This window comes from Paraburkholderia gardini (assembly GCF_907164545.1).
Classification (GTDB): Bacteria; Pseudomonadota; Gammaproteobacteria; order Burkholderiales; family Burkholderiaceae; genus Paraburkholderia; species Paraburkholderia gardini.
This window is the reverse complement of sequence record NZ_CAJQZB010000025.1, coordinates 1-93,691: the sequence shown is the minus strand read 5'-3', so window position 1 is coordinate 93,691 and position 93,691 is coordinate 1. Positions and strand designations below refer to the sequence as shown.

The 93,691-nt window shown below is 63.2% G+C and carries 94 protein-coding genes, 1 tRNA gene and 1 pseudogene; 58 read left to right on the top strand and 38 right to left on the bottom strand.

Features of this window, described 5'->3' with window-relative positions:
- Nucleotides 1–359, bottom strand: a 359-nt coding sequence (locus tag LPA37_RS18065) for a transposase (protein WP_229013241.1), incomplete at its 3' end; no start/stop codon positions are given.
- 186 nt (nt 360–545) lie between these two features.
- Between LPA37_RS18065 and LPA37_RS18060 the strand changes: the two are divergent.
- A pseudogene (locus LPA37_RS18060) lies at nt 546–1,925 on the top strand (IS4 family transposase).
- 41 nt (nt 1,926–1,966) lie between these two features.
- Here the strand turns inward: LPA37_RS18060 and LPA37_RS18055 are convergent.
- The 11 genes from LPA37_RS18055 to LPA37_RS18005 all read right to left on the bottom strand — a co-directional run bounded on the left by LPA37_RS18055 (nt 1,967) and on the right by LPA37_RS18005 (nt 10,559).
- Nucleotides 1,967–2,281, bottom strand: coding sequence for a hypothetical protein (locus LPA37_RS18055; RefSeq protein ID WP_229013240.1), 315 nt, complete (start codon nt 2,279–2,281; stop codon nt 1,967–1,969).
- Nucleotides 2,282–2,360: 79 nt separating this feature from the next.
- Nucleotides 2,361–2,531, bottom strand: coding sequence for a hypothetical protein (locus LPA37_RS18050; protein ID WP_229013239.1), 171 nt, complete (start codon nt 2,529–2,531; stop codon nt 2,361–2,363).
- 161 nt (nt 2,532–2,692) lie between these two features.
- Nucleotides 2,693–2,977: a hypothetical protein gene (locus tag LPA37_RS18045; protein WP_229013238.1), complete on the bottom strand. Its 285-nt coding sequence runs from the start codon at nt 2,975–2,977 to the stop codon at nt 2,693–2,695.
- A 302-nt stretch (nt 2,978–3,279) separates the two neighbouring features.
- Nucleotides 3,280–4,749, bottom strand: coding sequence for a ribonuclease G (gene rng, locus LPA37_RS18040; RefSeq protein ID WP_228981907.1), 1,470 nt, complete (start codon nt 4,747–4,749; stop codon nt 3,280–3,282).
- Between the two features lie 9 nt (nt 4,750–4,758).
- Nucleotides 4,759–5,388, bottom strand: coding sequence for a Maf family protein (locus LPA37_RS18035; RefSeq protein WP_228981911.1), 630 nt, complete (start codon nt 5,386–5,388; stop codon nt 4,759–4,761).
- 116 nt (nt 5,389–5,504) lie between these two features.
- Nucleotides 5,505–5,975 carry a 23S rRNA (pseudouridine(1915)-N(3))-methyltransferase RlmH gene (gene rlmH, locus LPA37_RS18030; protein WP_228981914.1) on the bottom strand — a complete coding sequence of 157 codons (471 nt, stop codon included), beginning with the start codon at nt 5,973–5,975 and terminating at the stop codon, nt 5,505–5,507.
- Nucleotides 5,976–5,994: 19 nt separating this feature from the next.
- The gene (rsfS, locus tag LPA37_RS18025; RefSeq protein ID WP_229013237.1) at nt 5,995–6,447 is read right to left on the bottom strand and encodes a ribosome silencing factor; all 453 of its coding nucleotides are present in this window, start codon (nt 6,445–6,447) and stop codon (nt 5,995–5,997) included.
- 3 nt (nt 6,448–6,450) lie between these two features.
- The gene (locus tag LPA37_RS18020; RefSeq protein WP_228981918.1) at nt 6,451–7,164 is read right to left on the bottom strand and encodes a nicotinate-nucleotide adenylyltransferase; all 714 of its coding nucleotides are present in this window, start codon (nt 7,162–7,164) and stop codon (nt 6,451–6,453) included.
- Nucleotides 7,165–7,213: 49 nt separating this feature from the next.
- Entirely contained in the window at nt 7,214–8,137 is a 924-nt protein-coding gene (gene hemF, locus LPA37_RS18015; RefSeq protein WP_228981920.1) for an oxygen-dependent coproporphyrinogen oxidase, read from the bottom strand.
- A 159-nt stretch (nt 8,138–8,296) separates the two neighbouring features.
- Nucleotides 8,297–9,571, bottom strand: coding sequence for a phosphoribosylamine--glycine ligase (gene purD, locus LPA37_RS18010; protein ID WP_229013236.1), 1,275 nt, complete (start codon nt 9,569–9,571; stop codon nt 8,297–8,299).
- 259 nt (nt 9,572–9,830) lie between these two features.
- Nucleotides 9,831–10,559 (bottom strand): YebC/PmpR family DNA-binding transcriptional regulator, encoded by a 729-nt coding sequence (locus LPA37_RS18005; protein ID WP_228981922.1) that lies wholly within the window; start codon nt 10,557–10,559, stop codon nt 9,831–9,833.
- A 534-nt stretch (nt 10,560–11,093) separates the two neighbouring features.
- Between LPA37_RS18005 and LPA37_RS17995 the strand changes: the two genes are divergently transcribed.
- Entirely contained in the window at nt 11,094–11,516 is a 423-nt protein-coding gene (locus tag LPA37_RS17995) for a type II toxin-antitoxin system HicB family antitoxin (RefSeq protein WP_228981929.1), read from the top strand.
- A gap of 18 nt (nt 11,517–11,534) precedes the next feature.
- Here LPA37_RS17995 and upp read toward each other — a convergent pair whose 3' ends face one another.
- A complete protein-coding gene (upp, locus tag LPA37_RS17990) occupies nt 11,535–12,185 on the bottom strand; it encodes a uracil phosphoribosyltransferase (RefSeq protein ID WP_228981931.1) in 651 nt (216 codons plus the stop codon).
- A 294-nt stretch (nt 12,186–12,479) separates the two neighbouring features.
- Here upp and LPA37_RS17985 point away from each other — a divergent pair, with 294 nt between their 5' ends.
- The 15 genes from LPA37_RS17985 (at nt 12,480) to LPA37_RS17915 (ending at nt 28,672) form a co-directional block, all read left to right on the top strand.
- Nucleotides 12,480–13,259, top strand: a complete 780-nt coding sequence (locus LPA37_RS17985) for an SDR family oxidoreductase (RefSeq protein WP_228981933.1) — start codon at nt 12,480–12,482, stop codon at nt 13,257–13,259.
- Nucleotides 13,260–13,339: 80 nt separating this feature from the next.
- Nucleotides 13,340–13,729: a methylglyoxal synthase gene (locus tag LPA37_RS17980; RefSeq protein WP_228981935.1), complete on the top strand. Its 390-nt coding sequence runs from the start codon at nt 13,340–13,342 to the stop codon at nt 13,727–13,729.
- Between the two features lie 53 nt (nt 13,730–13,782).
- On the top strand, nt 13,783–14,757 hold the full coding sequence (locus tag LPA37_RS17975) for a quinone oxidoreductase family protein (protein ID WP_228981937.1): 975 nt from the start codon (nt 13,783–13,785) through the stop codon (nt 14,755–14,757).
- 181 nt (nt 14,758–14,938) lie between these two features.
- Entirely contained in the window at nt 14,939–15,052 is a 114-nt protein-coding gene (locus LPA37_RS17970; protein WP_228981939.1) for a potassium ABC transporter ATPase, read from the top strand.
- Entirely contained in the window at nt 15,049–15,141 is a 93-nt protein-coding gene (gene kdpF, locus LPA37_RS17965) for a K(+)-transporting ATPase subunit F (RefSeq protein ID WP_228981944.1), read from the top strand. Before LPA37_RS17970 ends, kdpF begins: the two co-directional genes overlap by 4 nt.
- Entirely contained in the window at nt 15,138–16,943 is a 1,806-nt protein-coding gene (gene kdpA / locus LPA37_RS17960) for a potassium-transporting ATPase subunit KdpA (protein ID WP_229013234.1), read from the top strand. Before kdpF ends, kdpA begins: the two co-directional genes overlap by 4 nt.
- A 33-nt stretch (nt 16,944–16,976) precedes the next feature.
- On the top strand, nt 16,977–19,088 hold the full coding sequence (kdpB, locus tag LPA37_RS17955; RefSeq protein ID WP_229013233.1) for a potassium-transporting ATPase subunit KdpB: 2,112 nt from the start codon (nt 16,977–16,979) through the stop codon (nt 19,086–19,088).
- 39 nt (nt 19,089–19,127) lie between these two features.
- Nucleotides 19,128–19,706, top strand: a complete 579-nt coding sequence (gene kdpC / locus LPA37_RS17950) for a potassium-transporting ATPase subunit KdpC (RefSeq protein ID WP_229013232.1) — start codon at nt 19,128–19,130, stop codon at nt 19,704–19,706.
- 167 nt (nt 19,707–19,873) lie between these two features.
- The gene (locus LPA37_RS17945; protein WP_229013231.1) at nt 19,874–22,699 is read left to right on the top strand and encodes a DUF4118 domain-containing protein; all 2,826 of its coding nucleotides are present in this window, start codon (nt 19,874–19,876) and stop codon (nt 22,697–22,699) included.
- Nucleotides 22,692–23,390: a two-component system response regulator KdpE gene (gene kdpE, locus LPA37_RS17940; protein ID WP_228981953.1), complete on the top strand. Its 699-nt coding sequence runs from the start codon at nt 22,692–22,694 to the stop codon at nt 23,388–23,390. The genes LPA37_RS17945 and kdpE overlap by 8 nt, the downstream gene beginning before the upstream one ends.
- 129 nt (nt 23,391–23,519) lie before the next feature.
- Nucleotides 23,520–23,840, top strand: a complete 321-nt coding sequence (gene sugE, locus LPA37_RS17935) for a quaternary ammonium compound efflux SMR transporter SugE (protein WP_228981954.1) — start codon at nt 23,520–23,522, stop codon at nt 23,838–23,840.
- A 287-nt stretch (nt 23,841–24,127) separates the two neighbouring features.
- On the top strand, nt 24,128–24,739 hold the full coding sequence (locus LPA37_RS17930) for a DUF4126 domain-containing protein (RefSeq protein WP_228981956.1): 612 nt from the start codon (nt 24,128–24,130) through the stop codon (nt 24,737–24,739).
- 92 nt (nt 24,740–24,831) lie between these two features.
- Nucleotides 24,832–27,321 carry an ABC transporter permease gene (locus LPA37_RS17925; RefSeq protein ID WP_407672552.1) on the top strand — a complete coding sequence of 830 codons (2,490 nt, stop codon included), beginning with the start codon at nt 24,832–24,834 and terminating at the stop codon, nt 27,319–27,321.
- 37 nt (nt 27,322–27,358) lie between these two features.
- The gene (locus LPA37_RS17920; RefSeq protein ID WP_228981960.1) at nt 27,359–27,769 is read left to right on the top strand and encodes a group II truncated hemoglobin; all 411 of its coding nucleotides are present in this window, start codon (nt 27,359–27,361) and stop codon (nt 27,767–27,769) included.
- A 171-nt stretch (nt 27,770–27,940) separates the two neighbouring features.
- Nucleotides 27,941–28,672, top strand: coding sequence for an alanyl-tRNA editing protein (locus LPA37_RS17915; protein WP_228981962.1), 732 nt, complete (start codon nt 27,941–27,943; stop codon nt 28,670–28,672).
- A gap of 56 nt (nt 28,673–28,728) precedes the next feature.
- On the opposite strand, the gene LPA37_RS17910 is transcribed toward LPA37_RS17915, so the two are convergent.
- From LPA37_RS17910 to LPA37_RS17880, 7 genes are all read right to left on the bottom strand, one after another.
- A complete protein-coding gene (locus LPA37_RS17910; RefSeq protein ID WP_228981964.1) occupies nt 28,729–29,475 on the bottom strand; it encodes an SDR family oxidoreductase in 747 nt (248 codons plus the stop codon).
- A gap of 45 nt (nt 29,476–29,520) precedes the next feature.
- Nucleotides 29,521–30,105 carry an LOG family protein gene (locus LPA37_RS17905; protein ID WP_228981966.1) on the bottom strand — a complete coding sequence of 195 codons (585 nt, stop codon included), beginning with the start codon at nt 30,103–30,105 and terminating at the stop codon, nt 29,521–29,523.
- Nucleotides 30,106–30,107: 2 nt separating this feature from the next.
- Nucleotides 30,108–30,833 carry a TetR/AcrR family transcriptional regulator gene (locus LPA37_RS17900; protein ID WP_228981968.1) on the bottom strand — a complete coding sequence of 242 codons (726 nt, stop codon included), beginning with the start codon at nt 30,831–30,833 and terminating at the stop codon, nt 30,108–30,110.
- A 178-nt stretch (nt 30,834–31,011) separates the two neighbouring features.
- A complete protein-coding gene (locus LPA37_RS17895) occupies nt 31,012–31,659 on the bottom strand; it encodes a diacylglycerol kinase (RefSeq protein ID WP_229013230.1) in 648 nt (215 codons plus the stop codon).
- Entirely contained in the window at nt 31,656–32,687 is a 1,032-nt protein-coding gene (locus tag LPA37_RS17890; RefSeq protein ID WP_228981973.1) for a glycosyltransferase family 4 protein, read from the bottom strand. The genes LPA37_RS17895 and LPA37_RS17890 overlap by 4 nt, the downstream gene beginning before the upstream one ends.
- A gap of 69 nt (nt 32,688–32,756) precedes the next feature.
- Nucleotides 32,757–33,701: a UDP-2,3-diacylglucosamine diphosphatase gene (locus LPA37_RS17885; RefSeq protein WP_229013229.1), complete on the bottom strand. Its 945-nt coding sequence runs from the start codon at nt 33,699–33,701 to the stop codon at nt 32,757–32,759.
- 78 nt (nt 33,702–33,779) lie between these two features.
- The gene (locus LPA37_RS17880) at nt 33,780–33,989 is read right to left on the bottom strand and encodes a hypothetical protein (RefSeq protein ID WP_229013228.1); all 210 of its coding nucleotides are present in this window, start codon (nt 33,987–33,989) and stop codon (nt 33,780–33,782) included.
- On the opposite strand from LPA37_RS17880, the gene LPA37_RS17875 reads away from it, so the two are divergent.
- From LPA37_RS17875 to LPA37_RS17860, 4 genes are all read left to right on the top strand, one after another.
- Nucleotides 33,988–35,052: a LacI family DNA-binding transcriptional regulator gene (locus LPA37_RS17875; RefSeq protein WP_229013227.1), complete on the top strand. Its 1,065-nt coding sequence runs from the start codon at nt 33,988–33,990 to the stop codon at nt 35,050–35,052. The two genes, LPA37_RS17880 and LPA37_RS17875, sit on opposite strands and share 2 nt — an antisense overlap.
- A gap of 109 nt (nt 35,053–35,161) precedes the next feature.
- The gene (locus LPA37_RS17870) at nt 35,162–36,118 is read left to right on the top strand and encodes a substrate-binding domain-containing protein (protein WP_228981981.1); all 957 of its coding nucleotides are present in this window, start codon (nt 35,162–35,164) and stop codon (nt 36,116–36,118) included.
- Between the two features lie 103 nt (nt 36,119–36,221).
- Nucleotides 36,222–37,805 (top strand): sugar ABC transporter ATP-binding protein, encoded by a 1,584-nt coding sequence (locus tag LPA37_RS17865; protein ID WP_229013226.1) that lies wholly within the window; start codon nt 36,222–36,224, stop codon nt 37,803–37,805.
- A 19-nt stretch (nt 37,806–37,824) separates the two neighbouring features.
- Nucleotides 37,825–39,177 carry an ABC transporter permease gene (locus LPA37_RS17860; protein ID WP_228981988.1) on the top strand — a complete coding sequence of 451 codons (1,353 nt, stop codon included), beginning with the start codon at nt 37,825–37,827 and terminating at the stop codon, nt 39,175–39,177.
- A 41-nt stretch (nt 39,178–39,218) separates the two neighbouring features.
- On the opposite strand, the gene LPA37_RS17855 is transcribed toward LPA37_RS17860, so the two are convergent.
- The 4 genes from LPA37_RS17855 to LPA37_RS17840 are packed head-to-tail and all read right to left on the bottom strand — an operon-like array spanning nt 39,219 to nt 41,531.
- Nucleotides 39,219–39,740, bottom strand: coding sequence for an RDD family protein (locus LPA37_RS17855; RefSeq protein WP_228981990.1), 522 nt, complete (start codon nt 39,738–39,740; stop codon nt 39,219–39,221).
- A 25-nt stretch (nt 39,741–39,765) separates the two neighbouring features.
- Nucleotides 39,766–40,509, bottom strand: a complete 744-nt coding sequence (locus LPA37_RS17850; protein ID WP_229013225.1) for a DUF3106 domain-containing protein — start codon at nt 40,507–40,509, stop codon at nt 39,766–39,768.
- Between the two features lie 15 nt (nt 40,510–40,524).
- On the bottom strand, nt 40,525–40,971 hold the full coding sequence (locus tag LPA37_RS17845; protein ID WP_228981994.1) for a DUF3619 family protein: 447 nt from the start codon (nt 40,969–40,971) through the stop codon (nt 40,525–40,527).
- The gene (locus tag LPA37_RS17840) at nt 40,968–41,531 is read right to left on the bottom strand and encodes an RNA polymerase sigma factor (RefSeq protein WP_228982000.1); all 564 of its coding nucleotides are present in this window, start codon (nt 41,529–41,531) and stop codon (nt 40,968–40,970) included. The genes LPA37_RS17845 and LPA37_RS17840 overlap by 4 nt, the downstream gene beginning before the upstream one ends.
- A 350-nt stretch (nt 41,532–41,881) precedes the next feature.
- Between LPA37_RS17840 and LPA37_RS17835 the strand changes: the two genes are divergently transcribed.
- The 6 genes from LPA37_RS17835 to LPA37_RS17810 all read left to right on the top strand — a co-directional run bounded on the left by LPA37_RS17835 (nt 41,882) and on the right by LPA37_RS17810 (nt 48,910).
- Complete coding sequence (locus LPA37_RS17835; protein ID WP_228982003.1) at nt 41,882–43,645, top strand: acetolactate synthase 3 catalytic subunit; 1,764 nt, start codon at nt 41,882–41,884, stop codon at nt 43,643–43,645.
- Nucleotides 43,646–43,760: 115 nt separating this feature from the next.
- Nucleotides 43,761–44,252, top strand: coding sequence for an acetolactate synthase small subunit (gene ilvN / locus LPA37_RS17830; RefSeq protein ID WP_228982006.1), 492 nt, complete (start codon nt 43,761–43,763; stop codon nt 44,250–44,252).
- A gap of 25 nt (nt 44,253–44,277) precedes the next feature.
- Nucleotides 44,278–45,381, top strand: a complete 1,104-nt coding sequence (ilvC, locus tag LPA37_RS17825) for a ketol-acid reductoisomerase (RefSeq protein ID WP_324251890.1) — start codon at nt 44,278–44,280, stop codon at nt 45,379–45,381.
- 140 nt (nt 45,382–45,521) lie between these two features.
- Nucleotides 45,522–46,160 carry a phosphatidylserine decarboxylase gene (locus LPA37_RS17820; protein WP_229013224.1) on the top strand — a complete coding sequence of 213 codons (639 nt, stop codon included), beginning with the start codon at nt 45,522–45,524 and terminating at the stop codon, nt 46,158–46,160.
- 20 nt (nt 46,161–46,180) lie between these two features.
- On the top strand, nt 46,181–47,047 hold the full coding sequence (gene pssA / locus LPA37_RS17815; protein ID WP_228982013.1) for a CDP-diacylglycerol--serine O-phosphatidyltransferase: 867 nt from the start codon (nt 46,181–46,183) through the stop codon (nt 47,045–47,047).
- Between the two features lie 318 nt (nt 47,048–47,365).
- Nucleotides 47,366–48,910, top strand: coding sequence for a 2-isopropylmalate synthase (locus LPA37_RS17810; RefSeq protein ID WP_228982019.1), 1,545 nt, complete (start codon nt 47,366–47,368; stop codon nt 48,908–48,910).
- Between the two features lie 83 nt (nt 48,911–48,993).
- Here LPA37_RS17810 and LPA37_RS17805 read toward each other — a convergent pair whose 3' ends face one another.
- Nucleotides 48,994–49,611: a carbonic anhydrase gene (locus LPA37_RS17805; protein ID WP_228982022.1), complete on the bottom strand. Its 618-nt coding sequence runs from the start codon at nt 49,609–49,611 to the stop codon at nt 48,994–48,996.
- 87 nt (nt 49,612–49,698) lie between these two features.
- Nucleotides 49,699–50,268: a hypothetical protein gene (locus tag LPA37_RS17800; RefSeq protein ID WP_228982024.1), complete on the bottom strand. Its 570-nt coding sequence runs from the start codon at nt 50,266–50,268 to the stop codon at nt 49,699–49,701.
- Nucleotides 50,269–50,468: 200 nt separating this feature from the next.
- Between LPA37_RS17800 and LPA37_RS17795 the strand changes: the two genes are divergently transcribed.
- The 28 genes from LPA37_RS17795 (at nt 50,469) to LPA37_RS17660 (ending at nt 77,601) form a co-directional block, all read left to right on the top strand.
- Nucleotides 50,469–51,728 carry a branched-chain amino acid ABC transporter substrate-binding protein gene (locus LPA37_RS17795; RefSeq protein WP_229013223.1) on the top strand — a complete coding sequence of 420 codons (1,260 nt, stop codon included), beginning with the start codon at nt 50,469–50,471 and terminating at the stop codon, nt 51,726–51,728.
- Nucleotides 51,729–51,906: 178 nt separating this feature from the next.
- Nucleotides 51,907–52,179, top strand: a complete 273-nt coding sequence (gene rpsO / locus LPA37_RS17790; protein WP_025496081.1) for a 30S ribosomal protein S15 — start codon at nt 51,907–51,909, stop codon at nt 52,177–52,179.
- Between the two features lie 301 nt (nt 52,180–52,480).
- A complete protein-coding gene (gene pnp, locus LPA37_RS17785) occupies nt 52,481–54,622 on the top strand; it encodes a polyribonucleotide nucleotidyltransferase (protein ID WP_228982036.1) in 2,142 nt (713 codons plus the stop codon).
- Between the two features lie 130 nt (nt 54,623–54,752).
- Complete coding sequence (locus tag LPA37_RS17780; protein WP_228982038.1) at nt 54,753–55,769, top strand: NAD(P)H-quinone oxidoreductase; 1,017 nt, start codon at nt 54,753–54,755, stop codon at nt 55,767–55,769.
- Between the two features lie 128 nt (nt 55,770–55,897).
- Nucleotides 55,898–56,680, top strand: coding sequence for a triose-phosphate isomerase (tpiA, locus tag LPA37_RS17775; RefSeq protein ID WP_228982040.1), 783 nt, complete (start codon nt 55,898–55,900; stop codon nt 56,678–56,680).
- Between the two features lie 97 nt (nt 56,681–56,777).
- Complete coding sequence (gene secG / locus LPA37_RS17770; protein ID WP_228982042.1) at nt 56,778–57,155, top strand: preprotein translocase subunit SecG; 378 nt, start codon at nt 56,778–56,780, stop codon at nt 57,153–57,155.
- Between the two features lie 113 nt (nt 57,156–57,268).
- Nucleotides 57,269–57,353, top strand: a tRNA-Leu gene (locus LPA37_RS17765).
- A gap of 170 nt (nt 57,354–57,523) precedes the next feature.
- The gene (locus tag LPA37_RS17760; protein ID WP_090531360.1) at nt 57,524–57,883 is read left to right on the top strand and encodes an NADH-quinone oxidoreductase subunit A; all 360 of its coding nucleotides are present in this window, start codon (nt 57,524–57,526) and stop codon (nt 57,881–57,883) included.
- A 62-nt stretch (nt 57,884–57,945) separates the two neighbouring features.
- On the top strand, nt 57,946–58,425 hold the full coding sequence (locus tag LPA37_RS17755) for a NuoB/complex I 20 kDa subunit family protein (RefSeq protein WP_006052903.1): 480 nt from the start codon (nt 57,946–57,948) through the stop codon (nt 58,423–58,425).
- Between the two features lie 24 nt (nt 58,426–58,449).
- The gene (locus LPA37_RS17750; RefSeq protein ID WP_228982043.1) at nt 58,450–59,052 is read left to right on the top strand and encodes an NADH-quinone oxidoreductase subunit C; all 603 of its coding nucleotides are present in this window, start codon (nt 58,450–58,452) and stop codon (nt 59,050–59,052) included.
- 9 nt (nt 59,053–59,061) lie between these two features.
- A complete protein-coding gene (locus LPA37_RS17745) occupies nt 59,062–60,315 on the top strand; it encodes an NADH-quinone oxidoreductase subunit D (protein ID WP_228982045.1) in 1,254 nt (417 codons plus the stop codon).
- A 122-nt stretch (nt 60,316–60,437) separates the two neighbouring features.
- The gene (gene nuoE / locus LPA37_RS17740; protein ID WP_228982047.1) at nt 60,438–60,923 is read left to right on the top strand and encodes an NADH-quinone oxidoreductase subunit NuoE; all 486 of its coding nucleotides are present in this window, start codon (nt 60,438–60,440) and stop codon (nt 60,921–60,923) included.
- Nucleotides 60,920–62,248 (top strand): NADH-quinone oxidoreductase subunit NuoF, encoded by a 1,329-nt coding sequence (gene nuoF / locus LPA37_RS17735; RefSeq protein WP_228982049.1) that lies wholly within the window; start codon nt 60,920–60,922, stop codon nt 62,246–62,248. The genes nuoE and nuoF overlap by 4 nt, the downstream gene beginning before the upstream one ends.
- A 140-nt stretch (nt 62,249–62,388) precedes the next feature.
- Nucleotides 62,389–64,722, top strand: coding sequence for an NADH-quinone oxidoreductase subunit NuoG (gene nuoG / locus LPA37_RS17730; protein ID WP_229013222.1), 2,334 nt, complete (start codon nt 62,389–62,391; stop codon nt 64,720–64,722).
- A complete protein-coding gene (nuoH, locus tag LPA37_RS17725; RefSeq protein ID WP_228982053.1) occupies nt 64,723–65,787 on the top strand; it encodes an NADH-quinone oxidoreductase subunit NuoH in 1,065 nt (354 codons plus the stop codon).
- 14 nt (nt 65,788–65,801) lie between these two features.
- Nucleotides 65,802–66,290, top strand: coding sequence for an NADH-quinone oxidoreductase subunit NuoI (gene nuoI / locus LPA37_RS17720; RefSeq protein ID WP_007588142.1), 489 nt, complete (start codon nt 65,802–65,804; stop codon nt 66,288–66,290).
- A 172-nt stretch (nt 66,291–66,462) separates the two neighbouring features.
- Complete coding sequence (locus LPA37_RS17715; protein WP_228982055.1) at nt 66,463–67,173, top strand: NADH-quinone oxidoreductase subunit J; 711 nt, start codon at nt 66,463–66,465, stop codon at nt 67,171–67,173.
- A gap of 17 nt (nt 67,174–67,190) precedes the next feature.
- A complete protein-coding gene (nuoK, locus tag LPA37_RS17710; RefSeq protein WP_153102134.1) occupies nt 67,191–67,496 on the top strand; it encodes an NADH-quinone oxidoreductase subunit NuoK in 306 nt (101 codons plus the stop codon).
- Between the two features lie 17 nt (nt 67,497–67,513).
- Entirely contained in the window at nt 67,514–69,601 is a 2,088-nt protein-coding gene (gene nuoL, locus LPA37_RS17705; protein WP_228982058.1) for an NADH-quinone oxidoreductase subunit L, read from the top strand.
- Between the two features lie 14 nt (nt 69,602–69,615).
- Nucleotides 69,616–71,106 carry an NADH-quinone oxidoreductase subunit M gene (locus LPA37_RS17700; protein WP_228982060.1) on the top strand — a complete coding sequence of 497 codons (1,491 nt, stop codon included), beginning with the start codon at nt 69,616–69,618 and terminating at the stop codon, nt 71,104–71,106.
- Nucleotides 71,107–71,131: 25 nt separating this feature from the next.
- Nucleotides 71,132–72,604, top strand: a complete 1,473-nt coding sequence (nuoN, locus tag LPA37_RS17695) for an NADH-quinone oxidoreductase subunit NuoN (RefSeq protein ID WP_229013221.1) — start codon at nt 71,132–71,134, stop codon at nt 72,602–72,604.
- On the top strand, nt 72,604–72,906 hold the full coding sequence (locus tag LPA37_RS17690) for a DUF2818 family protein (RefSeq protein WP_229013220.1): 303 nt from the start codon (nt 72,604–72,606) through the stop codon (nt 72,904–72,906). The genes nuoN and LPA37_RS17690 overlap by 1 nt, the downstream gene beginning before the upstream one ends.
- Nucleotides 72,907–72,948: 42 nt before the next feature.
- Nucleotides 72,949–73,539 carry an NUDIX domain-containing protein gene (locus tag LPA37_RS17685; protein ID WP_229013219.1) on the top strand — a complete coding sequence of 197 codons (591 nt, stop codon included), beginning with the start codon at nt 72,949–72,951 and terminating at the stop codon, nt 73,537–73,539.
- A 294-nt stretch (nt 73,540–73,833) separates the two neighbouring features.
- Nucleotides 73,834–74,259 carry a DUF1178 family protein gene (locus LPA37_RS17680; RefSeq protein WP_228982067.1) on the top strand — a complete coding sequence of 142 codons (426 nt, stop codon included), beginning with the start codon at nt 73,834–73,836 and terminating at the stop codon, nt 74,257–74,259.
- 53 nt (nt 74,260–74,312) lie between these two features.
- The gene (locus tag LPA37_RS17675; protein ID WP_228982068.1) at nt 74,313–75,509 is read left to right on the top strand and encodes an acyl-CoA dehydrogenase family protein; all 1,197 of its coding nucleotides are present in this window, start codon (nt 74,313–74,315) and stop codon (nt 75,507–75,509) included.
- A gap of 11 nt (nt 75,510–75,520) precedes the next feature.
- Nucleotides 75,521–76,648: an acyl-CoA dehydrogenase family protein gene (locus LPA37_RS17670; protein ID WP_228982069.1), complete on the top strand. Its 1,128-nt coding sequence runs from the start codon at nt 75,521–75,523 to the stop codon at nt 76,646–76,648.
- Nucleotides 76,649–76,678: 30 nt separating this feature from the next.
- Complete coding sequence (locus LPA37_RS17665; protein ID WP_228982072.1) at nt 76,679–77,137, top strand: MaoC family dehydratase; 459 nt, start codon at nt 76,679–76,681, stop codon at nt 77,135–77,137.
- Nucleotides 77,134–77,601, top strand: a complete 468-nt coding sequence (locus tag LPA37_RS17660; RefSeq protein ID WP_228982074.1) for a MaoC family dehydratase — start codon at nt 77,134–77,136, stop codon at nt 77,599–77,601. Before LPA37_RS17665 ends, LPA37_RS17660 begins: the two co-directional genes overlap by 4 nt.
- Before the next feature lie 86 nt (nt 77,602–77,687).
- Here the strand turns inward: LPA37_RS17660 and LPA37_RS17655 are convergent, their stop codons facing one another.
- From LPA37_RS17655 to LPA37_RS17630, 6 genes are all read right to left on the bottom strand, one after another.
- Nucleotides 77,688–78,389 carry a glutathione binding-like protein gene (locus LPA37_RS17655; protein ID WP_228982075.1) on the bottom strand — a complete coding sequence of 234 codons (702 nt, stop codon included), beginning with the start codon at nt 78,387–78,389 and terminating at the stop codon, nt 77,688–77,690.
- Nucleotides 78,390–78,544: 155 nt separating this feature from the next.
- The gene (locus LPA37_RS17650) at nt 78,545–79,798 is read right to left on the bottom strand and encodes an acyl-CoA dehydrogenase family protein (RefSeq protein WP_229013218.1); all 1,254 of its coding nucleotides are present in this window, start codon (nt 79,796–79,798) and stop codon (nt 78,545–78,547) included.
- 42 nt (nt 79,799–79,840) lie between these two features.
- The gene (locus tag LPA37_RS17645) at nt 79,841–80,947 is read right to left on the bottom strand and encodes a phosphotransferase (protein ID WP_229013217.1); all 1,107 of its coding nucleotides are present in this window, start codon (nt 80,945–80,947) and stop codon (nt 79,841–79,843) included.
- A gap of 19 nt (nt 80,948–80,966) precedes the next feature.
- Complete coding sequence (locus LPA37_RS17640) at nt 80,967–81,698, bottom strand: histidine phosphatase family protein (RefSeq protein ID WP_228984015.1); 732 nt, start codon at nt 81,696–81,698, stop codon at nt 80,967–80,969.
- Nucleotides 81,695–82,483 carry an oxepin-CoA hydrolase, alternative type gene (locus LPA37_RS17635; RefSeq protein WP_228984016.1) on the bottom strand — a complete coding sequence of 263 codons (789 nt, stop codon included), beginning with the start codon at nt 82,481–82,483 and terminating at the stop codon, nt 81,695–81,697. The genes LPA37_RS17640 and LPA37_RS17635 overlap by 4 nt, the downstream gene beginning before the upstream one ends.
- Nucleotides 82,480–84,057 carry a 3-hydroxyacyl-CoA dehydrogenase gene (locus LPA37_RS17630; RefSeq protein ID WP_229013216.1) on the bottom strand — a complete coding sequence of 526 codons (1,578 nt, stop codon included), beginning with the start codon at nt 84,055–84,057 and terminating at the stop codon, nt 82,480–82,482. The genes LPA37_RS17635 and LPA37_RS17630 overlap by 4 nt, the downstream gene beginning before the upstream one ends.
- Before the next feature lie 145 nt (nt 84,058–84,202).
- On the opposite strand from LPA37_RS17630, the gene LPA37_RS17625 reads away from it, so the two are divergent.
- Nucleotides 84,203–84,853 carry a glutathione S-transferase family protein gene (locus tag LPA37_RS17625; RefSeq protein WP_228984023.1) on the top strand — a complete coding sequence of 217 codons (651 nt, stop codon included), beginning with the start codon at nt 84,203–84,205 and terminating at the stop codon, nt 84,851–84,853.
- A 109-nt stretch (nt 84,854–84,962) separates the two neighbouring features.
- On the opposite strand, the gene LPA37_RS17620 is transcribed toward LPA37_RS17625, so the two are convergent.
- Together LPA37_RS17620 and LPA37_RS17615 are read right to left on the bottom strand one after the other, a co-directional pair.
- Nucleotides 84,963–86,144 carry a pyridoxal phosphate-dependent aminotransferase gene (locus LPA37_RS17620; protein WP_229013215.1) on the bottom strand — a complete coding sequence of 394 codons (1,182 nt, stop codon included), beginning with the start codon at nt 86,142–86,144 and terminating at the stop codon, nt 84,963–84,965.
- 73 nt (nt 86,145–86,217) lie between these two features.
- Nucleotides 86,218–86,730: a putative toxin-antitoxin system toxin component, PIN family gene (locus LPA37_RS17615; RefSeq protein ID WP_228984026.1), complete on the bottom strand. Its 513-nt coding sequence runs from the start codon at nt 86,728–86,730 to the stop codon at nt 86,218–86,220.
- Between the two features lie 57 nt (nt 86,731–86,787).
- Between LPA37_RS17615 and yaaA the strand changes: the two genes are divergently transcribed.
- Complete coding sequence (yaaA, locus tag LPA37_RS17610) at nt 86,788–87,570, top strand: peroxide stress protein YaaA (RefSeq protein ID WP_228984029.1); 783 nt, start codon at nt 86,788–86,790, stop codon at nt 87,568–87,570.
- Between the two features lie 50 nt (nt 87,571–87,620).
- Nucleotides 87,621–88,787, top strand: coding sequence for a M14 family metallopeptidase (locus tag LPA37_RS17605; RefSeq protein ID WP_228984031.1), 1,167 nt, complete (start codon nt 87,621–87,623; stop codon nt 88,785–88,787).
- A 209-nt stretch (nt 88,788–88,996) separates the two neighbouring features.
- Here the strand turns inward: LPA37_RS17605 and LPA37_RS17600 are convergent, their stop codons facing one another.
- The 4 genes from LPA37_RS17600 to LPA37_RS17585 form a co-directional block, all read right to left on the bottom strand.
- Nucleotides 88,997–89,608 carry a BspC domain-containing protein gene (locus LPA37_RS17600; protein WP_228984032.1) on the bottom strand — a complete coding sequence of 204 codons (612 nt, stop codon included), beginning with the start codon at nt 89,606–89,608 and terminating at the stop codon, nt 88,997–88,999.
- Between the two features lie 296 nt (nt 89,609–89,904).
- Entirely contained in the window at nt 89,905–90,579 is a 675-nt protein-coding gene (locus tag LPA37_RS17595; protein ID WP_228984034.1) for an energy-coupling factor ABC transporter permease, read from the bottom strand.
- Nucleotides 90,580–90,921: 342 nt separating this feature from the next.
- Nucleotides 90,922–91,776: a response regulator transcription factor gene (locus tag LPA37_RS17590; RefSeq protein ID WP_229013214.1), complete on the bottom strand. Its 855-nt coding sequence runs from the start codon at nt 91,774–91,776 to the stop codon at nt 90,922–90,924.
- 199 nt (nt 91,777–91,975) lie between these two features.
- Nucleotides 91,976–93,190 (bottom strand): DUF2863 family protein, encoded by a 1,215-nt coding sequence (locus LPA37_RS17585; protein ID WP_228984038.1) that lies wholly within the window; start codon nt 93,188–93,190, stop codon nt 91,976–91,978.
- Between the last annotated feature and the right edge of the window lie 501 nt (nt 93,191–93,691).

Below are 93,691 nucleotides of genomic sequence, written 5' to 3'. Positions count from 1 at the left end.
CGCGGGCCGCTTTCGCACGTGGACTGCAACGTGCGTCCATCCAGGATAACCGCGCTCGGTTGCCCCTGACGCTCTTGAGCCACACACAGCACCGAACGCAAGTCGTTGACCATCGCCTCGAAACAACCCGCGTTCAGCCACCGTTGTGTTTGCTGATAGACCAGTTCCCACGGCGGAAAGTTGGTCGGCAGCATACGCCACGAGGCACCGGCTCGCGCCATCCAGCGCAGCGCGTTGAACATTTCGCGAAGTTCATATCGGCGTTGCGGTGCGTCTTCGTTCATCAAGGTCAGGTACGCAACGGCGAAGCTCCATTCTTCGTCCGTCACGTCCGTCGGGTATGGCTTGCGTGGTGTCATCACACCAGGATACCAGGTCCGACTGAAAGTGCCTAACACCCTCTAGCGCGAATGGCACTTACTTAAGCCAGCATGGAGGAGAAGACGCGGGTAAGTACTTGAAGAGAAACGGAGGAGGCTGATCCAGGGATTGATAGGATGGTTGTTGCCAGGCAAACACCCGTCTCATTCCAAGGACCGGCCCCCATGGATCGTAATGCACGAAGTCATCAGAGGCAAACACGAGGCGGCGTTCAAAGCCGGGCACGCAGGGCCCAGGCGGTTGACTACTTCAACATACTGACGAGCCCTGGGCTGCTGGACATAACGGAAGCGCATTTGCCAGAACATCGGGAACGGCTGTATCCGCCGACGGTGACACTGTCGATGTTCATGCGCTAGGCGCTGGAAGAGGACGCCTCCTGTCAGAAGGCGGTCAACGGGTGGGCCGCGCAGCGAGCTGCCGACGGGCTGCGACCCATGAGTGTGCGTACGGGAGGCTAATGCCGCGCTCGCCAGAGACTGCCGCTGACGATGGTGCGGGAGTTGACGCGCGAGACAGGACGTCAACTGCACGAGCAGGCCAGAGCGGCCTGGAAGTGGCGCGGGCGCCCGGTCAAGCTGGTTGACGGTACAGGGATCTCGATGCCCGATACGCCGTCGAACCAGGCACGCTTCCCGCAGGCCAGTTCTCAGGCCGAAGGGGTGGGATTTCCATTGGCCTATCTGGTTGCGGTGATCTGTCTGGCAAGCGGCGCAGTGCTGGAGGCGGCGCTGGGCACTTACGCGGGCAAAGGCAGCGGGGAGCTGACGGCGTTTCGCATGCTGCAAGACACATTTCGTCGAGGTGACGTGATCGTCGCCGATGCCTTGTACTGCCACTATTTTCTGATGGCCTCAATGATCGCCGCCGGGGTGGATGTCGTGATGGAACAGCACGGGGCGCGCCGCACCGACTTTCGGCGAGGCAAGTCGTTGGTGGGCATGCGCGATCACATTGTGACGTGGCCCAAACCCCGGCAGCGTCCCGACTGGATGACGCGTGAGCAGTACCAGGCCTTCCCCGATGAACTAATGGTGCGCGAGTCCAGGCTGCATCACCGGGTGCTGGTCACCACGATGCTTGATGCACGCAAGACCAACAAACAGGACCTCTCGCAGTTGTACGCCAGGCGTTGGAACGTGGAACTGGATCTACGTAACATCAAGACGACGATGGGTATGGACGTACTGCATTGCCAGACTGCCCACATGAACGAGAAGGAGATCTGGGTCCATCTGCTGGCCTATAACGTGATTCGGTTGCTGATGGCTCAGGCCGCGAGCCACTATGCCACCGATCCGCGAACACTGAGTTTCAAACACACCGTGCAGCTATGGACTGAATGGCTGGCCCGAGGTCTGACCGCAACCCACGACCAGAGTCTCCTGTTCAACCTGATCGCGCAGTCTTGCGTTGGGAATCGCTCCGGTCGCATCGAACCACGAATGCGCAAACGAAGACCGAAGTCTTACCCATGGCTGAAAGAGCCTCGTCACATCGCACGCGAGCGCATCCGAAAATATGGGCACGCGCCACGGGCTTAAGTAAGTGCCATTCCCTCTAGAGCGGTTTCACCGGACCCGCTTCACACCCCACCCGTCACCAGCGGCAACACCGACAGATCCGGATGCGTACCGTCGACGATACTGCGTCCCACGTGAATCGCCTCGGATAGCGCGTCCTGACTGGTCGCGAACGTTTCTTCCCCATCCGCGTGAAAGGGCACCGCGTGTCCTGGAATAACCGGATCGGCGCCCGGATGGCACACGTAGCCAACGTACGTATACGGTCCAGGCGGCCGGTGCGGCTCGCTTTCGTGCGGGTCTTTCGCAAATGGCGCCGCGTGAATCTCGAAGCCCTCGTACTCGACGACCTGCCAGGGTGCGTGTTCGTCGGACATATTCGTCTCCATTTGGGCCGCCGTTCGCGACGTGATGCGACGCGAGCCTTGCTGCTCTGATCCGGCCCGCGCCGCCGCGTCAATGCCGGTGGCGCATGCGATCCCACAGCCTGTGCGCGTCGAGCCGGGCGGGCGCGTGACGCACGTCGTGAAGCCCCCGATGTTCGCGCCGGTAGCGCGACGCACCCAGCAATACGGCGACGATAACCGCCACCAGTCCGACTATGATGCTGACCATCGATTCGGCCATGGCAGCCTCCGTCCAGAACACCCTCATACTGGAATTCTAGGTGATCCGCAGGGAAACGGACGACGCCCAGGCTACACCGGTCCTCGCCGCGCGATGAATTACGGCTTGATCACGCCCGGTTGCGTCAACAGGGTCGGGTTGTCTTCGAGACGCCAGCCTTGCTAGCTTTGACTGACGAGTTCGCCCGGAGTCTCGTGGTGCCTGGACAGGTCCATCGCTGCATCCGCGCATTGGGGAACGCCGGAGCGGACGAACTCTTCCAGCTGCAGCAGCAGGCTGTCGATCGAGCAGAGCTGGGTTCTGGAAAGATGTTCGGCGTCGAGCAGCCGATAGAGGCGCTGTCGCCAGTAGGCAGGCGGCAGAATCGGTCCGCCGAGGTCTCCATGCAACGATGGCCGCATCACGCGTGTGATATGCGCGATGTCCTGATCGATCAAGGTCATCATGTGTTGCCCCCGTGATGCTTCATTTATGCCGGTCAGTGACCTGGTTTTCTTTTATGTCTGAAGATTACTGTAGAACGGATTTCGCATTCTGCCAACTATCTCAATAAAAAACAGTACGGGATCACCCGGGCGCCGATGCACGAGGCATGCGGCACGATGGCAAACGGAGGGAGACTTGCAGGCGATGCAGGGCAATCTGCTTTGCCCAATTGGCACGATCGTGGCCAGACTGGCAAGCCGCGAGTGAACAGCAACCAGTCAAAGGGACTGCGCATGAAAACACGCGGCCCCTTCGGAGGCGATTACATCAGAACGATATCGTACTGTTCCTGACTCAGATTCGACTCCACCTGCAACGACACCGGCTTGCCGATAAAGTCGATCAGCATCGCCAGATGTTGCGATTCTTCTTCGAGAAAGAGATCGATCACCTGCTGCGAAGCGACGACGCGAAACTCGCGCGGATTGAACTGACGCGATTCGCGCAGAATCTCGCGCAGTACGTCATAGCAGACTGTGCGCGGCGTCTTGACCTGGCCCTTGCCGAGACACACCGGGCACGGCTCGCACAGCACATGCGCGAGCGATTCGCGCGTGCGCTTGCGCGTCATTTCCACGAGGCCGAGCTGCGAGAAACCGTTCACGGTCACCCGTGTGCGATCGCGCGAGAGCGCCTTCTTCAGTTCGCCGAGCACCTGGTCACGATGCTCGAGGTTTTCCATGTCGATGAAGTCGATGATGATCACGCCACCCAGGTTGCGCAGACGCAGTTGCCGCGCGATCGTGTGCGCCGCTTCGAGGTTCGTCTTGAAGATCGTATCGTCGAAATTGCGCGCACCGACGTAGCCACCGGTGTTCACGTCGATGGTCGTCATCGCTTCGGTCTGGTCGATCACCAGATAGCCGCCCGATTTCAGATCGACGCGCCGTGACAGCGCACGCTGGATTTCCGTCTCGATGTTGTACAGATCGAAGAGCGGCCGCTCGCCGGTGTAGTGATGCAGCTTCGGCGATACCGCCGGCGTGAATTCGGCCGCGAACTCGGCAAGCATCTGGAACGTTTCGCGTGAATCGACCTGGATGCGCGATGTCTCATCGTTGACGAAGTCGCGCAGCACCCGTTGCGCGAGATTCAGGTCCTGATACAGCAGGCTCGTGGACGGCATGCGCTGACCTTGCGAGACGATCGTCGTCCATGTCTTGCGCAGGTACGCGACGTCGGCGGCGAGTTCTTCGCTGGTCGAATCTTCGGCGATGGTGCGCACGATGTAGCCGCCTTTCTCGTCGACGGGCAGCACGGCGGTGAGCCGCGCGCGGATCGCTTCGCGCTCGGCTTCGCTTTCGATTTTCTGCGAGATGCCGATATGCGGTTCCTGCGGCAGATAGACGAGCGTGCGGCCCGCGATGCTGACCTGCGTCGAAAGCCGCGCGCCCTTCGTGCCGATCGGATCCTTCACGACCTGCACCATCAGCGACTGGCCTTCGAACACGATCTTCTCGATCGGTTGATGCGGCGCCTGATGCTGCGGTTCGCCCGCAATGCGCGGATGCCAGATGTCGGCCACGTGAAGAAACGCCGCACGTTCGAGCCCGATATCGATGAAGGCGGACTGCATGCCCGGCAGCACGCGGACGACCTTGCCGAGATACACGTTGCCGACGCGGCCACGCGAGAGCGTGCGCTCGACATGAAGCTCCTGCACAGCGCCCTGCTGGACGAGCGCGACGCGCGTTTCCTGGGGCGTGACGTTAATCAGGATTTCTTCATTCATGGTCTTGTTCTAGAAGTCGATGCGCGCTGCGCGCAGGAGGGCAGCGGTTTCAAAAAGCGGCAAACCCATGATACCTGAATAGGACCCGTCGATATGCTCGATAAACTCCGCCGCGCGGCCCTGCACGCCGTAAGCGCCAGCCTTGCCGAGCGGCTCGCCGGTGGCGACGTAGCGCCGCAGCGCAGCGGCTTCGACGGCCGTGAAGCGCACGCGTGAAGTCGACAGCACGGCGGGCAGCAGCGTGCCGTCCGCGGCCACCACGGCGACGGCCGTCAGCACTTCGTGATCGCGTCCGGCAAGACGTGTGAGCATCGCAACGGCATCGTCGGCGCCGGCGGGTTTGCCGAGAATCGCGTCGTCGATGGTGACGGTTGTGTCCGCAACCAGAATCGGCGCGTTCGCATGACCGCTCGCGGCAAGCCGCGCGCGTGCCGCTCCGGCTTTCGCGACACACACACGCATCACGTAATGATGCGCGCGCTCGCCGGGCAGTTCGGCTTCGAGCGCTTCGGCGTCTTCATCGGGGCGAGGCAGCAACAGTTCGAAATGCACGCCAAGTTGCTGAAGCAGCTCCTGACGGCGCGGACTTTGCGAGGCGAGATAGACGAAGGGATAAGACGCAGCGGACGACGAAGTCATGAACGGATCTCGTGAAAGCGAATCGCTTGTGGCGCATACCGCGCGACCGGAGCGAAGCGGGATCGTCACATTGTGGGATCGAAATCGGGATCGTCGGCTTGTCGGTCGCCCGGCGCTCACGCGCGGTGATAGGGGTGATTCTGCGTGATGGTCCACGCGCGGTAAAGCTGTTCGGCGAGCAGCACGCGAACCATCGCATGCGGCAGCGTGAGGCTCGAGACGCGCAGCATCATGTCGGCGCGCGCCTTCAGTTCCGGATCGAGCCCGTCCGCGCCGCCGATCAGAAACGCGACGTCGCGCCCATCCTGCTGCCAGCCGGGCAGGGCCTCCGCCAGTTGCATCGTGGTCCAGTCGCGGCCGCGTTCGTCGAGTGCGACGATGCGCGCGTTCTTCGGCAACGCGGCTTCGATTTTCACGCGCTCGGCGGCCATCACGCTCCCGGCCGGACGGCCGGACGAGCGCTGCTCCGGCTTGATCTCGCGTAACTCGATGCGCAGCTCGGGTGGCATGCGCTTCGTGTACTCGTCGAAGCCGGTCGCGATCCAGTCGGGCATCTTGTGGCCGACGGCCAGGATATGCAGCTTCACCGCAGGCTCCTGCCAGCGCTCAGCGACGACGTGCCGGGGCCGTGCGTGCGGGCTTTGCCGCCGGCGCTTCGTCTTCTTCCTCGTCGTCGAGCGGTTCGCTTGCGCTCGCGCCGCCGAACGGATTCGGCGTCGACAGCTTGATGCGCACCGGCTTGTCGCCCCAGATTTCCTCGAGGTTGTAGTACTGGCGCAGCGCCGGTTGCAGGATGTGCACGACCGCGTCGCCGCAATCGACCAGCACCCATTCGCCGATATCCTCGCCTTCGGTGCTGATCACGTCGCCGCCATTTTCCTTGACCTTCTCACGCACGCTGGAGGCGAGCGATTTGGTCTGCCGGTTCGATGTGCCGCTCGCGACGATCACGCGGTCGAACAGCGAGGTCAGATGGCTGGTGTTGAACACCTTGATGTTTTGCGCTTTCACGTCTTCGAGGGCGTCGACGATCACGCGTTGCAGTTTGCGAATATCCATTGTTTACCGATGGTACAGATGATGTTGAAGAATATAGTCCCACACGGCTTCAGGTACATGGCTCACGGCGATGTCCTGGGTGTTGCCGCCCGCGTGGTGCTGGAGCCGCTCGCGCAGGTGCGAGCGGATGTCGGTGGCCGAAACGTCGAACGCAAGCGTCGTATCGATCAGCAGATGGCCGCAGGGGGTGCCCTGCAAAACTTCCGCGCTGGCCTTGCGCGCGGCGATCTCGTCGGCCACCACTGGCGGGATCGTCGTCAATTCAAAACCGGGCCGCGTCGCCGCGCAGATATGCGCGTAGTCGAAGAGCCGTTTCCAGTCATGCCACGTGTCGAGGTGCACGAGCTGGTCGGCGCCGACCAGCAGTGACAGCGATACGTTCGCGCCTTCCCGCTCGCGCCAGCGTTGCAGCGTGCGGACGGTGTAAGTCGGGCCTGCGTGCTCGACCTCGTCGGTCGCGACGCTTGTCTTCACGCCCGGCAGCACGAGCGAGCGAGCCGCCGCACGCGTCATCGCCAGCCGGTGTTTCGCCGCCGACACGCCCGCTTTCTGCCACGGCTGGCCGGCGGGCAGGAGCACGAGTTCCGTCAGACGCAGCACGTCGGCGAAACGCCGCGCGAGCGCGAGGTGGCCGTCGTGGATAGGATCGAACGTGCCGCCGAGCAGACCGATCCGGCGAGGCAGCGCGACAGGATGAGCGTTCGGATTCAGGTGCAAGTCCTTTCGTGACGATGTGTTCAGGCCGGATGGCGGGCGCAGGCCCGCCTCAAACCCACTCGCGCGGCACGAGAAAATCGGAATACAGGCGCGCTTCCGGCGTGCCGGGCTCGGGCTGCCAGTTATAGCGCCAGTTCACCACGGGCGGCATCGACATCAGGATGGATTCCGTGCGTCCGCCGCTTTGCAGCCCAAACAGTGTGCCACGGTCGAAGACCAGGTTGAACTCGACATAACGGCCACGCCGATACGCCTGGAAATCGCGCTCGGCCTGGCCATACGGCTCTGCGCGGCGTTTTTCGACGATCGGCAGATACGCGTTCAGCAACGCATCGCCGACGCTTTTCACCATCTCGAACGAACGCTCGAAGCCCAGTTCGGCGAAATCGTCGAAGAAAATCCCGCCAATGCCGCGCGGCTCGTTGCGATGCTTGAGGAAGAAATACTCGTCGCACCATTGCTTGAAGCGCGGGTACAGGTCCGCGCCGTAAGGCTGGAGCGAATCGCGGCAGGCCGTATGAAAGTGCCGCGCGTCTTCCTCGTAACCATAGCAGGGCGTCAGATCCATGCCGCCGCCGAACCAGAACACGGGCGCCTCGCCCGCCTTCGTCGCGATCAGCATACGCACATTCATGTGGACTGTCGGGCAATACGGATTGTGCGGATGCAGCACGAGCGACACGCCCATCGCTTCAAAACCACGTCCGGCAAGCTGCGGCCGCGCCGCGCTGGCCGAGCCGGGCAGCGCATCGCCGGCGACGTCCGAAAAGCCGATGCCCGCGCGCTCGAAGAAGTTGCCGCCTTCGAGAATGCGCGTGACGCCGCCGCCGCGCAGCTTTTCGCCGGGCGCGCGCTGCCATGCGTCGGTCGCAAAGGGCTTGCCGTCGAAGGCGCCGAGCGTGTCGGCGATGTGCGTCTGCAGGCTTTCGAGCCACACGCGGACGGCCTGTACGTCACAGGTTGAATCGGTCATGGGTGCTGGTCGGCGGCCAGAAACGTCAGGCCGCGGGTTCATGAGTGGGCGGTGATGGGACGGGCAGGGGCGCCCGCGCGCTTCCGGTCACGCCGCCACGCCGCGGGACATCCCGAAGTGTAGCGTTCCCCGCGAAGCGCGCCATGCTGCGGTGCGGCTTCAGTGCTTGCGGTTGACTGCGCGATAACCGATGTCGCGACGATACTGCATGCCGTCGAACGAGATCTGGTTGATCGTTTCGTAGGCCACCGATTGCGCGCTGCGTACCGAATCCGCCAGACCGACCACGCACAGCACGCGTCCGCCCGACGTCGTCAGCTTGCCGTCTTTCAGCGTCGTGCCGGCGTGGAACGTCACGGAATCGGCGGATTCAGCGGGGATGTCGCTGATGCGGTCGCCCTTGCGCGGCGTATCGGGATAGTTGTGCGCGGCCAGCACGACGCCCAGCGCCGTGCGGCGATCCCATTCCAGTTCGACCGTATCGAGCGTGCCCGCGATCGCCTGCTCGACGACCTTCGAGAAATCGCCCTTCAGGCGCGCCATGATCGGCTGCGTTTCCGGGTCGCCCATGCGGCAATTGAATTCGAGCGTCTTCGGGTTGCCCTGCGCGTCGATCATCAGGCCGGCGTACAGGAAACCGGTGAACCGGATACCTTCTTTTTCCATGCCGCGCACGGTGGGCAGGATGATCTCGCGCATGACGCGCGCATGCAGTTGCGGCGTGACGATCGGTGCCGGCGAATAGGCGCCCATGCCGCCCGTGTTCGGACCCTGATCGTCGTCCAGCAGACGCTTGTGATCCTGGCTCGACGCCAGCGGCAGCACGTGCTTGCCGTCGACCATCACGATGAAGCTCGCTTCCTCGCCTTCCAGGAATTCCTCGATCACGACGCGCGCGCCGGCGTCGCCCAGCTTGTTGTCGGACAGCATCATGTCGACGGCGGTATGCGCTTCCTCAAGCGTGGTCGCGACCACGACGCCCTTGCCGGCGGCGAGGCCATCGGCCTTGATGACGATCGGCGCGCCCTTCGAATCCAGATACGCGTGCGCGGCGGCGACATCGGCGAACGTTTCGTATTCGGCGGTCGGGATCGCGTGGCGCTTCATGAAGGCCTTCGCGAAATCTTTCGAGCTTTCGAGTTGTGCCGCTTCCCTCGACGGCCCGAAAATCTTCAGACCACGCGAGCGGAACAGATTGACGATGCCGGCGGCGAGCGGCGTTTCCGGCCCGACCAGCGTGAAGGCGATCTGTTCTTTCTCGACGAAATCAGCAAGCTCGTTCAGGTCGGTGATATCGACGTTGCGCAGACGCTCGTCCTGCGCGGTGCCGCCGTTGCCTGGAGCCACGTAGACAAGCTGAACGCGCGGCGACTGCGCGAGCTTCCATGCGAGCGCGTGTTCGCGACCGCCGGACCCGACGACGAGTAACTTCATGTGATTCCCCGAAGACTAAAAAACAATGACGGCTGATACGCACGCATCAGCCGTGGTTTGCCGCAACAACTGCACCCTGCGCTGCAACTTCGCCGATCGACCCCACGAGGCGCGACCACCGCGCTGCCGGCCGTCGCCGCACGACCTGTGCGACGCGCGTGGCGCATCGCATCGCCGCCGCCGTCTCGCCCGCCGCGGCGCACAGGGCGCACAACCGGTGGTGGCCGCGCAGAAGGCACCCGGCCGTGCCGCGCACCGGTTATTCGTCGGCGATGGCTGCGTTTGTATAGACTTCCTGCACGTCGTCCAGGTTTTCCAGGGCGTCGAGCAGTTTCTGCATTTTTGCTGCGTCGTCGCCGGTGAATTCGACTTCCGTTTGCGGCTTCATCGTGACTTCCGCTACTTCTGCCTTGAAGCCGGCAGCTTCGAGCGCAGCCTTCACCTTCGGGAAATCGTTCGCCGGGCAGACCACTTCGATGCTGCCGTCGTCGTTCGTGACGACGTCGTCCGCGCCGGCTTCGAGCGCGGCTTCCATCAGCGTGTCTTCCGGCGTGCCGGGCGCGAACAGGAACTGGCCGACGTGATCGAACATGAACGACACCGAGCCGTCCGTGCCCATGTTGCCGCCGAACTTCGAGAACGCGTGGCGCACTTCCGCGACCGTACGCGTGCGGTTGTCGGTCATCGTGTCGACGATGATCGCCGCGCCGCCGATGCCGTAGCCTTCGTAGCGGATTTCCTCGTAGGTCGCGCCGTCAACGCCGCCCACGCCGCGCTGGATCGCGCGGTTGATGTTGTCCTTCGGCATGTTGGCGTCGTACGCCTTGTCGACGGCGAGCCGCAGACGCGGGTTCGTGTCGGCGTCGCCCCCGCCCATGCGGGCCGCGACCTGAATTTCCTTGATCAGCCGCGTCCAGACTTTGCCGCGTTTGGCATCGGTCGCCGCTTTCTTATGCTTGATGTTGGCCCATTTCGAATGACCCGCCATTGCTTTCTCCGTCGCATGCGCCAGTGAGGTGCACGCATTAATCCGATTGTCGATGCGTTTTCGTTGCCTGATCACACGCGCGTACAGACGCGTCAGGCGCGCCTCGCAGCGTGGAGGCCGGTTTGCGCCGCGTGATGAGCGGATTCGAATTTTATCATGCCGGCGTGGAGCGGCAGGGGGTCAGGGCGGGGAAATGCGGCGGGTTTGATGCAGGCGGAAGCAGTGATTGCAAATATAAACATTTTTGCTTATATTTGTCACGGTGTTCACGGACACAGGGGGGAAGGTGAAACAAAGCGAGTTCAAACGCTGGCTCGCTGACCGTGGGGCAACTTTCGAACAGGGTACAAAGCATTTGAAGGTATATCTGAACAGTCGGCAGACCACGATGCCACGGCATCCCGCTCATGAGATTTCTGAGCCGCTTCGAAAGGCCATTCTGAAGCAGTTGAACTGTAAATAAGGCCAGGCCCCGCAAGGGGCTTGCTGATGACCCGTGCTGACTGCCCGGGAACATGACACACGGAGAGTTACATGTTTCGTTATCCCGCCCACATCGAAAGGGACGAGGCCGGCTTCACCGTTTCGTTCCGCGATATTCCGGAAGCGCTAACGTCGGGCGCGACGCTCGACGAAGCGCGGGAAATGGCCGTCGACGCGCTGGCCACGGCGATGGATTTTTATTTCGAGGACAAGCGCCCGGTGCCTGCGCCTTCAAAACCCCGGCGCGGAGAAGCGCTGATCGAGCTGCCGGCAAGTCTGGCCGCGAAGGTCCTGTTGCTGAACGAAATGCTCATGCAAAAGGTTTCACCGGCCGAACTGGCGAGACGCCTTCATACCCGGCCGCAGGAAATCCAGCGTGTCATCGATATCGGTCACGTGACGAAGATCGATACGATCGCGTCGGCATTCGCGGCGCTGGGCAAGCGCCTCGAGCTTTCCGTAGTGCCGGCCTGACGCCGCCACTCCGCCCCGTCAGTTCTTGGTGCCGAACAGACGGTCGCCGGCGTCGCCCAGACCGGGCACGATATACGCGTGCTCGTTCAGGTGCGAATCGAGCGAAGCGACGTACAGCTTCACGTCCGGATGCGCGTCCTGGAACACCTGGACGCCTTCGGGCGCGGCCACCAGCGCGAGGAACATGATGTTTTCGCCCGGCACGTCGCGGCGCTTGAGCACGTCGACGGCGTGCGCCGCCGAATAGCCGGTCGCGACCATCGGATCGCACAGGATGAAGATCCGGTCTTCCAGGTCGGGCAGGCGCACGAGGTATTCCACCGGCCGGTGATCGTCGGCGCGATACACGCCGATGTGGCCGACACGCGCCGACGGAATCAGCTCCAGCAGGCCGTCCGACATCCCGATGCCCGCGCGCAGCACCGGCACGATCGCGAGCTTCTTGCCCGCGATCACCGGTGCGTCGATGTCGACGAGCGGCGTCGAGACCGGACGGGTGGTCATCGGCAGGTTGCGGGTGATTTCGTAGCCCATCAGCAGCGTGATTTCGCGCAGCAGTTCGCGGAACGTGCGCGTGGACGTGTCCCGGTCGCGCATGTGCGACAGCTTGTGCTGGATCAGCGGGTGATCGAGGATGAAAAGATTGGGGAAACGGCTGTCCTGTGTCATGGCGTATGCGCGGGCGGCGGCAAGAGGGATCGGCTGGCGCGTCGCCTTGCGCCGGAAACCGGCCGGCAGCGCGCGCCACGGCTGCAAGTTTACCGAAAGTGCCGCAGGAAGATACCGGAGATTGCAAGGCAGGCACCGGCAGCACGCCGTCGATTCTTCTAGAATCGGGGCATCAGCGCCGCCGCAAGGTCGCCGCATGGTCGCCACGGGGCCGCAAGGCAGGCCGGCCCGGCCGTTATTGAGCTTTCGATACTGAAGCCTCGACACTGACACACTGACAGAAAGGATACGGAAATGGATCTGGGCATCGCAGGACGGACCGCGCTGGTGTGCGCGGCAAGCAAGGGCCTCGGACGGGGTTGCGCCGAAGCGCTCGCCGCCGAAGGTGTGAACGTCGTCATCGTCGCGCGCACGGCGCAGACGCTCGAGGCCACCGCCGCCGCGATCCGCGCGGCGAGCGGCGTCGACGTGAAAACCGTCGCCTGCGACATCACCACGCCCGAAGGGCGCGCGGCCGCGCTTGCCGCGTGTCCGCAGCCGGACATTCTCATCAACAACGCGGGCGGCCCGCCGCCGGGCGACTTTCGCCAGTTCACACACGACGACTGGATCCGCGCGCTCGAAGCCAACATGCTGACGCCGATCGAACTGATGCGCGCGACGATCGACGGCATGATCGGCCGCGGGTTCGGCCGCATCGTCAACATCACGAGTTCGGCGGTCAAGGCACCGATCGACGTGCTCGGTCTTTCGAATGGCGCGCGCTCGGGGCTGACGGGTTTCGTCGCGGGTCTCGCGCGCAAGGTCGCGCCGCAGGGCGTGACGATCAATAACCTGCTGCCGGGCATGTTCGACACCGACCGCATCGCCGCCACGATGGCGGCGCAGGCGAAAGCGCAGGACATCTCGATCGAGGAGTCGCGCAAGCGCCGGATGGCGTCGATTCCGGCAGGCCGTTTCGGCACGCCCGACGAGTTCGGCCGCGCCTGCGCGTTCCTGTGCAGCACGCATGCGGGTTACATTACCGGCCAGAACTGGCTGATCGACGGAGGATCGTATCCAGGCACGTTCTGATATCCGTCGTCGCGGGTCACGTTTGATCGCCGCTTGATCGTATTACCCAACCATAACAGCACACTCAGGAGTATGGCTTCATGACCACCCGCGTCGCGCTCATCGCGCACGATCACAAGAAGGACGACATCGTCCAGCTCTCCGGCGAATACGTCGACACGCTCGCGCGCTGCGAACTCCTCGCGACGGGCACGACCGGTTCGCGGATCGCCGCGGCGCACGGGCTGACGGTCGAGCGGATGCTGTCGGGGCCGCACGGCGGCGACCTGCAGATCGGCGCGCAGCTCGCGGAAGGCCGCGTCGACATGGTGATCTTCCTGCGCGATCCGATGACGCCGCAGCCGCACGAACCGGACATCAACGCGCTCGTTCGTGCCTGCGACGTGCACAACATTCCGTGCGCGACGAACATTTCGACCGCGCGGATGATTCTCGACGTGCTGACGCTGCGTCTCACGCAGAAGGTCTGACGCGGGCTCTGACACACTGATCTTTCCAGCCAGTCGCAACATCAGGAGACACCATGACGAAAGCGATCCGATTCGACAGGACAGGCGGCCCGGAAGTAATGAAATGGGTCGACGTCGACGTGGGCAAGCCGGGTGACGGCGAAATCCGCATCCGTCAGCATGCGGTCGGCCTCAACTACATCGATGTGTATTTTCGCACCGGCCTGTATCCGCTGCCGCTGCCGGGCGGGCTCGGCATGGAAGCCGCCGGCGAAGTGACGGAAGTCGGCGCGGGCGTAACGGGCGTGAAGGTGGGCGAGCGCGTCGCCTATGTGGCACGCCCGCCGGGCGCGTACGCGCAGGAGCGCGTGCTGCCGGCCGCGCAGGTCGTGAAGCTGCCTGACGCGATCAGCTATGAAGACGCCGCATCGGTGATGCTGCAGGGACTCACCGCGCAATATCTGCTGCGGCGCACGTACCCGGTGAAAGCCGGCGACACGATCCTGATCCAGGCGGCGGCGGGCGGTGTCGGCCTGCTCGCGTGCCAGTGGGCGAAAGCACTCGGCGCGACGGTGATCGGCACGGTCGGTTCGGACGAGAAAGCCGAAATCGCGAAGGCCCACGGTTGCGATCACGCGATCGTCTACACGCGCGAGAACTTCACGAAGCGGGTGCGCGAAATCACGAATGGCGCGGGTGTCCCGGTTGTTTACGATTCGATCGGCAAGGACACGTTTACCGCGTCGCTCGACTGTCTCGCGCCGCTTGGCATGTTCGTGAGCTTCGGCAACGCGTCGGGTCCGCTGCCGCCGATCGACTCGTCCGAATTCGCCGGACGCGGTTCGCTCTTCTTCACGCGGCCGACGCTCTTCACGTATATGGGCAAACGCGCCGACTACGAGGCGATGGCCGCCGAACTCTTCGACGTCATCGCGACAGGCAAGGTGAAGACGAGCGTGAACCAGCGTTACGCGTTGTCGGACGTGGGCAACGCGCACGCGGATCTGGAAGGCCGTCGCACGACAGGCTCGACGGTGCTGCTGCCCTGACGTGAGCGGCGCGACGTAACGCAGCAAGAGAAACGCAACGACAAGGGCCGTGCCCGGGAAACCGGGCACGGCCCTTGTCGTTTACGCGTTTTTTATACAGCGGCCTGAAGCTTTGACCCGTCCTTTACGCGCATCGGCATATCCTGGCAGGCATCCAAAGTCCATACAGGGAGAACGCTAAATGGATGTGCTGTACATCGGGGGCCTGGTGCTGTTTTCGGCGCTGACCTTTGCATTGATCGCCGGCTGCGAAAAGTTGATGCAGTTGCGCCGTGGCCAGGGAGCGCGCTCATGACCTGGATCCTGTGGCTCTCGGGCTCGGCAACGGCGTTGCTGTTTGGCTATCTCGTCTATGCGCTGTTGCGCGCGGAGGACATTGAATGAACCCGAACAATGTCCTTCAAAGCGGGCTCTTCCTGATCGTCCTGCTCGCGGCGGCGGTGCCCGTCGCGCGCCATATCACGAAGGTGATGGACGGCACCTCGCGCGCCGTGCGCCTCGGCGCGCCGCTCGAACGGCTGCTGTATCGCGTCGCGGGCGTCGATCCGTCGAAGGAAATGGGCTGGAAGCACTACGCGATCGCGACGATCGCGTTCAACACGTTCGGCGTCGCCTTCCTGTATCTGTTGCTGCGCGTGCAGGGCTGGTTGCCGGGCAATCCGCAACAGTTCGGCGCGATGACCGTCGACGGCGCGTTCAACACGGCCGTCAGCTTCGTCACGAACACGAACTGGCAGGACTATTCGCCGGAACAGACGGTCGGCTATCTTGCGCAGATGCTCGGCTTCACGGTGCAGAACTTCCTGTCGGCGGCAACGGGCATCGTCGTCGTGATCGCGCTGATTCGCGGTTTCGCACGCCATACGGCGCAGACCATCGGCAACTTCTGGGTCGATATCACGCGCGTGACGATGTATGTGCTCGTGCCGATGTCGGTGGTGATCGCCGTTCTGATGATGAGCCAGGGCGTGATCCAGAACTTCAAGGCGTATCAGGACGTCCCGACGCTGCAAACCACCACCTACGCCGCGCCGAAACTCGACGCGCAGGGCAACCCGGTGAAGGACGCGAAGGGCAATGCGGTCACGGTCGATACGCCGGTGAAGACGCAGACCATCGCAATGGGTCCGGTGGCTTCGCAGGAAGCGATCAAGATGCTCGGCACGAACGGTGGCGGCTTCTTTAATGGCAACTCGGCGCATCCGTATGAAAACCCGACGCCGTTCTCGAACTTCCTGCAGATCTTCTCGATCCTGATCATTCCGGCCGCGCTGTGTCTCGTGTTCGGGCAGATGATCGCCGACCGCAGGCAGGGCATCGCGGTGCTCGCCGTGATGACGATTGCGTTCGCCGTCTGCGTGGCGGGCGAAACCGGCGCGGAGCAGAGCGGCAATCCGGCGCTCACGGCATTGCACGTCGACCAGTCGGCGAACGCGCTGCAGCCGGGCGGCAACATGGAAGGCAAGGAGACGCGCTTCGGCATCGCGCAGTCGGGCATCTTCACTGTCGCGACGACCGCGGCGTCGTGCGGCGCGGTCGACACCATGCACGATTCGCTGACACCGCTCGGCGGGCTGATTCCGATGCTCCTGATCCAGCTCGGCGAAGTGATCTTCGGCGGCGTCGGCTCGGGTCTTTACGGGATGCTCGTGTTCGCGCTGCTCGCCGTGTTCGTCGCGGGCCTGATGATCGGCCGCACGCCGGAATACGTCGGCAAGAAAGTCGAGGCGTACGAGATGAAGATGGTGTCGATCGTCGTGCTGCTGACGCCGCTGCTGGTGCTCGTCGGCACGTCGATTGCCGTGCTCGCCGACGCGGGCAGGGCAGGTATCGCGAACCCCGGCGCGCACGGTTTCTCCGAAATCCTCTATGCGTTCAGTTCCGCTGCGAACAACAACGGCAGCGCCTTCGCCGGCCTCACCGTGAGCACGCCGTTCTACAACTGGCTTCTTGGTGTCGCGATGTGGTTCGGCCGCTTCGGCTCGATCGTGCCGGTGCTGGCGATCGCGGGCTCGCTCGCCGCGAAAAAGCGCATCGCCGTCACGGGCGGCACGCTACCGACGCACGGCCCGCTCTTCGTCGTGCTGCTGCTGGGGACGGTGCTGCTGGTCGGCGCGCTGACGTACGTGCCCGCCCTTGCACTCGGGCCCGGTGTCGAACATCTGATGATGATCGTCGGCCATTGATGTGGCATTTCACTGGAACTCGGACAAAAGAAAATGACTGACCATTCTGCAACCCGGTCCATGTTCGACCCGGCGCTGGTGCGCCCGGCGATCGCGGACTCCTTCAGAAAACTCACGCCGCGTACGCAGTTTCGCAACCCGGTGATGTTCTGTGTGTACGTCGGCAGCATCCTGACGACGATCCTCTGGGTCGCCGCGCTGGCCGGCCAGGCCGAAGCGCCCGCGGGTTTCATTCTCGCGGTCACGCTGTGGCTATGGTTCACGGTGCTGTTCGCGAACTTCGCGGAGGCGCTTGCCGAAGGCCGTTCGAAGGCCCAGGCCGCGTCGCTGCGCAGCGCGAAGAAAGACGTGATGGCGAAGAGGCTCAACGAGCCGCATACGAAGTCGCCGATCCGCATCATGACCGCTACCGACCTGCGCCGCGGCGACGTCGTGCTCGTCGAAACCGGTGACGTGATTCCGGCCGACGGCGAAGTAATCGAAGGCGTCGCGTCGGTCGATGAATCGGCCATCACCGGCGAATCCGCGCCGGTGATCCGCGAGTCGGGCGGCGACTTTTCGTCGGTGACGGGCGGCACGCGTGTGCTGTCGGACTGGATCGTCGTGAAGGTGACGGCCAATCCGGGCGAGGCGTTTCTCGACCGCATGATCGCGATGGTCGAAGGCGCGAAGCGTCAGAAGACGCCGAACGAAATCGCGCTGACGATCCTGCTCGTCGCGCTGACGATCGTGATGCTGCTCGCTACCGCGACGCTTCTGCCGTTCTCGATATTCGCCGTCGAGGCGGCGAAAGCGGGCCACGTCGTGACGATCACGGCGCTCGTCGCGCTGCTCGTGTGCCTGATTCCGACGACGATCGGCGGCCTGCTGTCCGCCATCGGCGTGGCCGGCATGAGCCGCATGATGCAGGCGAACGTGATCGCCACGTCGGGCCGCGCGGTGGAAGCCGCGGGCGACGTCGACGTGCTGCTGCTCGACAAGACCGGCACGATCACGCTCGGCAACCGTCAGGCTTCGCTTTTCGTGCCGGCGCCAGGCGTCAGCGAGGAAACGCTGGCCGATGCGGCGCAACTGTCGTCGCTCGCCGACGAAACGCCGGAAGGCCGCAGCATCGTGGTGCTCGCGAAGCAGCGCTTCAACATCCGTCAACGCGATATGGCGACGCTGCATCCGGTGTTCCTCGCCTTCAGCGCGCACACGCGGATGAGCGGCGTCGACCTGTCCCCCCAGGGACCTTCCTCCGGGGCGTCCCCCCGGGAGATCCGCAAGGGCGCCGCCGATGCTGTGAAGCATTACGTCGAAGCGCACGGCGGTCGCTATCCGCAGGAAATCAGCAATGCGGTTGCCGAAGTCGCGCGGCGCGGCAGCACGCCGCTCGTGGTGGCGGAACAACTGGACGGCGCGGCGCGTGTGCTCGGTGTGATCGAACTGAAGGACGTCGTGAAGGGCGGCATCAAGGAGCGCTTTGCCGAACTGCGCAGGATGGGCATCAAGACCGTGATGGTGACGGGCGACAACCGGCTGACCGCGGCGGCGATCGCAGCGGAAGCCGGTGTCGACGATTTCCTCGCCGAAGCCACGCCCGAAGCGAAGCTCTCGACGATCCGCGCGCATCAGGCCGAGGGCCGTCTCGTCGCGATGACCGGCGACGGCACGAACGACGCCCCGGCGCTCGCCCAGGCCGACGTCGCCGTGGCGATGAACACCGGCACGCAGGCGGCGAAGGAAGCCGGCAACATGGTCGACCTCGATTCGAATCCGACCAAGCTGATCGAGATCGTCGAGATCGGCAAGCAGATGCTGATGACGCGCGGCTCGCTCACGACGTTCTCGATTGCCAACGACGTCGCCAAGTACTTCGCGATCATTCCGGCCGCGTTCGCCACGACCTACCCGGCGTTGAACGCGCTGAACGTGATGCATCTCGCGACACCGGCGTCCGCGATCATGTCGGCGGTGATTTTCAACGCGCTGATCATCGTGATGCTGATTCCGCTCGCGCTGAAGGGGGTGCGCTACCGGCCGCTCGGCGCCGCGGTGCTGCTGCGTCGCAATCTGCTGGTGTATGGCCTCGGCGGGATCATCGTGCCGTTCATCGGCATCAAGCTCATCGATATGGTGCTGGCCGCGTTCGGCTGGGTGTGATCAGGCCCGCTTCGGATCATTCAAAAGGAAACAGTCGTCATGAAATCGCTATTTCGTCCGCTCATCGTGATCTTCGCCGTGCTCAGCGCGGTGACGGGTCTCGCGTATCCCGCGGTGATGACCGCGGTGGGGCAGGCTGCCTTCCACGATCAGGCGAACGGCAGTCTCGTCGAAGTGAACGGCAGGGTGGTCGGCTCGACGCTGATCGGCCAGCAGTTCGACGCGCCGCGGTATTTCTGGGGCCGTCTGTCGGCAACGGCGCCGATGCCGTACAACGCGCAAGGCTCATCAGGCTCGAACATCGGCCCGACCAACCCGGCGCTCGTCGATGAAGTCAAAGGCCGCATCGACGCGCTGAAGGCCGCCGGCACTGACATGTCGCAGCCGGTGCCGGTCGATCTCGTGACGTCGTCGGCCAGCGGGCTCGATCCTGAGATCAGCCCGGCCGCGGCGGCGTATCAGATCGCACGCGTCGCGAAGGCGCGCGGGATGAACGCAAACGATGTGCAGGCACTGGTGGACCGTTATACGAGCGGGCGTCAGTTCGGCATCCTCGGCGAATCGCGCGTGAACGTGCTGGCGTTGAATCTCGCGCTCGACGCCGCGCATCGCGGATAGTTTTTGACGGGTGACATGCAGCAGGTGCACGTCAGGGCGGCGCTCGCGCGCCGCCTTTTGCGTTCGCACGGGCGCATCAAATTGCAGCGGATTCACTGGCGTGCGACCATGCACAGATGACCTGCCGCCCGCGCGCACGCCGCGGCGGCAACCTGGAACGACCACGCATGAACCGACCCGATCCCGATGCGCTCCTCGACCGGCTGCAGCGCGAGGAAGCCAGAAGCCAGCGTGGCAGGCTGAAGATTTTCTTCGGCGCTTCGGCGGGCGTGGGAAAAACGTATGCGATGCTGCAGGCGGCGCGCCGTAGTGCCGACGAGGGCGTCGACGTGGTCGTCGGCATTGCGGAAACGCACGGGCGCACCGAAACCGCCGCGGTGCTCGACGGCCTCGATGTGCTGCCGCTTGCGCAGATTGAATATCGCGGCCGCAAGCTCGGCGAATTCGATCTCGACGCCGCGCTCGCGCGCAAGCCGCAACTGATCCTGGTCGACGAGCTCGCGCATTCGAACGTCCCCGGCGCGCGACATCTGAAGCGCTGGCAGGACGTCCACGAACTGCTCGACGCCGGCATCGAGGTCTATACGACGGTCAACGTGCAGCACCTCGAAAGCCTCAACGACGTGGTCGGACAGATCACCGGCATTCGGGTCTGGGAGACGGTGCCCGACCGCGTGTTCGACGGCGCGGATGAAGTCACGCTCGTCGATCTGCCGGCCGAGGAGCTGCTCGACCGGATGCGCGACGGCAAGGTCTATCTGCCGCAGCAGGCCGAGCGCGCGGTGCGCAATTTCTTTCGCAAAGGCAATCTGATCGCGTTGCGCGAACTCGCGTTGCGGCGCACGGCCGACCGGGTCGATGCGCAGATGCGCGAATACCGCGCCGACCAGTCGATCCAGCGTATCTGGCAGGCGCGCGACCGTCTGCTCGTCTGCGTCGGACCCGGACCGGATGCGCCCATGCTCGTGCGTGGTGCCGCGCGCCTCGCCGCGAGTCTGCGGGCCGACTGGATCGCCGTGTATGTCGAGACGCCGAAGCTGCAACGGCTGCCCGACGCGCGGCGCGAGCGCACGCTCAACGCGCTGAAGCTCGCCGCCGAACTCGGCGCGGAAACCGCGACGCTCGCCGGCAACGATGCCGTCGCCGCGCTGATCGGCTATGCGCGGGTACGCAACGTATCGAAGGTCGTGGCCGGTGCTTCGTCGCGCTCGGGTTTTACGCGCTGGGTTCGCCGTCCGCTGGGCGATCGCATCGCGGAGCGCGCGGGCGACCTCGATCTGACGTTGATCGGCGCGCCGCACGAAAGCGATGCCAGCGTGCGCCACGCGCCGCTGGATGCCGGCGCAAGCGCATGGCGGGACGCGCTGGGCGCGGTCCGCGAGCGACGTTCGTCGCCGTCCGCGTATGGCGGGGCACTGGCGATCTGCTCGGTCATCACGGTGGTGGCGAGCCGGCTCGAGAATCACATCGATCTGACCAATCTCGTCATGCTGTATCTGCTCGGCGTGATTTTCGCGGCGGCAAAGCTGGGGCGCGGCCCGGGCGTCGTGCTGTCGTTCATGAGCGTCGCGGCATTCGATTTCTTTTTCGTGCCGCCGCGCATGTCGCTGTCGGTGACGGATACGCAATATCTGCTGACGTTCCTCGGCATGCTGCTGACGGCGCTCGTGATCAGCCATCTGACGTCGAGCCTGCGCCACGAGGCGAGCGTCGCGCGGCGCCGCGAGCAGCGCACCGGGGCGATGTACGAAATGGCGCGCGAACTGGCTGCGGCGCTTGCGACCGAACAGATCGTCGGCATCGGCAGCCGGCATGTGAGCGACGTGTTTCGCGCGCGCGTCGCGATCCTTTTGCCCGACAGCGCCGATCAGGTCAGGCAGAAGATCGAGGAAACCGATCCGGCCGTCACGCTCGATGGTGCCGCGCTCGATATCTACGTGGGACAGTGGGTCTACGACCAGCAGAAACCGGCGGGCCACGGTACCGATACGCTGCCGGCCGCCACCGCGCTCTATCTGCCGTTAAAGGCGCCGATGCGCACGCGCGGCGTGCTCGCGGTCGTCACGCGAGACGATCGCGAGCTCGACGTGCCGGAACAGCAGCGTATGCTCGACGCCTTCGCCGCGCAGATCGCGCTCGCGCTCGAACGCGTGCATTACGTCGACATCGCGCGCGATGCGCTCGTGAACATGGAATCGGAGCGCCTGCGCAATTCATTGCTGTCGGCGATTTCGCACGACCTGCGCACGCCGCTGACGGCGATCGTCGGCTTTTCATCGATGCTTGCGCAGCAGCATGAAGCGAACGTGGAGCCGAAACCCGGCGACGATCTCGTCGACGCGATTCACGAAGAAGCGCTGCGGATGACGGGGATCGTCACGAATCTTCTCGACATGGCACGGCTTCAGGCGGGCGGCTTGCAGCTGAATCGCCAGTGGTCGCTGCTCGAGGAGACGGTGGGCGCCGCGTTGCGCGCGTGCCGCCGGGTGCTGGCGCGGCATCCGGTGCAGGTGAAGCTGCCGCTCGATCTGCCGCTGCTTCAGCTCGACGCGGTGTTGATGGAGCGGCTCTTTTCGAACCTGTTCGAAAACGCCGCGAAATACGCGCCGCTGGATACGCCGCTTGCGATCGGCGCCGAACGCATCGAAGACGACGGCAAGCCGTTCGTGCGCGTGACTGTCGACGATGCCGGCCCGGGTTTGCCTGCCGGCATGGAAACGCGCGTGTTCGAGAAATTCACGCGCGGCGAGAAGGAATCGGCGAAGCCTGGCATCGGCTTGGGGCTTGCAATCTGCCGCGCGATCGTCGACGCGCATGGCGGTACAATCGGCGCGGCCAGTCGCGTCGCATCCGACGGACGGATCGAAGGCGCGCGCTTCTGGTTCACGTTGCCGGTGGAGACCCCACCACCCGAACCCGAAGCGTCCGATTTGCTGGATTCGTTCGATGAGCCGGATGTACCCGCGCCAATTTCAAAGCCCGCCCATGAGTGACCCGAGCATTACCGTCGTGCTGATCGAAGACGAAAAACAGATCCGGCGCTTCGTGCGCACGTCACTGGAAGGCGAGGGCATGGTGGTCCACGACGCGGAGACCGGCAAGCAGGGTCTCGTCGAAGCCGCCACGCGCAAACCCGATCTGGTGATCGTCGATCTGGGCCTGCCCGACACCGACGGCCTCGACGTGATCCGCGAGCTGCGCGGCTGGAGCGAACTGCCGGTCATCGTGCTGTCGGCACGCACGCAGGAAAGCGAAAAGGTCGCGGCCCTCGACGCCGGCGCGGACGATTACCTGACCAAGCCGTTCGGTGTGTCCGAACTGCTCGCGCGGATCCGCGCGCATTTGCGCCGGCGCAACCATGGCGGGGCGAGCGAAGCGCCGCAGGTCCATTTCGGCGCGATCACGGTCGATCTGGCGTTGCGCCAGGTGACCCGTGAAGGCGCGCCCGTGCATCTGACGCCGCTCGAATACCGTCTGCTCGCCACGCTCGTGCGCCACGCCGGCCGCGTGCTGACGCACCGTCAACTGCTGCGCGATGTGTGGGGCCCCTCGCACGTCGAAAGTCATCACTACCTGCGCATCTACATGGCGCATCTGCGGCAGAAACTGGAGCGCGATCCGGCCCAGCCGGAACATATCGTGACCGAAACGGGTGTCGGCTACCGGCTCGTCGGCGCCACATGATCATATGATTCCGGATATCCCGGCCCGGCGCGGCCAGATCCGTCTTGATATAATCGCGACCGTGTAAGGACGACCTTGCACGTGTTCTGTATAGCGGGGACGACCCCATCTCATCCATGGAGGTCCCTCGTGTCCTGGATTCTTCTTTTTATCGCCGGTTTGCTGGAAGTCGCATGGGCGGCCGGTCTCAAATCCTCCGAAGGTTTCACGCGTTTCTGGCCGTCGGCGTTCACGGTCGTGACGGCGCTCGGCAGTTTCATCCTGCTCGCGATGGCCATGCGCCAGTTGCCGCTCGGCACGGCTTACGCCGTCTGGACGGGCATCGGCGCGGTCGGCGCATTCATCTTCGGCATCGTGATGCTGGGCGAGGCGCTGACGGCGGCGCGGGTGGCGAGCGCGGCGCTGATCGTCGTCGGGTTGATCGGGCTGAAGCTGTCTTCGGGCCACTGAGCGCACCGGTTACAGGCGGAGCGCCCCGCCCCGCCCGTGGATGTCGCGCAACGCCGGGTGTCCTTCCCGGACGTCATTCAGCGGCCTGCGAATCAACGTGGCTATAATGAAACCAGATCCAGTCACAAAGAGCCTCGCGCGGCTGGTCTGGCGTCGCTTCGGGTCTGATCGACCGCGCTGGCGCAGCGAGATCCGTCACCGTGCCGGCCAGTGGGTTCGCCATGCACGTCGCCCGTGCGACGCGCGTGAACGACCGTCCACCAGGTGCAGCGCGTCAGGAGGCAGCCATGCTTGAATCACTTTCGCTTGCAGCAGGCCTTTCCTGGGGTAGCGGCTTGCGCCTCTATCTGACTGTGTTGCTGGCTGGCATCTTCGAACGGCTTGGCTTCATCCATCTTCCCGAAACGCTGTCCGTACTGTCGTCGCCGTGGGTCATCGGCGCCGCCGCGGTGCTAACCGTCGCTGAATTCCTCGCCGACAAGATTCCCGCGTTCGATTCCCTCTGGGACGCGATTCACACCTTCATCCGCATTCCCGCTGGTGCGATGCTTGCAGCCGGTGCGCTCGGGCACGCCGATCCGGCGCTGCTGACCGTCGCGGCGCTCGCGGGCGGCACGCTCGCCGGCACCGCGCATCTGGCGAAGGCCGGCACGCGGGCGCTGATCAATCTCTCGCCGGAACCGGTGTCGAACGTGGTCGCGTCTTCCGCGGAGGATGGGCTCGTGTTCGGCGGCCTGCTGCTCGCGCTCTTCGTGCCGTTCCTGTTCCTGCTGCTGCTGATCGGTTTCCTGATGGCGGCCGCGTGGGCGTTGCCGCGTTTGTGGCGCGGCGTGCAGGGCGGTTTTCGTGGGATGGCGAACCATATGGTGTCGCGACTCGTCAGGAGCCGGCACGATTGAGCGACTCGCAGCGTATTTCGATCAACGTTTCGGCAGGCGCAAGGCGAGCGCGCCGCTTCACGCTGTCTGATCTCATCGCGCAGGCCGCTCGCATGACGCTGCGCGACTGGCGCGCGGGCGAACTGACGATGCTGCTGCTCGCGCTGGTGCTGGCCGTAGCAGCGCTCTCGAGCGTCGGCTTTCTTGCCGACCGCCTGCATCAGGGGCTCGAGCGCGACGCGCGACAGATGATCGGCGCCGATTTCATCGTGCGCGCCGATCATCCGGTCGATCCGCAGTTCAGCCGGGAAGCCACGGCGCTGAAGCTGAACACGGCGCGCACCGCGATTTTCCCTTCGATGATCAGTTCGACGGCGGCCCAGCCGTTGTCGCGGCTCGCGGCGATCAAGGCCGTGTCGGACGCCTATCCGTTGCGCGGCGCGCTGCGCATCGCCCCCGCGCCCGATGCGCCCGACCACGCCGCCAGCGCGATTCCGCCGAAAGGCACCGTGTGGGTCGATCCGGCGCTGCTCGATGCGCTGAAGCTGCGCGTGGGCGATCCGGTGAAGGTCGGCAGCCGCACGTTCACGATTGGCGCGGTGATCACGCGTGAGCTGGACCGCGGGTTCTCGTTCGTCAACTTTTCACCGCGCCTGATGATGCGCGACGACGAACTCGCGTCGACCGGATTGATCGCTTACGGCAGCCGGGTCACGTATCGCCTGCTCGTCGCCGGTCAGGACGACGCCGTCGCGCAGTTCGCGCAGTGGTCGCATGCGCGCGTCGATGGCGGCAAGATGCGCGGCGTCGCGCTGGAATCGTTGCAGGACGGCCAGCCGCAGGTGCGCCAGACGCTCGACCGCGCGAGCCATTTCCTCACGCTTGTCTCACTGCTCACGGCGTTGCTGGCGGCCGTCGCGATCGCGATGGCCGCGCATCGCTACATGCGCCGACACCTCGACGGCTGCGCGGCGATGCGCTGCCTCGGCGTCAGCCAGAAAACGCTGCGCGCGCTCTTCACGCTCGAATTCATCGGGCTTGGCGTGATCGGCGGCGCGCTGGGCGTCCTGCTCGGTTTTGGCGGCCATCTTGCGTTGCTGTGGTGGCTCGCGAGCCTCATCGACGTCGCGTTGCCGTGGCCGTCCGCGTGGCCCGCGCTCGAAGGCGTCGCGGCCGGTCTCGTCCTGCTGCTCGGCTTCGCGCTGCCGCCGCTGTTGCCGCTCACGCGTGTGCCGCCGGTGCGCGTGCTGCGCCGCGAGTGGGGCGAGGAGGGGCGCATCGCATGGGCTGCGTACGCGCTCGGCATCGTGCTGTTCGCGGCGTTGCTGATCGTCGCGGCGGGTGAACTGAAGCTGGGCGGCATCGTCGCGGGGGGCTTCGCGGGCGGGCTGCTCGTGTTCGCGCTCGTCGCGCGGCTCGCGTTGTGGGGTGCCTCGAAGCTCGTGCGCAGCGAGCGGGTGAACGCGGGCATCGGCTGGCGGTATGCGCTGGCTTCGCTGGAACGGCGCAGCAACGCGAGCGCGTTGCAGATCACCGCGCTGGGCATCGGCCTCATGTGCCTGCTGCTGATCGCGATGACACGCAACGATCTCGTCGCCGGCTGGCGCAAATCGACGCCGCCCGATGCGCCGAACGAGTTCATCATCGACATCCAGCCCGCCCAGCGCGAAGCAGTGACGCAGTATCTGACGGCGCACGGCCTGCCGGGTGCCGAACTGTCGCCGATGGTGCGCGGCCGGCTGATCGGGATCAACGGCAAGCCGGTCAATCCCGATTCGTACAAGTCCGAGGACGCGCGGCGCCTCGTGGATCGCGAGTTCAATCTCTCGTACACGACGAGCCTGCCTGACGACAACCGCATCGAGGCCGGCACGTGGTATGGCAAAACCACTTCGCCGCAGATCTCGATCGAACAGGGGCTCGCGAAAATCCTCGACGTGAAGCCCGGTGATACGCTGCGTTTCGACGTGACCGGACTGCGGATCGACGCGCCCGTCACGAGCGTGCGCAAGCTCGACTGGGGCTCGTTCAAGGTCAACTTCTTCGTGCTGATGCCGCCGGCCGCGTTGCAGGATTTTCCCGCGACGTTCATCACGAGCTTCCATTTACCACCCGAAAAGCGCGCGACGATCGACGGCCTGATCGCCACCTTTCCGAACCTCACCGCGATCGACACCGGCCCGATTCTCGCGCAGGTGCAGCGCGTGTTGCAGCAGGTGATCGGCGCGGTGCAGTTCCTGTTCGCGTTCACGCTCGCGGCGGGCGTGCTGGTGCTGTACGCGGCGCTCGCCGGCACGCGCGACGAGCGCATGCGAGAATCCGCGCTGCTACGCGCACTGGGTGCATCGCATACGCAGGTGCGTGCCGTTCAGGTGGCCGAATTCGTCGCGGTCGGCGCGCTCGCCGGCCTGATGGCGGCGCTGGGCGCGCAGGCCATCGGCTGGGTGCTCGCGACGCGCGTCTTCGATTTTCATCTCGAGCTCGACCCGTGGCTGCCGCCAGCCGGGATTGCCGCGGGCATCGCGTGCGCGGGCATCGGCGGCTGGCTGAGCCTGCGACGTGTGCTGGCGCGTCCGGCGCTCCAGTCGCTGCGCGACGCATGACGTTGCCTGTTTTTTCGACTTCCTTCTCTTTTCACGTATGACTGATCCGATCGACGAAGCGCCCGCGCAGACCACGGCCTTCGAACTCGTGGGCGGTGAGACGCGCGTGCGCGAACTCATCGACCGCTTTTATGACCTGATGGACCTCGAACCTGAATTCGCCGGCATCCGCGCGCTCCATCCGCCGACGCTCGAAGGCTCGCGCGACAAGTTCTTCTGGTTCCTGTGCGGCTGGCTGGGCGGCCCCGATCACTATGTCGGCCGCTTCGGACATCCGCGCCTGCGCGCGCGGCATCTGCCGTTCGCGATTGCTTCGGATGAACGCGACCAGTGGCTGCGCTGCATGGCCTCTGCGATGGAAGACATCGGTCTGCCGGAAACGCTGCGCGAACGGCTGCTGCATTCGTTCTTCGAAACCGCCGACTGGATGCGCAACCGGCCGGGTTGAGCGGACGTTCGCGCTTCCGGCATCGGCCCAGTCCGTAGCCCATCGCCCGAGGGCAAGCTGGCCTGCCGGAACGACCGGTACAGTCCGGCTGGTTGTGACGTGGCGGCTGACTTCCGGCTCGCCGGGCTGCCCGGCATAATGAATTTTTCGCGGAATAACGAAGGATTCCCCATGACGACGCGCGCGCTCTTTCGCGACGATGCCTATCTCACGCAATGCGACGCCACGATTACGGCCGTGGACGAGCAGGGTATTCATCTCGACCAGACGGTGTTCTATCCGCTCGGCGGCGGCCAGGCGGGCGACGCCGGTACGCTGGCGCTTGCCGACGGTACACGTCTTGTCATCGCGGATACGCGCAAGGCGAAATTCGAGGGTGCCACGCCCGACGACGCCGTCCACGTGCCGGCGCCCGATCAGGACGCGCTGCTGGCCCGCTTTCAGCCGGGTGTACGGGTCACGGCGGCCATCGACTGGGAGCGCCGCTACCGGCACATGCGGCTGCACACCGCGAGCCACCTGATCTGCGCGGTGCTGCCGTATCCAGTGGACGGCTGCAGCATCACGAGCGAATACGCGCGCCTCGACCTTGCGACGGTCGAGCCGATCGGGCGCGAGATGATCGAAGCGCGTCTTGCCGAACTGGTCGGCGGTGCGCACGGCGTGTCGACACAATGGATCACGGACGAAGAAATGGAGCAGCGTCCGGAACTCGTTCGCACGATGAGCGTGAAGCCGCCGATGGGGTTGGGGCGCGTGCGTCTCCTGCGCATCGAAGATGTAGATCTTCAGCCGTGCGGCGGCACGCATGTGCGCAACACGCAGGAAATCGGCGCGCTGCGTGTGGCGAAGCTGGAAAAGAAGAGTGCGCGCACGCGCCGGATCGTGCTGGAATTCGCCTGATATTCGCCCGATATACGTCGCGCAGACAGGGCGGCGGCGTTCAGCCAGCCGCCGGCTTATCGCCCGGCGCTGACGTCCAGCAACGCGCCGTTCACGTACGAAGCCGCATCGCTTAACAGCCACACGATCGCTTCGGCCACTTCGTCCGCGCTGCCCGCGCGGCCGAGCGGCGTTTGTGCGCCAAGCGCGGCGGCGCGATCCGGGCGGCCACCGCTCGCGTGAATCTCGGTATCGATGAGGCCGGGGCGCACCGCGTTCACGCGCACGCCCTGCGGGCCCAGTTCTTTCGCGAGACCGATCGTCATCGTATCGACCGCACCTTTCGAACTCGCGTAGTCGACGTATTCGTTCGGCGAACCAAGCCGCGACGCCGCCGACGACACGTTCACGATCGCACCGCCATCGCCGCCGCGATCTTTCGCCATGCGCCGGGCGGCTTCACGCGCGACCAGAAACGCGCCGAACACGTTGACGTCGAACACCCGCCTGAGCCGTTCGGCGTCCATATCCGCGAGCTGCATCGAAGGCGCGACGATACCCGCGTTGTTGACCACGGCGTCGATGCGCCCGAACGCGTGCACGAGCGAATCGAACATCGCGATGACGGCGCCTTCATCGGCGACGTCGCCAGCAATCACGCGCGCGTGGCCGCCGGCGCGGCCGACTTCGGCGGCGGTTTCACGCGCGGCCGCTTCGTTGTGCGCGTAGTTCACGCCGACCGACCAGCCGCGGACGCCCAGAAGCCGCGCGGTGGCGCGTCCGATGCCGCGGCTTGCACCAGTGATCAGAACGACTTTGGTCATGGCGAAAAGCTCAGAAAAATATCCGGCGATGGGTGAGCGAGGCGCTCAGACGGCTGCGCGGTTCTGCGCCCATTTGTCCGTGGCGGGCGGCCGGTAGCGTTGCAGCTTGCCGATCAGCGAATCGGGGTCGGCGTCGATCTGCAGAATGTCGAAGTACTTCTGCTGCATGAAACCTTCGTCGACGGTATGACGCAGCAACGACACGAGCGGATCGTAGAAGCCGTCGATGTTGAGCACGGCCACCGGTTTCTGGTGATAGCCGAGCTGCGCCCATGTGAATACCTCGAACAGCTCCTCGAGCGTGCCGGCGCCGCCTGGCATCGCGACGAACGCGTCGGACAGATCGGCCATCATCTTCTTGCGCTGATGCATGTCGGGTACGACGTGCAGTTCCGTCAGCCCGTTATGGCCGACTTCCTTGTTCACCAGCAACTCGGGAATCACGCCGATCGCGCGGCCGCCAGCGGCCATGACTTCATCGGCGATCACGCCCATCAGGCCGACCTTGCCGCCGCCGTACACGAGCGCGAGGTCCGCTTTGACCAGTGCGCGGCCGAATGCCTTCGCGGCTTCGGCGTAAAGAGGGCGGGCTCCATCCGAGGAGCCGCAATAGACACATACCGCTTTCATGCTCAACTGTCCTTCGTTTCTGTGCGCGGCGCGGCGCCGTCCCTGGGTGGAAGGTAATCGTAAAACTCGCGCCTGGGCAGTTTGCCTGAAACGAGATCGTCGAAGATCTGACGCGAGCGGCCCCGCAGATACGGCGCCATCAGCGAGATGATCTGCACGCTGACCTGATGCAGCTCGCCGCGGATCGTCTCCTGCTCGTTGTATTTGCGCGGGTTCATCACGAACTGGTACGACAGCCAGTAGGTGGCGATCACACCGATATTGGTCGCGATCACATGCAGTTCGTCGGGCGTCGCGAACATTTCGCCGTCCGTCACCAGCTGCTCGCAGAACTGGCTCGCGAAACGCACCTTGTGGCTGATGATCTGCTTGAAATGCGTTTCGAGCGTGCGGTTACGCGCGAGCAGGTCGTTCAGATCGCGATACAGGAAGCGATAGCGCCATGTGAAATCGATCATGTACTGCAGATACGACCACATTTCGTCGATGGTTGCACGGTGATCGTCGGGGAAACGCAGACGCTTTTCGATCTCCTGCTCGAACTGGCTGAAGATGCTGTTGATGATGTCGTCTTTATTGCGGAAGTGGTAGTACAGGTTGCCTGGACTGATCTCCATTTCCTCGGCGATCGTCGTGGTCGTGACGTTCGGCTCGCCGATTTCGTTGAAGAGCTTCAGCGAAAGCTCGAGAATCCGTTCGCGGGTGCGGCGGGGAGGTTTGGCTTCCATGTCGTCCGGCCCTGGTTTGGCCGGGTTGGTGCGCGGCAACATCTGTCGCGCAATCCACCCGGACGCGGTTCGTATTGTCAGAATTGATCGTCTGATTATAAACCGGACGTAAACTGACCAGGGCTACCGCGCGCCCGTGCGCCAGGCGACATCCAGGCTATTCAGGTGAGTCGCCGGTTCAACGCCACGCGTCGATCCAGCGGACGACGAGCGGCGTCAGCACCAGTCCCCACGTCATCAGACACATCACGAGCGCGACCATCACGGCGGCGCTGCCGAGATCCTTCGCGCGGCGCGACAGTTCGTGGCGTTCGAGCGAGATGCGGTCGATGGCGGCTTCGACGCTCGAATTCAGCAGCTCGACGATCAGGACCAGCAACACGGAGCCGAGCAGCAGCACGCGCGCGACCGGCTCGACCGGTACGATCAGGCCGATCGGCAGCAGGATCGCCGCCAGCGTCAGCTCCTGGCGAAACGCACTTTCCTCACGGATCGCAACCTGGAAACCGGCCAGCGAATTCTTCATCGCGTGCCATGCCCGCGTGAGCCCGCGATTGCCCTTGTACGGATTGAACGGCAAGGGCGCGAGCGGATCGTCGGGACTCAGCGGTTCGCTGGGTGTGCCGGCGTGCGTATCGGTTTCGTTTGTATCCGGATGTGGATCGTCGTCGAAAGGATCGCCGCCTGCGTTTCGCGCATCGGCGGCATCGGCAGTATCGGCGACGTGAGGACGCGCCGCGTCACGCGTCGCGCGAGGCGCGTCCGCGGACGGACGCCGGACAGAAGACGTTCTCGCCTGCATGGTGGACTGTGCGCGCCGCGTCATGCGGCGGCGCTTTCCTCGCTGAACGACGGGCGCGGCAGCGGCTTCAGGTGCGCGGCGAACTGCTCCGATGCCGCACCCCACGAAAAACGTTCCGCCCACGCGCGCGCATGGTTGCGATCGATCTTCAGCGCTTCGAGACACGCCTCGCGCAGGTCTTCGTTCATCGCGCCCGCGCCGCCGTCGCCGAGCACGTCGATCGGGCCGGTCACCGGGTACGCCGCGACCGGCGTGCCGCACGCGAGCGCTTCGAGCAGCACGAGACCGAACGTGTCGGTACGGCTCGGGAAGACGAATACGTCGGCGGCGGCGTAGACCTTCGCGAGTTCGGCCTGCGTCAGCACGCCGAGATAGTTCGCCGTCGGATAGCGCGACTTCAGTTCCGCGAGCGCGGGGCCTTCGCCCGCGACCCATTTCGAGCCCGGCAGATCGAGCTTCAGAAACGCCTCGACGTTTTTCTCGACCGCCACGCGCCCGACATACAGAAAGATCGGCCGCGCGCTGTTGAGCACCTTCGAGTCCATCTGGTGAAAGATGTCGAGATCGACGCCACGCGTCCACAGCACGACGTTCGTGAAGCCGAATTTCTCGAGGTCGGTTTTTACCACGGGCGTCGGCGCCATCACGGCGAGCGACGGCTTGTGGAACCAGTGCAGGAACCTGTACGTGGCGGCGAGCGGCATGCCGAAGCGGGCCTGCACGTACTCGGGAAAACGCGTGTGATACGCGGTCGTGAACGGCAGCTTGTGCTGGATCGCATACGCGCGCGCCGCGAGACCGAGCGGACCTTCGGTGGCGATATGCAGCGCGTCGGGCGCGAATTCGCCGATACGTCGACGCAGACGCTTTTTCGGCAGCAGCGACAGGCGGATCTCGGGATACGTCGGGCACGGGATCGTGTGGAATTCGAGCGGCGTCAGCAGGTCGACGCGATGACCGAGCGCGGTCAGCTCGCGCGTCGTGTTCTTCAGCGTGCGAACAACGCCGTTGACCTGCGGTTCCCATGCATCGGTGACGATCATGATCTTCATCGTTGTGACCCAGGTAAGGTGAAAAGGTAACGCGTGTCCAGCGGGTGTTGACGTGATGTGACAGGGGCTTTAAGCGGCGGTCGCCCGGGCCTTTTGCGCGCTCGCTTCCGGCGAGCGCATGACGGTCCAGTAAATCACCTTGAGTTCGCCTTCGAACGTCTCGACGAGCGCCGACAGACTCTCGACCCAGTCGCCGTCGTTGCAATACAGCACGCCGTCGATGTCGCGAATCTCGGCCTTGTGGATGTGCCCGCAGACCACGCCATCGCAGCCGCGGCGGCGCGCTTCGTCGGTCATCACGCGTTCGAACGACGAGATGAAGTTCACCGCGTTTTTCACCTGATGCTTCAGGTATTGCGACAGCGACCAGTACTGGAAGCCGAGCCGGCTGCGGATCCGGTTGAACCAGCGGTTGAGCAGCAGGATCAGCGTGTAAGCCGAATCGCCGAGATAGGCGAGCCACTTCGCGTGCTGGATCACGCCGTCGAACAGATCGCCGTGCGTGATCCACAGGCGCTTGCCGGCAAGCGTCGTGTGAAATGCCTCGCCGCGCACGTGGATGTCGCCGAACGCGAGGTCGCAGAACTGGCGCGCGCCTTCGTCGTGATTGCCGGGCACGTAGACGACCTGGGTGCCCTTTCTCGCCTTGCGCAGGATCTTCTGCACAACGTCGTTGTGCGCCTGCGGCCAGTACCAGCCTTTCTTCAACTGCCAGCCGTCGATGATGTCGCCGACGAGATACAGGTATTCCGATTCGTTGTGCCGCAGAAAATCCAGCAGGTACGGCGCCTGACAGCCGTTCGAACCCAGGTGGATATCAGAGAGCCAGATCGTGCGGTAGCGATGCGTCGCGTCGTGGTCGTCTTCGTGATGGCCCGTGCCCGTCATCGGTATCGACGGTGGCGGGGACAGGGGAATGGCATTGGCGGGAAGGGCGCCCGGTCCGAAAGCGACCGGGTCGACGCCGGGGCCGGTCTGGCGAAAGAGAGAAGTCGCGGACGTCTGGTTGTCCATGGCTCACGCGTCGGGTTGCGGTACGTGCATTCGGCCATCGGCGTGTGTCGGTGCCGTGACAGTCACGAGAAGTTCTTATTACGGCGATGCGTGCTCGTGTGTGTATTCACGCGCGTATTCATGAATCCGCCGCTGGCTTTGCAGGCGCGCCGCTCCGGTTGTGCATTGCAGCGATAAAGGACCGCGTCGGGAAAGCCCCAGGTGGGCTTGCCTTGAAGTCATGTAATCGATTGCATATCCTCTGAAACGTTTCAATTCCCGTTTTTCCAGCAGGTTGACGGAATCCATGGGCGAGGCCAACAGGTTGCTTCCAACACTGCGCGACGTTGCCAATGCGGCCGAAGTTTCGGTCGGCACGGCATCGAAGGTGCTGTCCGGCGCGCCCGGCGTTTCCGCGGCGCGGGCGCAACGCGTGTGGGACGCGGCACGCCGGCTGGGTTATCGCCGCAACGGTATCGCCGCCGACCTGCGTCGCGGCCGGCCGAGTTCGATCGGTTTCGTGCTGCCGGACCTCACGAACCAGTTCTTCGTCGATATCGCGCGCGCGCTCGAAAACCACGCGCTCGAACACGGCTACCAGCTGATCATGGCGCACGCCGACGAAGACCCGGCGCGCGAAATGGAGCGCATCCGCTTTGTGATGTCGCGCCAGGTGGCGGGCATGATCATCATTCCGTGCCGCGGCTATGAACACGCGATCAAGGAAGCCCGCGAGTGCAACGTGCCGCTCGTGATGGCCGATCGCGTCGACGACACGTTTCCGGCGAATACCGTGACGACCGACAGCCACGGTGCGTCGCTCGACGGTACCGCTCATCTGGTCGCGCTGGGTCACAGGCGCATCGCGTTTCTCGTCAACACGCTCGATCTGGTGAATTCGAAGGAACGTGCGGACGGCTATATCGACGCGATGCGCCGCGCGGGGCTCGACAGCTTCATTCAGGTCGTCGAGTGCGGGATGACGGCCGCTGAAATCCACGCATCGACGCTCGACGTGCTGAGCGCGCCCGTGCGTCCAACGGCGCTCTTCGCCGCCGGCAATGTGACGACGCTCGGCGCATTGCGCGCGCTTCGGGACGCGAATCTGCGTCTGCCGGAAGACATTTCGCTGCTCTCGTTCGACGACGCGCCGTGGATGTCGGTGTTGCGCCCGTATCTGAGTTCGATCCGCCAGCCGGTCGAAGCGATCGGACACGCGATCTGGCAGCTGATGCTGAAGCTTCTGAACGGCGAGCGGGGCGAGCCCGCGCATCTGACATTCAAGGCTGAACTGCTGGTGCGCGAGAGCACCGCGCGTGTGCCGGAAGACGTGCCCACGTTGCATCACCAGCAGGCAGCGGCGAGGCGCTGAAAGCGCACTGGAACGTTTCATTTTTCACGCAGCAGGGCACAGGGACGAGAGAGAAGGAGAGGGGCACACAACCGCGCATCACGTAATGCGCAAATTATGGAGACAGTCGATGAACCGCAACCGTCGCTTGATCACTGGCGCACTTGTCACGGCACCGTTTGCCGGGCTCGTGATGAAGGCTGGATACGTGCAGGCCCAGGGCAAGAAATATCGCTTCGGGTTTTCGCAGGTGACCACGGTCGAACCGTGGCGCGTCCAGTTCAACAAGGACATGAAAGCCGAAGCCGCGAAACATCCGAACGTCGAACTCGTGATCGCCGACGCCAACGATCGCACCGACAAGCAGAACGCCGACATGGAGAACTTCATCGCACAGAAGATGGACGTGATCTTCATCTCGCCGAAGGAGTCGGCCGGGCTCACGGGCGTGGTCGAAAAAGCGTACAAGGCGGGCATCCCGGTGTTCGTGCTCGACCGGACCGTGAACGGCGATGCGTACACGCAGTTCGTCGGCGGCGACAACACGCTGATCGGCAAGGGCATCGGCGAATTCATCGTCAAGACGACGGGCGGTCCGGGCGCGGCGAAAGGCAATATCGTCGAAGTGTGGGGCGGTTTTGGCGCGCAGGCTTCGCACGACCGGCACGACGGCGCGATGGCATTCATCGGCAAGGAGAAGGGGCTGAAGACCGTCGGCCAGCGCGTGGACTGCGACTGGAAGCAGGACAAGGCGTACGACTATATGAAGACGGTGCTGCGCGTGAATCCGCAGGTCGACGTGGTGTTCGCGCACAACGATCCGATGGCGTACGGCGCGTATCTCGCCGCGAAGGACGCGGGCGTCGAGAAGAAGATCAGGTTCGTCGGCGCGGACGGCTTGCCGAACGAAGGCGCCGTGTGGGTCGAGAAGGGCATTCTGACGGCGACGTTCGTGTACCCGACGCCGGGTGCCGAGGGCCTGCGTCAGGCGCTCAGGATGCTTGCCGGCGAGAAGATTCCGAAGAAGGTGATCCTGCCGACGCAGGGCATTTTCGCGGACAACGCGAAGCAGTTCGTGGCCGGCTGAGGTTGATGCAGGCACAAGCCGTGCGTGCCGCGGTCCTCGCATGATCGGACTGCGCACGCTTCGCAACGCTGACCCGACTCAACCGACGAGGCGAACGGCTTTCATGATGCAACACGCAGCAGGCGGTCACACCACGCGCGAAGCGCAACGCTCCACGCCGCCACTTTCGCACGAAGGCGCGGCGGTGCCGCTCGTCGCGGCATCACGCATTTCGATTGCGTTTAGCGGCAGCGCGGCGCTCACCGACATCGACTTCGATATCGCTGCGGGCGAGGTGCATGCGCTCGTCGGCGAAAACGGCGCGGGCAAGTCGAGCCTGATGAAGATTCTCGGCGGCCTGTATCTGCCGGACGCGGGCACGATCGCCGTCGCGGGCACACCCGTCGCGTTCAGAACCAGCGCCGATGCGATGGACGCCGGCATCGCGATCATTCATCAGGAACTGAATCTGGTCGACAGTCTTTCTGTCGTCGACAACCTTTTTCTCGGCAAGGAAATCACCACGCGCTTCGGTTTTCCCAACCATGCCGCGATGCGTGCGAAAGCGCGTGAAGTGCTGGCGCAACTCGGCTTCAGGCCCGCGCCTGATGCGCTCGTGGGGCCGCTGCGCATCGGCGAAAAGCAGCTGATCGAAATCGCGAAGGCGCTGCTCGCCGACGCGCGCGTGCTGATCATGGACGAGCCGACGTCCGCGCTCTCCGACACCGAAACGCAGGCGCTGTCCGTTCTCGTGCGCGAACTGCGCGAGCGCGGCATGGGCATCGTCCTGATCAGCCATCGTCTGCAGGAGGTCTTCGATCTTGCCGATCGCGTCACCGTGCTGCGCGACGGCCGGCATATCGCGACGCTGCCGATCGGCCGCGTCGAATCCGCCGAACAGCTCGTCTCGATGATGATCGGCAAGAACTTCGTCACGCCGCATCGCGAGGCGGGCGAACTGCGCGCCGCCGCCGACACGATGATCGCCGTGCGCGATCTGACGCTGCACGGCGATCATCGTCCGGTTGTCGATCACGTGTCGTTCGAGGTGCGGCAGGGCGAAGTGTTCGGTCTGTCGGGACTGCTCGGCGCGGGCAAGACGGAGATTCTGGAAACGCTCTTCGGCGTGTCGTCGTATCGCGTGGAAGGCGCAATCGAAATCGGCCCTTCGCGGCGTGCGTTCACGACGCCCGCGGCCGCAGTCGAAGCCGGCGTCGCGTTTGTCACCGAAGACCGCAAGAAAGACGGCCTCTTGCCCGAGCATTCGGTGGAAGCGAACTTCGTGCTGCCGAGCCTTGCGCGTGTCGACGGCTTTCCGTTCTACCGGCGCCGTGCGATCGCACGGCGCGTGACAGCACAGGCGAAGGCGTCGAACGTGAAATGCGGCGGCGTCGCGCAGACCGTCACGACGCTCTCGGGCGGCAACCAGCAGAAGCTCATCATCGGCAAATGGCTGATGACGCAGCCCGATATCCTGCTGCTCGACGAACCCACGCGCGGCGTCGACGTGGCCGCCAAATCGGAAATCTACAGCCAGATCCTGCAGGCGGCGCGCGCCGGCCTGACGGTCGTCGTCGCGAGCTCGGAGATCGACGAGCTGATGCTGATGTGCGACCGCATTCTCGTGCTGTGTGAAGGGCGTGCGGCCGGCGTGCTGGAGCGCGAGGCGTTTTCCGCCGAACAGCTCGTGAAGCTGGCCTCGCCTTGATCGACCGGAGACAGAGAACATGCTGAAAGCGAATGAACCGGCCCATAAGTCGACCCATGAGCCGGCCCTCGATACGCTGCCCGACCCGCGGCAACGACGCCTGCGGGCGTGGCTGACGAACGTCAAATACTACCTGGGGCTGATCGTACTGATCGCGCTCGGTGCGCTGACCTCGCCGCATGCCGCGGACGGCAGCAATATCTTTCTGTCGGCGGCGAATTTCTCGGACGTGTTCCGTCAGGTCGCGAACGTCGGTGTGATGTCGGTCGGCATGACGCTCGTGATCATCACCGCCGGGATCGATCTGTCGGTCGGCTCGGTGATGGGCTTCGGCAGCGTGCTGACCGCGATCCTGCTGACGACGCCCGGCTCGAACACCGCGTCATGGACGGCGCTCGGGCTCGACGCGGTGAGCATCTTCATCATCGTCTGCGGGGTGGGCGGTTTGCTGGCGCGGCGCAAGCGTGCGAAAGGCGCTTCGGGTGTTCATGTGCGGCGTCACGGCCCGCGTATGGCGGTTGGGTTCGTCTGCGCGCTGCTTGCGTGTGCGTACGCATGGCATCAGTTGCCGGTCAAGGTTTCGCTGTGGACGGTCTTGTGGATGGTGCCGCTCGCGGGCCTTGCAATCGGCGCGCTGAACGGCTGGATCATCACGCGTGGCAGGATGCAGCCGTTCATCGTGACGCTGGCCGCGATGGTCGGCGTGATGGGCGTGGCGCGTCTCGTGGCGGGGCAGGACACAGCCGTCTACTCGATCTACAGCGGCAGCAATGCGACCACGGACATTGAACTCCTGCGTGCGCTGCTGTTCGGCGTGGTGCCGGTGCCCACACTCTTTTTCGTCGTGATCGCGCTGATCGCGGATTTCGTGCTGAACCGGACCGTGTTCGGCAAGTACCTGTACGCGATCGGCGGCAACGAGAAATGCGCGCGCATTTCCGGCCTCAAGGTCGACCGCAACAAGATCGCCGCGTATGCGATCTCCGGAATGCTGTCGGCGCTCGTCGGCGTGCTGTACGCGGCGCAATACCGGCAGGGCAAGGCGGACGCGGGCGTCGGCTGGGAACTCGACGCGATCGCCGCGGTGGTGATCGGCGGCACGAGCCTGATGGGCGGCGTGGGACGGATTGCGGGAACGGTAGCCGGCGTGCTGATCTTCGGCTTTCTCGGCAACATCCTGCTGCTCAACAACATCGACAGCAACACGCAGCTCGTGATGAAAGGGCTGATCATCGTGGTCGCCGTGTTCCTGCAGCAGACGCGCATGGATCCGCGGACGATGTTCGCGCGCCTCGGCGGTCGCAAGGGCGTGACGACGTCGCCGGCGCAGCGGCAGGCGTCGTCGTCAGGAAGCGCGGCGGAGAAGCGTTGAGGGGCGGCCTCGGGTGGGCGCGTGAGGTGAGGCGTGTGTACCTAACGCGTGAGCTCGACGATTCGCGTGCCGGCGAGCCGGTCGTGCAGGAACTGCCGGCTCGCGCCGAAACGACCGGTGGCGGCCCACAGCACGAACCAGATTGCCGCGACGATGAGCGTTTGTGGCACCGCGAGACCCAGCAGCGGGTGCAGCGCGAGCGGCGGCAGGAACCACAGCCACGCGAGCATGTAGCGCACGATCGCGCGCGGCGCCGACACGGGCGCACCGTCGGCGCCGACGAGGCGCAGGCGCCAGGTTTTCATCGGCAGCGTCTGGCCGCCATGCGTCCAGAACCAGACGAAATACGCACCGACCACGAAACCCACCCAGGCGGCCAGCAGGTTGTGATGCGTGAGGCCGTTGCGTTGCTGCGTCAGCGTGCTGAACAGATAGCCGGCGAGGAACACGATGCCGAACAGGATCACGCCTTCGTAGAGCATTGTCGCCAGGCGGCGGCGCACGGTCGGCGCGGGTGTCGGGCGATCAGGGGTCAGGTCGGCGGTAGTGGACGGGCTGGACACGGATCGTTGGACGTGGAGAAGGGGCTCAGGAGCCGTTGAAGATCGACGGCGCTTCGGCGGGCGAAACCGGTTGCGGCGTCGCGGGAACGAAGCTGCCGGCGGGTGTCGTGCCCGGCGGCAGGGCGACGGACGCGGGCAACGGCACGGCCGCAGCCGACGCCGGCGCGACGGCGCTCGCGCCACGCGCGTTCACCAGGCGGTCGATGTCCTTGACTTCGGATTTGCCGGTCGGCGGCGCGCTGACGACGGTCGGGCGGCGCTTGTGCTCGCTCGCGGCAAGCCGCTGCTTCTGTTCCTCCGGGAGTTGCTGGTAGGCCTTCCAGGCATTCCGGCGTGCCTCGCGTGGCAGTTCCTTCGACGCCTGATAGTTCTCCCGCGCGACACGCCGCTGCTCGGGCGTGATGCGGGTCCACTCGGTCATCTGCTCGTGGAGCCGCTTTTGCGCTTCAGGCGACATCTTTGCGTAACGTGACGCGATCTTGATCCATTTACGCTTGCGTGCATCGCTGAAGGTGTTCCACTGGCTGGCGAACGGCGCGAGCGCGACGCGCTCGGCTTCCGTGAGATGGGACCACGAAAGCGGGTTGTTGCTGGCGATTCCCTGCAGATCGACGCCCAGCGATGGCGCGGACGACGAGGCCGGCGCACCGGCGACGGGCGCCGAAGCGGAAACAGGCTTTGGATTGAAACGTGGCCAGGTTGCGGCGAACGACACCAGCGCCGCGATCACGCATCCGGAGACAACGGCGAGGCCGCGCTTGTAACTCACCCGAACGGCCCCCGATCAGCGCGCGCGCGATAGATACGCGTTGAACCCGTGATCCAGGTACGCGTTGAGCGGCAGATCGTCGCTCAGCATGGCGGCGTCGATATCGGCGAGTTCGGCGGTGCGCTGCAGGTCTTCCCAGTAGGCAATGCCCACGAGGCTCACGACCAGCGCGGCGAGCGGCCAGGCAAGCGCGAAACGGCGCAGCGGCGAGCGGCGCGGCTTGCCGGCAGTACCGGATTCCGGCGACGGCGCGTGAGCCGCCATGCCGGCGGCAGCGCCGGCGAACGCGGGCGCGAACACCGGCACCGTTGCCGGTTCGGGTTTCTTGCGGGCGAGCGCGGTCCGGCGCGCCGCGGCGAGCCGGTCGACGGTGGCGGACGGGAGAGCGGCAGTCGTTTCGTCGAGCGCACGACGCAGCTGCCGCGCAAACTCGAGTTCTTTTGTATCGGGAGCGGAGCTCATAGCGTGATTCCTTTGGCCCTGAGCGCTTGCGCCAGCGTGTGGGTGGCCCGCGAGCAGTGCGTTTTCACACTTCCTTCGGAGCAGCCCATGGCGGCGGCGGTCTCAGCGACATCCATATCTTCCCAGTAACGCATGAGAAACGCCTCCCGTTGACGTGCAGGTAATTTCTGGATTTCTTCGTCTATCAGCTGCAGGACCTGTTCGCGCGCGAGGCGCTGCTCACTGCTCTCCGCCGCGGCCGATCCTTCCTGGGCTTCGAACGTTTCCAGCAGATCGAAATCGTCGTCATCGGCGCCGCCGAGCGAGGAAAACAGGCTGACCCACGTATTGCGCACCTTCTGCCGGCGGAAGTGATCGTGCATCGTATTCTGGAGAATACGCTGAAACAAAAGGGGAAGTTCGGCTGGAGGACGGTCGCCGTATTTTTCGGCGAGCTTGATCATCGCGTCCTGCACGATGTCGAGCGCGGCGTCATCATCCCGCACGGCGTAGACCGTCTGCTTGAATGCGCGCCTCTCGACGCCCGCCAGAAAATCGGCGAGTTCCTTGTCTGATGCCATCCGTTTGGGGGTCGGCGCAGCGGGCGTGCGCGTAATAGATCGAAAAATGTCGTAAAACCCGCGGATGCTAACAAACTTTTGCCCGCACCAGGGAAAAGAGGGCCACCGCCGCTCACGACGGTAAAACGTGCCTGCCCGCTCCCCGGGGCATGCCGCGCCGCGGAAATATCTGCTTGACCAATATCGTGACAGCAGATATCGTCAGCGGTTCGCAACATAAGTGACTTGTCTCATTTGAGGTGTGGCCCAAGAAGCTCACCTGTCAAACTGGACGCGCCGCTTGAACCCGAGCCACAAGCCCGGCAGAGAGCACCCGATCAATTTTTTGCCGAAAATTCGAAAGGTGAACAATGAATATGCCCAGCGCGGAATTCTCCACGTCGGATACGACTCCCCATCACGAAACTGGCTCTATCGGCGCCACCGTGCTCATGAAGGCACTGGCCGACGAAGACGTCGAATTCATCTGGGGCTATCCCGGCGGCTCGGTACTCTACATTTACGACGAGCTGTACAAGCAGGACAAGTTCCAGCATATCCTCGTGCGTCACGAGCAGGCCGCGGTTCACGCCGCTGACGCCTACGCACGCTCGACCGGCAAGGTCGGCGTCTGCCTCGTGACCTCTGGCCCCGGCGTCACCAATGCGGTGACGGGCATCGCCACCGCCTATATGGATTCGATTCCGATGGTCGTGATCAGCGGGCAGGTTCCGACCGCCGCGATCGGCCAGGATGCGTTCCAGGAGTGCGATACGGTCGGCATCACGCGTCCGTGCGTGAAGCACAACTTCCTCGTGAAGGACGTGCGCGACCTCGCCGCCACCGTCAAGAAAGCGTTCTTTATCGCCCGTACCGGCCGACCTGGTCCCGTGCTGATCGACATTCCGAAAGACGTGTCGAAGATGCCCTGCCAGTACGAGCCGCTCAAGTCGGTCGCGCTGCGCTCGTATAACCCGGTGACTAAAGGCCACTCCGGCCAGATCCGCAAGGCGGTTGCGCTGCTGCTGTCCGCGCAGCGCCCGTATATCTATACCGGCGGCGGCATCATTCTCGCGGATGCGTCGCGTGAGCTGAACCAGTTCGCCGATCTGCTCGGTTACCCGGTCACGAATACGCTGATGGGTCTGGGCGGCTATCGCGCGAGCGACAAGAAATTCCTCGGCATGCTCGGCATGCACGGCACGTACGAAGCCAACATGGCGATGCAGCACTGCGACGTGCTGATCGCGATCGGCGCGCGTTTCGACGACCGTGTGATCGGCGATCCGGCGCACTTCGCGTCGCGTCCGCGCAAGATCATCCATATCGACATCGATCCGTCTTCCATCTCCAAACGCGTCAAGGTCGACATTCCGATCGTCGGCGACGTGAAGGAAGTGCTGAAGGAACTGATCGAGCAGCTGCAGACGGCCGAGCATGGCCCCGACACCGCGGCGCTCGCCGACTGGTGGAAGGACATCGAAGCCTGGCGCTCGAAAGACTGCCTGAAGTTCGACCGCAAGAGCGACATCATCAAGCCGCAATACGTGGTGGAAAAGGCGTGGGAGTTGACCGACGGCAATGCCTTCGTGTGTTCCGACGTCGGCCAGCACCAGATGTGGGCGGCGCAGTTCTACCGCTTCAACAAGCCGCGTCGCTGGATCAATTCCGGCGGGCTCGGCACGATGGGCTTCGGCCTGCCGGCGGCGATGGGCGTGAAGATGGCGCACCCGGATGACGACGTGCTCTGTATCACGGGCGAAGGCTCGATCCAGATGTGCATCCAGGAACTGTCCACCTGCAAGCAGTACAACACGCCGGTGAAGATCATTTCGCTGAACAACCGCTATCTGGGCATGGTGCGCCAGTGGCAGCAGATCGAATACAGCAAGCGCTACTCGCATTCGTACATGGATGCGCTGCCCGACTTCGTGAAGCTCGCCGAAGCCTATGGCCACGTCGGCATGCGCATCGAGCGCACGGCGGATGTCGAACCGGCGCTGAAGGAAGCGCTGCGCCTGAAAGATCGCACGGTGTTTCTCGATTTCCAGACCGATCCGACCGAAAACGTCTGGCCGATGGTTCAGGCCGGCAAGGGCATCACGGAGATGCTCATGGGTTCGGAAGATCTATAACGACCGTTTCTGACGCTGGCTTCGTCGCGCGCGCCTTCACAAAGGGCGGTAGCGGACGAAGCGGCGCGAACCGGCCCGCATACATCGATACATCGACATCTGGAAGAAGCGAAACATGAGACACATTATTTCAGTCCTGCTGGAAAACGAACCGGGCGCGCTGTCACGCGTGGTGGGTCTTTTCTCGGCACGCGGCTACAACATTGAAACCTTGACGGTGGCTCCGACCGAAGACCATTCGCTGTCGCGCATGACCATCGTTTCCATTGGCTCGGACGACGTGATCGAACAGATCACGAAGCATCTAAACCGCCTGATCGAGGTGGTGAAAGTGGTCGACCTTACCGAGGGCGCCCATACCGAGCGAGAGCTGATGCTGATCAAGGTAAGGGCGGTCGGCAAGGAGCGTGAGGAGATGAAGCGGATGTCGGATATTTTCCGCGGCCGCATCATCGACGTCACCGAAAAGACCTACACGATCGAATTGACGGGCGCGAGCGACAAGCTCGATGCCTTCATCGAAGGGCTCGACGCTACCGCGATTCTCGAAACGGTCCGCACGGGCAGCTCGGGGATCGGACGCGGCGAACGCATTCTGAAGGTGTAACGCCGTTTGCATCGATCACGGCCGGATGAGCGCGCTGTCCATGACGCGAATCCGGCCAGCAGCACACAACACGCAGTACCTGAATCTCTCTGAATATCGCCAAGGAACGAACATGAAAGTTTTCTACGACAAGGACGCCGACCTCTCCCTCATCAAAGGCAAGCAGGTCACCATCATCGGTTACGGCTCGCAAGGCCATGCACACGCGCTGAACCTGAGCGAAAGCGGCGTGAACGTGACGGTGGGTCTGCGCAAGGGTGGCGCATCGTGGAGCAAGGCTGAGAACGCCGGCCTGAAGGTCAAGGAAGTGGCCGAAGCCGTGAAGGGCGCGGACGTCGTCATGATGCTGCTGCCGGACGAGCAGATCGCCGAAGTCTACGCAAAGGAAGTCCATGCGAACGCGAAGCAGGGTGCAGCCCTCGCATTCGCGCACGGCTTCAACGTGCATTACGGCCAGGTGATTCCGCGTGCGGATCTGGACGTCATCATGATCGCGCCGAAGGCACCGGGACACACGGTTCGCGGCACGTACTCGCAAGGCGGCGGCGTGCCGCACCTGATCGCGGTCGCGCAGGACAAGTCGGGCGCGGCCCGTGACATCGCGCTGTCGTACGCAGCGGCAAACGGCGGCGGCCGTGCCGGCATCATCGAAACGAACTTCCGCGAAGAAACGGAAACCGACCTGTTCGGCGAACAGGCCGTGCTGTGCGGCGGTACGGTCGACCTGATCAAGGCTGGCTTCGAAACGCTGGTGGAAGCGGGCTACGCGCCGGAAATGGCGTACTTCGAGTGCCTGCACGAACTGAAGCTGATCGTCGACCTGATCTACGAAGGCGGCATCGCGAACATGAACTACTCGATCTCGAACAACGCCGAATACGGCGAGTACGTGACGGGTCCGAAGATCGTGACGGCCGAAACGAAGAAGGCGATGAAGCAGGTTCTCACCGATATTCAAACGGGCGAGTACGCGAAGAGCTTCATCATCGAAAACCGCGCTGGCGCGCCGACGCTGCAATCGCGTCGCCGTCTGACGGCTGAGCACCAGATCGAAACGGTCGGTGCGAAGCTGCGCTCGATGATGCCGTGGATCGCTGCGAACAAGCTCGTCGACCAGTCGAAGAACTAGGCCAGCGTTGCATTCGTCCGGTTTGTGCGTCCGCAGCAATCGCGGGCGCATCGCCGGATGGTCCCAAAAGCCGTCCAGGTGTGATGAACCCTGGGCGGCTTTTGCTATCCTACGGTTTTACAAAAATACTGAAGCCACTCATGAATTACCCTCATCCGATCATCGCGCGCGAAGGCTGGCCGTTCATCGCCATCGCGGCCGTCGTTGCGTTGTTGATCCATGCCATCGCGGGGTTCGGCTTCGCATGGCCGTTCTGGCTGATCCTGATTTTCATCGTCCAGTTTTTCCGCGACCCGGCTCGCCCGATTCCCACGCAGGCCAATGCCGTGCTGTGTCCCGCCGACGGCCGCATCGTCGCTGTCGAAACGGCGCACGACCCGTACGCCAACCGCGAAGCGCTGAAGATCAGCGTGTTCATGAATGTGTTCAACGTCCACTCGCAACGCTCGCCAGTGGATGGCGCGATCTCGAAGGTCGAATATTTTCCGGGTGCTTACCTGAACGCCGCAGTCGATAAAGCTTCGCTCGAGAACGAGCGCAATGCGCTGGTGATCGAAATGGCAAGCGGCCAGACGGTCACGTCGGTGCAGATCGCGGGTCTCATCGCACGCCGGATTCTTTGCTATGTGCGTGCGGGCGAACCGCTCACGCGCGGTCAGCGCTATGGCTTCATCCGTTTCGGTTCGCGTGTCGACGTGTATCTGCCGGTGGGCAGCCGTCCGCGCGTATCGATTGGCGAGAAGGTGTCTGCCTCGTCGACGATCCTCGCTGAACTATAACGCGGCACAAGGAGGTTTCGATGGCCGCATTCAAACCGCGTCGACCGCGCAGCGCCGGCCCGCAGCCCCGGCCTTTCCGCCGCAAGAAGCCGATGCCGGAACCGGGTGTCGTCGACAGCCGGCGTGCCGCGCGCCAGCAGTTCCTGCGCAAGCGCGGTATCTATCTGCTGCCGAACGCCTTCACGACCGCCGCGCTGTTCTGCGGCTTCTTCGCCGTCGTGCAGGCGATGAACGTGCGCTTCGAAGTCGCGGCGATCGCGATTTTCGTGGCGATGGTGCTCGACGGCATGGACGGCCGGGTTGCGCGCATGACGCATACGCAGAGTGCGTTCGGCGAGCAGTTCGACAGCCTCTCGGACATGGTGTCGTTCGGCGTCGCGCCGGCGCTCGTGATGTACGAATGGATACTGAAGGACCTCGGCCGGTGGGGCTGGCTTGCGGCATTCGTGTACTGCTCGGGTGCGGCGCTGCGGCTGGCGCGCTTCAACACGAACATCGGCGTGGTCGACAAGCGCTTCTTCCAGGGCATGCCGAGCCCGGCCGCCGCGGCGCTGATCGCGGGCTTCGTGTGGCTCGCCACCGATAACCGCGTGCCGCTGAAGCTCGTCTGGCTGCCGTGGGTCGCGTTCGTGCTGACGATCTATGCAGGCGTGACGATGGTGTCGAACGCGCCGTTCTACAGCGGCAAGGCGCTCGACGTGCGGCATCGCGTGCCGTTCGGCGTGATCCTGCTGGTCGTGATGGCGTTCGTGCTGGTGTCGTCCGATCCGCCGTTGATGCTGTTCGGCCTGTTCGTCCTGTACGGGCTGTCGGGCTACGTGTTCTGGGGCTATCAGGCGCTTCGGGGCCGGGCGAACCCGGCCCGTTCGTCGCAGCGCGATCACTGAAACCGGCCTGGTCGGCAGGAAGGCAGGACAAAAGCGGCGGCTCGAGGGCTGCCGCTTTTCGTTTCGGGCGCCGGGTGCGGCGCTAATTGCGCGATTTCCGGATTGCCGCTATAGTCGCTGACATGGTTATTTTCACATTCCCCTTCCTGTCTCTTCAAGCCGGTGCGCCCCTATGCGCACTAGTGCTAGCGCGCCTGCCGCGCTGACCGTTTTCGCCCTCCGTCTGCCTCGTCTGTTGTTTAGCGTCGCCAGCGGTGGCGCAAACACCCGAATTCCGTATCTTCATTCCCACATTTGATTGAGTCCCGGAGACCCGACATGGCAGACAAGCTGATCATATTCGACACGACCTTGCGCGACGGCGAGCAGTCGCCCGGTGCGTCGATGACCAAGGAAGAAAAAATCCGTATCGCGAAGCAGCTCGAACGGATGAAAGTGGACGTCATCGAAGCCGGTTTCGCCGCCAGTTCGAACGGCGATTTCGATTCGATCCACACGATCGCGTCGATGATCAAGGACAGCACGATCTGCTCGCTCGCCCGCGCGAACGACAAGGACATCCAGCGTGCCGCCGATGCGCTGAAGCCCGCCAGCCACTTCCGCATTCACACGTTCATCGCGACGTCGGCGCTGCACATGGAAAAGAAGCTGCGCATGACGCCGGACCAGGTGTTCGAGCAGGCAAAACTCGCGGTGCGTTTCGCGCGCAAGTTCACGGACGACGTCGAGTTCTCGCCGGAAGACGGCAGCCGCACGGATATGGACTTCCTGTGCCGCGTGCTCGAAGCGGTGATCGCCGAAGGCGCGACCACGATCAATATCGCCGACACGGTTGGCTACGGCGTGCCGGAACTGTACGGCAAGCTCGTGAAGGATCTGCGCGAGCGCATCCCGAACTCGCACAAGGCGGTGTTCTCCGTGCACTGCCACAACGACCTCGGCATGGCCGTGGCGAACTCGCTGGCAGGCGTGCAGATCGGCGGCGCGCGTCAGGTCGAGTGCACGATCAACGGTCTCGGTGAGCGTGCGGGCAATACGTCGCTCGAAGAGATCGTGATGGCCGTGAAGACCCGCAAGGATTACTTCGGCCTCGATCTCGGCATCGATACGACGCAGATCGTGCCGGCGTCGAAGCTCGTGTCGCAGATCACCGGTTTTGTCGTGCAGCCGAACAAGGCGGTGGTGGGCGCGAACGCGTTTGCACACGCATCCGGCATTCACCAGGACGGTGTGCTGAAGGCGCGCGACACGTACGAAATCATGCGGGCCGAAGATGTGGGCTGGAGCGCGAACAAGATCGTGCTCGGCAAGCTCTCGGGCCGTAACGCATTCAAGCAGCGTCTGCAGGAACTCGGCATTTCGCTCGAAAGCGAAGGCGAACTGAACACGGCGTTCGCGCGCTTCAAGGAGCTGGCCGACCGCAAGTCGGAAATTTTCGACGAAGACATCATCTCGATCGTGACGGAAGAATCTGCCGAAGCTCACGAAAAGGAACATTACAGGTTCGTTTCGCTGTCGCAGCACTCGGAAACGGGCGAGCAGCCGCACGCGAAGATCGTGTTCTCGATGGAAGGCAAGGAAGTGACCGGCGAAGCGCGCGGCAACGGTCCGGTCGACGCCACGTTGAACGCGATCGAAACCGAAGTGGGGAGCGGCTCGGAACTGCTGCTTTACTCGGTGAACGCGATCACGACGGGCACCCAGGCGCAGGGCGAAGTGACGGTGCGTCTGTCGAAGAGCGGGCGCATCGTGAACGGCGTCGGCACCGATCCGGATATCGTCGCGGCTTCCGCGAAAGCGTATATCTCGGCGCTCAACAAGCTGTACTCGAACGTCGACAAGCTGAATCCGCAGCGTTCATAACGTCATTGACCGCGGGGCGTCGATCCGCGCTTTCCGTGTGTACGTTCAGACGAAACCCCGTGCCCCATAAGGGCACGGGGTTTTCAGTTTCCGGGGTCGCGTTGCGCGTCGCCCGGGTAGCCGGATGCGACGACCTTGATGCGTCCGTCGTCGAGCGAGAAGATCCAGCCATGCACGAGCGGCGCCGGCTGGCTTTCGCGCACGATGTCGGTGTCGCGTAGCCGCTGAACCTGCTCCAGCACGTTCAGTTCGGCGAGCCGGTTGAGGCGCGCATCGTCGGACGGCTGAGCGTCCAGTTCGTCGTGGTGCGCATGGGCCAGCGCGCGCAGCGGCGCGATGCGCCGGTTGACGTGCGGCAGCTCCGGCGACGGCGGCAGCAGCGCCGCCCGCACGCCGCCGCAACCATAGTGACCGCAGACGATCACGTGCCCGACCTTCAGCACGCGCACGGCGTATTCGAGCACGCTCGAACAGTTGTCGTCGTCGGGCGGAAAGAGATTCGCGATGTTGCGATGGACGAACAGGTCGCCCGGCTGGCAAAGCGTGATGGTCTCGGCGGGAACACGGCTGTCCGAGCATCCGATCCATAGAACCAGCGGGTTTTGTCCCCGCGACAGGGCCTGGAAAAAATGCGGCTCGCGGGCAACCGTTTCATCGGCCCATTCGGTATTGGCGGCCAGCATCTGTCTGGGAAGGGTCATCGAAAGCGCCTCCGTATCGGCCGACGATATACAGAAAAGCCGCCTCAGGGGCGAGGCGGCCTGTGTGTGCATGCTACCGGGATACGATCAGAAGAGGCCGCGGCGATCCGGATCGTGCAGCGGGTCCGGGCTTTTCTGGGTGGTCCGCAGGACGCCCTGGTCGTCGAAGTAGAAGCTGAACATCATGTACCAGACGTTGTCCTCGAGGTACCGGTAGGTCCAGACCTCACGTTTCATCAGCGGGAAATACGACGTTTCGACCGGGCGGCCGAAGTTGACGAGCACATCGTCGCGCGTCCATTTGCCGACCTCGGCGCGGTAGAACTCGTTGGGCTGGAGCACCTGGCGCACGGACAGGATCTTGCCGGCGGCGTCGACGTCCGCGGCGGTGGTGGTTTCGCCCATCGGCTGGGTGGGCCACATCAGGCGCCGGCTGCCGTTCGGCAGGTCATAGGTTTCCCGTGGCGGGCCGAGGCGGGTGATCAGGGTCGACTGGTCTTCGCCCGGCTGGAACTGCTGCCACGGTTGCGCGCAACCCGTGAGCATCACGGCGCCGAAGCAGGCGCACGCGAGCGCCGCACGGCGCAACCGGCCGGCGCGTGCTGGCTGCGTTGTCGTCCCGCCGGGGGCAGGCACGGTGAAGAGGCGGTTAAGCATGGGTTCCTCCGGTGGCATTCTGGTGGCCTCACGTTATGTGTTCTGTCAGGAAGCCACGGTATTTTGACACGCGGCGCGGCAAAAGATTTGTCCGCGCTGCGTGACGGCGCGCGAACTTGGGGTGGGCGGCGCCCTTGCCCGGTGACGTGCACGCCTCTATGATCCGCGCTTCGGATGAATCAATCGAGGTGGGAGTAACGATGGTGGCGAACTGGATACGAACGGCGCTGGGCGCGCTCGCGGCAGTGTCGGTGACGCTCGCGCACGCCGGCGGCGAACCCGTGCGTCTCGCGCTGATCGAGGGCATGTCCGGGCCGTTTGCCAACGCGGGCGCGGCGGTGGAGCGGAACCTGCGGCTCGGCGTCGAGCGCGTGAACGCGGCGGGCGGCGTGAAACTGAAGGATGGCGCGCATCCGCTCGAACTCGTCGTGCTGGACAGCAAGGGCAGCGCCGAAGAAGCGCTTGTGCAACTGCGGGCAGCCGCCGACCAGCATATCGGCTACATCCTTCAGGGCAACAGTTCCGCGGTCGCCGCGGCGCTGCTGGGCGCGATCGAAAAGCAGAACGCCCGTGAACCGGACAACCGCGAACTGCTGCTCAACTATTCCGCCGACGATCCCGCGCTTACCAACGCGAACTGCAGTTTCTGGCACTTCCGTTTCGACGCCCACGCCGGCATGCGCATGGATGCGCTCGCCGATGTGATCCAGCGCGACCCGTCCGTGAAGAAAGTCTACCTGCTGAACCAGGATTACAGTTTTGGCCACGACGTCAGCACGCTCGCGCGCGAGGCGCTGAAGGCGAAGCGGCCGGATATCGGCATTGTCGGTGACGAATTCCATCCGATCGGCCGGGTGAAGGATTTCGCGCCTTACATCGCGAAAATCCGCGCGAGCGGCGCGGACGCGGTCGTGACGGGCAACTGGGGCAACGATCTGACGCTGCTCGTCAAGGCGGCGCGCGAGCAGGGGCTCAACACGAAGTTCTACACGTTCTACGGCAACAGTCTCGGCGCGCCGGCGGCACTGGGCGACGCGGGTGTCGGCCGGGTCGTGGCGGTCGCCGACTGGCATCCGAACGCGGGCGGTGCCGCCTCGGACGCGTGGTACAAGGCGTTTCGCACCCGTTTTCCCGCTGCCGCCGACGACTACCCCGTGTTGCGCATGGAAATCATGATCGAGATGCTGGCTTCAGCGATGAACAGTGCGGCAAGCGCCCGGCCGGAGGCGGTCGCGAAGGCGCTGGAGGGCAGGACGTTCGACAACGGCTTTCACGCGTCGTGGATGCGCGCAGCGGACCACCAGTTCATCCAGCCCCTTTATGTGATGGAAATGGAGAAGGCAGGCACGCCAGGTGTGCGTTTCGACAATGAAGGTTCCGGCTATGGCTTTCGCACCGTGCTGGCGCTGCCGGCGGCACGTACTGAGCCATCCACTGTGTGTCGCATGAAACGCCCCTGAACGCTCGCGAACGCCCGTGAGCACGCCGGGCGTGCCTTTGGGGCGGATTCCCGTTGCAAGGGGCTGTAAGGGAAGGGTTCGCGGGCCGTTTGGGCTGTGCTACAATACGCCCCTCGTTGTACCCCCACGGCACGGCCTTTCTTCCGTGACCGCCTGTTCAGTAATCAAGGAAATCAATATGTCCGCAGTTGAAACAAGCAAGAAGTCCGACGTCGTCGCGCAATTCGCGCGCGCAGCAAACGACACGGGCTCCCCCGAAGTTCAGGTCGCGCTGCTCACGACCCGTATCAACGAACTGACCGTTCACTTCAAGGCTCACACGAAGGATCACCACAGCCGCCGCGGCCTGCTGCGCATGGTGAGCCGCCGTCGCAAGCTGCTCGACTACCTGAAGGGCAAGGACGCTGACCGTTACCGCGCGCTGATCGAGAAGCTGGGTCTGCGTAAGTAATCGGGTTGGTCTCTCAGCAAGATGCCTGTGTCAGTCAGCTGATACAGGCATTTTGTTTTTGAACGATGCGCTTCATGTGAGGTGCATCGAGGCGTCATCCGCGATGCGCATGGAAGATCATGCGGTGGGTGACCAGAACACGACCGGGCCTCAGGGCAGAGTTTTGTGTCATTCCAGCGGTTCGCGCGAGAAAAGCGTGGTTCTCTGGAATGGCATAACACTTCTCTTCCCATGTGGCACCGGTTCTGGCGTTGCCGCGCCGCTGTCCGTCCGCGCGGCATAACGAAGAAAAGGAGTGACTATGTTCAACAAGATCGTCAAAGAATTCAAATGGGGACAACATAACGTTCGCCTCGAGACGGGTGAAATCGCCCGCCAGGCAAGCGGTGCTGTGCTCGTCGATGTCGAAGATACCGTGGTGCTGGCCACCGTTGTCGGTGCCAAAACGGCAAAGCCGGGTCAGGATTTCTTCCCGCTGACCGTCGATTACCTCGAAAAAACCTATGCCGCCGGCAAGATCCCGGGTGGCTTCTTCCGTCGCGAAGGCCGTCCGTCGGAAGGCGAAACGCTGATTTCGCGCCTGATCGACCGTCCGCTGCGCCCGCTGTTCCCGGAAGGCTTCTACAACGAAGTTCAGGTCGTGATCCACGTCCTGTCGCTGAACCCGGATGTTCCCGCTGACATTCCCGCGCTGATCGGCGCGTCGGCGGCGCTCGCTATTTCCGGTCTGCCGTTCAACGGCCCGGTTGGCGCAGCACGCGTGGCGTGGATCAACAACGAATACGTGCTGAACCCGACGCGTCCGCAAATGAAGGAATCGGCGCTCGACCTGATCGTCGCCGGTACGGAACGCGCGGTGCTGATGGTGGAATCGGAAGCGCAGCAACTGAGCGAAGAAGTGATGCTCGGCGGCGTGGTGTTCGGCCACGAACAGATGCAGATCGCGATCGACGCGATCCATGAGCTTGTCCGCGAAGGCGGCAAGCCGGAATGGGACTGGAAGCCGGCCGCGAAGAACGAGCCGCTGATCGCGCGCGTGACGGAACTGGCGCAAGCCGACCTGCTCGCCGCTTACCAGTTGCGCGACAAGCAGGCGCGTTCGACGAAGCTGAAGGAAGTGTACGCAGCCACGTCGGCAAAGCTGGAAGAAGAAGCGGCTGCGGCCGGCACGGTTGCCGCCGACAAGGCCTCCGTCGGCAACGTGCTGTTCGACATCGAAGCGAAGATCGTCCGTACGCAGATCCTGAACGGCGAGCCGCGTATCGACGGCCGCGACACGCGCACGGTGCGTCCGATCGAAATCCGTACCGGCGTGCTGCCGCGTACGCACGGCTCGGCGCTCTTCACGCGTGGCGAAACGCAGGCGCTGGTTGTCGCGACACTCGGCACGAAGGGCGACGAGCAGAACATCGACGCGCTCGAAGGCGAGTACCGCGAACGCTTCATGCTCCACTACAACATGCCTCCGTTCGCGACCGGCGAAACGGGGCGCGTCGGTTCGCCGAAGCGCCGCGAAATCGGTCACGGCCGTCTGGCCAAGCGTGCGCTGGCCGCGTGCCTGCCGGGTGCCGACGAATTCGGCTACTCGATTCGCGTCGTGTCGGAAATCACGGAATCGAACGGTTCGTCGTCGATGGCTTCGGTGTGCGGCGGCTGCCTCGCATTGATGGACGCCGGCGTGCCGATGAAGGCGCACGTCGCCGGCATCGCGATGGGCCTGATTCTCGAAGGCAACAAGTTCGCGGTGCTGACCGACATCCTCGGCGACGAAGATCACCTCGGCGACATGGACTTCAAGGTGGCGGGTACGGAGCAAGGCGTGACCGCGCTGCAGATGGACATCAAGATCCAGGGCATCACGAAGGAAATCATGCAGGTCGCCCTCGCGCAGGCGAAGGAAGGCCGTATGCATATCCTCGGCAAGATGACATCGGCTGTTTCGGGTGCGAACACGGAACTGTCGGAATTCGCGCCACGCATGATCACCATCAAGATCAATCCGGAAAAAATCCGCGATGTGATCGGCAAGGGCGGTTCGGTGATCCGCGCGCTGACCGAGGAAACCGGCACGACGATCGATATTTCGGACGACGGCGTCGTGACGATCGCAAGCACGAGCAGCGAAGGCATGGCCGAAGCGAAAAAGCGCATCGAAAACATCACGCTGGAAGTCGAAGTCGGTCAGGTGTATGACGGCACGGTGCTGAAGCTGCTGGATTTCGGTGCGATCGTGAACATCCTGCCGGGCAAGGACGGTCTGCTGCATATCTCCGAGATCGCGAACGAGCGCATCAAGGACATCAACGACTACCTGAAGGACGGCCAGCACGTGAAGGTCAAGGTCATTCAGACGGACGAGAAGGGTCGCGTGCGTCTGTCGGCCAAGGCGTTGCTGAACGAAGCACCGGCTGGCGCGCCGCAAGACGAGCCGACGCCGCAGTAATGCGTTAGCAGGATGACGGCCGGTGGCGTGAATGCGCGCCGGCCGTTTTTCATGGAGGATGGATTGCACTGCCAGCCGTGCGGCACCTGCCGGGCTGGCAGTGCAATCCACACCTTTGGAGGTGATGCAGATGAAAGCTGTCGAGATTACCGAATTCGGCGCACCGGATGTCCTGAAGCTGGCCGAACGGCCGATGCCGGAACCGAAAGCGGGCGAAGTGCTGATCAAGGTGGCGGCGTCGGGCATCAACCGTCCGGACGTGTTCCAGCGCAAGGGCGCGTATGCGCCGCCGCACGGCGCGTCCGATCTGCCGGGGCTGGAGGTCGCGGGCGAGATCGTCGGCGGTTCGATCGACGAACGGCATAACCCGTTCGGCCTGAAAGTGGGCGATCGTGTGTGTGCGCTGCTCGCGGGCGGCGGTTACGCGGAATACGCCGTGGCACCGCTGGCGCAATGCCTGCCGGTGCCGAAGGGTTTGACGGACATCGAGGCAGCGTCGCTGCCGGAGACGTTCTTCACGGTGTGGAGCAACGTGTTCGATCGCGCGAAGCTGGGCGCGGGCGAGGGCGGCGCGAACGAAACGTTCATGGTGCAGGGCGGCTCGAGCGGCATCGGCGTGACGGCGATCCAGATCGCGCATGCGCTGGGTTTTCGCGTATTCGCGACGGCCGGCTCGGACGACAAATGCCGTGCGTGCGAAGAACTGGGTGCCGAACGGGCGATCAACTACAGGACTGAGGATTTCGTCGAAGTGGTGAAGTCGCTGACGAACGATCGCGGCGTCGACGTCATTCTCGATATGGTGGCCGGGAGCTACGTTCCGCGTGAGCTGACAGCACTCGCCAATGGCGGCCGCCTTGTGCTGATCGCGTTGCTCGGCGGGGCGAAGGCGGAGGTGAACCTGAGCGACATCCTGCGCCGCCGTCTGACGATTACCGGTTCGACGCTGCGTCCGCAACCGGTCGAATTCAAGGCGGGGATCGCGGCAAATCTGAAAGAGCACGTGTGGCCGCATATCGAAGCGGGCCGTATCAAGCCGGTTGTGCATCGCGTGTTTCCGGCCGCGCAGGCTGCCGACGCGCACGCACTGATGGAAAGCAGTGCCCACGTCGGCAAGATCGTACTGAATTGGGGCGCGGATGTTTAATCCTGCTGGTTTGACCCGATCCGTCAACGCACAGTAAAATTACATGTTTTGCGCTCGACGCACGATTCACGGATGCTAAAAGACGGGCCGACGCGTAGTTCGAGCCTGTCTCACGACAAGACGAGACAATGTCGAAACAACGAGCGAAAGCAGTAGTCGGTAACTGGAAGATGTTCGGTCGTCTGGCCCATAACGCGAGCCTGATGAAGGCCGTGGCACAAGGTGTCGCCGCTTTGCCGGAAGGCCTCCTTGTGGGGCTGTGCGTGCCGTGTCCGTATCTTTCGCAGGCGCAGTCGCTGCTTGAGGGCTCGCGTGTGGCGTGGGGCGTGCAGGATGTCTCCGCGTTCACGGAAGGTGCCTACACGGGCGAAGTTGCCGCAGACATGGCTGCCGATTTTGGCGCGAAGTTTGCGATTGTCGGCCACTCCGAGCGTCGTGCGTATCATCGCGAAAGCGCTGAACTGGTGGCGGCAAAGACGCAGCGTGCGCTCGAAGCGGGATTGATACCGATCGTCTGCGTCGGCGAAACGCTCGAACAGCGTGATGCGGGCGAAACGGAGGCGGTCGTCGGCGCACAGATCGACGAGGTGCTTGCGAAACTTTCGCTGGAAGAAGCGCTTCGTATCGTGGTGGCGTATGAGCCGGTCTGGGCGATTGGCACGGGCAAGAGCGCGACGGCTGTGCAGGCGCAACAGGTGCATGCGTTTTTGCGCGGGCGTCTTGCCGCGAAAGACGCGGCAGTGGCTGATGTACACGTGCTCTATGGCGGTAGTGTGAAGCCCGACAATGCGGAAGAGTTGTTCCGTCAGCCGGATATCGATGGTGGCCTGATCGGCGGCGCATCGTTGAAAGACAAGGATTTCCTGGCGATCTGCAACGCGGCGCAAGCCGTGATGGCCGACGCGGCGTAAGCCGCTCAGGCCGGGCAGGACGTCCGGGCGAGGCAGGCCCATTGCGTGCACCACACATTGTGTTGCGCGGTTAAATAAAGACTCTCAGGTGAGTGTGATGCTGTATTTGAAAACGTTGATCATCGTCGTTCAATTGCTGTCGGCGCTTGGGGTCATTGGCCTTGTGTTGCTGCAGCACGGCAAGGGCGCCGATATGGGTGCCGCATTTGGCAGCGGCGCGTCGGGCAGCCTCTTCGGCGCGACGGGCTCGGCAAACTTTTTGTCGCGCACCACGGCCGTACTTGCTGCCATATTTTTCGTCTCGACACTGACGCTCACGTACCTCGGTTCGGATCGTTCGAGGCCGTCGGCAGGCCTGCTTGGCGCGGCTGCGACGGCGCCGGCTGCGGCATCGGCCGCATCGGCTCCGGTGGCTGTGCCGGCTGCAATCCCGGCTTCCGCTGCGTCCGCTCCGGGCCAGGATGTACCGAAATAAAATTTTCGGATCAAACGCTTTTTGTGCGTTGAACAAACTGTTTAAACCAGTTACAATTCAAGTCTTGAAGCGATTCGCGGGTTTTATAGCTTGTTTTCCCGGATTGCAGTAGTGCCGACGTGGTGAAATTGGTAGACACGCTATCTTGAGGGGGTAGTGGCGAAAGCTGTGCGAGTTCGAGTCTCGCCGTCGGCACCAATGTTATCTAATGCCAGCCGATTGCTTTTGCTTCGGCTGGCATTTTTACTTCTGGCAGGCTGCTTGCCGTTTGCTTGCATTGCAAAGCAGGCCGAAGTAATTGGATGTCAGGAAGATGCGGCAAGCTGCGCTCCCTGACCACATTCAGAACCAACCGATTGAGGATAGTCTTGAACCTCGCAGCCTATTTCCCCGTCCTGTTGTTCCTTATTGTTGGAACCGGCTTAGGCGTGGCACTGGTCAGTATCGGCAAGATCCTCGGCCCCAACCGGCCTGACACCGAGAAGAACGCACCGTACGAGTGCGGCTTCGAGGCATTCGAAGATGCGCGCATGAAGTTCGATGTGCGCTACTACCTGGTTGCCATTCTCTTCATTATTTTCGACCTTGAGACCGCGTTCCTGTTCCCGTGGGGCGTTGCCCTGCGCGATATCGGCTGGCCCGGCTTCATGGCGATGATGATTTTCCTGCTCGAATTCCTGCTTGGCTTCGCCTACATCTGGAAGAAGGGCGGCCTCGATTGGGAATGACAGATTAATCGCCGGTTTGCGTGGGTGGCACGGCATGCCGCCCCGTCTGGAGTGGAAAGCAAATGAGTATCGAAGGGGTCTTGAAGGAAGGGTTTGTCACCACTACGGCTGACAAGCTGATCAACTGGACGCGCACCGGCTCGCTGTGGCCGATGACGTTCGGTCTCGCGTGTTGCGCGGTCGAGATGATGCATGCGGGCGCTGCCCGTTATGACCTCGACCGTTTCGGCGTGGTGTTTCGTCCGAGTCCGCGTCAGTCGGACGTGATGATCGTCGCCGGCACGCTGTGCAACAAGATGGCGCCCGCCCTGCGCAAGGTCTACGACCAGATGGCCGAGCCGCGCTGGGTGATTTCGATGGGTTCGTGCGCGAACGGCGGCGGCTATTACCACTACTCGTATTCGGTGGTGCGCGGCTGCGATCGCATCGTGCCGGTCGACGTCTACGTGCCGGGTTGCCCGCCCACGGCTGAAGCGCTGGTCTACGGCGTGATCCAGCTTCAGGCGAAGATCCGCCGCACCAATACCATCGCCCGTCAATAAGGCCAACGCCTCTTCCCCCACTATATGGCAAGCAAACTCGAGACTCTCAAAGCGAACCTCGAGGCGGCCTTTGGCGGCCGCCTGCTGAGCGTCACCGAAGCAATCGGTGAGCTGACGATCGTCGTCAAGGCGAGCGATTACCTCGAAGTGGCAACGCGCCTGCGCGACGACAAGTCGCTCGGCTTCGAGCAGTTGATGGACCTGTGTGGCGTCGACTACCAGACGTACGGCGACGGTACCTACGAAGGCCCGCGTTTCGCGGCCGTGCTGCATCTGCTGTCGGTGGCGAACAACTGGCGTCTGCGTGTGCGCGTGTTCGCGCCGGACGACGAAGTGCCGTTCGTCGCATCGGTTGTCGATATCTGGAGTTCCGCCAACTGGTACGAGCGCGAAGCGTTCGACCTGTACGGCATCGTCTTCGAAGGTCACCCGGACCTGCGCCGGATCCTGACCGACTACGGCTTTATTGGCCACCCGTTCCGCAAGGATTTCCCTGTTTCCGGTTACGTCGAAATGCGTTACGACCCGGAAGAGAAGCGCGTCGTCTACCAGCCGGTGACGATCGAGCCGCGGGAAATCACGCCGCGCGTGATCCGTGAGGATCGCTATGGCGGTCTGAAACACTAAGAGAACGCCATGGCAGAGATCAAGAACTACACGCTCAACTTCGGCCCGCAGCATCCGGCCGCGCACGGTGTGCTGCGCCTCGTGCTCGAACTCGACGGCGAAGTGATCCAGCGCGCCGATCCGCACATCGGCCTGCTGCACCGCGCGACCGAAAAGCTCGCTGAAACCAAGACCTTCATCCAGTCCGTGCCGTACATGGACCGTCTCGACTACGTGTCGATGATGGTGAACGAGCATGGCTATGTGATGGCGATCGAAAAGCTGCTCGGCATCGACGTGCCGATCCGCGCGCAGTACATCCGCGTGATGTTCGACGAAGTGACGCGCGTGCTGAACCACCTGATGTGGATCGGTGCGCACGCACTCGACGTCGGCGCAATGGCGGTGTTCCTGTATGCGTTCCGCGAGCGCGAAGACCTGATGGACGTGTACGAGGCAGTGTCCGGCGCACGGATGCACGCGGCGTACTACCGTCCGGGTGGTGTCTACCGCGATCTGCCTGACGCAATGCCGCAATATAAGGCGTCGAAGATCCGCAATGCGAAGGCGCTCTCGAGGATGAACGAGAACCGTCAGGGTTCGCTGCTCGACTTCATCGACGATTTCTTCACGCGTTTCCCGAAGTGCGTCGACGAGTATGAGACTCTTCTGACCGACAACCGGATCTGGAAGCAACGTCTCGTCGGTATCGGCGTGGTGAGCCCGGAGCGTGCGCTGCAACTCGGCATGACCGGTGCGATGCTGCGCGGTTCGGGCATCGAGTGGGATCTGCGCAAAAAGCAGCCGTATGAAGTCTATGACAAGATGGACTTCGATATTCCGGTTGGCGTGAACGGCGACTGCTACGACCGCTATCTGGTGCGCGTCGAGGAAATGCGTCAGTCCACGCGCATCGTGAAACAGTGTATTGAGTGGCTCCGGAAGAATCCGGGTCCGGTGATGGTCGACAATCACAAGGTTGCGCCGCCGTCGCGCGTCGGCATGAAGTCGAACATGGAAGAGCTGATTCACCACTTCAAGCTCTTCACGGAAGGCTTCCACGTGCCGGAAGGCGAGGCGTATGCGGCGGTCGAGCATCCGAAGGGCGAGTTCGGCATCTATCTGATCTCGGATGGCGCGAACAAACCGTATCGCCTGAAGATCCGCGCGCCGGGTTATGCGCACCTGTCCGCGCTCGATGAAATGGCGCGCGGTCACATGATCGCCGACGCCGTGACGATCATCGGTACGCAGGACATCGTGTTCGGCGAAGTGGATCGCTAGGCGATTTTCATAACGGCGCGCGCGGTCCCTCGCGCGTCAAGCAAAGGAACGCCGGGTCTGTCGCAGCAAGCAATGAGCGGCAGGTTTTCGTTCGGTAGGAATTGAAAGAGTCGTGTCTGAAAATGATCTCAGCTGAAGGCCTGAAAGAAATCGATCGTGCGATCGCGAAGTATCCCGCCGATCAGAAACAGTCCGCCGTGATGTCGGCGTTGGCCACTGCTCAGGAAGAGCATGGCTGGCTGTCGCCCGAAATCATGCAGTTCGTGGCGGACTACCTTGGCATGCCCGCGGTTGCCGTGCAGGAGGTTGCGACCTTCTACACGATGTACAACACGTCGCCGGTCGGCAAGCACAAGATCACGCTCTGCACGAACCTGCCGTGCCAGCTCGGCCCGGACGGCGGCTCTGAGAGCGCCGCCGAATACCTGAAGCAAAAACTCGGTATCGATTTCGGCGAGACCACCGCGGACGGCAAATTCACCCTGAAAGAGGGCGAGTGCTTTGGTTCGTGTGGCGATGCGCCGGTGCTGCTCGTGAACAATCATCGTATGTGCAGCTTCATGAGCCGCGAGAAGATCGACCAGCTGCTCGAGGAGCTTTCGAAATGACGTCTTTACACGATCGTCACATCAAACCGCTGATTCTCGCCGGCCTGAACGGCGACAACTGGCATCTCGAAGATTACGTCGCGCGCGGCGGCTACAAGCAGCTGCGCCGCATTCTGGAAGAAAAGATTCCGCCCGAGCAGGTGATCGCCGACGTGAAAGCGTCGGGTCTGCGCGGCCGTGGCGGTGCAGGTTTCCCGACCGGCTTGAAGTGGAGTTTCATGCCGCGTCAGTTCCCGGGGCAGAAATACCTCGTCTGCAATTCGGACGAAGGCGAACCGGGTACGTTCAAGGACCGCGACATCCTCCGCTGGAACCCGCATTCGCTGATCGAAGGCATGGCCATCGGTGCGTACGCGATGGGGATCACGGTCGGCTACAACTACATCCACGGCGAAATCTGGGAAACCTACAAGGTCTTCGAAGAAGCCCTTGAGGAAGCGCGTCGCGCGGGTTTCCTCGGTGCGAACATCATGGGTTCGGGCTTCGCGTTCGAGCTGCATGCGCATCACGGTTACGGTGCCTACATCTGCGGCGAGGAAACCGCGCTGCTCGAATCGCTCGAAGGCAAGAAGGGTCAGCCGCGTTTCAAGCCGCCGTTCCCGGCGAGCTTCGGCGTGTATGGCAAGCCGACGACGATCAACAACACCGAGACGTTCGCGGCCGTGCCGTTCCTGCTGGAAATCGGCCCGCAGGCGTACCTCGAACTGGGCAAGCCGAACAACGGCGGCACGAAGATCTTCTCGATCTCCGGCGACATCGAACGTCCGGGCAACTACGAAGTGCCGCTCGGCACGCCGTTCGCGACGCTGCTGGAACTTGCCGGCGGCATGCGCGGCGGCCAGAAGATCAAGGCCGTGATCCCGGGTGGTTCATCGGCGCCGGTGATTCCGGGCGAGATGATGATGAACACCGATCTCGACTACGACTCGATCGCGAAGGCCGGCTCGATGCTCGGTTCCGGCGCGGTGATCGTGATGGACGAGACACGTTGCATGGTGCGCTCGCTGCTGCGCCTGTCGTACTTCTATTACGAAGAGTCGTGCGGTCAGTGCACGCCGTGCCGCGAAGGCACCGGCTGGCTGTATCGCGTCGTACATCGCATCGAACACGGGCTCGGCCGCCAGGAAGATCTGGACCTGCTGAACTCGGTCGCTGAAAACATCATGGGCCGCACGATCTGCGCGCTCGGCGATGCGGCGGCGATGCCGGTGCGCGGCATGCTGAAGCACTACTGGGATGAATTCGCATACCACGTCGAGCACAAGCACTGCATGGTTGGCGGTCACACCGGTGCGGCCGCGGCCAGAGAAACAGTAGCCGCTTGAGCGAAACAGCCGAAGCGGAGCAACGCTAAAGCACCAGCCGCGGGGATTCGTCGCCGTGTCCGTCAAACGGGCCAGCGACTGAATGGGCGATTGAGCGGACGAACGATTGAGCGGTAACAGGTTAAGGAAGATTGACCATCATGGTTGAACTTGAAATAGACGGCAAGACAGTCGAGGTACCTGAAGGCAGCATGGTGATCCAGGCTGCGCATAAGGTCGATACGTACATTCCTCACTTCTGCTATCACAAGAAGTTGTCGATTGCGGCCAACTGCCGGATGTGTCTCGTCGAAGTCGAGAAGATGCCGAAGGCCGTGCCGGCATGCGCGACGCCGGTGTCGGCGGGCATGATCGTGCGCACGAAGTCGGACAAGGCGGTGAAGGCGCAGCAATCCGTGATGGAATTCCTGCTGATCAACCATCCGCTCGACTGCCCGATCTGCGATCAGGGCGGCGAATGTCAGCTGCAGGATCTGGCGGTCGGTTACGGCAAGTCGTCGTCGCGTTACAGCGAAGAGAAGCGCGTCGTGTTCCACAAGAACGTCGGCCCGCTGATCTCGATGGAAGAAATGACACGCTGCATTCACTGCACGCGCTGCGTCCGTTTTGGCCAGGAAGTCGCCGGCGTGATGGAGCTCGGCATGCTGGGTCGTGGCGAGCATGCGGAAATCACGTCGTTCGTCGGCAAGACGGTCGATTCGGAACTGTCGGGCAACATGATCGACCTGTGCCCGGTCGGCGCGCTGACCAGCAAGCCGTTCCGCTACAGCGCCCGTACGTGGGAACTGTCGCGCCGCAAGTCGGTAAGCCCGCACGATTCCGTCGGCGCGAACCTCGTGGTGCAGGTGAAGAACAATCGCGTGATGCGCGCGCTGCCGTTCGAAAACGAAGCGATCAATGAATGCTGGATCTCGGACAAGGATCGTTTCTCGTACGAAGGCCTGAACAGCGCGGAGCGTCTCACGCAGCCGATGCTGAAGCAGGACGGCAAGTGGATTGAAACCGACTGGCAGACGGCGCTCGAATACGTCGTCAAGGGTCTGAATGGCATCAAGGGCGACCACGGCGCGAACGCGCTGGCCGCGCTCGCCAGCCCGCACAGCACGGTTGAGGAACTGTTCCTGCTGAAGAAGCTCGCACAAGCCGTCGGCACACCGAACGTCGACTTCCGTCTGCGTCAGTCCGATTTTGCGGCGCCGGTCAATGGAACGCCGTGGCTCGGCACCGCTATCGCCGATCTGTCGAATCTCGACGCCGCACTGATCATCGGTTCGACGCTGCGTCGCGATCATCCGTTGCTGGCCGCGCGTTTGCGCCAGGCTGCGAAGAGCGGCGCGAAGCTCACGCTGCTGCAGGCAACGGCTGACGACGCGCTGATCCCGCAAGCGAAGCGTGTTGTCGCTGCGCCATCGGCGTGGCTGCATGAACTTGCCGGCATCGCCGCTTCGGTCGCTGAACTGCGCGGCGAAGCATTGCCGGAAACGCTTAAAGGCGTCGAGGCATCGGACGCGGCGAAGCAGGCCGCCGCATCGCTCGCAGGTGGCTCGACACGCGTCGTACTGCTTGGCAACGACGCTGTGCGGCATCCGCAATTCGCACAGATTCATGCAGCGGCGCAATGGATTGCGGACGCAACCGGCGCGAAGCTCGGCTTCCTCACGGAAGCAGCGAACACGGTGGGCGCGCATCTCGTCGGCGCACTGCCGGACGCAGGTGGTCTGAATGCCCGTGAAGTGTTCGAACAGCCGCGCAAGGGTTATGTGCTGCTGAACCTCGAGCCGGAATTCGACACGGCAAACCCGGCACAGGCACTGGCCGCACTGAAGCAGGCGGAAATGGTCGTCGTGATGTCGTCGTTCGTGACGGGTACCGATTACGCCGACGTACTGCTGCCGGTCGCACCGTTCACGGAAACGGCCGGCACGTTCGTCAATGCCGAAGGTACGGTGCAGACGTTCAACGGCGTCGTGCGTCCGCTGGGCGAAACGCGTCCGGCATGGAAGGTGTTGCGCGTGCTGGGTAGCATTCTCGGCGCTCCGGGCTTCGAATTCGACACGGCTGAAGAAGTGCGCACGGCGGCGCTGGGCGACGGCGATCTGACGTCGCGCCTGTCGAACCGCACGGACGTGGCGATTGCCCGCAACGGCGCGCCGAAGGCTGCCGAAGGCACGTTCGAACGCGTTGCCGATGTACCGATTTACCACGCTGATCCGCTGGTGCGCCGCGCTGAATCGCTGCACCTGACGGCAGCGGCGCGCGCAGCGAACTCGGCCGGTCTGCCGGCTGCGCTGTTCGACAAGCTGGGTCTGAAAGAGGGCGACGCGATCCGCGTGCGCCAGGGCGAACTGTCGGTGCAACTGCCGGCGGTGCGTGATGCGAATCTTGCGGAAACGGTCGTCCGCGTATCGGCAGGCACGCCTGCTGGTGCAGCGCTGGGCAGCCTGTTCGGTGAACTGGTGGTGGAGAAGGCGTAAATGAGCTTGTTCGAAACGATCAACTCGGGCGGCACCCAGCTTCTCGGTGTGGCATGGCCCACGGTGTGGGCACTCGTGCGCATCCTGGTGGTGGCGGTCGTGATCCTGCTGTGCGTGGCTTACCTGATCCTGTGGGAACGGAAGCTGATCGGCTGGATGCACGTGCGTCTCGGCCCGAACCGTGTCGGTCCCGCCGGCCTGTTGCAGCCAATCGCCGACGTGCTGAAGCTGCTGCTGAAAGAAGTCATTCAGCCGACCCAGGCAAGCCGCTGGATCTACATGATCGCCCCGATCATGGTGGTCGTGCCGGCCTTCGCGGTCTGGGCGGTGATTCCGTTCCAGGCGGGTGCGGTGCTCGGCGACATCAACGCAGGTCTGCTGTACGCGATGGCGATTTCGTCGGTCGGCGTGTATGGCGTGATTCTCGCCGGCTGGGCGTCGAATTCGAAGTACGCGTTCCTCGGCGCGATGCGTGCCGCGGCGCAGATGGTGTCGTACGAAATCTGCATGGGCTTTGCGCTCGTCGTCGTGCTGATGACGGCTGGTACGCTGAACCTGTCGGCTATTGTCACGTCGCAGGAACGCGGCATTTTCGCGAGCTACGGCCTGAACTTCCTGTCATGGAACTGGTTGCCGCTTCTGCCGATGTTCGTCGTCTACTTCATCTCCGGCATCGCTGAAACGAACCGTCACCCGTTCGACGTGGTGGAAGGGGAGTCGGAAATCGTCGCCGGTCACATGATCGATTACTCGGGTATGGCGTTCGCGCTGTTCTTCCTCGCCGAGTACATCAACATGATCGTGATCTCGGCGCTGGCGGCGACGCTGTTCCTCGGCGGCTGGAGCGCTCCGTTCGGTTTTCTGTCGTTCGTGCCGGGCATCGTGTGGCTCGTCGCGAAAGTTTTCTTCCTGCTGTCGGTGTTCATCTGGGCGCGTGCTACGTTCCCGCGCTATCGCTATGACCAGATCATGCGTCTGGGCTGGAAAATCTTCATTCCGGTCTGCGTGGTGTGGCTGGTGGTGGTCGGCTTCTGGATCATGTCGCCGTTGAATATCTGGAAATAAGGGCGGATGACCCCATGACCGCAATTCAAAATTTCTTCAAGACTTTCTTCCTGACGGAGCTGCTGAAGGGCCTCGCGCTGACCGGACGTTACACGTTCCAGCGCAAGATCACGGTGCAGTTCCCCGAGGAAAAAACGCCGATTTCGCCGCGTTTCCGTGGCCTGCACGCACTGCGCCGCTATGAGAACGGCGAAGAGCGCTGCATCGCCTGCAAGCTGTGCGAAGCGGTGTGCCCGGCACTTGCCATCACGATCGAGTCGGAAACCCGTGCGGACAATACGCGCCGCACGACGCGCTACGACATCGACCTGACCAAATGCATCTTCTGCGGTTTCTGCGAAGAGAGCTGCCCCGTCGATTCGATCGTCGAGACGCACATTCTCGAATATCACGGCGAAAAGCGCGGCGACCTGTACTTCACGAAGGACATGCTGCTGGCCGTGGGCGATCGCTACGAAACTGAGATCGCTGCAAACAAGGCGGCCGACGCGCCGTATCGTTAAACACGGTTGAACGCGGTTGAAACACTGCTCGTTCGACGCTGCAAAACGGCCCGCTGTACAGGCCGTGCGCTGAAGTCTGACTGCTTCGGCACCGCGCGCCTGTGTGCTGCATTCACAGATGCGCGTGCCAAAGAACCATGCCTGATGATGGCCTAACGATGAACCGGTAATCATGGAATTCACGACCGTACTGTTCTACATCTTCGCGCTGTTCCTGGTGATATCAGGGCTGAAGGTGATCACCTCGCGCAACCCGGTGAGCTCCGCGCTCTTCCTGGTGCTCGCGTTTTTCAATGCAGCGGCGATCTGGATGCTGCTCGAGGCGGAATTCCTCGCGATCCTGCTCGTGCTGGTCTACGTCGGCGCGGTGATGGTGCTGTTCCTGTTCGTCGTGATGATGCTGGACATCAATGTCGACGTGCTGCGACGCGACTTCAGGCGCTTCGTGCCGATGGCGACGATTGTCGGCGCGATCATCGTGATCGAAACCGCGCTGATCCTCTGGCACGGCTACGGCGCGACCGTCCAGCCGGTGCGCGACACCACGGTGGCCGGCGCCGCAGCCGCAACCGCTGGCTGGTCGAACACGCGCATCATCGGCAAGATCATCTACACCGACTACATCTTCGCGTTCGAAGTGGCCGGCCTTGTCCTGCTCGTCGCGATCATCGCGGCGGTTGCGCTGACCGCGCGTCATGCGAAGGACAGCAAGCGCCAGAACGTCGGCGATCAGGTGAAGGTGCGCGCCCAGGACCGTGTGCGCGTCGTCAAGATGGCGTCGGAAAAGACCGCTGCGACCGAAGCGGCCGAAGCCGCTGCCGCCGCAAAGGCCGCCGAAGCTGCCGCGGCAACGACTGCCGCCGCGCCTGCAAAGAACGGCTGAGCGCCCAGGAGAAAAACATGTTGACCCTTGCTCATTACCTCGTCCTCGGCGCGATCCTGTTTGCGATCAGCATCGTCGGCATTTTCCTGAACCGTCGCAACATCATCATCATCCTGATGGCGATCGAGCTGATGCTGCTGGCGGTGAACACCAATTTTGTCGCCTTCTCGCATTACCTGGGCGACGTGCATGGCCAGATCTTCGTGTTCTTCGTGCTGACGGTTGCGGCAGCGGAAGCAGCGATCGGTCTCGCCATTCTGGTGACCCTGTTCCGTAGCCTCGACACGATCAACGTCGAGGATCTCGATCAGCTCAAAGGTTAAATTCAGGCAAAGCTGTTATGTCAACGACACTCAATGAAAACCTGCTGCTAGCGGTCCCGCTGGCACCGCTGGCCGGCTCGCTGATCGCGGGGCTGTTCGGGAAAGCGGTGGGGCGCGCCGGGGCACACTCGGTCACGATTCTCGGCGTGGCGATCTCGTTCATCCTGTCGGCGATCGTCTTTTTCGACGTGCTGAACGGTGCGAGCTTCAACGCGACCATTTATGAATGGCTGACCGTCGGCAAGCTGAAGTTCGAAATCGGCTTCCTCGTCGATTCGCTCACGGCGATGATGATGTGCGTGGTGACCTTCGTGTCGCTGATGGTGCACATCTACACGATCGGTTACATGGCCGACGACGACGGCTACCAGCGCTTCTTCTCGTATATCTCGCTGTTCACGTTCTCGATGTTGATGCTCGTGATGAGCAACAACTTCCTGCAACTGTTCTTCGGCTGGGAAGCGGTGGGTCTGGTGTCGTACCTGCTGATCGGCTTCTACTTCACGCGTGAAAGTGCCATCTACGCGAACATGAAGGCGTTCCTCGTGAACCGCGTGGGCGACTTCGGTTTCATTCTCGGTATCGGCCTGCTGCTGGCCTTCGGCGGCTCGCTGAACTACGGCGATGTGTTCGCGAAGAGCCACGAGCTGGCCGCGCTGAGCTTCCCGGGTACGAGCTGGGGCCTGCTGACGGTTGCGTGTATCTGCCTCTTCATCGGCGCGATGGGCAAGTCGGCGCAGTTCCCGCTGCACGTGTGGCTGCCGGATTCGATGGAAGGCCCGACGCCGATTTCCGCGCTGATTCACGCGGCGACGATGGTGACGGCCGGTATCTTCATGGTCACGCGCATGTCGCCGCTGTTCGAACTGTCGGATACGGCGCTGTCATTCATCATGGTGATCGGTGCGATCACGACGCTGTTCATGGGCTTCCTCGGGGTCGTCCAGAACGACATCAAGCGCGTGGTGGCTTACTCGACACTGTCGCAGCTCGGTTACATGACGGTCGCGCTCGGCGCGTCCGCCTACTCGGTTGCCGTGTTCCATCTGATGACGCACGCGTTCTTCAAGGCGCTGCTGTTCCTCGGCGCGGGCTCGGTGATCATCGGCATGCACCACGATCAGGACATCCGCAACATGGGTGGCCTGCGCAAGTACATGCCGATCACGTGGATCACGTCGCTGGCCGGTACGCTGGCGCTGATCGGTACGCCGTTCTTCTCCGGCTTCTACTCGAAAGACTCGATCATCGATGCGGTGAAGCTGTCGCATCTGCCGGGTTCGGGTTTCGCGTACTTCGCGGTGGTGGCGAGCGTGTTCGTCACGGCGCTGTACTCGTTCCGCATGTATTTCCTCGTGTTCCACGGCGAAGAGCGTTTCCGCAATCCGAAGCATCCGGAATCGCCGATGGGTGCCGAAGCGGCGGCGCACGCCGCGCACGGCCATGACGATCACGGCCACGGCCACGATGCGCACGCCCATGGTCATGACGACCACGGTCACGCACACGAGCCGCACGAGACGCCGTGGGTGGTCTGGGTACCGCTGGTGCTGCTGGCGATTCCGTCGGTCGTCATCGGTGCAATCGGCATCGGTCCGATGATTTACGGCGACTTCTTCCAGCACGGCGTGGCGTTCGACAAGGTGATTTTCGTCGGCGCAAACCATCCGGCGCTGCATGAGATGGCCGAAGAGTTCCAGGGCTGGGCGTCGATGGGTCTGCACTCGGTTTCGGGTCTGCCGGTGTGGCTCGCGCTCGCAGGCATCGTGGTGGCGTGGTTCCTGTATCTGGTGCGTCCGGATCTGCCGGCTGTCATCAAGCGCGCGTTCGGCCCGGTCTACACGCTGCTCGACAACAAGTACTACATGGACAAGATCAACGAAGTCGTCTTCGCGAAGGGTGCCGTGGCCATCGGCCGCGGTCTCTGGAAGGAGGGTGACGTCGTGGTCATCGACGGTATCGTCAACGGCAGCGCGCGCTTCATTGGCTGGTTTGCCAGCGTGATCCGCTTCCTCCAATCCGGTTACATCTATCACTACGCGTTTGCCATGATTATCGGCATGTTGGGGCTCTTGACCCTGTTTGTAACGCTCGGCGGCAAATAAGGCGAGGGACACTAATGCACGCTTATCCGATTCTCAGTATCGCGATCTGGCTGCCGATCCTGTTCGGCCTCCTGGTCCTTGCCATCGGTTCCGACAAGAACCCCGGCCCGGCGCGCTGGCTTGCGCTGGTCGGCTCGGTACTCAGCTTTATCGTCACGATTCCGCTCATGACGGGCTTCGACTCCAGCACTGCGGAACTGCAGTTCGTGGAGAAGGCCAACTGGATCGAACGCTTCAACATCACGTATCACCTGGGCGTCGACGGCATCTCGATGTGGTTCGTCGTGCTGACCGCGCTGATCACGGTGATCGTCGTGATCAGCGCATGGGAAGTGATCACGAAGAACGTGTCGCAGTATCTGGCTTCGTTCCTGATCCTGTCCGGCATCATGGTCGGCGTGTTCAGCGCCGCGGACGGCATGCTGTTCTACGTGTTCTTCGAAGCGACGCTGATTCCGATGTACATCATCATCGGCGTGTGGGGCGGGGCGAACCGCGTGTACGCGGCGTTCAAGTTCTTCCTGTACACGCTGATGGGCTCGCTGCTGATGCTGGTCGCGCTGCTGTACCTGTACACGCAGACGGGCACGTTCGATCTCGCCACGTGGCAAAACGCGCAGATCGGCATGACGCCGCAGATATTGATATTTATCGCGTTCTTCCTGGCGTTCGCCGTGAAGGTGCCGATGTGGCCGGTTCACACGTGGCTGCCTGACGCCCACGTGGAAGCGCCGACGGGCGGCTCGGTCGTGCTGGCCGCGATCATGCTGAAGCTCGGTGCATACGGTTTCCTGCGCTTCTCGCTGCCGATCACACCGGACGCGAGCCACTTCCTCGCGCCGGCTGTGATCACGCTGTCGCTGATCGCGGTGATCTACATCGGTTTCGTCGCGATGGTGCAGGCGGATATGAAGAAGCTGGTCGCGTACTCGTCGATCGCGCACATGGGCTTCGTGACGCTCGGCTTTTTCATCTTCAACCAGCTCGGTGTGGAAGGCGCAATCGTCCAGATGATCTCGCACGGCTTCGTGTCGGGCGCGATGTTCCTGTGTATCGGCGTGCTGTATGACCGCATGCACTCGCGTCAGATCGCCGACTACGGCGGCGTCGTGAACACGATGCCGAAGTTCGCGGCACTCGTGATGCTGTTCTCGATGGCGAATTGCGGCCTGCCGGGCACGTCGGGTTTCGTCGGTGAATTCATGGTGATCCTGGCTGCTGTCCAGTTCAATTTCTGGATTGGTCTTGGCGCCGCGGTCACGCTGATTCTCGGCGCGGCCTACACGCTGTGGATGTACAAGCGCGTGTACTTCGGCGCCGTGGCGAACGACCACGTGAAGGGCCTGCTCGACGTCAACCGCCGTGAGTTCTTCATGCTGGTCGTGCTTGCGGTCCTGACGCTGTTCATGGGCCTGTATCCGAAGCCTTTCACCGATGTGATGCACGTATCCGTGGACAACCTCCTCTCCCACGTCGCGCAGTCCAAGCTGCCGTTGTCACAGTAATACAGAGCGGAGGAATCTAAAGATCATGCAAAACGCCCCTATGAATGCTCTGTTGCCCGATGCGCTGCTGATGTTCGCAGTCGTCGTCGCGTGGCTCAACGACACGTTCGTCGGCGTGACTGGCCGTCGCACGACGTATTACATCGCGGTCGTCTCTTCGGTGATCGCGGGTGTCTGGTTCGCGATCAACGCGTTTGATCCGACGCCGCACTACTTCTTCTCGCGCATGTACGTGGTGGATCCGTTCGCCAGCGCGATGAAGGCGGTGGTGTCGCTGGGGTACGCGGTGACGATCGTCTATTCGCGCAGGTATCTCGAAGACCGCGACCTGTTCCGCGGCGACTTCTTCCTGCTTGGCATGTTTTCGCTGCTCGGCCAGCTCGTGATGATTTCGGGCAACAACTTCCTGACGCTGTATCTCGGTCTGGAATTGATGTCGCTGTCGCTGTATGCCGTGATCGCGCTGCGTCGTGACGCTGCGCAGTCGAACGAATCGGCGATGAAGTACTACGTGCTGGGCGCGCTCGCATCGGGTTTCCTGCTCTACGGCATCTCGATGCTGTACGGCGCGACCGGTTCGCTCGAACTCGGTGAAGTGCTGAAGGCGGTGGCTTCGGGTCACATCAACGATGTCGTGCTGCTGTTCGGCGTGATCTTCATCGTCGCTGGCATCGCGTTCAAGATGGGTGCAGTGCCGTTCCACATGTGGGTGCCGGACGTCTATCAAGGCGCGCCGACGGCCATGACGTTGCTGACCGGCGGCGGTCCGAAGGTCGCGGCGTTCGCATGGGGTCTGCGCTTTCTCGTGATGGGCCTGCTGCCGCTCGCGGTCGACTGGCAGGAAATGCTCGTGATTCTCGCGGCGCTGTCGATGATCGTCGGCAACATCACGGGTATCGTCCAGCGCAACATCAAGCGGATGCTGGCGTACTCGGCGATCGCGAACATGGGCTTCGTGCTGCTCGGCCTGCTGTCGGGCGTGGTCGACGGCAAGGCGGGTGGAGCGGCCGGTGCGTACGGTTCAGCGATGTTCTACAGCATCATCTACCTCGTGACGACGCTCGGCACGTTCGGCGTTGTGATGCTGCTCGCACGTCGTGATTTCGAAGCCGAAACGCTCGACGACTTCAAGGGTCTTAACCAGCGCAGTCCGATCTTCGCGTTCGTGATGATGGTGATGATGTTCTCGCTCGCCGGCATCCCGCCGACGGTCGGCTTCTACGCGAAGCTCGCCGTGCTCGAGGCGACGATGAACGCCGGCCTGACGTGGCTCACGGTGCTTGCCGTGGTGACGTCGCTGTTCGGCGCGTTCTACTACCTGCGTGTCGTCAAGCTGATGTACTTCGATGCACCGCAGGACACCGCGCCGATTACCGCCGACGCCTGCTCGCGTACGCTGCTCGCGCTGAACGGCGTGGCCCTGCTTGTGCTCGGCATCGTGCCGGGTCCGCTGATGACGGTCTGCCTGCAGGCTATCCAGCACACGCTGCCGCTGTAATGTCGGCAGCGGGCTGGTTTATCGTGTTGCTGGCGCTCGTGGGCGCCAACCTGCCGTTCCTGAACCAGCGGCTCTTCGCGGTCGTCCCGATGAAGTTGAAGGCGGCGAAGAAGAGCGTCTGGTTGCGGATCGCCGAAATGATCGTGCTGTATTTCGCGATCGGCACGCTTGGCTTCATGCTCGAAGCGCGCGCCGGTAACCGCTTCGAGCAGGGCTGGCAGTTCTATGCGATCACGTTCAGTCTTTTTGTCGTGTTCGCTTTCCCCGGTTTCACCTGGCAGTATCTCGTCAAACGCCGCTGACGGCACAAGCCGTCGGCGCTCCATGCTTTTCTGAGGTCGCACATGGCCGAACTCCCGAACCACGACGCAACGCTCACCGAAAAGTGTCTGGAGAGCACGACCCTGCACGAGGGGCCGTTTCTAACGCTCAAGTGCGATACGGTCGAATTGCCCGACGGCAAGCACGCAACCCGCGAGTACGTGAAGCACCCGGGCGCGGTGATGGTGATTCCGCTCTTCGACGACGGTCGCGTGCTGCTCGAAAGCCAGTATCGCTACCCGATCGGCAAGGTGATGTACGAGTATCCCGCGGGCAAGCTGGATCCGGACGAAGGCGCGCTCGCCTGCGCGAAACGTGAACTGGCTGAAGAGACCGGCTATACGGCAAGCGAGTACGTCTACATCACGCGCATCCACCCGATCATTTCGTACTCGACGGAATTCATCGACATCTACCTCGCGCGCGGCCTGACGGCAGGCGAGCGCAAGCTCGACGACGGCGAATTCCTCGAACTCTTCACGGCAACCGTGCCGGAAGTGTCCGAGTGGGTGCGCACGGGGAAGATCACCGACGTGAAGACGATCATCGGCACGTTCTGGCTCGAAAAGATCCTGTCGGGCACATGGCTGACAGCAGCGCTGGAGCGTGACTGAGGCAACAGGGTCGCCACCGTGGGGCGACGGCGCATGACGTAGCATCGATGAATACAAGTTGTCGAACCTGCAACGGCGGCCCGCAAGGCCGCCGTTATCTTTTCCGGCGGCGATTTTCAGGTGATTCAGGTATTTTGGGCTGCTTCGGCGGCATTCGCCGCAAAGCGCTAGAATCGCCCCACGCTGTCGATGGAGGGCGCTTATCCCGCTCTCAATGAAAAGCCAAAAAAATTTGCGAACGATCGTTCACAAATTTCCATTTTGCGATAAACTGGTTGCAAGCCCTGATTCCACATGAAGGTCCTCGATTTAACGTGTCTGCACGGCCATCGGTTCGAAGGCTGGTTCGCTTCCGCCGATGATTTTGAGTCGCAGTTGTCCCGCAAGCTGGTCGAATGTCCAGTTTGCGGTGTGACCGAAGTGAGCCGTTTGCCGTCCGCACCGCGGCTCAACCTGTCCGGTGCGACGGCGGCGTCTGCGCCGGCGAACGCGGTTGAATGGCAGGCGCACGCCATGCGTGCACTGCGCGAGGTACTGGAAAAGACCGAGAACGTGGGCGACCGCTTCGCCGAGGAAGCACGGCGCATTCACTACAACGAAGCGCCGGCACGCAGTATTCGGGGCCTCACGACACCCGAAGATGCGAAAGCCTTGGTCGAGGAAGGCATCGACGTGATGCCGCTGCCGGTCCCGGCCGCACTGAAAGAACCGCTGCAATAAGCGCGGTGGCTTCCTGGCGGCGGTGGTCTAGCCGCGGCCAGGAGACATAGCGCATGAATCTGGATTACTCCCAAGCTGACGACGCATTCCGCGCCGACATCCGTTCGTGGCTCGAGGCCAATTTGCCTCACGAGCTGCGCTACAAGGTACTCAACCACAAGCGTCTGAACCGCGAGGACCTCGCAAGCTGGCACAAGCTGCTCGGCAAGCGCGGCTGGTCGGTGATCGCGTGGCCAACCGAATTCGGCGGTCCGGGCTGGAATCCGACGCAACGCCACATCTGGGACGAAGAATGCGCGCGCATCGGCGCACCTTCGGTGCTGCCGTTCGGCGTATCGATGGTGGCGCCCGTGTTGATGAAATACGGCAATGAGGCGCAAAAACGCCACTACCTGCCGCGTATTCTCGACGGCACCGACTGGTGGTGTCAGGGTTATTCGGAACCGGGCTCCGGCTCCGATCTGGCGTCGCTGCGCACGCGCGCCGAGCGCGTCGGCGATCACTACATCGTCAACGGCCAGAAAACGTGGACCACCCTCGGCCAGCACGCCGACATGATGTTCTGCCTCGTGCGCACCGACAGCGGCGCGAAGAAGCAGGAAGGCATCTCGTTCATCCTGATCGACATGAAGACACCGGGCATTACCGTGCGTCCGATCATCACGCTCGATGAAGATCACGAAGTCAACGAAGTCTTCTTCGAAGATGTGAAAGTGCCGGTCGAGAACCTCGTCGGCGAAGAGAATCGCGGCTGGACGTATGCGAAATATCTGCTCGGTCACGAGCGCACCGGTATCGCACGCGTCGGCCAGTCGAAGCGCGAACTCGTTTTCCTGAAGCGCCTCGCGCTGAACCAGAAGAAGAACGGCAAGCCGTTGCTGCACGATCCGGTTTTCTCGGCGAAGGTCGCGAATCTGGAAATCGAAATGATGGCGCTTGAAATCACGGTGCAGCGCGTCGTGAGCGCTGAGACGGGCGGACGCGGTCCGGGGCCGGAAGCGTCGATGCTGAAGATCAAGGGCACCGAGGTGCAGCAGGCGTTGACCGAGTTGATGTTCGAAGCGGTCGGTCCGATGGCGGCGCCGTTCGACGTACCGTTCCTCGAAGGCGAGCGCGCACATAGCGTGGCTGGTGATGACGATGCGGCGCCGCTTGCGGCGTATTACTTCAATTTCCGTAAGACGTCGATCTACGGCGGTTCGAACGAGATTCAAAAGAACATCATCGCGCAGATGATTCTGGGCCTTTGAGGAGCAGCGCAATGGACTTCACTTTTAACGACGAACAACAGCAATTCGCCGACGCGCTGCGCCGCTATCTCGACAAGAACTACGGCTTCGAGGCACGCCAGGCGATCGTGCGCACCGAAGCGGGCGTATCGGACACACACTGGTCCGCGTTCACCGAACTCGGTCTCACGGCATTACCGGTGCCTGAAGCGCGAGGCGGCTTCAACGGCAGTCCGGTCGACATGCTCGTGGTGATGCAGGAACTCGGGCGCGCGCTTGTGATCGAGCCATACTGGGCGACGGCGGTGGGTATCGAGGCGCTGCGTCTGGCGGGCACGGGCGAGGGCGACGATACGCACCTGCTCGAACGCGCCGCGGCGGGCGAGATCAGGCTTGCCGTGGCGTTTCATGAACCGGCCGCACGCTATGACATTTTCGCGGTGGAAACGACCGCGACGAAACAGGGTGAAGGCTACGTGTTGACGGGCAGGAAATCCGTCGTGCAGCACGGCGCGCAGGCGGATTACTGGATCGTGCCCGCACGTCTGGACGGCGAGATCGCGCTGTTCGTGATCGAGCGCAAGGCACGGAACGCCCAGGTTACCGACTACCGCACGATCGACGGCCAGCGTGCCGCGACACTGTCGTTCGAAGCGACGCCGGCGCGTCGCCTTGCCGGCGCACACGCGGGCGCCGCGACGCTCGAACGCATCGCCGATTACGGCATCGTGCTGCTCTGCGCGGAAGCCGTCGGCGCGCTCGATGCGCTGAATCACGCCACCGCCGAATATACGAAGCAGCGTCAGCAGTTCGGCGTGCCGATCGCGCGTTTCCAGTCGTTGCAGCATCGGATGGTCGAGATGCTGATTCACGCGGAACAGGCGCGCTCGGTGTCGTATCTGGCCGCCGTCCGCTACGCGAGTGAAGATGCCGACGAGCGTCGCCGTGCCGTGTCGGCCGCGAAGGTTCGCGTCGGGCAGGCCGCGCGCTTTGTCGGCCAGCAGGCGGTTCAGTTGCACGGCGGCATGGGCGTGACCAACGAAGTCGCGGCGGCGCATCTGTTCAAGCGCCTCGCGATCATCGAAACCACGCTGGGCGACGTCGATCACCATCTCGAACGTTTTGCCGCCCTGCCAGGGTTTGCCGTCGCCGAAGTATGATCCGTCGATCCAGATGAAGGAGGTGTGAACATGGGTTTGAGCTTCGAGGACATGGAGGTCGGCAAGACCTTCGAAATCGGTGAACACACGTTTACGCGGGAAGAGATCATCCGGTTCGCCGAACAGTTCGATCCGCAACCGTTTCACATCAGCGATGAAGGTGCGGCGGCCTCGCCGTACGGCACGCTGATCGCAAGCGGCTGGCATACGTGCTCGGTGATGATGGGCCTGCTCGTGCGCAACGCGTTTGCGGGTTCGACGTCGATGGGCTCACCCGGCATCGATGACATTCGCTGGATCAAGCCCGTGCGTGTGGGCGATACGATCCGTATGCTGAACACCGTGCTCGACCGGCGCGTGTCCGCGAGCAAACCCGATCGCGGCATCGTGTCGACGCAGTGGGAAGGCATCAACCAGCACGGCGAAACAGTGATCACGGTGCGCTCGAAAGGGCTCTTCGGCTTGCGCAATCCGGGTGACGCAGTATGACGCCGGGCGACATTGAGGTAGCCGATGCGCATGCACTACGCGCACTTACGAGTTCAGGTGCGCTGATAAGCGCCTGGGCCGGGATCGATCAGGCGAGCGTGGACCGTTTCGCGGCGGCCACCGGCGATCATCAATGGATTCACGTCGATCCTGAACGGGCAAAACGTGAGTCGCCATTTGGTGGACCGATTGCGCATGGATTCATGACGCTGTCGCTGATTCCGGCGCTGCTCGAGAAGACCGTTTCGTTGAAGCAGCGCATGGGCGTCAACTACGGTCTAAACCGGGTGCGCTTCACGTCGCCGGTGCTGGTCGGGTCGAACGTGCGTGCGAAGTTCGTGGTGGCTGACGTGACTGACGTCGACGACAACGGCGTGCAGGTTGTCTGGAACGTGACGCTGGAAAAGCAGGGGAGTGAGCGGCCGGTTTGTGTCGCCGAGTTCATCACCCGGCATTATTTCTAGCATCGACATCGGGTTCAACACAGTAGAAAGGAAAACGCGGTTGCCTTCACAGGCAACCGCGTTTTTTATTGCGCGACGCGCTCAGTTCAATGCTTCGCGTATTGCGTCGCGCCGAACAGGATTTCGCGCGCCTTGTCGTCGGTCAGCTCCTTGCGCGCGGACGCCAGCACTTCCACGCCGCGGATCACCGCCGGACGCGCGGCGATCGCTTCGTGCCAGCGCTTCACGTTCGGGAAGTCGTCGAGCTCGATGCCCTGGTTTTTCCACGAGCGCGTCCACGGGAACGATGCGATATCCGCGATCGTATAGTCGTTGCCCGCGAGATACGCGGTCTTGCCGAGTTGCGTATCCATCACGCCGTACAGACGCCGCGTCTCGTTCGTGTAGCGGTTGATCGCGTACTCGATCGGCTGCGGCGCGTACACGCGGAAGTGATGCGTCTGGCCGAGCATCGGGCCGACGCCGCCCATCTGGAACATCAGCCATTGCAGCGTCGCATAGCGTCTCGCCGGATCGGCCGGCAGGAACTTGCCGGTTTTTTCCGCGAGATAAATCAGGATCGCGCCGGATTCGAACAGCGAGAACGGTTTGCCGTCAGCGGACTTCGGGCCGTCGGGATCGACGATCGCCGGGATCTTGTTGTTCGGGCTGATCGAAAGAAATTCGGGCGTGAACTGGTCGCCGGCGCCAATATTGATGGCGTGCGCCGTGTATTCGAGCCCGGTTTCCTCGAGCATGATGTGGATTTTGTGGCCGTTCGGGGTCGCCCAGCTATAGACGTCGATCATCGTGACTCCTGGTTTTCGTGAGTGAGGCGCCGCGCGATGCGACGTCGATGCATTGAGGCAGACGAAAATTAGAGCACAGATCGAATCTTGATGCAGGGGGTGACCCAGCGTGCACCACGCCACCGCATCGTGTAAAACGCGCCGTTATAGCGCTGTCATTGCGCGCGTTGTGTCGCCGCGGGCGATGGCGACGCTTCCGCATAGCGCGACAGTTCGAGTTTCGCGATCGCGTTGCGGTGCACCTCATCGGGACCGTCCGCGAAGCGCAGCGTGCGTGCCGACGTGTACGCATACGCGAGCGGAAAATCGTCGCTCATGCCGGCCGCGCCGTGCGCCTGCATGGCCCAGTCGATGACCTGACATGCCATGTTCGGCGCGACGACCTTGATCATCGCGATTTCGCCGCGTGCGCCCTTGTTGCCGACGGTGTCCATCATGTACGCCGTCTTCAGCGTGAGCAGGCGCGCCTGTTCGATCATGCAGCGCGCTTCGGCGATACGCTCCAGCGTCACGCCTTGCGCGGCGACCGGCTTGCCGAACGCGACCCGCTGCAGCGAGCGCTTCGACATCAGCTCGAGCGCGCGCTCGGCGAGGCCGATCAGACGCATGCAGTGGTGAATGCGTCCCGGCCCGAGACGGCCCTGCGCGATCTCGAAACCGCGTCCTTCGCCCAGCAGCAGGTTCGACGCCGGCACGCGCACGTTTTCCAGCGTGATTTCCATGTGGCCGTGCGGCGCGTCGTCGTAACCGAACACCGTCAGCGGACGATGCACGGTGACGCCGGTTGCGTCGGCGGGCACGAGGATCATCGACTGTTGCTGATGGCGCGGCGCTTCGGGATCGGTCTTGCCCATCACGATGTACACCTTGCAGCGCGGATCGCCCGCGCCCGACGACCACCACTTGCGGCCGTTGATCACATAATCGTCACCGTCGCGCACGATGCTCGTCTGGATATTCGTTGCATCCGACGACGCCACGGCCGGTTCCGTCATCAGGAACGCCGAGCGAATATGGCCCTGCAGCAGCGGTTCGAGCCATTCACGTTTGTTTTCATCACTGCCGTAGCGCTCGATCGTTTCCATGTTGCCGGTGTCGGGCGCGTTGCAGTTGAACACTTCAGGCGCCCAGGGCACCCGGCCCATGATCTCGCACAGCGGCGCGTATTCGAGATTCGTGAGGCCCGCGCCGCGCGCGGAGTCCGGCAGGAACAGGTTCCACAGCCCGGCGTCGCGCGCTTCCTGCTTGAGACGCTCGATCAGCTCAGTCGGAATCCATGCGTTGCCGTTCTGGCGATTCCGTGCAATCTCTTCGGCGAATGCGCGCTCGTTCGGATAGATGTGCTCGTCGAAGAAAGCGAGCAATTTCTCGCGCAGTGCCTGCACCTTCGGGGTGTAATCGAAATTCATGTAAAACCTCGCGGGTAACGATGAGCAATTGTCGGGCTGTGACTAGCGCACTTTCTGCGCGTAACGCCACGCGAGTTCCGCCATCGGCTTCGCGCGACGGCCGGCATCGATAGCCTGCGCACTCGCAGCGGTGCCGTCGACGACGCGTTTCATGATCCCCTGCAGGATCGCCGCGATGCGGAACATGTTGTACGCCAGATAGAAATTCCAGTCGCCTTCGATCTGGAAGCCAGTGCGCGCGCAATAACGTTCGACGTAATGCGCTTCGTCCGGAATGCCGAGTGCCGCCCAGTCGAGGCCGGCAATGCCGCGAAACTGCGTGGGATCGACGTGCCACGCCATGCAGTGATACGCGAAGTCGGCAAGCGGATCGCCGAGCGTCGACAGTTCCCAGTCGAGCACGGCAAGCACACGCGGCTCGTGCGGATGGAAAATCAGGTTGTCGAGACGGTAGTCGCCATGCACGACCGAAGCACGCTCGCTGGTATCGGCCGGCATGTGCTGCGGCAGCCATTCGATGAGGCGGTTCATCGCTTCGATCGGTTCCGTTTCGGACGCCACATACTGCTTGCTCCAGCGACCGATCTGTCGCGCGAAGTAGTTGCCCGGTTTGCCATAGTCCGCAAGCCCGACGGTCGCTGGATCGACGCTATGCAGCGCTGCGATCACGCGATTCATCTCGTCGTAGATCGCACCGCGTTCACCGGTCGTCATGCCGGGCAGCGACTGGTCCCACAGCACGCGTCCCTGAACGAACTCCATCACATAGAAAGCGCGCCCAATCACGCTTTCGTCTTCGCAGAGCGCGAGCATTTTCGCGACCGGTACGTCGGTATGGCGAAGCGCATGCATCACGCGATATTCGCGTTCCACGGCGTGCGCCGACGGCAGGAGTTTCGCAGCGGGGCCAGGCTTCGCGCGCATCACATACGAGCGCGAAGGCGTGACGAGTTTGAACGTCGGATTCGACTGGCCGCCTGCGAACTGTTCGACGGTCAACGACCCGGCGAAGCCTTCGACGTGTTGGGCCAGCCACGCGCCGAGCTGGTCCGCGTCGAAGCGCTGTTTGTCCGCGACGGGCCGGGTGCCTTCGAATGCCGAGTAGTCCGGCGTGTGTTCCGCTTCTCCAGCGGGGCTGGCCTGCGTCATTGTCTCCTCCAGATCGGGTTCAACTATGCCTGTATTGAATGAATTGCGCGTAGAGCAGTTCCATCGTCGTGTTGCGCACGTCGCGATGAAGCGGTGAAGGCGGTGAGTAATTGATTGCGCGCAGCACCCAGTCGCGCGGCGCCGCGCCGACGTCGAGCGTGTTGATGCAGCCCGTCGCCTGCGCGAGATGGCCGAAGAACGTGCGGCCGCCCGCCGTGATCGCATGCGAGAGGATCGCGCGGTTCACTCCGCCGTGCAGCACGAGCAGCACCGTGTCCCACGACGTGTCTTCGCGCAGCGTTGCAAGCGCGGGCAGCACGCGGTCGAACAGTTCTCCGATCGTTTCGCCGCCCAGAAAGCGCGTGTCTGCAGGGACGATGCCGTCGAACACGCTCAGAAACGCGGTTTCGAGATCTTTCGCTGGAATGCCGCCGAGCCGCCCGCCGCGAATTTCCTGCAGCGCGGGCTCGATTTCCAGTTCGATCTGCTGACCGGTTTCGGCGAGCACGCGTTGCGCGGTTTCGACCGTGCGCGGCAGGCCGCTCACGATCACGCGGTCGAAGCGAACCTGCTGCTCCGCGAACACGCGGCCCGCGGCGCTCGCCTGTTCGCGGCCGTTCTCGTTGAGCGGCACGGTTTCGGGATCGATCGCGCGGCCGGTGGCGTCGAAATACGTGACGTCGCCGTGCCGCATCAGATAGATGCGTCGGCGCTTCGGCAACTGGAACGCGGCGTTTTGCGGTTCGTTCATTTGTAGACCGGTGGACGTTTTTCAAGGAACGCGGTGATGCCTTCAAGCGCATCGCCCTGATGCAGCGCGCAGACGAAGCTGTCGCGCTCGGCGGCAAGATGATCCGGCAGCGATTGCGTGCCGGCCGCGCCAATCAGCGACTTGATGCGCGTGATCGAATACGGCGAGATCCTGCCGAGGTCGTCGGCCCATGCGAGCGCCATGTCGCGCACCGCACCGGCTTTCGCCAGCTTGTTGACGACACCGAGTTCATGGAGTCGCGTCGCGATAACCGGCTTGCCTTCGAACAGCACTTCGGCCGCGATCTGGCGCGGCAGTGCCTGCGCGAGAAACCACGAGCCGCCGCCGTCCGGCGTCAGCCCGACGCGGGCGTACGACATCACGAATTTCGCCTCTTCGGCGGCGACGATCAGGTCACAGGCGAGCGCGAGCGAAAATCCCGCGCCGGCCGCCGCGCCTTCGACGGCGGCGATCACCGGCTTCGTCGACGAACGCAACGCGGCGATCCACTCGCCGAGCATGTCGATGCTTTGCGCCTGCACCGAAGGATCTTTCGCGCGATTTTCGAGTAGCCGGTTCAGGTTGCCGCCCGCGCAGAAGAACTGGTCCGCTCCGGTCAGCACGATCGCGCGGATCGACGGATCGCGCTCGGCCGTATCGATCGCCTCGATGCCGGCTGCGTACATGTCCGGATGCAATGCGTTGCGCGCGCCCGGATTCGACAGTGTCAGCACGAGCGTCGATTCGCTTTCGGCCGGGCGGGACGTGAGGAGTTCAGCGCTCATCGCGGGTCCTTTGCGTTGGTGTTGGCGCCTGTCTCGTCGGCGTCCGCGGCGTCGGTCTGTGTGAGCGGGAGGCCAAGCTGTGCGCGACGGGCAAGCCACGGCGACGGACGGTAGCGCGGATCTTCCAGCACGCTGAAGATATTGCGCAGGATCGTGAGGATCGCCTTCGCGCCGAGCGCGTCGCCGAGTGCGAGCGGTCCGCGTGGATAGCCGAGACCCAGTGTGACCGCCAGATCGATGTCGAGCGGCGACGCGATCTGCTTTTGCGCGATATCGCAGCCGATGTTGACGATGGTCGCGACCACGCGTTGCGCGACGAAGCCGGTCGAATCGCGGATCACGGTGACAGGAACGTTGTCGGAGGCGAAGAGCGCGTGACCGGCGTCGCGCGCGGCGCGCGTCGTCGCGGGCGTCGTCATCAGCGTGCGGCGTTGCGCGCCGGCGAGCGGAAACAGCGCATCGATCGCCACTACACGGCTTGCGTCGAGATTCTCGTCGACAGTGGCGGTAGTCGCGTCATGCCCGAACGGCGTCACGACGATCAGCGAATCCGCTGCGGGCGTTGCACCTTCGTCGAGCGTCACGCCGCTTTTCGCGACGATCTGCAGCACGGCTTCGCGCGCCTCGGGATAGCGGTTGCTGATCCATACGCGCTTCGGCAATTCCGTCGGCGCGGCGGCTTCGGCTTCGACCTGCTGCTTGCCGTCGATGTACTGATAAAAGCCTTCGCCCGTCTTGCGGCCGATCAGACCGCCCGCGAGGCGCGTGCCCGTGATCGGCGACGGCGTGAAGCGCGGCTCTTCGTAGAACTGGTGATAGATCGACTCCATCACCGGATGCGACACGTCGAGCGCTGTCAGGTCGAGCAGTTCGAACGGCCCGAGCCGGAAGCCCGCCTGTTCGCGCATGATACGGTCGATATCGACAAAACTTGCGACGCCTTCGCCCGCCACGCGCAGGCCCTCGGTATTCATCCCGCGTCCGGCGTGATTGACGATGAAGCCGGGCATGTCTTTCGCGCGCACCGGCGTGTGGCCCATGCGGCGCGCGAGATCCATCAGCGCGTCGCCGGCGGCCGGATCGCCGCGCAGGCCGTCGATCACCTCGACGACCTTCATCAGCGGCACCGGATTGAAGAAGTGAAAGCCGACGACGCGCGACGGATCCTGGCAACCCGCCGCGATCGAGGTGATCGACAGCGACGACGTGTTCGACGCCAGCACGCAGTTGCCGCCTACGACCGTTTCGAGTTCGCGAAAGAGGGTGCGCTTGACGTCGAGCTTTTCGACGATCGCCTCGACGACGAGATCGCAACCCGCGAAGTCCGCGATCGCCGCCGCGCCTGTCACGCACGCGAGCGCGGCGGTCACGCGCGCCGGTTCGAGCTTGCCTTTGGCGGCGAGTTTTGCGAACGTGTCCGCAAGATAGTCGCGCGCCGCGCCGACGGCTTCGGGATTCGTGTCATAAAGACGCACGCTCAGGCCCGAGAGCGCCGCGATCTGCGCAATGCCGCGGCCCATCGCACCCGTGCCGACAATGCCGATAGTTTCGATGCTGAACTGACGAGAGGTCATGGTAAGGCTCGACTCCATGGTTGTTTTTAGAATAGCACGATCGTGCAAAATTTGAGATGATGGGTTAACACGGACTGCATGATCGTCGGCGATCTGTCAGACGCGGTTCCATCGATAAACAGAACAGGCCGGAAGGAGACACCCGATGATCAAATTGTGCGGTTTCGCGTTGTCCAACTATTACAGCAAGGTGAAATTCGTTCTGCTCGAACACGATATCCCGTTCGAGGAGGTGTTCGTGATGCCGGGCCGGGACGAAGCGTTCGTCGCGCATTCGCCGCTCGGCAAGGTGCCGTACATCCAGACCGAACACGGGGATCTGTGCGAGTCGCAGGCGATCGTTGAATATCTGGCTGCGCGCTATCCGGAGAAGGCGATTTTCTCCGCCGATCCGTGGATCGCCGCGAAAGAGCGCGAGATGATCTTCTTCGTCGATGTGCATCTCGAACTGACCGTGCGTAACCTGTACAAGCAGGCGTTTTTCGGCGGCACGGTCACCGACGCGACCAAAGGGCGCGTCGAGAAGCTGCTCACACATCATATCAGCGGTTTCAAACGCCTCGCGAAGCTCGCGCCGTACCTGCATGGCGAGCGTTTCAGCGTTTCCGATGCGGCTGGTTTCGTGAGTTTGCCGCTCGTCGGCATGGCGACGCAGGCGGTCTACGGCCGCGATTTTCTGGTCGATGCCGGGATCGACTGGAAAGCATACGTGAAGGCAGTGAACGAACGGCCCGCTGCGCAGCGCGTGACCGCCGACCGCAAGGCGTATGTCGAGGCGCAACGCAAGAAAGCGTGATCGCCGGGGGCGTAAGCGCGCGGTTGTACGTGAGCCGCGATGCGCCGAAGCAGGACACCCGCGCGACGATGAGGAATGTGGATTCATTCGCATCGTCGCGCGCGCCGGATCAAAGACGCGCCAGCCGTTCGAGCGCGGTGGCGAGCGTGCTGTCCTGCTTCGCGAAGCAGAAGCGCACGACGCCCGATTCATGCGGCGCGTGATAGAACGCCGACACGGGAATCGCCGCCACGCCGATTTCGCCGGTCAGCCATTGCGCGAATTCCGCTTCGGGCAGGTCGCTGATCGCCGAGTAATCGACGCACTGGAAGTACGTGCCTTCACACGGCAGTAGACGGAAGCGCGAATTCGCGAGACCCGCGCGGAAGAGGTCACGCTTCTTCTGATAGAACGCCGGCAGGTCGAGATACGGCGCCGGATCCTGCATGTAGCGCGCGAGGCCGAGCTGCATCGGCGTATTCACGGTGAACACGTTGAACTGGTGCACTTTGCGGAACTCCGCCGTCAATGCGGCAGGCGCCGCGACGTAGCCGATTTTCCAGCCCGTCACGTGATACGTCTTGCCGAAGCTCGATACAACGAAACTGCGCTGCGCGAGTTCCGGATAGCGCGCGACGCTTTCGTGCGGCGCGTCGTCGTAGACCATGTGTTCGTAGACTTCGTCCGAGAGAATCAGCACGTTGGTGCCGCGCACGATGTCTTCCAGCTTCTGCATGTCTTCCGCGCGCCAGACGGTGCCCGTCGGATTGTGCGGCGTGTTGATCAGCAGCAGACGCGTCCTCGGGGTGATCGCGGCCGCGAGCCTGTCGAACGGAATGGCGTAGTCGGGCGCGTCGAGCGTGACGAACACCGGCTTGCCGCCCGCGAGTTCGATCGACGGCAGATAGCTGTCATACGTCGGCTCGACGACGATCACTTCATCGCCCGGATGGACCGTGCACAGGATCGCGGTGAGCAACGCCTGCGTGGCGCCGGCCGTGACCGTGATTTCACTGTCGGCGTCGTAGCGGCGGCCGTACAGGTTTGCGATCTTGTCCGAGATCGCCTGACGTAGCGGCGCGAGGCCGGCCATCGGCGGATACTGGTTGTGGCCTTCGCGCATCGCATCGGTCACCGCATCCACGATGCGCGGATCGCAGTTGAAATCCGGAAAGCCCTGGCCGAGGTTCACGGCGCCTTTTTGCGCGGCGAGCGCGCTCATCACGGTGAAAATCGTCGTGCCGACGTTCGGCAGACGGGACGGGAAGGTCGGAGTCGTGGACGTGATGTGTGTGGTGTGCGGTGCATTCATGGCGCGGTCTGGAGCATGGACGATGGGCGGTGGAGAGAACCTGGGCTGAAGGAATTCGTGCGCGATGCGCCGGTCAGGCTGGCGCCGGCGCTTCGGCGGCTGTCTTGTCCGGCAGCAGGCAGGCCGCGACGAATGGCGCCGGCTGCGCGATCCGGAACCCGAAATCGCGTGCGATACGCTTTGCAAGCTTCAGCACCGCGCGATCTTTTGAGACCAGCCAGTCGGCCTGCGCCGCGTGCGCGAGTTCAAGAAACTTCTGGTCGTCGCGATCCTTGCACTTCGGCAGCGGACGGGCGTCTTCGGCGGGCGTGGGCGGTGCGACCTGCCGGCAGAGGCGCGCGAGCGTATCGAGCGCCGCGGCCTTGTCGATCTCGCGCCGCGCGAACTGGGGATAATCGAGCACGTACGTGAGCTCAGCGAGACAGCGCGCGTCGATCAGCGCTTTCAGCGCGCCGCTTTCGAGCGCCGCGCGGATCGGGCGGGTGTGAGGGTCGTCGAACACGAGGATGTCGATCCATACATTCGAATCGAGCACGACGAGAGGGACATCGCGGAGCGCCCCGCGTGAGGCATCGGAACCGTGCATTCGTTACAATCGTGGTTTCGTCTTTGACCGTCAGGCACGGCGTGCCTGTAAGCCTCTATGATAATCGTTCTGTCGCCGGCCAAATCGCTCGACTACGAAACACCCCCGCACGTCAAAAAGCACACGATCCCCGATTTTGTCGATGACGCCGCCGAACTGATCGGCGGATTGCGGCGCCTGTCGCCGCAGCAGATCGCCACGCTGATGGACATTTCCGATCCGCTCGCGCGCCTGAACTTCCAGCGCTACGCTGACTGGTCGGAAAAATTCGACACACGTAACGCGAAACAGGCCGTGCTCGCGTTCAACGGCGACGTGTACGAAGGTTTCGACGCGAAGTCGCTCTCCGCCGCCGATCTCGACTACGCGCAAAAGCATGTGCGCGTGCTGTCGGGGCTGTATGGGCTGCTGCGTCCGCTCGACCTGTTGCAGCCGTATCGGCTGGAAATGGGCACCCGTTTCGAGAACGCGCGGGGCAAGGATCTGTACGCATTCTGGGGCGAGCGCATCACGCAGGGGCTGAACGCCCAGTTGAAGAAGAACGCGGGTGCGGCGCGGATTCTGGTGAACTGCGCATCGACCGAGTACTTCAGGTCCGTCAGGCCCAAGCTGCTCGATGCGCCGGTGATCACACCCGTATTCGAAGACTGGAAGGGCGGCCGCTACAAGATCATCAGCTTCCATGCGAAACGCGCGCGCGGCCTGATGGCGCGTTACGCGGTCGAGAACCGCCTCGATGCGCCGGAAGCGCTGAAGGGCTTCGACGCGGAAGGCTACGCGTTCGACGCCGACGCATCGAACGATTCCACCTACGTATTTCGCCGGCGCATCGCGCAGTAAGCGCGACGCCGTATCCGACGCATATCACGCACGACAGGCAGGGCGACACCATGACGATTTCGATTACCAGTAACTTCGACGCGGGCGCGATCGAGGTCGTGTCCTGTGCGCAGCCGGACGACATCCGTCTGCGCGTGCGACGCGACAGTCACGCAGAGTTCGCGCAATGGTTTTACTTCCGGCTCGCGGGCGCGGCGGGCGAACGCTGCGTGATGACCTTCGAGAACGCCCACGAATGCGCGTTCGCCGAAGGCTGGCGCGGCTACAACGCGATGGCGAGCTACGACCGCGTGAACTGGTTCCGCGTGCCGACGTCGTACGACGGCCGCATGCTGACGATCGACCACACACCCGACTTCGACAGCATCCACTATGCGTATTTCGAGCCGTATAGCGAGGAGCGTCATTCGGAATTTCTTGGTGCGGTGCAACAGATGCCACACGCGACGCTGACCGAACTCGGCCAGACGGTCGAAGGCCGGCCGATGTCGCTGCTCACGCTCGGCACGCCGGATCTCGCCGAAGACGGCACGCTCAGGCCGAAGAAGAAAATCTGGATCATCGCGCGTCAGCATCCGGGCGAGACGATGGCGGAGTGGTTCGTCGAGGGCCTTGTCAAACGTCTGGCCGGCTGGGGCGACTGGGCTGGCGATCCGGTCGCGCGCCGGCTCTATGAGCACGCGGTGTTTCACATCGTGCCCAACATGAATCCGGATGGCAGCGTGCACGGCAACCTGCGCACGAACGCCGCTGGCGCTAATCTGAATCGCGAATGGATGGAGCCGGACGCCGCGCGCAGCCCCGAAGTGCTGCTCGTGCGCGACGCGATTCACGCGACGGGCTGCGACCTGTTCTTCGATATCCACGGCGACGAAGCGCTACCGTACGTGTTCGTGGCGGGCTCGGAAATGCTGCCGGGGTTCACTGAGAAGCAGGGCGAGGAACAGCGGGCCTTTATCGAAGCGTTCAAGCAGGCGAGCCCGGACTTTCAGGACAAGTACGGCTATGAGTCGAGCAAGTATCGGCAGGACGCACTGAAGCTCGCATCGAAGTACATTGGCAACGAATTCGGTTGCCTGTCGCTGACGCTGGAGATGCCCTTCAAGGACAACGCGAATTTGCCTGACGAGAGGGTGGGCTGGAACGGCGAGCGCAGCGCGTCGCTGGGTGCCGCGATGCTCCACACGATCCTGCGGCATGTCGAGACGTTCGCGTGATCTTTAAGCGGATGTGAGACCGGCGTCAGGCGAAGCGGCGAGGTCAACTCGGGTCTGGTGCTTGTCGGCCAGGGCACAGGTCGGGTCGCCTCCGGTTGGACAAAAAAGCGGGGAACGCGCCATGCACGCGTTCCCCGCTTTTTTGTTTTGCCCGGCATTGAACGCCCGCGTACGACTGACCGCGGACGCGACAATCTGAAGGCGCCCGCTTAATGCGATTTTTTCTTCGCTGACGATTTCGATGTGGGCTTGCCAGTCGATTTTCCCGTTGCGGCCGAAACCTTACCGGTCGATTTCTTGCCCGATGAATGCTTGCCTTTCGAGCCTTTCTTCTTGTGGCTGCCCGACGGGGCACTGCGTGCTCTCGCCGGCGGCACCGGGTCGTTCCAGCTGAACGCCAGCATCTGGGTGCCCATATAGCCACAGCGGAACTTGAGGTCCATCGGCGACCCACTGCCGCTTTGCGGTACACCGAGACCCTCGACGGTCACGATGCTGTCGACCTTGACGCGCTGCTTGCCTTCGTCGAACGAGTCGTTCCACGGAGTGATCGAAGAGTGCGCGCTGTCGAAGGAACTGGGTGGGAATTCGACGTGATCGAAGGCTGTCGAGGTACTGGCGACAAAATTGGCGTGCGCGGCGCAGTCCGCGACGAGCGGGTCGGCATGCAGGTCATGGACGAATCTGTTGACGAGTTCGTTATGCTGTTCGAGCTGATCGGCGGAGGCGGGCGCTGTGTACACGAGCATGGAGCCCGCTACAATCGCCGCGAACCGGCCGACCAACCGCAGCAATCGGCGCGGTGCGTTGGTGCGATCCATCTATCAAGACTTATAAAACATCAGGCACGTAAGATGCCTCGTGGGTGAGAGGAGTTCAATACTGACACAAAATATTTGATGCGTTCTGCTGGAAATGCCGGAGCGACGGGATGGATACAAGGCATGGCGACTCCATGCCGTCAGTTCGTTACCGGTTCGATCGTTGTCGCGAAACGATACGTGCGATGACTTCGATGGCTCGTGCGTAGGGCCCCATTCAGATCACGCAGGTCGGTCGGCTTGATGCGACCGCGCGCGGTCACACTTTTTCGCGAGGTATTCGCTTGCCCCGAGTTTCAGATGCGGGGTCCGCCGAGGCGATAGCGACGCACGTCGTACGTCGTGACCCAGGCGGGCCGATAAACGGCGATCAGTGCCGTGGACATGCCGGTGAACCACGCTTCGCCCGAAGCGAGCAGAAGGACGCTGAACATGTAACCCACGGGTACGACGGTCATCGACCGGTCGGCCAGCACAACATGCGATGCCACCGCGGCTATCGCGGCGACGGTCACCGCGATAGCGGGTGAGACGAAGCCCTGACCCAGGATGAAGACGAACAGGTTGCGCGGCAACCATTTGACGATCGCCCGTTGCAGAATCGCAGAAATCGCGACTGGCAACGCGCCGAATATCAGGAAGGTGAGGGCGATACCTTGCCAGGGCGCGTCGAAGATCACAGCGGCGATACCCGTGATCGCAGCCATCGCGATTAGCGCGAGCGCCCAGTCAAAGAGCGTGACGACGAGTGTGGCGCCAAGCAGGTGCATGACGGTGCCGTCGTCGAGCCATGCGTTGCTCGCCCAGAGCACCGACACCGCAACGATCAAGGCGAGCCAGACATGCTGCAAGGTGGCGTCCTGAAGACGCTTGAAAGGGTTTTTCCATAGCGCAAGCGCAAGCAGGCCGGCAGTGGCGATCCAGCCACCGACAGCGACCCAGAACGGCAGCGGTGTATAGAGGAAACCCATAATCTCATATTACTCCTGGAAGTCGAAACGGGTGAGCGGAATCCGTGCCAGCCGCGCTGGTGGGGCGTGCGCGCGTCCGGTTCACGTTGCGCCGGCGGGTTCTTTACATGTCGCAATCAGGCTCGCCGACGGCCGTTGAGTCGTATCTGCATGTGTGGGTGCCGATGCCGGCGCTGTGGTTCGACGACTTCGATCAGGCACACGTGACTGAGGTGGTTTTTTTGGCCGATGTTGCGACTGAGCGACGCCATCTGACGTTGCCTGACAAGCCTGGCCTGAAGAACTCTGCCTGGCATCTGCGCATGCCGGGTGCGAAAGGTGTGGGCAGATCGGTCGCGGTCGTCACTTGCCGGTTTCGGCGGCCGGATCGCCGAACGGGATGACGGGCTCAGCGGCTGCCGCGAGGGCGCCGCCGCCATCGTTCGCGGGTAACGGATATCTGAATCGTTGGCCTGGAGGCCGCCGCAGCGGCACGACGCCTTGCTGGCCGGGCACGCCTCGCGGCGCGCTTTCGTGATCCGGGCGTAGCACCTGGAGCTGGGCAGCGAGCCAGCCGTTATAGATCGCGACGGCGGCGGCCCGATTGGGTGCGCCGAGTTGCTGGAAGATACTGGCGAGATGAATCTTGACCGTACCTTCACTGATGCCGAGCGTGCGCGCGATCATCTTGTTGGTGCTGCCCATGTGCACGCAGCGCATGATCTGCTCCTGACGCGGCGACAGTCCGTTCGACAGACGCATTCGCCGGGGTCGCGGAAGCGACACTTCCCGGCGGCGAACCGGCACTTCGGACACGACTCGCGGCGACTCGAGCGCGAGTGCGCCGGCCGGCACGTAGTGACCACCCAGCAACACGATTTCAAACGCCCGGACAATCAGGCGATGGTCCATCCGGCGCGGAATCACGCCGAGCGCACCTTCGTCGATCAGCGCGCGGACGATGGACGGAGACGCGTCGTCGGTCAGTACGGCGACTGGCACCGTGGGATGCGCCGCGAAGAGCGCACGGGCGTCGGCAATGCGCATCCCGTTTTCCCAGTCTATGACCAGCAGATCCGGGTTCAGGCGGCGCAACGTCCGGTCTGCCTGACGCCAGTCATGCGCCTCACTGAAACGTGCCTGCCGGTCAATCTGCCTCAGCAGGGCCTTGAGCCCTTCGCGCCGCTCGGCTTCCGGGTTGAATACGGTAAAACGCATGCGTTGCCTCCTCCAGATGAATCGGTCGAGGTGGCGCGATGCGCACGCACGGGTCGGCAGGTGCCGGACGCGCTGTGATGCGCCACCGGTCCCATGATGACAAATTCCATCCTGCCGGACTGCCTGTCCGAAAGGCATAGGATGCGTACTAAGAAAAAGCCCCGCGCGCGGCGGGGCTGTCAGAATCCGACGATGCCTGTCAGTGAAAATGAGGTTGTGCGGGCTCGGCGTCTTCAGGCATTTCCGCATGTACGATCTCGCCAAGCGGATCTGCATAGAGCGGTACGCCACAGTCGTCGCAGTATTCCGGCTCGAAACGTCCGGCGTGCCGTCGGACTTCCGTAATACCGGTTTCCTTCAGCAGTGCGACGATTTCTTCCAGCGGACCGTCGTTTGGAGCGGCTTCCTGCGGTTCCTCGTCGATACCCGGTTCGCCGTTCTCGCGGCCATAGAGTGGCCACACGACGCCATAGATCACGTCGTTGCTGCCGCGCCGGGTAAAGCCGACGCGATATTCGTCGATGTGTTGCTCACCGAATCCGGCGACGACCGCCCGCAATTCCTGGGGCGCAGCGCCAATTGTGTCGAAGAGATAGCGGACGGCCGTACGGACGGTGTGCGGACGCACGCGTTCATCCGCGTCGCGGCACGCTGAGTAGTAAGCGTCTGGCAGCAGGCATTCGAATTCACAACCTGGCAGGATGAGCGACAGGTTGGCACCACCTTGCGTCGCCCATTGTTCGAGACACTGACCGCGCTCGATGCGGCTGCCATGTTCTTCTTCCTGCCAGCGAAACACCGGCGCGCCGACCGGCGCAATGACGACAGCGAGCAGGAATCTCGGGTCGGCGAGGATCGGCGACGTCTCGGGCAACTCCCCAAGATTGAGTTTCGCGCTGTGACCGCTGACCGCTGTTTGCGCGAGCTGCTGTGCCACACGCCAGGTTTCGACGTGGTGACGCGGCAACTGGTCGATGCTGTACAGGAACGGCGCCATCGCGACGCGCGTGTCGGCCGCCAGCACATGTGCCTGCAGATGTGCGCGCAGTGCATCGGCCGCATCGCCCTTGAGCGGGCCCGACGGAATCGCGTATCGCGTCCAGGCGAGAACCGGTGCGGCGATCAGCAGCGCTTCGTGCGGCGTGCCGCCGAAATCGATCTGGAATGACTCGCTATGCGTTTCCGCCATGTCGGCGAGCGCACCATATGCATCCGGGTGATTTTGCTGCAGATGATCGAGGGCGGCGTCCAGCGTCGTCTGATTGCCATTGCGGACGATTCTGGCCAGCAGCGCATCGAGCTTCGCTTCCCAGAAGCGGTCTTCGGTGCGGCTGCCCGACGCGAACAGCGCGAGCGAGAGACCGACAAGTTTGTCGGCATCAGGAGGGAGACGTTTGGCGATTCGCGAGCGCATAAATCCGGAAGGTTTGGGGTGCACAGAGCCCTACATTCTATTCTTTTCTGTGCGCGGACACCTTTTGCGTGGGGGTGACCGGAAGATATAGGTCGGGTGCCCGTATTAAAGGATGGACGGGCAGATGGCATCTATGTCTATGTAATGCACGAAATGATGTAAGCGGAAACCTGGTTGCCAGGAGAGACAGGCACGCGGACCGGTGTCTGCCGGACCGCGCCCGTCGCTGTTTTTCCGTCGCCTTGATGTTCTCAAAAATAACGCTTGCCAGGCATGGAGGAGGTGGCTAGAATCTCGATCTTTCGCGCTTTCGGCAAGGGAGTGCGGGGGAGGCGGGAAGCCAGTAGTGGCAAGGCTTTGCGGGGCGTTGAGGGGTTCAGGAAGTTAGAAAAACCTGTTGACGGCGAAGCAGATGTTCTTCATAATCTCGTTTCTGTGCTGCGGATGCAGCGACGCAAAACGAAGCGGTGCCGGGTGGGTGTGGGTGGCACGGTTTGGGTG

What these genes read in the sequence shown, in the direction of transcription:
- LPA37_RS18055 (WP_229013240.1), bottom strand. Translation starts at nt 2,281, where the DNA reads ATGTCCGACGAACACGCACCCTGGCAGGTCGTCGAGTACGAGGGCTTC.
- LPA37_RS18050 (WP_229013239.1), bottom strand. Translation starts at nt 2,531, where the DNA reads ATGGCCGAATCGATGGTCAGCATCATAGTCGGACTGGTGGCGGTTATC.
- LPA37_RS18045 (WP_229013238.1), bottom strand. Translation starts at nt 2,977, where the DNA reads ATGATGACCTTGATCGATCAGGACATCGCGCATATCACACGCGTGATG.
- rng (WP_228981907.1), bottom strand. Translation starts at nt 4,749, where the DNA reads ATGAATGAAGAAATCCTGATTAACGTCACGCCCCAGGAAACGCGCGTC.
- LPA37_RS18035 (WP_228981911.1), bottom strand. Translation starts at nt 5,388, where the DNA reads ATGACTTCGTCGTCCGCTGCGTCTTATCCCTTCGTCTATCTCGCCTCG.
- rsfS (WP_229013237.1), bottom strand. Translation starts at nt 6,447, where the DNA reads ATGGATATTCGCAAACTGCAACGCGTGATCGTCGACGCCCTCGAAGAC.
- hemF (WP_228981920.1), bottom strand. Translation starts at nt 8,137, where the DNA reads ATGACCGATTCAACCTGTGACGTACAGGCCGTCCGCGTGTGGCTCGAA.
- purD (WP_229013236.1), bottom strand. Translation starts at nt 9,571, where the DNA reads ATGAAGTTACTCGTCGTCGGGTCCGGCGGTCGCGAACACGCGCTCGCA.
- LPA37_RS18005 (WP_228981922.1), bottom strand. Translation starts at nt 10,559, where the DNA reads ATGGCGGGTCATTCGAAATGGGCCAACATCAAGCATAAGAAAGCGGCG.
- LPA37_RS17995 (WP_228981929.1), top strand. Translation starts at nt 11,094, where the DNA reads ATGTTTCGTTATCCCGCCCACATCGAAAGGGACGAGGCCGGCTTCACC.
- upp (WP_228981931.1), bottom strand. Translation starts at nt 12,185, where the DNA reads ATGACACAGGACAGCCGTTTCCCCAATCTTTTCATCCTCGATCACCCG.
- LPA37_RS17985 (WP_228981933.1), top strand. Translation starts at nt 12,480, where the DNA reads ATGGATCTGGGCATCGCAGGACGGACCGCGCTGGTGTGCGCGGCAAGC.
- LPA37_RS17980 (WP_228981935.1), top strand. Translation starts at nt 13,340, where the DNA reads ATGACCACCCGCGTCGCGCTCATCGCGCACGATCACAAGAAGGACGAC.
- LPA37_RS17975 (WP_228981937.1), top strand. Translation starts at nt 13,783, where the DNA reads ATGACGAAAGCGATCCGATTCGACAGGACAGGCGGCCCGGAAGTAATG.
- LPA37_RS17970 (WP_228981939.1), top strand. Translation starts at nt 14,939, where the DNA reads ATGGATGTGCTGTACATCGGGGGCCTGGTGCTGTTTTCGGCGCTGACC.
- kdpF (WP_228981944.1), top strand. Translation starts at nt 15,049, where the DNA reads ATGACCTGGATCCTGTGGCTCTCGGGCTCGGCAACGGCGTTGCTGTTT.
- kdpA (WP_229013234.1), top strand. Translation starts at nt 15,138, where the DNA reads ATGAACCCGAACAATGTCCTTCAAAGCGGGCTCTTCCTGATCGTCCTG.
- kdpB (WP_229013233.1), top strand. Translation starts at nt 16,977, where the DNA reads ATGACTGACCATTCTGCAACCCGGTCCATGTTCGACCCGGCGCTGGTG.
- kdpC (WP_229013232.1), top strand. Translation starts at nt 19,128, where the DNA reads ATGAAATCGCTATTTCGTCCGCTCATCGTGATCTTCGCCGTGCTCAGC.
- LPA37_RS17945 (WP_229013231.1), top strand. Translation starts at nt 19,874, where the DNA reads ATGAACCGACCCGATCCCGATGCGCTCCTCGACCGGCTGCAGCGCGAG.
- kdpE (WP_228981953.1), top strand. Translation starts at nt 22,692, where the DNA reads ATGAGTGACCCGAGCATTACCGTCGTGCTGATCGAAGACGAAAAACAG.
- LPA37_RS17930 (WP_228981956.1), top strand. Translation starts at nt 24,128, where the DNA reads ATGCTTGAATCACTTTCGCTTGCAGCAGGCCTTTCCTGGGGTAGCGGC.
- LPA37_RS17925 (WP_407672552.1), top strand. Translation starts at nt 24,832, where the DNA reads ATGACGCTGCGCGACTGGCGCGCGGGCGAACTGACGATGCTGCTGCTC.
- LPA37_RS17920 (WP_228981960.1), top strand. Translation starts at nt 27,359, where the DNA reads ATGACTGATCCGATCGACGAAGCGCCCGCGCAGACCACGGCCTTCGAA.
- LPA37_RS17915 (WP_228981962.1), top strand. Translation starts at nt 27,941, where the DNA reads ATGACGACGCGCGCGCTCTTTCGCGACGATGCCTATCTCACGCAATGC.
- LPA37_RS17910 (WP_228981964.1), bottom strand. Translation starts at nt 29,475, where the DNA reads ATGACCAAAGTCGTTCTGATCACTGGTGCAAGCCGCGGCATCGGACGC.
- LPA37_RS17905 (WP_228981966.1), bottom strand. Translation starts at nt 30,105, where the DNA reads ATGAAAGCGGTATGTGTCTATTGCGGCTCCTCGGATGGAGCCCGCCCT.
- LPA37_RS17900 (WP_228981968.1), bottom strand. Translation starts at nt 30,833, where the DNA reads ATGGAAGCCAAACCTCCCCGCCGCACCCGCGAACGGATTCTCGAGCTT.
- LPA37_RS17895 (WP_229013230.1), bottom strand. Translation starts at nt 31,659, where the DNA reads ATGACGCGGCGCGCACAGTCCACCATGCAGGCGAGAACGTCTTCTGTC.
- LPA37_RS17890 (WP_228981973.1), bottom strand. Translation starts at nt 32,687, where the DNA reads ATGAAGATCATGATCGTCACCGATGCATGGGAACCGCAGGTCAACGGC.
- LPA37_RS17885 (WP_229013229.1), bottom strand. Translation starts at nt 33,701, where the DNA reads ATGGACAACCAGACGTCCGCGACTTCTCTCTTTCGCCAGACCGGCCCC.
- LPA37_RS17875 (WP_229013227.1), top strand. Translation starts at nt 33,988, where the DNA reads ATGGGCGAGGCCAACAGGTTGCTTCCAACACTGCGCGACGTTGCCAAT.
- LPA37_RS17880 (WP_229013228.1), bottom strand. Translation starts at nt 33,989, where the DNA reads ATGGATTCCGTCAACCTGCTGGAAAAACGGGAATTGAAACGTTTCAGA.
- LPA37_RS17870 (WP_228981981.1), top strand. Translation starts at nt 35,162, where the DNA reads ATGAACCGCAACCGTCGCTTGATCACTGGCGCACTTGTCACGGCACCG.
- LPA37_RS17865 (WP_229013226.1), top strand. Translation starts at nt 36,222, where the DNA reads ATGATGCAACACGCAGCAGGCGGTCACACCACGCGCGAAGCGCAACGC.
- LPA37_RS17860 (WP_228981988.1), top strand. Translation starts at nt 37,825, where the DNA reads ATGCTGAAAGCGAATGAACCGGCCCATAAGTCGACCCATGAGCCGGCC.
- LPA37_RS17845 (WP_228981994.1), bottom strand. Translation starts at nt 40,971, where the DNA reads ATGAGCTCCGCTCCCGATACAAAAGAACTCGAGTTTGCGCGGCAGCTG.
- LPA37_RS17840 (WP_228982000.1), bottom strand. Translation starts at nt 41,531, where the DNA reads ATGGCATCAGACAAGGAACTCGCCGATTTTCTGGCGGGCGTCGAGAGG.
- LPA37_RS17835 (WP_228982003.1), top strand. Translation starts at nt 41,882, where the DNA reads ATGAATATGCCCAGCGCGGAATTCTCCACGTCGGATACGACTCCCCAT.
- ilvN (WP_228982006.1), top strand. Translation starts at nt 43,761, where the DNA reads ATGAGACACATTATTTCAGTCCTGCTGGAAAACGAACCGGGCGCGCTG.
- ilvC (WP_324251890.1), top strand. Translation starts at nt 44,278, where the DNA reads ATGAGCGCGCTGTCCATGACGCGAATCCGGCCAGCAGCACACAACACG.
- LPA37_RS17820 (WP_229013224.1), top strand. Translation starts at nt 45,522, where the DNA reads ATGAATTACCCTCATCCGATCATCGCGCGCGAAGGCTGGCCGTTCATC.
- pssA (WP_228982013.1), top strand. Translation starts at nt 46,181, where the DNA reads ATGGCCGCATTCAAACCGCGTCGACCGCGCAGCGCCGGCCCGCAGCCC.
- LPA37_RS17810 (WP_228982019.1), top strand. Translation starts at nt 47,366, where the DNA reads ATGGCAGACAAGCTGATCATATTCGACACGACCTTGCGCGACGGCGAG.
- LPA37_RS17805 (WP_228982022.1), bottom strand. Translation starts at nt 49,611, where the DNA reads ATGACCCTTCCCAGACAGATGCTGGCCGCCAATACCGAATGGGCCGAT.
- LPA37_RS17800 (WP_228982024.1), bottom strand. Translation starts at nt 50,268, where the DNA reads ATGCTTAACCGCCTCTTCACCGTGCCTGCCCCCGGCGGGACGACAACG.
- LPA37_RS17795 (WP_229013223.1), top strand. Translation starts at nt 50,469, where the DNA reads ATGGTGGCGAACTGGATACGAACGGCGCTGGGCGCGCTCGCGGCAGTG.
- rpsO (WP_025496081.1), top strand. Translation starts at nt 51,907, where the DNA reads ATGTCCGCAGTTGAAACAAGCAAGAAGTCCGACGTCGTCGCGCAATTC.
- pnp (WP_228982036.1), top strand. Translation starts at nt 52,481, where the DNA reads ATGTTCAACAAGATCGTCAAAGAATTCAAATGGGGACAACATAACGTT.
- LPA37_RS17780 (WP_228982038.1), top strand. Translation starts at nt 54,753, where the DNA reads ATGAAAGCTGTCGAGATTACCGAATTCGGCGCACCGGATGTCCTGAAG.
- tpiA (WP_228982040.1), top strand. Translation starts at nt 55,898, where the DNA reads ATGTCGAAACAACGAGCGAAAGCAGTAGTCGGTAACTGGAAGATGTTC.
- secG (WP_228982042.1), top strand. Translation starts at nt 56,778, where the DNA reads ATGCTGTATTTGAAAACGTTGATCATCGTCGTTCAATTGCTGTCGGCG.
- LPA37_RS17755 (WP_006052903.1), top strand. Translation starts at nt 57,946, where the DNA reads ATGAGTATCGAAGGGGTCTTGAAGGAAGGGTTTGTCACCACTACGGCT.
- LPA37_RS17750 (WP_228982043.1), top strand. Translation starts at nt 58,450, where the DNA reads ATGGCAAGCAAACTCGAGACTCTCAAAGCGAACCTCGAGGCGGCCTTT.
- LPA37_RS17745 (WP_228982045.1), top strand. Translation starts at nt 59,062, where the DNA reads ATGGCAGAGATCAAGAACTACACGCTCAACTTCGGCCCGCAGCATCCG.
- nuoE (WP_228982047.1), top strand. Translation starts at nt 60,438, where the DNA reads ATGATCTCAGCTGAAGGCCTGAAAGAAATCGATCGTGCGATCGCGAAG.
- nuoF (WP_228982049.1), top strand. Translation starts at nt 60,920, where the DNA reads ATGACGTCTTTACACGATCGTCACATCAAACCGCTGATTCTCGCCGGC.
- nuoG (WP_229013222.1), top strand. Translation starts at nt 62,389, where the DNA reads ATGGTTGAACTTGAAATAGACGGCAAGACAGTCGAGGTACCTGAAGGC.
- nuoH (WP_228982053.1), top strand. Translation starts at nt 64,723, where the DNA reads ATGAGCTTGTTCGAAACGATCAACTCGGGCGGCACCCAGCTTCTCGGT.
- nuoI (WP_007588142.1), top strand. Translation starts at nt 65,802, where the DNA reads ATGACCGCAATTCAAAATTTCTTCAAGACTTTCTTCCTGACGGAGCTG.
- LPA37_RS17715 (WP_228982055.1), top strand. Translation starts at nt 66,463, where the DNA reads ATGGAATTCACGACCGTACTGTTCTACATCTTCGCGCTGTTCCTGGTG.
- nuoK (WP_153102134.1), top strand. Translation starts at nt 67,191, where the DNA reads ATGTTGACCCTTGCTCATTACCTCGTCCTCGGCGCGATCCTGTTTGCG.
- nuoL (WP_228982058.1), top strand. Translation starts at nt 67,514, where the DNA reads ATGTCAACGACACTCAATGAAAACCTGCTGCTAGCGGTCCCGCTGGCA.
- LPA37_RS17700 (WP_228982060.1), top strand. Translation starts at nt 69,616, where the DNA reads ATGCACGCTTATCCGATTCTCAGTATCGCGATCTGGCTGCCGATCCTG.
- nuoN (WP_229013221.1), top strand. Translation starts at nt 71,132, where the DNA reads ATGCAAAACGCCCCTATGAATGCTCTGTTGCCCGATGCGCTGCTGATG.
- LPA37_RS17690 (WP_229013220.1), top strand. Translation starts at nt 72,604, where the DNA reads ATGTCGGCAGCGGGCTGGTTTATCGTGTTGCTGGCGCTCGTGGGCGCC.
- LPA37_RS17685 (WP_229013219.1), top strand. Translation starts at nt 72,949, where the DNA reads ATGGCCGAACTCCCGAACCACGACGCAACGCTCACCGAAAAGTGTCTG.
- LPA37_RS17680 (WP_228982067.1), top strand. Translation starts at nt 73,834, where the DNA reads ATGAAGGTCCTCGATTTAACGTGTCTGCACGGCCATCGGTTCGAAGGC.
- LPA37_RS17675 (WP_228982068.1), top strand. Translation starts at nt 74,313, where the DNA reads ATGAATCTGGATTACTCCCAAGCTGACGACGCATTCCGCGCCGACATC.
- LPA37_RS17670 (WP_228982069.1), top strand. Translation starts at nt 75,521, where the DNA reads ATGGACTTCACTTTTAACGACGAACAACAGCAATTCGCCGACGCGCTG.
- LPA37_RS17665 (WP_228982072.1), top strand. Translation starts at nt 76,679, where the DNA reads ATGGGTTTGAGCTTCGAGGACATGGAGGTCGGCAAGACCTTCGAAATC.
- LPA37_RS17660 (WP_228982074.1), top strand. Translation starts at nt 77,134, where the DNA reads ATGACGCCGGGCGACATTGAGGTAGCCGATGCGCATGCACTACGCGCA.
- LPA37_RS17655 (WP_228982075.1), bottom strand. Translation starts at nt 78,389, where the DNA reads ATGATCGACGTCTATAGCTGGGCGACCCCGAACGGCCACAAAATCCAC.
- LPA37_RS17650 (WP_229013218.1), bottom strand. Translation starts at nt 79,798, where the DNA reads ATGAATTTCGATTACACCCCGAAGGTGCAGGCACTGCGCGAGAAATTG.
- LPA37_RS17645 (WP_229013217.1), bottom strand. Translation starts at nt 80,947, where the DNA reads ATGACGCAGGCCAGCCCCGCTGGAGAAGCGGAACACACGCCGGACTAC.
- LPA37_RS17640 (WP_228984015.1), bottom strand. Translation starts at nt 81,698, where the DNA reads ATGAACGAACCGCAAAACGCCGCGTTCCAGTTGCCGAAGCGCCGACGC.
- LPA37_RS17635 (WP_228984016.1), bottom strand. Translation starts at nt 82,483, where the DNA reads ATGAGCGCTGAACTCCTCACGTCCCGCCCGGCCGAAAGCGAATCGACG.
- LPA37_RS17630 (WP_229013216.1), bottom strand. Translation starts at nt 84,057, where the DNA reads ATGACCTCTCGTCAGTTCAGCATCGAAACTATCGGCATTGTCGGCACG.
- LPA37_RS17625 (WP_228984023.1), top strand. Translation starts at nt 84,203, where the DNA reads ATGATCAAATTGTGCGGTTTCGCGTTGTCCAACTATTACAGCAAGGTG.
- LPA37_RS17620 (WP_229013215.1), bottom strand. Translation starts at nt 86,144, where the DNA reads ATGAATGCACCGCACACCACACACATCACGTCCACGACTCCGACCTTC.
- LPA37_RS17615 (WP_228984026.1), bottom strand. Translation starts at nt 86,730, where the DNA reads ATGCACGGTTCCGATGCCTCACGCGGGGCGCTCCGCGATGTCCCTCTC.
- yaaA (WP_228984029.1), top strand. Translation starts at nt 86,788, where the DNA reads ATGATAATCGTTCTGTCGCCGGCCAAATCGCTCGACTACGAAACACCC.
- LPA37_RS17605 (WP_228984031.1), top strand. Translation starts at nt 87,621, where the DNA reads ATGACGATTTCGATTACCAGTAACTTCGACGCGGGCGCGATCGAGGTC.
- LPA37_RS17600 (WP_228984032.1), bottom strand. Translation starts at nt 89,608, where the DNA reads ATGGATCGCACCAACGCACCGCGCCGATTGCTGCGGTTGGTCGGCCGG.
- LPA37_RS17595 (WP_228984034.1), bottom strand. Translation starts at nt 90,579, where the DNA reads ATGGGTTTCCTCTATACACCGCTGCCGTTCTGGGTCGCTGTCGGTGGC.
- LPA37_RS17590 (WP_229013214.1), bottom strand. Translation starts at nt 91,776, where the DNA reads ATGCGTTTTACCGTATTCAACCCGGAAGCCGAGCGGCGCGAAGGGCTC.
- LPA37_RS17585 (WP_228984038.1), bottom strand. Translation starts at nt 93,190, where the DNA reads ATGCGCTCGCGAATCGCCAAACGTCTCCCTCCTGATGCCGACAAACTT.